Raw genomic sequence first — 83,934 nt, forward strand, 5'->3', positions numbered from 1 at the left:
CCGAACACGGCAGTTAAGCTCTTCAGCGCCGATGGTAGTTGGGGGTTTCCCCCTGTGAGAGTAGGACGCCGCCAAGCAATGTTTATCACATCAATTAGGATTCATAAACCCGTATAAACAGGTTCAAATCCTATCTACGCATCTAAACCTTAGGATTATCCTAAGGTTTTTTTGTATAAATTCCACAATTCGTTGGAAAGGCTTATATTAATAGCATGATTTTGGTAGGGGGCTTCTCGAATGACCAGTAAAGAAGAAATCCTGGACAATAAACAAATTCTTCATTCTTTTGCGAAATGGTTAATGGGTCAAAATAAATCCGATGGTACGATTAAAACCTATGTTGGAGTCATCTCCCAGTTTCTTCAATGGTTTAAAGATGAGGCGGAAGAGATAGAAAAATTCCACGTCCAAACCTATTTAGACGATATGGAACAGTCAAACAAGAGTGGAGGAACGATTGAAAAACATTATTCAGCCATTACCATGTTTTCAAGGTTCCTTGATAAACCCGAAATCGTCCTCAACATCGATCGTAAAGCAAAGGAAAAGAAAGAAGATCCGCCAAAAGCCCTGAACATGCTTGAGCAAGCTGCTCTCCTAAAAGAAATCGAGGCCTCTGGGCATTTCAGGAATATTGCTATTGTCTACACAATGATTCATACGGGTATCCGGGTGTCCGAACTTTGTGATTTGAACCATAGTGACATTCAAAAAGAGGGAGAAAGGCAATATATCCTCATTCGGGATTCAAAAGGTGATATAGACAGGAAGATTCCACTCTCCATGACTGCTAGTGAAAAGATCAAGGCATACAAGGAATTTTTAAATATGGAAACGGAAGCCATCTTCATATCCAGTGTGAATCAACGCATAACGCCAAGGTCCGTGCAATATATGTTGACTAAATATAATACGACTCCCCATAGGCTGCGGAATACGTTTTGCCAAACATTAATCGATAAGGGGATAGACCTTCAAACCGTTTCAAAATTGATGGGGCACAAAGATTTGAACATGACCAAACGTTATATAGGAGAAGGAAAAGAAGAATTGGAATCAGCCATTGAAAATACTTTTGATAATTTGTAGGATTGGGAATACTTAACGATATACAAGAAGTTTTCCTTCATTATATAAGTTCCAATAGCACGGGGAATTTAATGCTGATGATTTAAAAATAGCATTTCTTTTATAGTTGTAGGCCTTTTAAAGGACAGATTAAAATGACTAGGAATTTTTAAGGAGAAGATCTCTTTTGGTGAATGCCACCCAAAACAACCCTTTGGTAGCCAAGAGGGTTAATTAGAAGGAATTTATTCTTTACCTAGGGTAGACTAGAAAACATCATTGGACTTCTTATTCTACAATTTAGGGTTGCAGGGTAGTTTCTCTTAGTAGTTTCTCGGCTTCAATTATACAAGCACCCCTGTCATGTAGGTATTCAAGTGAGATACTCCTTTTTAATGCTGTTTGTTCAATTAATCTAATTTCATGCTGCATAGCACCAGACAAGATTCCATTTTCAATGTTCTTATTTATTTCATAATAAAATCCTGCCAATAATTCTAACGGTAATTCATCGTAAAGGGAACTTTTTTTGATCTTCATAAAGTACCTCCTCATTTTACAATAAAACTAGCATACATATTTGTAATAAAAACATAAGGGATTTAAAGGGGAGCTTTTAAGCTAGGGAAACCCTGAATTTGACCGAATACAGAGTTTTTTTTGTATTTGAATAATATGATTGATGAATCACTGTTTCCTATTTGGAAGAAGCTATTCTTTCTATGTACTGTTCCGGGTATTGGCCCCACCTACGCCAGATACTATGACGGCCACGCATGCCATCCAACCTATTATTATCATATAAGAAAGCGCTTACATTGTCAAGAATTTCATTTGGAAATTCGAGCAAAAACCTCTTGGTATGATAAAAGGATGACAGGCTGATAGGATGAAGGGGCTAAAATTAACAAAATCAGCAGATTTATTATTTTAATAATATCCAAAAAAGAAAATATTGTATTTCACAAAAATGGTTGAGCGCCGTTTAAAGCTAAAAAATTTCCGAAATGGTCTGTATAGCATTGTTACACCCGTTCGTAAAAGTTAGAAAAACATTTACGAACGCTTTTGATAGAATAAGAGAGAGAAAAATAGATGAAGGAGTAAAAAAATGGATGTCCGTAAATTTGGATACATAAGAGTGAGTAGCAAAGATCAAAATGAAGGACGACAACTTCAGGCCATGTTGGATAATGTTCTTAAAGAACGTATATCTAGATCTTTACAGGATGGTCCGATCGATTGAACCAGTTGTGTGGCTTTGATGATTCTTGGATTCAGCGGTGGCAAAATCAGTCTACGAACGCGCAAAATCTAAAAATCCAGGAATGGAAAGGGAGCTATAGATTTTTTATTTAACCGTAGGTCAATAAAATTCAAAAAGCCCATCCTTAGCTGGATGGGCTTTTCAATTTTATAATCCCCAAGCCTATAACACGATTTGTGAGTAGGTATAATCTATAATATGGTAAAAGTCAACTTTTCAATATCGTTAGTAAAGAGCTGAGTTTATATAAATTCAAAAATGAATTATGGGCATTTCGATGAATCCCCTACAGAAAGGCATTATTTGTGAATAAAATTCATTAATGAATTGACTGATGTTAATAATAAGCGATTTTACATTAAATTGGGTCTTGGCATGCTAGTTGCATAATAATAGTTATAAATCAAACATGCACGATATGAAATTCGTTTATGTGCGGAGGGATAAATGGTGCGAAAAACGATAAATAAACCATGGGAGCAATGGTATGTTGAAAGAATGAAATCTATGAAGCTACCGGAAATATCCGTCTATTCACTGCTTGATATAACAGCGAGTAAGTTTCCACACCATACAGCCATCATTTATGAAGACCAGTCCATGGATTATAAGAATCTAAAAATGCAGGTAGACAAACTTGCAGGTAAATGGAGAGAAATGGGCTTTGTTAAAGGTGAACGGATTGGACTGATGATGGCCAACCACCCTTATTTCATAATCAGTTATTATGCTGCACAGGCACTGGGTCTGTTGGTTGTACAAATTAATCCCATGTATAAACCGCGGGAACTATTGCAAATATTAATAGACTCGGATACCAAGAATATTGTATTTGACCAAACGGCCGCAAATACAATCAAAGAAACGAAGGCGATATATGAATTTGATGTATGCATTGATACGGAAAATGATCAAAATGGCTCCTATTCCCTTAAAACGATGATTGAAACAGGGGATGCGATTAAGAAGCCCGTAGTGATAATCCCTCATGAAGATAAGGCAGTCATCCAATATACTGGCGGCACCACTGGGAAGATGAAGGGTGTCATGCTTACTCACCATAATTTAACCTCCAATGTCGTGCAGAGCTTTGAAATGTATGGTGATTCCCTGAAACCTGGTGAAGAAATCGTTTTGGCAGCTACGCCTCTTTACCATGTTTATGCCATGACGAGCGCAATGAATCTAGGTATCTATATTGGAGCTGCCATCCTCTTATTTCCTAAATTTGAACTTGAAGATGTACTTGCAAAAATAAAAAAGTACCGTCCGACTTTCTTTCCGGGAGTTCCAAAGATGTATAACGCTTTCGTCAATCATCCAGGAATTGAAAACTATGGACTGGATTGTTTAAAAAGTTGTTCTTGTGGATCGGCGCCCCTGCCGGTTGAAGTAATAAAGCGATTTGAGGGGCTGACCGGTGCCAAAATCGGAGAGGGTTTCGGTTTGTCTGAGGCTTCACCTTCCACTCATCGTAATCCGCCTTTCGGAAAAAGGAAAATAGGAAGCATTGGCATCCCTTTTCCAGGCACGGACTGTATGATCATTGACGATGAAAATAATGAAGTGCCTAACACATGCGTCGGGGAGTTGCTCATAAAAGGCCCGCAAATCATGAAGGGTTATTGGAATAACGAAGCCGAAACCAAAAAGGCCTTGCAGAATGATTGGCTATATACTGGCGATCTTGCTGTGATGGATGACGAAGGATATTTCTATATCGTCGGCAGGAAAAAAGAAATGATCATCGTCGGCGGATTCAATATTTACCCGCAGGAGGTAGAAGGGGTTCTGTACGAACATCCGGCCATTAAAGAAGCAGCTGTGGTCGGCATCCCACATAAAGAAAAAGGAGAAATAGTGAAAGCATTCATCGTACCTAAAGAAAGCGCTTCCGTGGATCTTGAAGAAATAGAAGGATATTGCTATTCCCAATTGACGCCGTATAAAGTACCAAAAGTATTTGAATTAAGAAATGAACTTCCGCGTAATACAGTGGGTAAACTATTAAAAAGATTGTTAGTTAAGGAGGAATTAGAAAAGGGTTGAAAGTGGGGGAGTGTGATTTCAACCATCTAAGTTGAACCTTACGTTGGTTGGTAAGCCATTGTAAACAAAAGAGGAGGGATTCATATGCGTTGGGTTGTTCTCATTCTATTATTCTTTGGAGCCGTCATCAATTTTGCAGATAAATCGATCGTGGGCCTCGCAGCTGTTCCCATCATGAAGGAATTCAATCTTACCTATGCAGAGTGGGGCCTTGTTGGAAGCAGTTATTATTGGCTTTACCCAGTAACAGGGATTTTTGGGGCAGCATGGGCTGATCGGCTGGGGGCTAAAAAAGTGCTGGGGTTCATCATGCTGACATGGACCGTTTTGCAATTCGGCGTTTTAGCCATCACCGCTCTTCCATTATTAATTCTATACAGGATTTTACTTGGCGCATTCGAAGGGCCTTATAGCCCAATTGCTTACAGTCATGCCGATAAGTGGTTTCCGCCGAAGCTGAAAGGTTTTGCCAATTCGGTTGTTGTTGGCGGAGGGACCGTTGGCGCGATGATCGTGGCACCGATCCTCGTATCCTTAATTACGATATTCGGCTGGAAGGTTGCCTTTGCCGCCCTTGGTGCAGCAAGCCTTGTTTGGTTCTTCCTCTTTCAATTTTTAACAAAGGAAAATCCAGTTGAAGTATACGAAAACGTCCAAAAGAAAAAGAAACAAAAACTGGAAAAAATAAAAGTGAAAGACTTTTTGCTGCTACTAGCCTCACCAACTGCTTTGTTTACTACGCTCGCTTATTTTTCAACGTATATTTTAGTAGTTTGGTTTTCCGTTTGGCTCCCGATTTATTTAGTGGAAGCCGTAAAAATGACTCCAGGTCAAATGGGAACCAGCGTTGCGATAATCGGAGTCGTTTCCGTATGTATTTATATGGGTGTTTCGATGGCGTCAGATCATTTATTCAAGAAGAATCAGAATTGGCGATCATCAAGGGTATTCGTCGTTGCGGGCGCCATGATTCTTGGTGCATTGTTCTTTTCCTCAATCATGATATTTCAAAATCCAATCTGGGTGATAGTCGCCATGTGTTTAGCAAAGGGTCTTACATACGCCATTTTACCAATTGGACCAACAATCATGATCAATGAAATGCAGGAGCGGGGAGGATTGATGACAAGCATCTTAACATCATCAGGAAATCTAGCGGGCATTATTGCACCTCTATTAACTGGCTATATCATAAGTCTAGCTGGAGGAAATCAACTATTGGGTTATAACCTATCGATATTGTTCATGGCGATCCTTGTCCTGGCTTTTGGCATCCTGTTTGCGATATTCGTTAAACCGGCCGGGAAACTTAAAAATAAAAGTTCGGATAACTTTGACCTTAAGTCCTCATAAGCAGGGTCGAACCTGCTTACATTCAATGAAACTAGTGAAGAGAAGGAATGCCTTCAAATAATGGCGTGAATAAAAGGAAAAGGAGCGGATTGGACATGAATAGAGAAGCCGTCATAGTTTCTGCAGTTCGAACAGCAATTGGAAAACAGGGAGGTGCACTTGCATCTGTTCCTGCCCACGTATTTGGAGCAGAAGTGATGAAAGAAGCCTTGAAACGAGCGAATCTAGAACCTCGTATGGTAGATGATGTAATCATGGGGAATGTGTTAAGCGGGGGTGGAAACATTGCCAGGTTAACTGCACTGGAAACAGGCCTCTCGATTCATCTTCCGGGTCTGACTGTCGACCGACAATGCGGCTCGGGAATAAATGCTGTCAACTTGGCTGCACAAGCGATCCGGGCTGGCGAAGGCGATGTCTATATCGCCGGTGGGGTCGAGAGCATGAGCAGGGCGCCATACTTGATGGACCGACCGGAAAAACCATACAGTGCAAAGCCGCCGCAGTTCAGAAAGTCCAGGTTGTCTCCTAAAGAGATTGGCGATCCCCCGATGGGAATCACGGCTGAAAACTTAGCGGGAAAATATGAGGTCAGCAGGGAAGAACAAGATGCCTTTGCTCTACAAAGTCAAAAAAATATGGCCAGAGCCGTGGAAGAGGGCCGGTTCAATGAACAAATTGTGCCTATCCACATTCCCGTCAGAAAAGGTGACGATATCGAATTTAAATTGGATGAACATCCTCGACCGCAAATAACGAAAGAAGGGCTAGCCAAATTATCGCCTGCATTTCTGGAAGGCGGGTCCGTGACTGCAGGCAATAGTTCGGGATTGAATGATGCCGCATCAGCATTGGTCATCATGTCGAGGGAAAAAGCGGTGGAATTGGGGATTAAGCCTTTAGCGACGATCAGGGCACAGGCAGTTGCAGGGGTAGATCCAAATTATATGGGAATAGGACCTGTTCCCGCTATAAGAAAGGTAATGGAGAAATCAGGACTTTCCTTAAATGAAATGGACATCATTGAGTTTAATGAAGCATTCGCCGCTCAAGTCATTGCTTGTAATCGGGAGCTTGATATGAATCTAGCAAAAGTGAATGTGAACGGGGGAGCCATTGCACATGGACACCCACTTGGTGCGACGGGTGCCATCCTCATTACGAAAGCGGTTCATGAATTGAAGCGTTCTGCCGGAAGGTTCGCCCTTATTACAGCTTGCATTGGAGGCGGACAGGGAATTGCTACGATAATTGAACGTGAAGGCTGATTTTATATGTGTGTTTACAAAAAAACAATCAATTTAGCACAGCATTCAGACCTAAATGCCCTACTTGTCGATGGCTACTATACATGAACAGAACTAAGGAGGAATAAACTCATGACAATCACTTTAACCAAGGAAATGCAGCAAATGAAGGAAATGATCCGTAATTTTGTTGAAAGGGAAGTGGAGCCCTTCGCCATACAAATTGAAGAAGAAGATGCCATCCCAGAGCATTTGGTGGAAAAAGCGAAAGACCTTGGCTTATTCGGGATAAGCATTCCCGAACAATACGGTGGAATTGGCTTAAATGCGGTGGGAAAGGCTACCGTTTTAGAGCAGTTAGGAAGGACCCATAATGGTTTCGTTTCATTAATAAGCGCTCACACCGGGATTGGCAGTACAGGTCTGGTTAAGCTGGCATCCGAGCATTTGAAAAATAAATACTTGCCTGAAATGGCAGCAGGCACGAAAATTGGCGCCTTTGCTTTATCTGAACCCGGAGCGGGATCGGATGCAACCAATTTGGCAACGAATGCAGAAAAGAAGGGTGATTACTGGGTGATGAACGGGACGAAACATTTCATCACGAATGGGCCGATAGCTGATGTTTATACCGTATTCGCTTTAACGGATAAAGATAAAGGGGCAAAGGGAGGGATTACCGCTTTTTTAGTGGAAAGAGACTTTCCTGGTTTGACTGTCGGCAAAAAGGACAAAAAAATGGGATTAAGAGGATCATATACCTCACAGGTCATTTTTGAAGATTGTATCATACCTGAAGAAAATGTAATCGGCGAAGTTGGAATGGGATATATTTCTGCACTTAAAATTTTAGGTGAAGGGCGAGTAGGATTGGCTGCAAGAGCAGTGGGTTCAAGCGGAAAATTAATTGAATTATCAGCTAAATATGCCAAAGAGCGCATCCAATTCGGTAAACCGATCGCTGACAACCAAGCGATTCAATGGATGCTTGCTGATATGGCAACCGAAACGGAAGCCGCAAGAGCATTGACGATGATGGCGGCACAAAAGATTGATGAAGGAAAAAAAGTGATCAAGGAAGCTTCAATGGCCAAACTGTTCGCTTCTGACGTTTTTAATCGGGTGGCGGATAAAGCGGTACAAATTCATGGCGGGATGGGATATATGGCTGAATATCCAGTAGAACGTTTTTATCGGGATGCCCGAATAACGAAAATCTATGAAGGAACGAATGAAATCCAACGTTTAATCATTGCAAGAAATGTCTTGGAAGAGTGCTGAATGTTTACTGTTTTATTCGGGCAGGTAGTCTTTTGCCCAAGTATCCGGAATTTCAAGGGGGAGGAACGAAATGGGAGAAGATATCGTGATCGTGAGTGCTGTTCGAACACCAATTGGTAGGTACGGTGGAGCATTTAAAGAGATTAGTTCCGGTCATTTGGCTAGCATTGCCATTAAAGAAGCGATCAAGCGGGCAAATATTGCAGCGGAACAAGTGGATGAAGTCATTTTCGGGGAGGTTAGGCAAACGACCGAATCCTCGAATGTCGCGAGGGTGGCAGCATTGCGATCAGGGATTCCCGATTCTGCACCGGCTTTTACGGTAAACCGGTTATGTGCATCTGGAATGCAAGCCATCACCTCAGCAGCACAGCAGATAAGCTCAGGTCAAGCAAATATAGTCGTTGCCGGGGGTACGGAAAGCATGAGCCGGGCACCGCTTTATTTAAGAAGTGCCCGTTTCGGGGGAGACAGGACCCAACTAGTTGATTCTAATACTGAAGCTGGGCAGCAGCCCCAAGAAATTTATGGGAAAAGTTTGGGGATGGGAATCACCGCTGAAAATGTCGCACAACGATACAACATTTCCAGGGAAGAACAGGATGCCTTTTCAGTGGAAAGTCAACGAAAAGCGGCGCAAGCTATGGAAGAAGGTAGGTTCAAGGATGAAATCGTTCCTGTCCAGGTCTCTGAAAGGAAGAGTACGGTTATTATTGAAACGGATGAATATCCACGCCCTGACACCACAATGGAAAAGCTTGCAAGCTTAAAACCGGCATTCAGGGAAAACGGAACCGTCACTGCCGGTAATGCTTGTGGTCGTAATGACGGGGCGACTGCATTGGTGTTAATGAAGGCCAGTGAAGCGGAACGGTTGCAAGTACAGCCGATCGCAAAGATCGTCGATTGGGCGACTATGGGAATTGGTCCAGTACCAGCCGTTGGAAAACTTATGGAGCGCACCGGGAAAAAAGTTGAAGAAATTGGGCTTTTCGAATTAAATGAAGCGTTCGCTTCACAAGCATTGGCAGTAATTAGGGATTTATCGCTAGATGAAAACAAGGTGAATGTAAATGGAGGAGCCATTGCACTTGGGCACCCAGTCGGATCGACGGGCGCAAGGATCGTGACAACGCTAATACATGAACTGATTCGTAGGAAAGAAAAATATGGAGTTGCTACACTTTGTGTAGGCGGCGGCCAGGGAATGGCGATCATGATTGAAACGATATAGTCTAACGATAAAGGAGCGGAAACCCTATACGTTTCTGCTCCTTTCCGTATATAATTTGAATCGCGCATAAGTGAGGGGGAGGAAGATTGCCTGTTGAAGTGGGGGATATTCGGAATCAATTCGAAAGTAGTGCATTCTTTTCGCATATTGGGTTTGAAATCATTCGGTTTGAAGAAGGAAATGTAACGATAAAGCTTAACATTGAAGAACATTTACTTAATGTCAATGGAACACTGCACGGGGGCATTCATGCCACCATGCTGGATACCATCCTAGGAATGGTGACTCGTTCCGTTACCAAATCTAAAGTCGTGACGACAAGTTTAACAGTACATTATTTAGCTAGCATATCAAGCGGGGAACTCTTTGCGGAAGCAAAAGTCCTGCAAAAAGGATACAAAATTGCCTTTACTGAGGGAGAAATAAAAGATGCTGAAGGCAACATCATTGCTAAGGGCACAGGGATTTTTAAAATCATTCGCGATAAATGAGGCAAGGATGATCAAATTGGCTGACAAGTGACTATGCTCCATTTTAATAGTAAAAAATGAGGTGTGAAAAAATTGACTAGAACTTGGCATCGATTTTATCCGAAAGATACCCCAGCAGAAATTGACATTCCAGTATTGTCCTTATATGGACTCCTTGAACGTTCAGCCCGACTTTACCCAACCTGCAAGGCCGTAATAGATGGGGATCGGGAAATGACATATATGGAATTAAAGGATGCCGCAGATCGTTTTGCTGTGAATTTAGACAACCGTGGATTTCAAAAAGACGATCGTATAGCAATCATGCTGCCAAATTGTCTAGAATATATCATTGCCTATTATGCCACCCATCGTTTGGGAGGTATGGTCGTTCAAGTGAACCCACTGTATAAGTCGAGTGAATTGGACTATATATTACGGGATTCCGGAGCCAATTGGTTCATTGGGCGGGAGGTACAACGGGAAATATTAGCGCTAACAAGTTTTTCTGAAAGGTTAACGTTCATATCTGCCGAGCAATTAATGGAAACTGGAACGGATTTATCAAGGAAAGATAAGGAACTTCCTGTTCTTGACATCGACCCAAAGGAAGCTGTGGCTGTTCTTCAATATACAGGGGGAACTACAGGGAAATCAAAAGGGGTCATGCTCACGCATTTTAATTTGATCGCGAATGTATTTCAAGATTTTGCTTTCACGGCTAATGCCCTTCAACTCCAAAGTCCTGGCGAACGGATGCTTGGATTGACCCCATTATTCCATGTCTTTGGTAATGGACGATTGAATAGTGCCATATATGCCGGATCAACATATATCACATTAGAGAAATTTGAAATAAATAAGGTGGTAGATTTGATTCGAACACATCGGCCAACCATTTTTCCTGGTGTCCCGACCATGTATATTGCTTTATTGAATCACCCGGATTTGACGGCGGACGATTTATGCTGCTTTAAGTACTGCAGCTGTGGTTCTGCGCCGCTCCCGATAGAAATCATTCAACAGTTCGAAAAAAAATTACGGATTACAATATTAGAAGGATTCGGGATGTCGGAAACTTCCCCCACTACACACCGTAATCCAGTCATAGGACAGCAAAAACAAGGAAGTATCGGAATTCCATATCCAAATACCGATGCTAAAATCGTCGATTTGAAAACAGGCGTTGATGAATTGCAAGCAGGAGAAAGAGGCGAACTGATCATTAAAGGTCCGCAAGTAATGAAGGGATATTGGGAAAATCCAGAGGAAACCGCAACAGCTTTGCGGGATGGATGGCTTTACACTGGGGATATCGCGACGATGGATGAAGAGGGATATTTCTATATCGTAGGCAGGAAGAAAGATATGATCATTGCAAGCGGTTATAATGTATATCCAATCGAAGTAGAAGATATTATTTATCAGCATCCAGCCGTGAAAGAGACATGTGTATATGGAGTACCGGATTCATACCGTGGGGAAACGGTAAAAGCGGCTATAGTTTTAAAGAAAGGCAAGTCAGTCACGGAGCAGGAAATCAGAGAGTTTTGCGTGCAGCGACTTGCCAGATATAAAGTGCCGCGAAGTTTTGAGTTCAGGGAGCAATTGCCAAAATCAGCTGTCGGGAAAATATTGCGCAGAATTTTAATGGAGGAAGCACAGAGCCCTACTGCCGGAGGGAGATAAGCATAGCGGTTATCGTAAGGGAGCTCAGATGAAACCCTAAATAAGGGAAACCTTTATTCGAGGTTCCCCTTATTTAGGGTTTATAGACGATGAATCTACTTTCCTTTTAGGGGAATTTCAAATGAAGTCCCATCCACCAATAATTCATGAGACTCACCGTCCGCTATATCATCGGTAGTGAATGAAAAGGAATCGAGCCGATCTAATTTTGCCTCTGGATCAACTAATAAACCAATTGTGCCTTTTCTCAATTCTCCTGGTTGGTAATCTGATCGACTTACTTTTTTTGTCCCCATAAAAGTATCCCCGGAATGGATGAAATTTTTAGAAGGCACATCATATGTAAGATCATCATTGAAAGTAACATTTTCCATGCTGAAGAACTGAAGTTCCTTCGAATCTTTATTTTCAACAGAATAAGTTATCTCTAGATAAGAAACCTCTTCATCGATATCCGTTTTAGACAACACCGCCCGTTGATCGATTTCCTCCATGGATAAATTCTCTTTATAATATATCGAATAGGCCTCTTCAAAACTCAATCCCGTATAGGACTTGAGTCCCTCTTTTGCTTCATCTGTGAGTGAAGATAATTGAATCCTGCGGATATCCTTGACTGTGATGACCATCGGTGCCAATTCAAAAGCCTCATTAATAGACTTCGTTTCTAGTAATCTGAAGGTTCCCCATTTTTTTGGCGAACCTTATCCCCGACTTTTTCAAGATGGATCCCGCCATATTCATCAACCTCAGGAATTTTGGATTCCTTGGCTTCCGCATTTTCCCCTTTTTCAGTTTTATCACTCTTGAAATAATTTAAGGCAATCACACTTAAACAAATAAGCAATAATCCAACCATTGCTGAAATGATCCAACTTTTACGAATACTTCATCACTCCTTGTCTTAAACCATTGATGTCAAAGAATAATATACCATTTTTTTTGCAAAAGAAGGAAAGGGGAGTGCCTGAAGGTCCATCTTGTGCGGATTAACTTAACCCATTATAACAATAAAAAAAAGAATGAAAGTTAAGGGGCTAAGTGGAAAAAGGAAGTAACCTAGAAAAGGTAAAAAAGACGTGAAAGTAAATCATCCAAGTGACTAAAATTCCATGTAACCGCATACAAAAAAACTTGCTATTACACAAACAACCTGGTAATCTAATTTCAAGAATAATCTAAACGTTTACATTTTAAATGTAATTAATTTTTTGATTTTTACTTGTTTTATACACATTTTTTTAAAAAAATCTAAACGTTTACATTTTGAGGTGTTAAAAGATGGAGTCAAAGCCAAATATTCAGGATGTTGCAAACCTTGCAAACGTTTCTATTGCAACTGTATCCCGGGTCATTAATAACCAAGGAGGCGTTCGGAAAGTAACGGAAGAGCGTATTCTAAAGGCCATTGAGGAACTGGGCTATATTCGCAGTGCTGCAGCAAGGACAATGAAGCGAAAAGAAACGAATACAATCGGGGTCATTGTACCTGATATTATGAACCCGTTCTTTCCGCTTGTTATGGCAGGGATTGAACAAAAAGCTCGTGAAAAAGAATACTTTACTATTTTAAGCAGTACAAATGAATCCCCAAAAATCGAGGAAGAGATTGTGAGAAATTTTATTGAGCGAGGTGTGGATGGTGTGATTATCACTACGGCCAATGAAGATGGTGAGCACCTAAAACTGCTTGAAGAACAGGAAATTCCTGTAGTAGCAGTTGATCGAAGCATCAAAAAATTTGAAGTGGATACTGTTCTTGTTGATAACAAGAAGGGGGCCTATCAGGCTGTCCAGCAATTGATTCTTCAGGGGCATGAAAAGATAGCGATTATATGCGGTCCACAGAACACGACCCCTGGGCTAGAACGGTTCTTGGGTTATAAACATGCCCTAGATGACTATAACATTGAATTGGATGAACGATATGTCATTAATGGAGATTTCGGAGAGCAAAGTGGCTATCAGTGTACTGAAAAGCTGTTTGAGCTTGATGATAGGCCAACTGCTATTTTTTCTTCCAACAATATGATGACTATCGGCTGTATGAAAGCGCTGGCCGATTTAAACTGGAGGCTTGGCCGCGAGGTGTCATTTATAGGTTTTGATGATGTGGATATAGCGACATTTTTGAGCCCGAAACTTAGTGTAGTTGCAAGGCCAATGAATGCTATAGGAGAGATTGCCTTTATGCTTTTGCATGAGCGGATTTGTTTCAAAGGAGAGCTTCCGAAGCGGGAGTATCTATTGTCTCCAGAGCTTAAAATCAGGGATTCTTGCCGGTCAGTGGATCATACATTCTGATTATATGAAAAGGGGACTAGGAGTTTAACCCATCTGGTCGCCCGATACCTTTTTATATATTGAAAGCGTTTTATTTTAACTAGAGAAAGAGGAGAGATTAAAATGAGTACTGCAAAAATGATTGACCATACCTTTTTAAAGGCTGAGGCAACAAAAGAACAGATAGTGAATCTTTGTGAAGAAGCTAGAGAATATGGCTTTGCTTCCGTTTGTGTAAACCCAGTCTGGGTGAAAACGGCAGCAGAGAAGCTAAAAGGAAGCGATGTGAAGGTATGTACAGTCATTGGTTTTCCTCTAGGAGCGTCAACGACTGCAGTAAAAGTGATTGAATCAGAGAATGCTATTCAAAATGGCGCCGAAGAAGTGGATATGGTCATAGCGATTGGTTTATTGAAATCAGGCGAATATGAGGAGGTTGAAGCTGACATTTGTGCAGTGGTTGATGCTGTTAAAACAAGGGCACTTGTCAAAGTGATCATCGAAACATCACTGCTTACTGAAGAAGAGAAGGTTCTTGCTTGCGAAATTTCACTTCGTGCAGGCGCCGATTTTGTGAAAACATCTACTGGATTCTCAACAGGGGGAGCAACGGTAGAGGATGTTGCATTAATGCATAAGATTGTTAAGGATAAAGCTGGTGTAAAGGCATCCGGGGGAATTCGTGATTTAAAAGATTTGAAGTCGATGGCTGAGGCTGGCGCTACTCGTGTCGGTGCAAGCTCGGGCGTGAGGATTATGAAAGGTGAAGCAGTATTGGATGGATACTGATTCTGATTAAGAATTGCATAAGCGCTTAAAAAAACTATAGACACAAGGGGATGTTAGATAATGAAAAAACAAAACATAATTCAGCTGCCAGATGGTTATTTGAATCGTACACCTTTTTTTCAGTTTATCCTGTTGTCTTTGCTTTTTCCTTTATGGGCGGTAGCTGCCAGTTTGAACGATATTTTGATTGCACAGTTCAAACATGTGTTTGAGTTAAGTGATTTTGCGAGTGCTTTAGTACAGAGTGCTTTTTATGGAGGATATTTTCTGATAGCTATACCTGCTTCAATGGTAATAAAGAAAACTAATTATAAGTTTGCCATAATTACAGGCTTGCTTTTCTATATTGTGGGATGCTCATTGTTTTACCCAGCTTCGCATATGGCTACCTATACAATGTTTTTATTTGCTATTTTTTCCATCGCAATTGGCTTAGGTTTTCTTGAGACAGCTGCAAATACATATAGTTCCATGATTGGCCCGCGCAAGTATGCGATTCTTCGATTGAATATTAGCCAAACATTTTATCCAATTGGTGCGATTTCAGGAATTTTACTTGGGAAATACCTTGTTTTCCAGAAAGGAGCAAGTCTTGAGGCGCAATTGGCGACTATGTCTCCTGCGGAGGCACAGGCTTTTGGATTGAAAATGCTTGAAAATACTCTAGAACCCTACAGATATATGATTTTTGTCCTTATCGGTATACTTGTACTGTTTATTTTCACGAAGTTCCCGTCCTGTAAGCCGGAGGTGAATAGCAGCAAAGTTACAGGGAAAACACCTGGAATCATAGAAACACTGAAATACTTAGGTGGAAACAAACGCTTCCGGAACGGAATTGCTGCACAATTTTTATACGTCGGTATGCAAGTAACGGTTTGGTCATTTACCATTCGGCTTGCGCTCGATTTAAATCCTGACATCAACGAGCGTACAGCTTCAACCTTTATGGTATATAGCTTTAGTGCTTTCTTTGTAGGTAAGTTCATAGCCAATTTCTTGATGACCCGCTTTTCTCCATCTAAGGTATTGGTTAGCTACTCCATCATTGGTTCAGCTCTTCTTGCGTATGTGGCTTTTGTTCCAAACATGACGGCAGTGTACGCTGCAGTTGCTGTCAGCATGCTGTTTGGACCATGCTGGGCGACGATTTATGCTGAAACACTTGAAGTTATAAAAGAGAAGAAATATACAGAAACGGCAGGAGCAATCCTTGTCATGGCTATTGTAGGCGGAGCGGTCATCCCTGCAGTTCAAGGGTTTGTATCTGATTTCTTCGGTTCCATGCAATTAGCATTTCTTGTATCGATGGCATGCTTTATCTACGTCGGTTGCTATTTCTTCGGTGAAATGAATAAGCAAAGTGCATCGGTCCAGCCTTCAGAAAAGCCAGTGGAATCAGTCTAATCTAGAAAATTGTCATCTGACCAGGACAGTTAAACTTTGCTGTCCTTTTTGGATATAACTAGGGAAGGGATGGAAAGCATGATGGGAACAATTGAACTGCAACGGGACTATTTTAAGGAGAACAAAACAGTCTTTTTTACCAACAATGAATTCGGTGTAAACTTATTCCGCTATCCATCAGGTATTGAAGCGATTGAGCTAACAAATTCACGAGGAAGAATGGTTGTCCTCCCATATATGGGTCAGATGATTTGGGATTTGGAATTTGACGGTGTAGATCTTAAAATGAAGAGCATGTTCTCTCAACCTAAAAAGGTTGAGAGGATCGTAGATACATATGGATGTTTTGCCTTTCATTCTGGATTAATCAGCAATGGCTGTCCGGGATCGAATGATGACCATGAAATGCATGGAGAAATGCCATGTGCCGAGATGGATAGAGCTTGGATTGAAGTAACGGATATTGGTATAAAAGTAATTGGTCAGACAGAGTATGTCAAAGGGTTCGGTCACCATTATCTTGCCAATCCGAGTGTTGAAATGTTCAAAGAAAAAGGTTTTATTAAAATGAGCATGAATGTAAAAAATTTATCGGTTGCAGAAATGCCACTTCAGTATATGTGCCACACCAACTATTCATATTTAGAAAATGCCGTTATGTATCAGAACATTCCAGACGGTGTTTTCAAGCTTAGAGAATCGATTCCAGGCCATGTAAAGCCGACAGAAAAATGGTTGGTTTATAATAAGATGCTGCTAAATGGCGAAGAATCGCTCACAGTATTAAACAATCCGGAAATGTATGATCCAGAGATTGTATTTTTTGGGGATGAGCTGAATTTATATCAGGAAGAAGTTGAGTTTGAAATGGCTTCTCCCGATGGAGTTACTTTCTTTACAAGTTTTTCAACAGCGGAATTGAATTATGCCACAAGGTGGGTATTACATAATGCAAATCAGCAAGTTGCATCATTCGTGCTGCCTGCAACATGCCGTCCAGAAGGCTTCAACGCTGCAGAAAAAGCTGGAACATTGATTAAGCTCGGAGTAGGAGAAGAGAGGTCTTTCACGATTATAACCGGGAAGAAATAAGGGGGAAAAGGAAATGGATATAGCAGTAATTGGATCTAACATGGTTGATTTGATCTCATACATTGATAAGATGCCGAAAGAAGGAGAAACACTTGAGGCGCCCGACTTTAAGATTGGATGTGGGGGGAAAGGAGCAAATCAGGCAGTGGCAGCTGCCAAAATGGGCTCAAAAGTTATGTTGGTAACAAAGGTTGGCGATGATCTCTTTGCCGATAACACCATTCAAAACCTCGAAAGCCACGGAATAGATACTGAGTTTACCAATAAAGTCAGCGGCATATCAAGCGGTGTTGCACCGATTTTTGTCGATCAAGAATCAAAAAATCGCATCCTGATTATTAAGGGAGCAAACCAACACCTGAAGCCGGCAGACGTGGAGCGAGCAACTGATAAACTTAAGACAGCCTCGTTAATTGTCCTTCAGCTGGAAATCCCGCTTCCAACCGTTTACCGTGCAATTGAATTTGGTTATGAGCATGGCATTCCGGTCATTTTGAATCCTGCACCGGCATCAAAAGAACTTGATTTTGATTATGTGTGCAAAAGTGACTTTTTTATTCCGAATGAGAGCGAATTGGAGATTTTAACAGGAATGCCTGTGGCCTCTGAGGCCCAAATTAGAGAAGCAGCGTCCGGGTTAATTAAAAAAGGAGTAAAAAATGTCATTGTGACAATGGGAAGCAAGGGCGTCATGTGGGTAACAAATGAAAAAACTCAAACTGTCGATTCACCTAAAGTAACTGCGAATGATACTACTGGAGCTGGAGATGCATTTATAGGATGCTTTGCACATTTCTTTGTAAAAAATGGCGAAGTACTTCATGCTATAAAAATGGCTACAGCATATGCTGCTTTAAGTGTCACTAAACGTGGTACACAGTCTTCTTATCCAACTTCTGAAGAATTAGAAGAGTTTTTGAATAAGTGAGAAAAATTAATGTATGTGATCAAAAATGCGCTTTTGTAAGCCGAACATAACCCTGGTGTGAACTCACAGCTTTAGGATTAAAGTATAAAGAGGATGGTTAAGTTTTTTAGTTGATCTTCATACGCACTTTTAAAAAAATTAGTAAAGTATAGCTGGACAGATGGCAAACTATTTGTCATCTGTCTTTTCATATCTTTTGTTAAAGGAAAACGGACTTTACTATAATTCAGCTGCTCTTTCTTAAGGTATAGGAAGGTGAATCAACGGATGGGAAGAGTTTGACACATTGGGATACCAGGGCATTCTTGTTGAATGTTAATTTCTCAGTAATTGTACAAGCCATTTTTCATAAATATCATATCTTGTTACGAAGAGAGATTCGTAAGAAACTGGTTAGATCCTTTATTATGAATGATAAATGTGTAATATTGGTTTGTTTTCAGAAAATGTTCAAAACACAATCTTTTACTTATTATCGTATCTTCTAAGTATTTAATGTAACAGCTCACTGGAAACCCATCTCTCTAGTAACAAATTTTAAAAAAAGGAGACGTTTAGGGAATGTTGTGGCCAATTAACAATGGTAAGGAAAGGTTACATCAGCCAAATAAAAGTGCAATGCTGTCCATGCAAGAGATAAAAGCCATTGAGTCCTGGATATCTCAAATAGGGATATTCCAAATATATATAACCGCTGGACAATTAGTATCTACCGCCAGAAAAACGCTCAAGTTCAAGTATAAAATAATCGGGCATGGTTTTAACCGGGTTGTCTATGATTTAAATAATGGCTATATTTTAAAAATTGCATTGTCACAAGTAGGACTAATAAGCAATGCAAATGAAGCCTATATATACAATAACTGTAATGAGGAAGTCAAAAAGTATTTATGTCCAGTTAAGGAGTATGGGACGGGCTGGATAATCATGAAGAAGGTGGACACGAAAGTGCCGTTTGCAATCAAGGAATATACGAAACTGTTCAAGTTGGAATTAAAATTCCTGAGGCACGGTATTATCCCAATAGATTTGCGTTTAGATAATGTCGGATATAACGAGAACGATGAAATGGTCGTCATTGATTACGGTCTATTCACCATGGATCTCAAAAGCCCCGTGCTGCGATGGCTTGTTTGATGAGGTGTCTATCCAAAGAAAGTATAAAATTGATTTACCATGAGGTGATTAGGCGAAGCGGTGAATCTTGTGCTCTCTTGATTTTATCGAATGGTCTAAATGAAAGAAGCATGTTACGAAGGGATTTTTTGTGCAACATGCTTTTTTTATGGTTTAAAGGATCATAACTGATGACACAACGCTAGCCACTTTTTTATCATTTTGAAATAAATCTGCAAGTACATAAGCTGTTTTTTTTCCGATTCGGTCTACTTTTGCTTCAACTTGTACGTCTCCTAATCTTACTGGTCGATGAAAGGTAGTATGTAAATCAATGGATGCGAAGGATTGTCCGATGCTTAATTTAGATGATATCGCATAAGCCATCATAATATCTGCTGCAGAAGTGACAAATCCACCCATTGCTACACCAATTCCGTTAATAAATTTTTCATCTACTTTCCATACACCTCTCGCAATTCCTTCCTGGGCATAATTTGCTTCAATCTGTAACGTTAGATCACAATTCGGAGGTTGTTTCCCCTCTGTAATAACTTGTAAAAGCTCGTTTCCTTTAGATGGTTCCCCCATTAAAATGCCCCCCTTGAATAAGTTTAAACTACAGAATATTCTAACATATATCTTAGTGTCAATGAAGTTATTGATTTTACAAATAAAGTAATTAGAGTCCCGAATCAAGAAATGTAATTTGGTGGTGGACTTGATTTCCACCCCAGGCACTCACTTTCCGCGGGCGGTCTGGGGAGCTTCCTCGGCTTCCGCCTGCGGGGTCTCCCTTGGACACGTTTTTCCCGCAGGAGTCTCGTACCTTTCGTTTCAATCACCTTTTATTAAAAATTCAGATGAACCCTTTTGTATAAAAAGTAGCTCGGAATGGTCACACCCTGAACCGAGAAATGTAATTTGGTGGTGGATTAGATTTCCACTCCAGGCACTCGCTTTCCACGGGCGATCAGGGGAGCTTCCTCGGCTGCCGCCCGCGGGGTCTCCCCTAGACACGTTTTTCCCGCAGTAGTCTCGCACACCCGTTCCAATCAACTTGTATAAAAAATTCAGATGAAACCCTTTTGTCTAAAAAAGTGGTTCGGGAATGGTCACACCCCCAACCAATAAATGTAATTTGGTGGTGGATTAGATTTCCACTCCAGGTACTCGCTTTCCGCGGGCGGTCAGGGGAGCCTAACTCGGCTTCCGCCCGCGGGGTCTCCCCTAGACACGTTTTTCCCGCAGGAGTCTCGTACACCCGCTCCAGTCAACTTTGTTTTATTTAGATAGAATCCTTTTGTCTACAAACTAGAAAATTTTTGTTTGCCGACAGTCTTTTTTTGTGGGTTTTTTAAAATGGGAACGTTGATTTCCACTTCAGGCACTCGCTTTCCGCGGGCGGGCGGGAGCCTCCTCGGCGCGCCTGCGGGGTCTCCCCTAGACACGTTTTTCCCGTAGGAGTCTCGTACACCCGCTCCAATCAACTTTGTGTTTTAAAAGAAAAAATTGTAGGCTGCTCTATTCGGAACCAAGTTTAGACTAGTTTATACTTTAAGTTTTTCAGAGTAATCCTCATTGGATTGAAGAAATTTGCGACACTCCTGCCGAAATACTGTCTAGCCTAGACCCACAGACACTTGCGTCGAGGAGGCTTGGCAGGCAGTCGCCGAAAGGGAGCGGGTTTCAGAAATCAACTGGAACGTCCATTAAGAAAAAACTCTAGGCTAGTCTCATCCCGAATTATTTTTAACTAGATAATCCTTCAAGTTTTTTTACTATAATTCTTAATGGATTGAAGAAATTTGCGACACTCCTGCCGAATAACTGGCTAGCCGAGACCCCACAGACGCTTGCGTCGAGGAGGCTCGGCAGACAGTCGGCGGAAAGGGAGCGGATTTCTGAAATCAAATGGGATATTATTTTATAAAAAACTGAAGGGAAGTTCGAAGTTGATAATTGTCAAAAAAATCAAAAACTTGTTCTTTTTCTAATTAAATTGTGATAGTGTATAAAATAAAGAAGTATTTCATTCGTCATAATTTTAATAAGAAGTATTTAATTCATCAGAAAGGAGTGATATGGTGGAACATCTTCCATTTAAATTATTAGTAAAAGAAAAATTTGACCATCTATCGGCAGGTCAAAAAAAAGTTGCCGCTTATCTGATTGAAAATTTGGATGAAGCCGCCTTTAAAACGGCATTTCAAATTGGTAGGGAAGCGGAGGTTAGTGAAACAACGGTCATTCGGTTTTCCTATTCATTGGGATTTGAAGGGTTTAGTAAAATGCAGTCGAGGATTCAAAAACAGCTGCTGCACCAAAATCAAATAGACTTATCGAATACTGATTCCATTCTCCACATTGATGACAAGCAAGATCCCTTTACAAAAGTGATAGAAAACGAAGTTCATATTTTAAGACATCTATTAGATCATACGAACGTTCAGGATATATGGAAAGCAGTCGAAGTTCTGATCCAGGCTGACCAAATATTGATTGCAGGACATCGGGTTTCCCATGCTGCCGCCTATTGGTTCTCCTATACGCTAAGTTCATTAAGGGAAAATGTAAGTTTATGTTCACCTACAGGAGACTTCTATGAAAAGTTTTGTAATCTCACAAATAAGTCTGCATTAGTTGTTTTTTCCTTTCCCAGATATGCAAACGAAACATTAAAAGTTGCTGAGTGTGCCAAAGAACAAGGAGTTTGTTTAATTTCAGTTACAGACCGCCTTCTGTCACCAGTTGGACGCATCTCTGATATTTCTCTGACAACTGAAGAAAACGCAGAAGCCGGAACCAATTCAATCGCTTCCGTTATTAGCTTGTTGGACTTGGTCATTGCAGGCATCCATCAAAAAGACGCAAAACGGATATATACCCATCAGCAAAAATTAGAAAGGCTATATTCAAGTTATGAGGTGTTTAATGAATGAGTTTTTAATAAAGTTAAAATTCATGTAAAGGAGGAGGGGCATCAGTATGGACCCGATTCAATATATTGATCAGCACCAAGAAACATTGATGAAGTCCTACCATGACTTGCATTCTTTGGCTGAGCCGAGCTGGCAGGAAGAAAGAACGTCTTGCTATATTTTAAAATGTCTTAGGGAAGCGGGCATCACCGTAAAAACATTTCAGAGCCATTATGGAATCATTGCCGAGATTCCAGGCATTTCAAAAAAGGTTGTGGCATTAAGGGCTGATATGGATGCACTTGTTCAGGAAGTAGATGGAGTTGTTAAGGCCAATCATTCATGTGGACATGACGCACATTGCACAATGGTTTTATATACAGCATTGGCCATTGCCTCGAGCGGAATCCGGCCTAAACACACTCTCCGATTTATATTTCAGCCTGCAGAAGAAAAAGGGGAAGGCGCTCTTCAAATGATCAATGATGGCGCGTTGGAGAATGTTACATATTTATTCGGAGTACATGTAAGACCCAGTACGGAGGTTCCTTATATGAAGGCTTCCCCCGTCATTGTCCATGGCTCAGCCGAAACAATAAGGGGTACAATCAAAGGCCTTCAGGCTCATGCATCCCGTCCGAAAGATGGAATAAATGTAATCGACGCAGCAGCTTTGCTTGTCCAAAAATTACAGCAGATTAATCTGGAAACCGAAATTCCTTATTCCATCAAAATGACTCAATTTGAAACAAACAATAAAGCATCAAACGTTATCCCGGAAACAGCTGTCTTTGCTATTGATGCCAGAGCACAGTCAAATGATGTAATGAATGAACTAAATCGCTTAACAAAGGAAGCTTTTGAACAGACAATGGAACAAACTGATACATCGATCTCCTGGTCTGCGGAAGAATTTGTCCCAGCTGCGACCTTGAATGAAAAGGCGATAAAGCTGGCTGAGGCCGCAATTGCAGATATCCTTGGGATGGAAAATGTCGTTCCGGTCTGTGTTTCTCAAGGAGGAGAGGATTTTCATTTTTATACAGCCGAAAATCCTGATATAACTGCAACCATGATAGGGTTAGGCTGCGATCTAACGCCTGGTCTGCACCATCCGGATATGAAGTTTAATTTACAAGCACTTATTTATGGAACGAAAATACTAATTAACACAGTCATGATGGCGGCAGAAGAGTAAAATTTTTCACTTAAAAAATTAATGAAGGGGTGTTTTATGGAAAATACCGCACAAACATCACAAACCGGGGATCATACAGCTGCTGATGAAAAACAACTGGAGCGAAAACTCAAACCAAGGCATCTTTCGATGATTGCAATCGGCGGCACCATTGGAACGGGGCTATTTTTAGCGAGCGGTTCCATTATTCATACTGCGGGTCCTGGAGGAGCTGTGGCTGCCTATATTATTGCCGGGATCATGGTTTACTTTCTGATGACAAGCTTAGCCGAAATGGCTGCCCTTATTCCTATTACAGGCTCTTTTAGTACCTATACATCAAGGTTTGTTGATCCTGCATTGGGATTTGCGATTGGGTGGAACTATTGGTATAACAATGCAATCGTAGTCGCACTGGAATTAGCAGCTTCCTCCCTGATAATGAAGTATTGGCTTCCTTCTGTTCCGGGCATCATTTGGAGCGCATTATTTCTTGCAGTCATATTTGGCCTTAATATTTTATCGGTAAAAGGATATGGAGAATCAGAATTCTGGTTTGCCATTATCAAGGTTTTGACGATTATCATTTTTATTGCAGTAGGTTTATTAATGATTGTAGGAATCATGGGAGGGGATGCCGTAGGTTTTGAAAATATCACCAAAGGAGAGGCACCGTTTAAAGGAGGCTTTTTATCTATTATAAGTGTCTTTATGGTTGTAGGATTTGCCTTTCAAGGTACCGAGTTAGTAGGAATTGCGGCCGGCGAGAGTGAAAACCCAAGAAAAAATATACCAAAGGCCATTAAGCAAATCTTCTGGAGACTCCTCTTGTTTTATGTATTGGCGATAATTGTGATTGGATTTTTAATAAGCTATAATGATCCGCGTTTGCTAAGTTCGGATATTGAAGATATTGCGGTAAGTCCCTTCACTCTAGTTTTTCAAAACGCTGGGCTTGCCATCGCTGCCTCCGTTATGAATGTGGTCATTCTTACTTCCGTTCTTTCTGCAGGCAATTCGGCCATGTACGGAGCTTCTCGCGTGCTTTGGGTGCTGGCGAAAGAAGGCAAAGCCCCTTCGTTTCTAAAAAAAGTGAATTCAGGAGGCATTCCAGTGAACGCTGTGTACTTTTCTACCATCGTTGGGATGGCAGCTTTCCTGACCTCTCTTTTCGGTGAAGGCACGATTTATACTTGGTTATTGAATGCTGCAGGATTATCCGGTTTTTTATCCTGGTTAGGAATCTCGATTACACATTATCGTTTCCGGAAGGCATATATTGCACAAGGTAGAGATTTGAAAGATTTGCCTTATGTATCAAAATGGTATCCATTCGGTCCGATATTAGCCACACTTTTATGTGTTACGGCAATCCTGGGACAAAATTACTCGGCATTTTTCGGCCCTGAGATTGATTGGTATGGAATTTTAATTTCCTATATCGGACTTCCTTTATTTTTCCTGGCTTTTCTAGGTTATAAAATCGTAAAGAGAACAAAAATGACTCCATTGCAAGAGGCCGATTTCAGTAAAGCGGAATAACAAATAAGAGAGTATTTCGTAAACATAAAGTATTTAAAAGATAGCTCCAGCGCCTTGCAAGATAAGCCGTCAGCTGTGGAACTTACTTGTCCATCTTATGTTGGGCCTATCAAGGTGCTTGTGCTTTTCATAGGAGGTTGACCATGACGAAATCACAGGAAATTGTAATTCGTTCTCTTCATCGAATTGAAGAGCTAGAGGAAGTAAGAAAGCTAGAATCCAGCATTTGGGGAGAAACCGACTCAATCCCTGCACACCAAACCTTAACAGCCGTGAAAAATGGCGGTTTGGTTATAGGAGCTTATTGGGAAGGAAAGCTGATTGGATTTCAATACAGTTTTCCGGGATTCAATTGGCAATCAGCCTATCTTTGTTCACATATACTAGGAATTGATGAGCAATTTCGCAACAAAGGTATAGGCGAGAAGTTAAAGTTAGCACAACGTGAGGAAGCGCTAAAGCTCGGCTATTCCCTTATTACCTGGACATACGATCCTTTGGAAAGTGTTAATGGGTATTTAAATATAGCCAAGCTCGGTGGGGTATGCTCCACATATATCGCAAACTGCTATGGTGAAATGGAAGATCTTTTAAACAGCGGAATTCCTTCTGACCGTTTTCTTGTCGAATGGCATATTGATAAAAAAGAGACAACGGATTCTAGCGGACAGGGAATGCCGCTGGACTTTGTGATGGAAAACTCGCTTATTCAATGGGATACCATTGAAAAGGGATTGCCAGTTCCATCGTTCACTCGCCCGCTGCCTGAACAAGAATGTGAAACAGCTTTTGTTGCCCTTCCAAAGGACTTCCGAACAATAAGAGTCACAAATATTCAAGCGGCCAATGAGTGGCGGATGAAAACCAGGGACATATTTACCGGATTATTTCAGGAAGGATGGCAGGTAACAGGCTTTATGAAGAATTCCATGACGGAAATTCCCGTTCAGTTTTATGTGCTATCAAGGAAATGAACTAGAAGAATATATATAATGTTTAGTAAACTCTGGCTGTGTAAGCCTATTAATAAAAAACTTGTAAGACTGTGTTCTTTAACAGTTTTATCACAAAAGGAGAATTTCTAAGTGAAAATTAAACAAGTTATTCTAAGGCATCTTAAGCTAGACTTGCTTGAACCTTTTACAACTAGCTTTGGGACGGAATACGATAGGGATTTTATCCTTGTCGAAGCCATAAGCGATGATGGCATTTCCGGTTGGGCTGAATCGGTTGCGATGCTCGACCCCCTGTATAATGAAGAGACCTTAAAAACAAACTGGCATATTCTAGAAGACTATCTAATTCCAATAATCCTAAAAAATGAAATCAAGCATCCTGATGAAATTTCCGAAAAATATTTCACCCATATTCGCGGAAATTATATGGCAAAAGCAGCTTTAGAGGGTGCCGTTTGGGATTTGTATGCTAAAAAGCAAGGTGCTTCTCTTTCAAATGTGTTAGGTGGAACAAAAAAGAAAATTGAAGTGGGGGTAAGCATTGGAATAAAGGATTCGATCGATTCGACCCTGGATATAATTGAAGCTCGTCTCGGTGAAGGCTATAAACGTTTTAAACTAAAAATCAAACCGGGCTGGGATGTTGAATTAATAGACAAGGTACGAAAAGTATATCCTGAAATCCCGCTCATGGCCGATGCAAATTCAGCTTATACCTTAAAAGATATAGACCGGTTATCCGCCTTGGATGATTTTAATTTAATGATGATTGAGCAGCCGCTTGCCTATAATGATATCATTGACCATGCAGATTTACAGTCAAGGTTAAAAACACCTATTTGCCTGGATGAAAGCATACACTCATTAGAGGATGCCAGGAAAGCTATTAAATTGGGCAGCTGTAAAATTATTAATATTAAGATTGGCCGTGTCGGAGGTTTGACTGAATCCAGGAAAATCCATGATTTATGTCTTGAACATGGCATTCCGCTATGGTGTGGGGGTATGCTGGAATCAGGCATTGGCAGAGCTCATAATATTGCGATCACTTCACTGCCGAACTTCACTCTTCCCGGTGATACAGCAGCTTCCTCCCTCTATTGGGCAGAGGATATCACTGACCCTGAAGTTACAGTGGAAAACGGAATGATCCGTGTTCCGGAATTGCCTGGAATCGGCTATGAACCAAGCATGGAAAAAATCAATAAGTATACTATACACAGTCAACCCTATCATTTAAGTTAGAATGTTGCTAGAAACGGCTAGGGTAGTTACTTCCTGCAACATCTATTTCCTTACATAAGGCATGATTCCCGAAAAAGGGAGCATGCCTTTTTTATATATAATCCATTTTCCATTCAAAATATATTGTAATTCGACTATCTGCCATGTATGGTGTTATGAAATGCAGATTAGCTTTTCTTATATCCTTTAAAAAGTTATCATAATAGAGTCTTTGTACATTGTATATATACACATTTATGATATAAAAATGCATGTATAGAAAAAAGGGGTGAGGCGATGCGAAATTTACATACTATCTGTGCCGTATTAACCGTCTACCTTTTCTTTTTTTGCTGTTTCTTTCCTTCAGCAGCCCATTCGGAAGCCCAAAAAGTGATACGGGTTGCAGGGGATAATAACTTTCCACCTTTTGAATACTTGAGCGATTCGGGTGTTTATACCGGTTTTAATGTGGATATAATGAACGCCATTTCTATCGAGACTGGCATTAGGTTCGAATACTATCCCATGCCATGGAACGAGGCAGTACAAGCTATGCGCTCTGGAAAAGTGGATGCGATTCAAGGCATGAAGTACAATCAAGAACGTGAAGAGTTTTATGATTTTTCAGCTCCGTATTTCACAAGTTCACAAGGGATTTTTGTGTTGAAAGATAATATGTATATCCGAAAAATCGAAGATCTTAAAGGCCGGAAAGTAGCTGTACAAAAAGGAGATGTTGCAAGCGGTCTATTAAGTAAAGTCGATCGTTTGCAATTGGTGGAAACTAATAATCAACAAGAAGCCGTTCAGTCGCTTATCGACGGTAAAGTGGATGCTTTCATTGGAAATCGGATTACGGGTCAATATTTTCTACAGAAAAATGAGCAGCAATCACTCATTAAGATTGTCGGAGAGCCACTTGACACCACAAATTATGCTGTAGCCGTTATGCCGAAAAACAAAGAGTTGCTGACACTATTCAATCAGGCCATTTCTCAAATCAAGAAAGATGGAACGTATGAAAAGATAGAGAAAAAGTGGTTCGGCGAATATATCCTGCCAAATACTCAACGGCTCCGTAAAACGCTGTTGTATTTGGAAATTGGTCTTATTCTTACCTTCATTGTGATTTCTCTCATCTTATGGTGGAATCTCAGCCTTAAACGAGAAGTGGCTAAGCGAACCGAGCAAATTGAGCACGTGAATAAAGACTTGGAAGAGAAGATGCTCCTTCTTGAGGAAAACATCAACTTTCAGCAGCAAGTATTAAACAGTGCCTACAGTTCGCTTATTACACTGAATCAGCAAGGTCTTGTATCGATGATTAATGTTAGGGCCATGGAATATTTGGGGGTGGACGGTAATGTTGTTGGAAAACGTTTTCAGGATCTGCCAACTGCCCGTTTCATCCCGGAAAAGGAGATTAAGGCTGCATTAGAGAAAAAGAGAGTTTTCTTGCAAAAGGAAACGGTATGGTCTCATTATGCGGGCAAAAAAAGGCATATAACTTACAGCATGTATCCAATTCAGACTATTGGGGGAGAAAGTGTCGGTGCGGTGTTGAATTTTTTCGATAGTACGGAACAAAAACAACTGGAGAGAAAAGTGGCTCAGGATGACCGATTGCGTTCATTGGGTCAACTCGTGGCGGGTATCGCTCATGAAATAAGAAATCCGTTAACATCCATCCTTACCTATACGCAATTGCTGCCGAAAAAATTTGCAAGCGCAGATTTCCGAACGTTCTTTTCCGAACAGGTCACTAGTGAAATTACCCGACTTAATACATTGATTAACGATTTGCTCGATTATGCCCGCCCTAAAAAATCAGAGCCTGTCACATTTTCGCTGAATGAGGCCATGGCAGGGATTGAGCTATTGCTAAAGCCGAAAATCAAAGAAAAAAACCTGAGCATTGTTCGAGAGTTCGCTGGAGACATTCAGGCAACTGCAGATACACAGCAGATCAAACAAGTACTGGTGAACGTCATTCTCAATGCCATACAGGCGTCCAATACAGGGGGAACACTTATTTTTCGGGCATACTATCGGGATGTGTTCACTGTCGTTGAAATCGAGGATGAAGGAATTGGGATTTCGGAAGAAGACATTGATAAGATCTTTGAACCGTTTTACACCAGGAAACCCAATGGGGTCGGGCTAGGGCTTTCTATTACGTATCAGCTTGTCAAAGAAAACGATGGCATTATCGAGACAAGAAGTGAAGTAGGAAAGGGAACAGTAGTGACCATTTGTTTACAGCATTAATACAGAAAGGGTGAAAACGATGCACGATATCATGATTATTGATGATGAGCCAACCATATGTCAGTCACTTACGTTTGCATTGGAAGACCAGTATCACGTTTATTCGTTTACAGACCCACGAAAAGCGCTTCCGCTTTTCGAAAGGGCAGAAATCGCCATCGTTTTGCTGGATTTAAAAATCGGGGGATATAATGGGATGGAAGTGTTAGAAGAAATCAAACGCCTCTCCCCCTCGACTGTTGTCATTATGATGACGGCCTACGGAACCATTCCTTCTTCCGTGGAAGCAATGCGTAAGGGGGCGTTTTCATATGCGACAAAGCCGCTTCATATTGATGAATTGGAAGTGCTGATGCAAAAAGCAGAAGAAGTGTACACCCTTCAGTCCAAAGTGAAATGGCTGAGTGAAGAATTGGATAAGGTGGCAGGTGTGAACGGCCTCATCGGTGAAAGCTTGGCCATGCGCAAAATATTCTCCCTCATCGAAAAAGTGAAGGATATCGATTCCAACATTCTCATAGAAGGGGAAAGTGGAACCGGTAAAGAAGTCGTCGCCAGAACCATCCATAATCAAAGCAAGCGCAGAAACAAAAAGTTTCAGGCTATTAATTGTGCCGCCATTCCGACTCACCTGTTGGAATCAGAATTATTTGGATACGAAAAGGGCGCATTTACAGGGGCGACACAGCGAAAATATGGACTTTTTGTTTTGGCGGAAGGAGGTACAATCTTTCTTGACGAAATCGGTGAGATGGATTTGGCACTGCAGGGGAAAATATTGCGCGTTCTACAAGAGAGAAGGGTAATGCCCGTTGGCGGGATAGAAGAAGTCAGCATCGATGTCCGGATCATTGCAGCGACAAACAGAGACTTGGTTAAAGAAGTAAAAGAGAATCGATTTCGTGAAGATTTATATTACAGATTAAATGTGATTCCGATTCACCTTCCGGCTTTACGTGAACGAAAAGAGGATATTCCTTTGCTGTTGGAATTTTTCATTGCAAAAATCGGTGATCGAATGGGAAAACCTGTAGAAGGAATTTCCCATGAAGCGCTGCAGCTTTTACAGCAATATGACTTTCCAGGAAATATTCGTGAACTGCAGAACGTGATTGAAAGAGCAATAGCGCTTACGAATGATTCTTACATACAGAAAGCCGATTTACCTTCCGACATCCAAAAAAGCTCGCGCCCATTTTTCGGCAATACCCTAATCCCCGTATATGTCGGCGAACCGCTTGAAGAAATCGAAAAAAGAGTGATTCTTCATAACCTTGCCGCATTTAACGGTCATCAAAGGAAGACAGCGCAAACAATTGGCATCGGGGAGAGGACATTGCGGGACAAGTTGAAGAAATATCGGGAAGAAAAGTAGGCGGAAATTGCCGAGCGGCAATTTCCGCCTACTTTTTATTTTGAATATATCTGAATTTTCCACTGTTTTTATGGAAATGGACCTGGCATGAAACTTGCTTAATAAAATTGTAGTAAAACCATTAAGCAGAATGGAGGGAACATAGATATACAACATAATGGTCCACAGAGCTGGACTGGAAGTTAGAGTGCGGCGAAAGCGGGGATGTGCAAAATGCATCAGGCAGGATAAGTCAATGGCCTATCCAAATTTAACGAAAACAAAAGGACAAGCCATTGAACCAGAGCTTTTATAACAGTACATCCCGAAATTTATTGGCGATTGCAAATATGAAGTATTTTTATTTATGGGGAGGAAAAGTAAATGTATGCGTTACCAAATATGGATTTATGGAAAGGCAGAACAGATAGTCTAATAGATAAAGATGAATTTAGAATTCATCAAATAGTTAAAGATAATCAAACAACATCAGCAAATAATACATGTGGAATAATAGGGTTCTCTTGTGAAGAAGGCGTACGCAGGAATAAAGGAAGACTTGGAAGCAAAGAAGCTCCCAATGAAATACGTAAATCCTTATCATCTCTATCTTGGCACGGCCAATCAGCAGATAGCCTAGTTGATTTCGGAAATATAATTTGTGAAAATCAACAGTTAGAAGCAGCTCAAGCTGAATTGGGAAGCCACGTAGAGAAAATATTATCTAAAAATATGTTTCCTGTTATTTTGGGGGGCGGACATGAAACCTTTTATGGTCATTATCTAGGAATTAGGTCGAGCGTTGGACCCAATGCCAAAATAGGCATTCTTAACATTGATGCTCATTTTGACTTACGCTCTTATGAAGATATAACTTCTTCTGGAACGATGTTTAAACAAATATTAGATAATGATCATCAAGCTAGTTATTTGCCAATTGGCATTCAACGTTATGGAAATACTAAAAAATTATTTGACACTGCAACTACACTTGGTTGCTCTTGGATATTGGAAGGAGAATTAGTAGATGAAAATTCTGAAGAAAACGAAAATAAAATTCTGAATTTTATAAATCAACATGATTATATTATATTGACACTTTGTATGGATGTTATAAACGCTTCTGAAGCACCGGGTGTTAGTGCCCCTTCCTCATTTGGTCTTTCTGGAAAAATGGTTAGACAATTAATTCGTAAGATTACTTCACATACGAAAACTATTTCATTTGATATCTGTGAAGTGAATCCATCATTAGATTGTGATAAACGGACTGTAAAACTAGCTGCAAACCTAATAAATGAAGTATTCATGTGTGTGGAGAGGAGATAAGCAATATGAACATCGAGATTAATCAAACGATCACTATTTTTTTAGCGATACTGCTTTTAGCACTAGGCGGGATTATCGTTAAGAATGTCAAATTATTTAGACACTTTTGTATCCCTGCACCCGTTGTTGGGGGATTACTTTTTGCAATCGTCGCTACAAGTCTTAAAACCTTTTTAAACATAACCATTTCATTGGATACGACACTCCAGGGATTATTCATGTTAACATTTTTTACGTCCGTTGGATTGGGTGCCAGTTTCCAATTAGTGAAAGTCGGCGGTAAATTATTATTAATATATTGGTTGTTATGCGGGTTTCTGGCATTTGCTCAAAATTTAATCGGAATTTCTTTAGCACCCGTTTTTGGGATTGATCCATTGATTGGCATGATGGCAGGAGCAATTTCCATGGAAGGCGGCATAGGTGCAGCTACAGCATTTGGCGGTACGATTGAATCGCTGGGCATTCAATCTGCCCAAGCAATTGGAATAGCAGCAGCTACATTAGGATTAGTGTTTGGTGGATTAGTTGGAGGTCCCACTGTAAAGTATTTAATTAATAAACACAAATTAACACCAAGTAAAGAGGATATTGAAATTCAAGAAAAGAAAGAAATGGAAGACAAAATAGAATTAAATGTAGCTTCATTTATGAAACAAGTGTTAATACTGACATTTTGTATGGCTTTAGGTTCATATCTAGGAGAGTTATTTTCGGCAAAAACAGGTTATGTTTTACCGAACTATGTTGGAGCAATGATAGTGGCTGTAATAGTTCGGAATATTTTAGATAAAATAAACGGGAAAATTATCGAAATGCCTAGTATTAATTTTATTGGAGATATCACTTTAGGTATTTTCTTATCAATGGCTTTAATGAGTATAAAATTATGGGAAGTTGCTGACCTTGCTTTACCAATTATTTTAATTGTGGTGATACAAGTAATTTTCATTATCCTTTTAAGTATATTCATCATGTTTCGCTTTCTTGGCAAAAACTACGATGCGGCAGTTATGGTTGGAGGTTTCATCGGACATGGTATAGGGGCTACACCGAATGCTATGGCAAATATGTCAACAATCACTGCGAAATATGGACCTTCAAGTAAAGCATATTTAATCGTTCCGATAGTCGGTGCATTTCTTATTGATGTATTTGCCATGCCAATCATCATTATAAGTATTAATCTATTTAAATGATAATTTGTTATTAAATAAGGAATCAAAAAATATAGTGTTACCGAATGTTTTTGGGAATGCCAAAACATTCGGTATTGATTTTTTTATTCTGAAATTGCCCATATAGTAGGTAATTCACGATGGTTTTTCTGTATGCATTATTAATGCACCGGAAACCTATCAATTTCGCAACATCTACATGTATGTATCGTAGCGTTTCACAGCCTGATTTAGTAAGAATGCTGCTGCGATGATCAGAGGTCAGTAGAATTAAGCTCTCTTATGCATCTCTGTTAATGATATCCATCCTAGCCTAGATTGTACTGAAAAAATGTAATATTTAAAGGGGAGAAAATCATTGTCATTTTCACTAAAAATAATAAAGAAAAGTGAACAAATAACAAGTCTTTGGTCAGGTGGTAAAACAACTCAACTAGCCATTTATCCTGAAGAAGCTGATTACTCGAAGCGTGATTTCAAATGGCGGATAAGCACAGCAGAAGTCGAGGTGGACGAATCCTTATTTACTCACCTTCCAGGCATTCAGAGAATCATCATGATCCTTGATGGTAAAATGTCGCTGCAACATCAGGGAAAGCCCAGTGTGCATTTAAGCCCATTTGAACAGGATCGGTTTGATGGAGGCTGGACAACCCGCAGTATTGGGAAGGTCACTGACTTTAATTTGATGTTTGCGGAAGGATGTGAAGGTGACATCAGCACGATACATATGAATGATGGAACCCATGCGGAAGTGCTGGATAATCGGGATTCTTCGAAAAGAACCGACGCCTTCTATTGTTTTAAAGGAAGGAGTAGAATGAATATCGATGAAAAAGAGACAATTGTTTTAGAGCAAGGTGACTTAATAACTTTAAACAGAGATCATACCTCCGACAAATTAAATATAAAGTTATCAAATCACGATGACGACTCTACTGCAACAATTATTAAGGTAAGTATTTTTTATTGATAGAGAAATTCTGGGGTCCCAAAGCATCCTTCTCCTATATAAATCCGAGTTCGTTGCGCTGCAATTTACAAACTCGATTTTCATAGAGTTTGTCTACAGTCTGAGCCGTCAATAGACGGCTTTTTCTTTTTGATATTTAAAGGAGATAAAGTGTCTGTTTTAAGATTAAAATTATTTTGATATATCCAATCCCTTGATTATTCGGGAATATTTGGTGTGTGAAATTGAAATTAAAACACTTACATTTCCTATTATCTGTGTATAATTACCTGAAAATATTAAATTATCTTTTAATTCAAATGATTCAGTGTTATTATTTTATAAGAATATTCAAACTATTAAACAGGAAGGTGAGGGAACTCATATGTCACAGATGTTGGCTTTAGTTATCGTAATTCTGATTTTATTTGTAGGAGACATAGTGGCGGTTCGAACAAAAGCCTGGGTACCTTCCGTTTTCATTTCGGCGATCCTATTTCTATGTGGTTATTGGACATTCTTTCCGCAAGACATCGTTTCAATAGCAGGTGTTCCACCGGTAGTGGCAACCATGATGATGTACTTATTGATCACGAATATGGGAACATTGCTTTCAATAAGGGAATTAGTGAATCAATGGAAGACGATTGTCATCTCCATATCAGGTATTCTTGGCATTGTTGCCCTATTATTCGGAATTGGCATCTTTATTTTTGATCTGCAAACTGTCCTTGTAGCGGTTCCGCCATTAGTGGGAGGTATGGTTTCTTCAATAATCATGTCAGAAGGAGCGGCAGATGCAGGACTTACGAGCTTGTCCGTTTTTGCCATTGTTATTTATGTCATGCAAGGCTTCGCCGGATATCCTTTAACGTCAATTGTCTTGAAGAAAGAAGGGAAGAAGCTTTTGGGGCAATATCGCAATGGAAAGTTAACAGTAAAAAAGGATGAAACTGCAGCCGCTGCAGAAGGCATGACGGAACTTAGGCTGTTTAAGAAACTTCCTGAAAAATATAATACGGAGTATTTCAAATTTTTAAGACTTGCAGTTGTTGCTTTACTTGCTTACCTTGTTTCGAGTGGATTAGAGCCGATTATATCTATAAATGCATTTGTTCTTTGCTTACTATTCGGGGTTATCGGAAAAAGTATCGGTTTCTTGGAAAGACAGACACTGCAAAAAGCAAATGGATTTGGATTTGCCATCATGGCCCTTATGCTTTTCGTCTTTGATGGATTGAAAAATGCAACACCAAGTATGATGATGGAGATTCTTTACCCACTTGTTGTTTGCATTATCTTAGCTGTGATAGGTATGTATATATTCTCATTCATAGCAGGGAAATTATTAAAAGTCAGCAAAGAAATGGCCTTTGCTGTATCTTTAACAGCATTATACGGATTTCCAGCTGATTACATTATCACCAATGAAGTCGTCAATTCATTAACAAAAGATGAAAATGAAAAAGAAGCATTGCTAAGCCATATGCTGCCGCCGATGCTTGTTGGCGGATTTATATCGGTAACAATCGTGTCGGTTATTTTGGCAGGAATATTCGTACAATTCTTGTAAAATAGGAGGGATTCTAAGTGAGTCTTAGCGAACGTATAGAAAAGCAAATAAATGATTTGAGCGAATTTACATCAACACCCGGAGAAGGGACTACCCGGCTTACGTATAGCAAGGAAGACTTGCTTACACGTAATTATATAAAAAATAAAATGATGGAATACGGCCTGACAGTACAGGAAGATGGATTTGGAAATATTTTTGGAAAGCTTGATGGTACTTTAAAAGATGCACCAAGCGTTCTGTTAGGTTCACATTTTGATTCCGTACCAAATGGCGGTGCGTATGATGGACCAGCCGGTGTAATTGTCGCACTTGAAGTGGCTGGCCTTTTTGCAGAAAATCATTTAACACCTAAATACCCATTGGAAATCGTTGCCCTGATTGAAGAAGAAGGAGCTCGTTTTGGCGGAGGACTAATGGGGTCGAGAGGAATAGTGGGAACGCTAAGTGAGGAAAGTTTTAAAAATTTAAAGGATAAAGATGGTATCACCACAATTGAAGCGATGTCAAAAATTGGACTGGATTTCTCTCTTCCGAAAAGAAGAAATCCCAATAGCATTAAAGCATTTCTCGAATTGCATATAGAACAAGGTCCAATCCTTGAAGAGAAGAGTATCCCCATTGGTGTTGTAGAAGCTATTGTTGGTTTAACCCAATTTGAAGTAACCATTGAAGGAAAGGCAGGACATGCAGGCACAACCCCAATGGATCGCCGTACGGACGCATTGGTTGCTGCCTCTCAAATTATTTCTCAATTACCGAGCTTTGCAATTGAGGAAGGAGAAGGAACGGTTATCACGACAGGGCGACTAGATGTTTTACCAAATGGAGCAAATGTAATCCCAAATAAGGTGGTATTTTCGGTAGATATTCGATCAAGCAAGGAAGAACATATTAACAATGTCATCAGGCGGATGAAAGAATTAATCGAATCCTATCAGGTACAGGGGATCCATTCAACGGCGGAACAGCTGTTGTATATGCCGCCAAAGATATTGAGTAATGAGATTAAGGATTTATTAAAAGATAAAAGTTCAGATTTGGAAATTCCATACTGTTCCATTGATAGTGGTGCAGGTCATGATGCGATGGTTTTTTCCGATGTGACTGATGTTGGCATGCTTTTTGTTCCAAGTAAAGCAGGACTAAGTCATTGTCCAGAGGAATGGTCTGATGCACGTCATTTGGCAAATGGAGTGCAAATATTTTACGAAGTGGCTAAATATTTAACGGAGGTAGAATAAGAATGATTAATCAAACGATAAAAGAAGCTATTCAAAATTATAGTGATGAATTAACAGAAATACGCAGAAAACTTCATAGCGAACCTGAGTTATCATGGGAAGAAGAAAATACAACTGCCTTTGTTTGTGACTACCTTGAAAAATTAGGAATTACTTATCGAAAAGCAGAACCAACAGGTGTCATTGGAGAAATTAAAGGCGGTAAGGCTGGAAAGACCGTCGCATTAAGAGCAGATATGGACGCCCTTTCTGTAGAAGAACTAAATAAAGACTTGCCGTATGCTTCAAAGGAAGAAGGGAAAATGCATGCATGTGGTCATGATGCACACACATCCATGCTATTAATTGCAGCGAAGGCACTAAATGAAATAAAAGAAGAATTACCTGGGAATGTGCGCTTAATATTTCAACCAGCCGAAGAAGTGGCAACAGGTGCAAGGGAAATGGTTAAACAGGGGGCCGTTGAAGGTGTTGATAATGTTTTTGGCATACATATTTGGTCGCAAATGCCAACAAACAAAGTCGCTTGCACTCAAGGACCTTCATTCGCTTCAGCAGATATCTTTACCGTAACCTTTAAAGGAAGAGGGGGACATGGTGCAATGCCGCAGGACTGTATCGATGCAACCATTGTCGCCTCTTCATTCGTCATGAATGTACAGTCCGTCGTGTCAAGAACGGTCGACCCCCAAAATCCCGCTGTTTTGACAGTTGGAAAAATGGTCGTTGGCACACGTTTTAATGTCATTGCAGAAAATGCCGTCATTGAAGGGACTGTCCGTTGTTTTGATTCTAAAACACGTGACCATATTGAAAAGCAGCTCCAGATTTATGCTGAAAATGTTGCGAACATTTACGGTGCGACCGCAAAGGTTGATTACTACCGTGGCACGCAAGCTGTCATTAATGATGAATATAGTGCCAAATTAGTGCAAAAGGTGGCCTCGCAAGCGTTTGGCAAAGACGCAATATATAATGAAAAGCCAACAATGGGGGGCGAAGACTTTAGCTTCTATTTAGATGAAGTACCCGGAAGCTTCGCTTTAGTGGGATCAGGAAACCCTGAAAAGGATACGGAATGGGCGCATCATCACGGGAAATTCAACATCGACGAGGATGCGCTTGCTACCGGTGCAGAACTTTATGCCCAATATGCTTGGGCATATTTGAACGAATAACGGACTGAAAAGAAGAAGGAACTTGGGCAATTACAAAAAGTCTTTCAATGTCAGAAGGCCGCCAATTGGCGGCCTTCTGGCGTAAATGGTTAAACTTCCTCTTATGGATATCAAGGGAAATTAGAGGAAAAGAGAAGGATAATGTGTAAATAGAAATTCCTCAATTTTTTTGACTGAGTTCATTATAAAATCTTTCATGCGTAAAAACCGTTAGTCCCAGTTACGAATTTATCCTACTTATTCGATCTTTCTGGGACACTGTTTGTTTAGCAAGGACAAAACAGGACATCGGTCGGAAGGGAAAAATAAAATCTGAAGGGAAATTGTAAGGTAGTTCGGATGTACAAAAAAAGAGGGAGATGGAGCTATGAAGAAATTATTTACTAGTTTAGTAGTATTGGCAATGGCCCTTGGGGTATCTTTTTCCACCGCTTCAGCATCTGCTGGAGGTTTTCACCACCCCGAAAGCTGGGATAAGAATTCCATTTTGCGGAAGGACACTCATGGGGTGGAGGTCAGAAATATGCAGTATATCCTGAATGTCATGGGTTTTTATACAGATTCTGCAGTGGTTGACGTTGATGGTATCTTTGGACCAAAAACCGAAGCGGGAGTAAAGAAATATCAAAAAGAAAACAACTTGAAAGTGGATGGTGTGGTTGGCCCCCGGACGTGGGATAGCTTCTCGCAATATATTAAGAAGAATGGCAATGAAACATATGGAGCAGGCGGATACATGGGACTCAGAATTAAATGGAAGTACGACAATCCTTCCTATACATCGGGCTCTAAAGCCTATATTTATGGTAATGGAGATACAATAAGCGACCAATACCGATTGTATGCAAATTAAGATATAGGAAATTCCTTTCATATGAAAAACGTGTCCACAAATAGGCACGTTTTTTATTTTTTGCTTTCCCAAGTTGAATGTATTTGTAAACTCCTTTTTCCTTCTAAATAAATGCTATTCCTACCAAGAATAAGTTTAAGTCCAAAAACATAAAAGCTTGTAAAGAAGTTACTGCTGACCCGATAGTGAAAAAGTCCATAATCCTTTTGATTCATAAAAAATTAATATTATTGAATTTCACTATCTCTCTTAATGCCTACTAATGAAGATGTTGATATGCTCCATTTCGATAGAAAGGGCCGTTGAAATTCCATTCATTTTAAATGGAAAAATGGTAAAGTTAGTGGAGGGTCCTCTCCAATCGGCTGTAGTTGCCGAATGGAAGGAGGGAAATCAAAAGATTAATAAATTGAAAAATGGTTGTAGAAGTGAAGGTAAGAATTAGAGGAACTTTATAAAAAGGCTTTGCGGAGGGGGAACCCATATGGGCAATTACTTATCAATCAGTGAAATGGCTACCATTCACAGTATCTCAAGGCAAACACTCATTTATTACGATAAGATCGGTTTATTTAAACCCGTACATATAGATGAACATGGTTATCGATATTATAGTGCCGTTCAAATTCCGTTTCTAAGGGAAATTTGCTTTTTGAAGTCGATTGGCATCAAACTGAATGATATTAAGGACCATATAGGAAATCGGAATTTAACGACTGCCATGTCACTTTTGGAATTTCATCAAGAATTCATTGATAAAGAAATAAAGGCCTTGATGAATACACGTACATTCATTCAACAAAGATTAATGAAATATTCAGAAGCCAAAAATATTAAAAGTGAATTGGATACACCCATTATAGAAGAATTTCCTGAAAGGCATGTCTTATTTATACCATTTGAAAATGAATTGTGCCGAGAAGAATTACATTTAACGCTGATGAAAGCTTGGAATGTATTAAGTAAACATGAGATGCTTCCGTCAGAGGGATTTGGCACGATTATTTTAAAGGATAACCTTGGAACGCATGATGTTTTCGAGGGTGCTGGCATATATACTTCATTACCTTTTCTCGATCCTGATATGGATAATATGATGACGTTGCCTGCTGGGCAATATGCATGTGTGTATAAATATGGAATGCCATATAACATTGAGTTTTTAAATGAATTGGTTCAATGGATCCGTGAGAATCAGTATAGAATTGTAGGGGACGTCGTGGACGCTTGCTTATTGGATACGACCTTTTACGAGAATGATAATAGTGTTGATTTTTGTCAGCTGCAAATCCCTGTGGAGAAAATTACTTGAATTTTCAAATATCCATTGACTGTATAGTAGAAATACACTTTAGAATATCATTTGTAACCGATACCATATAGGTTATTTGAATTTAAATGATACATAAGATACAGATCATGAAGTGATAGGGGGATTTTTTATGTCTGAAAAAATGAACAAAGTGACAGATTTACGTTCTGCGTTGGAACTCCTGAAATCCATTCCAGGACAATTGATTGAAACGGATGAACCAGTTAATCCTCATGCTGAATTATCTGGGGTTTATCGTCATGTCGGTGCTGGCGGAACAGTAATGCGTCCAACAAAAATTGGACCTGCAATGGTTTTCAATCATGTATTGGGACATGAAGATTCAAGCGTGGTGATCGGACTTTTAGCCAGCAGGGAAAGAGTCGGCCTCATGCTGGATACAAAACCGGAGCGACTGGGATTCCTTTTAAATGAAGCTGTAAAAAATCCAATTGATCCAATCACCATTTCAAATGATAAAGCGAAAGCTCAAGAAGTGGTTCACTATGCAGAAGATCCGGATTTCGATATCAGAAAATTAATACCTGCGCCAACGAATACAGAGGAAGATGCAGGCCCGTATATCACGATAGGCATGTGCTATGCCTCCGATTCAGAAACGGGTGAATCTGATATAACGATACATCGTTTATGTTTACAAAGTAAAGATGAGATGACCATGTATTTTGTTCCTGGACGTCATTTGGAAGTTTTTCGTGAAAAGGCTGAAAAAGGAGGGAAACCGTTACCCATTTCCATTAGTATCGGTGTTGACCCTGCTATTGAAGTTGCTGCTTGTTTTGAAGCGCCAACGACTCCCCTTGGCTTTAATGAGTTGAGTGTTGCAGGGGCGATCAGGAAAGAAGCGGTAGAATTGGTCCAATGCTTGACGATAGATGAAAAGGCTATCGCGAATGCTGAATATGTAATAGAAGGGGAATTGGTTCCCGGAGTGCGTGTTCGGGAAGATCAAAACACCAATACGGGAAAAGCAATGCCAGAATTCCCTGGTTATACAGGTTCCGCTGTTGCGGAACTGCCTCTAATCAAGGTGAAAGCTGTTACGCATCGTGTCAATCCAATCATGCAAACAGTTATTGGACCAAGTGAAGAACATGTGAATATGGCTGGCATTCCAACTGAAGCAAGCATTCTGCAAATGGTGGAAAAGGCCATGCCAGGAAAATTATTGAACGTTTATGCCCATACTTCAGGGGGAGGTAAATACATGGCTGTTCTTCAATTCAAGAAAAGTCAGCCAAGTGATGAAGGGCGCCAAAGACAAGCTGCACTATTGGCGTTCTCTGCCTTTTCTGAACTGAAGCATGTATTCATAGTGGATGAAGATGTGGATCCCTTCGATAGCAATGATGTTTTATGGGCGTTAAATACTCGTTACCAAGGTGATGTTGATACGGTCTTCATTCCTGGGGTGCGCTGTCACCCGTTAGATCCTTCACAAGATCCCGCATACAGCCCTACCATTCATGAAAAGGGTATTTCCTGTAAAACGATATTTGACTGTACAGTACCATTTCATTTAAAAGATGAATTTAAAAGGTCTGAATTTAAAGAGGTGGATCCAAGTCGATTTATTCCTGGATTTTCCAATTCATAAGTTTCGATTCAATGACTAATGTAAGGAGGGGAATTAATGAAAATCATTGTTGGGATAACAGGAGCGACTGGAGCCATTTTTGGAATTAGGATTCTTCAGATGCTTAAAAGCAGTGAAGTGGAGACCCATTTAATCATGTCCCCGTGGGCGCATGCCACCATTCAACATGAAACATCTTATTCTGTTAAAGACGTGGAGGGATTAGCTGATCATTCCTATTCTTACAAAGATCAAGCAGCAAGAATATCAAGTGGATCTTATCGGATTGATGGCATGATCGTAGCACCTTGCAGTATGAAAACGCTAGCTTCCATCCGCATGGGACTAGCGGATAATTTATTAACGCGATCTGCTGACGTCATGTTGAAGGAAAGAAAAAAATTATTACTAATGACTAGAGAAACCCCTCTGAATACGATTCATTTAGAGAATATGACGGCGCTTTCCAAAATGGGGACTATTATATTCCCTCCGATGCCAGCGTTCTATAATCATCCTGAGAATGTTAACGATATCATTGACCACCTTGCTTATAGGGCGTTAGATCAATTTGAAATCGATACTCACGGTGCGAAACGGTGGGACGGAATGAAATATCGCACCAAAATATAACGGATTGCTAGTGAAGTAGGGAAAAAGGTGGGAAATGAATGGTATGGAAATGTCAGTAGAAGTTTTTGACTTGTTAAATGGTAAAGAGCTTGTCGACAAGCAGCATGAAGCCATGATGCTGTTGACGGTAAGTGAAGAAGGATGGCCGCATACTGCAATGATAAGCGTAGGTGAGATCGTAGCGATAAGCAGGAAGGAATTAAGGATTGGCCTATGGCCGGATACTTCGACTACTGCCAATGTCATTCGTACCCATAAAGCTACACTGGTTTTGTTTTGGAAAGGTAAAGCACAATATATCAGACTCTCATTAGAGAGATTAAAAGAGCTGCCAAATGCCCAATACAAAAGAGAAAGATTCCACGCCAAAATAATAGAGGCACGGGAGGATATGGCTAAGTATGCTGAAATAACCTCTGGAATTAAAATCGACTTGAAAAACCCTAAAGAAGTTGTTGAACGTTGGAGTGAGACCGTAGAGGACCTCCTTCAATAAAAACCCCAGACATCGACTTTAAGTTACTGGGAAATCGAAATTATCAAATAATAATTGTAAAAATCCGAACTTCATGTAAAATGGAATCATTACATGTATTTATAACTTGCCTATTCATTAACCATTAAAAAAAGCCCTTTTTTAATGAAAATTAATGAACTGACTGGCTATCTTAATTTCTCGATCAAGTTACCTTGATGGTGAAGTTAAGATAGCTTTTTTTATTAAATATGCTGGCTGGTTTATGTTAATAATCATGAAAAGGGGAATGTCACTATGGAAATGTATGTAAAGGAATTGGGGAACAAAAGAATTCAAATTGCAGATTATCCTGGAGAGAAAGGGCCAATCATCGCCATACATGGTTTAACGGGTAATCATAAGCAAATGGATTATTATGCAGAAATGTTAAAGGGCGAGTACAGAGTCATCTCGATTGACTTGAGAGGGAGGGGAAATAGTTCGAGGGCAGATGTACAGTCTTCTCTTTTTAAACATGCAGAAGATGTAATTGAGTTAATTCAAGAATTAAAGATTAATAACCCGATCTTGATCGGGTATTCAATGGGAGCCTTCATCTCAAGCGTTGTAGCCAGCAAATTAACCTCGGTAAAGGCCCTGATATTATTGGATGGTGCGGCCAATTGCTCTCAACAACAAAGGGACATCGTACAACCTTCTCTAGGCCGATTAAGTAAAGAATATGAATCTCAAGAAATCTATATTGCAGAAATTAAGGAAATCTATAGCCGTTTGGGTATCAAATGGACGGATCATCTGCAAAGTGTAGCGGAGTATGAGGTACATGAAGTGGATGGTCATTGGGAGAATAAATCAACAGAAGACAGCGTTCTTAGAGATTTCGATAGTTTTTATTCTTTTGTCCCTAAAGAGGTTTGTCGACTAATTTCCTGTAAAACGTTATTGGTGTATGCCAGTGGGGAAATAGGGGATTTTCCCCCTTTATTTTATGAAGAAGCCTATGATGATACGAAGAAATATACACCTGATATTGAAACGAGCGTTTCAACTTGTAACCACTATACAATGGTGTTTGAAAATAGGGCGGAGATCAACAAAGAGATAAAGTCTTTCTTAAAAAGAATTTGATTTTTTTGAAGATATTTTTTAAAAAAATATTGAAATTAACAGAAAATAGTGTAATATTATGAATATATAAAAAACTTAATTATTGCCTATTCATTAGCTATTAAAAAATAACCTTTTTTAATAACAACTAGTGAACAACTGGCTACCTTAAACAGCTGCTGTCAATTATTGATAGTAATGTTTAGGGTAGCCATTTTTGTCGTGATAATGTAAACGCTTAATGAATTTGGGGGTTTTATTGTTGAAAATCATTGATTTAACATTGGAACTTTACGATGGTCTAGTTACAAATAATGATTTACCTGCAATAGGCATTAAAGATGAACCTCTTGAACAAAAGGGGAAATCTGATTCACTTCCTAAAGGCTGCCGTTCCAAGTTGATTTCTTTTTCTGACCATAGTGGGACACATGTCGATGTGCCTTCACATTACTTTGAAAACGGGGAGTCGGTTGAAAACATCAATCTGGAGAATATGTTTGGGGATGCCCTCATACTGGATGTAAGCATGTTAAAAGCGACACATGAACCGGTTACGAAAGCTTTACTTGAAGAGGCGGAACGCAGGCAGGGGGTGTATGTAGAAAAAAACGATATCGTCCTCATCAGGACATGGGGGAAATCATGGGGGGAAGAAGGCTTTTTTGAAGCGCAGGCATTAGATGATAGTGTGGCCCAATGGTTTATTGAAAAGCAAATACATATTGTCGGGTTGGATTTGCCCAATGCCGATTTGAACGAGGATTCAGAAAGCGGAATTCATCAAAAATTACTGAACAATGATATATATATCGTTGAAAATCTAGTGAATCTTGAAAAATTACCCAAGCATTCCCGTTTTCTTTTCTTCGGGATCCCTTTAAAGCTAAAAAATGCAACAGCTTCACCTATAAGAGCACTATCGATACTTGACTCTCAATTAATTTAAAGAGGTGCAGACGAATGAGCGAAGGATTATTGTATTTCAAGGAAGTATATGATGTGGTACCAGGCTGGGTACAAAAAATGCACGATTTTAGCCCTAATGCACTTGATCACTATACCAACTTGCGAAGTAACATCATGCAAGAGGGAGCCTTGACGAAGAAGGAGAAAGATATATTACTGGTCGGCATGAATGCTGCGAGGTTGTATGAACGGAGTATGGTTTACCATACAAAAGGGGCAATGGATGGTGGAGCAACATTACCGGAACTGGTGGAATACCTAATAGTTTCATACTTATATAACGGAACTAAGGCATTAAAAGCTGGGATAAAGTCATTGGAATATGCCCTTGAACTTAAAGGGATTCGATATCCTGAAGGAAGTGGCCATAAAGAAACAACAGAAGAAATCCTGTTGTATATGATGGAGTTATTAGGTGATGAGGAAACGGGATTCGTCTCGAATGTTTTGAATCTGGTTAAATCCGAAGACCAAAACTCTCTTAAAGATTATATATTAAGTGATTCAGTGGTTTCAAAAAGGCTAAAACATCTTCTGATGACAGGAATATTCATTACAGAATTAAAAGGGGAACAGGTTGGGGAATGGATGGAGGCGGCAAGGTTAAATGGGGCCTCGGAAGAACAATTAGCTGAAGTGGGTCTGATTTGCTTATTGACGGCTGGAATACCTGCTTGGTTTGAGGCAAGCGATTCATTGATTGAAAATAAGTAACGTGAGATTGGTGGGGAAAACATGACGAAAGTACATCAAGATATAGAAGCAGCTTTATCTTGTGTGAAGAACGGTCATACATTAATGGTAGGTGGATTTGGCTTGATCGGGGCCCCTCTTACGTTAATAGATGGATTGGCCAAAAAGGATGTAGCAGGCTTGACCGTAATCAGCAACAATTTTGGCGAGAAAGGGAAAGGTCTGGGAGCTCTCCTAAGCCAGAAGAAAATAAAAAAAGCGATCGGTTCTTATTTTACAAGTAATCGTGAAATTGGGGAGTTTTACCAACGTGGCGAAATAGAGTTAGAACTATTACCACAGGGAACATTAGCTGAATCCATTCGTGCTGGCGGTGCAGGCATAGGCGGTTACTATACGAAAACAGGTGTAGGGACCGATTTAGCTAAAGGAAAAGAAGAAAGGGAAATAAATGGGGCTACATATATTTTTGAACCTGCCATAAGAGCAAATGTAGCTTTAATCAGGGCGTGGAAGGCAGATACACTTGGTAATCTTGTTTATTATAAAACGGCTCGAAACTTTAATCCGGCTATGGCAACAGCCGCAGATGTCGTAATTGCAGAAGTGGATGAGATAGTTGAACCTGGAGAACTTTCGCCAGAGGAGATTGTAACACCGCATCTATTCGTCGATGGAATCATTAAGGCAAAGAAAATCCTGACGAAGGAAGGTGTGAAAGATTATGGGTGACAAAGAATTCATGCAAAATATGATAGCAAGACGCGCGGCAAAAGAATTGACGGGTCCTTGTATAGTGAACCTTGGAATCGGGATTCCGACCTTAGTTGCAAAGTACATTGATGATGAAAATATTTTTTTCCATACGGAAAATGGATTGTTGGGAGTTGCTGATGTAGCGGAAGATGAAATCGATCCCAATTTAGTCAATGCAGGCAAGTTACCAGTAGCGCAATCGATTGGGGCATCATTCTTTAATAGTGCAGAATCGTTTGCAATGATCCGTGGAGGTCACATTGATGTTGCCATCTTAGGTGTTTTGCAGGTAGGTCAAACCGGTGAAATTGCAAATTGGGCGGTACCAGGCAAGAATATCATGGGTGTTGGAGGAGCGATGGACCTGTTGGTTGGCGCCAAAAAAGTGATCGTGACCATGACACATACAAGTAAGGAGGGTAAAAGTAAAGTTTTAAAGAAATGCACCTACCCGATTACTTCCACTAGAAGCGTTGACATGATCATCACCGAGTTGGCTGTCTTTGAAGTTATTGACAAACAGTTGAAATTGATTCAATTGATGCCCGGTGTAACGATCGAAGAAGTAAGAGCAAAAACAGAAGCGGATTTTATCTATTAAATGTTAAAAAGGTGGATTAAATGAAAATACGTTCAGTAGAAGTATACATTATTGATTTACCCACAATTCGTCCTCATCAGCTTGCCATGCATACGATTGTGGAACAAACGATCATTCTTGCCCGTGTCATGGATGAAGAAGGCGCGGAAGGTTGGGCAGAGGTGGCGACAATAGGCGGGGCTTCATATGGTGAGGGGACGCCCGAGGCGATAAAAGTGAATATTGATACATATATCGCCCCGCTTATCATTGGTAAAAACCCCGTCCATTATGACAAAATCATGCATGAAGTTTCACTCAATGTTAGAGGAAATAATTTTGCGAAGGCTGTCGTTGAATCAGCCATGGTGGATTTGGTAGCCAGAAGAAGAAACATCCCTGCTTATGAATTATTCGGTGGACAAATTCATAAATCATTGCCGGTGGCATGGACTTTAGCAAGTGGGGATACAAATAAAGATATCGAAGAAGCGAAAGAATCCTTACATCAAAAACGTCATAATATCTTTAAATTGAAAATTGGCAAAGGGAATCCATATAAGAATGTGGAGCATGTATTGAAAATTATTGAAGCCGTGGGAGATCAAGCACGCATTACGGTTGATGTTAATCAGGCATGGGATGAAACAACGGCTACGTATTGCATTGAAGCTTTACAGGAAGGCGGGGTTTCCATGGTCGAACAGCCGCTGCCAGCTTGGGATAATGAAGGGATGTCAAGATTGACCGATCGTTTTAAGGTCCCGATCATGGCCGATGAGTCATTGAATTCTTTACAAGATTCATTCCAAATAGCTAAACATAGAGCAGGTAATTCGTTCGCCTTGAAAATATGTAAACATGGCGGGATGACCCAGACGAAAAAAGTGGCTGCAATTGCTGAAGGTGTAGGTTTTGGTTTGTATGGGGGAACGATGATTGAATCATCATTAGGCACGGCCATTTGTGCCCAACTTTATTCAACCATTCCCAAATTTGAATTCGGTACTGAATTATTTGGTCCGTTACTTTTTAAAGAAAATATTACGCTAAACGAAATAAAATATGAGAATTATGAAATAATCATCCCGGATGGTCCAGGATTTGGCATGGAGATAGATATGGAAAAAGTAAAACATTTTTCAAGAGGTCTTTAATTAATATAAACTGGAAAGGGGATTATGGAAAACCCACTAGTTTATGCAAGTAATCTTGAGAGGATGTAGTTTTATATGGGACAGCCAACATTATTAATCACCGCCTATGCGAAGGCGCCGCAAAATACGAGCATGTATGAAAATTATAAATACGCTGGGATGGTATTGGAAATTCACAAGGAAAGTCACATCATCATTAATGCAGAATTTACGTTTTTAACAACATTGGCCCAGGATTTTTTTAAGCGAATGATAGTTGGTTTTGATTTTAGTAAAGATATTGATTCTTTAATAGAGAATATTAAAACGGACTTTTTAGCTCCATCGCAGCAGTCGGTGATTGTTGCCCTGAAAATAGCTCACCAGAGATATAAGGATAGTTTAGAAGAAAGAAATAAAAATAGCAGGAGGTAGAAAATTGAGCAATGTAGTTATTATAGACTCGGTTCGCACCGCTATAGGGAAATTAGGGGGAGCATTGGAAAATGTTCCTGCCGATTTCCTGGCAGCTGCTGTCCTTGATGAAGTGATCCAGAGAGCGGATATTCCTAAAGAGAGTATTGATGAAGTGATCATGGGACAAGCCAAACAAAGTTCAGACGCGTCGAATTTGGCAAGAGTTGCATCACTCCGGGCAGGATTTCCTGTGGAAGTACCAGGTTATACCGTACACAGACAATGCGGATCCGGTATCCAGGCAATCAATTCTGCCAGTCAACAAATACAAAGCGGATTAGGAGATGTAATCATTGCAGGCGGAGCGGAATCAATGAGCACGGCCCCATACTATATGAGAAATATCCGTTTTGGATTGAAATCAGGGAATGGACAGTTATTGGACCCGAATACGGAAAGCCAGCCAGGATCACAGCCCATTGAAGATTACGGAATGTTAACGATGGGAATGACAGCAGAAAATCTCGCTGAAAAATATTCCATTTCAAGGACTGAACAAGATGAATTTGCTTTAAGGAGCCAAGAAAATGCAAGACGGGCAATTTCTACTGAAATATTCACGAAAGAGATCGTTCCCTATCAAATCAAAACGAAAAAAGGGGTAATGGAATTTAATGCGGATGAGCACCCAAGAGAAACCAGTCTGGAAAAGTTGGCTGATTTAAAACCGGTTTTCAAGAAAAATGGAACGGTGACCGCTGGAAATAGCAGTGGAAGAAATGATGGTGCATCCGCTCTGATACTAATGTCGGAAGAAGCAGCAAAAAGGCATGGTAAAAAGCCGAAAGCAAGAGTGATCGCTCAAGCGGCAGCAGGCGTATCTCCGAACTTCATGGGGCTGGGGCCTGTCAACTCTACCTTGAAAGCGCTTCAAATGTCAGGGCTGAAACTGGATGATATTGATTTAATAGAACTGAACGAGGCCTTTTCTGCACAAGCTTTGGCAGTTATCAAAGAATTGAAGCTTGATATGAATAAGGTGAATCCTAACGGCGGTGCCATTGCCATGGGACATCCAATTGGTGCCACTGGTGCAATCTTAGCAACCAAATTGATACATGAGTTAGAAAGAACCGGAAAAAGATATGGGCTAGTCACACTATGTATAGCAGGTGGATTAGGAATCAGTACCATCATTGAAAATCAACAAATATAAAAACTTTTAAAAAATTGGAGGAAGTATTATGAAGAATCAAAAAGTAATCGACGTTTATAATGGATTGGTAGTCAAATTCAAGGAATTAGTTAGTGAATATGAAATAGATCATAATGACTATCAAGCTCTTGTTGATTGGATGGATCAATTAGGCAGGGCAGGGGAAATTCCGTTATTTATGGATGTTTTCTTTGAAACGCATGCACTTCAGGAAATGTATAAAAGCGTAAAAGGAACGGAACCTACTATTCTAGGACCATATTACATTGAAAATACGCCAGTCGTTCAAAATCCCGGAATGCTGCCACAACGAGAAAATGAACCAGGTGACGCCCTTTACTTTTCAGGATCTGTTAAAGATGTTAATGGAAATCCGTTGGCAAATACCAAAATCGATATGTGGCAGGCTGATGCAAATGGTGAATACTCCTATTTTGCTGAAGGTATTCCAAATGATAATTTACGTGGTGTTTTTTATACGGATGAGAATGGTAATTTTGAAATAAAAACAGTTGTACCGGGTAATTATTCAATTCCAACAGATGGACCTTCCGGACAATTCTTAAAGTGGATCGATCATCATGCATTTCGTCCAGCACATTTACATCTCTTGTTCCAACCGGAAAATGGCGATAGATTAGTAACGCAAATATATTTCGAAGGCGATGAATATTTAGAAAATGATGTTGCACAAGGTGTTCGCGGAAGCTTAATTACGAAGTTAGAAAAACATTCAGGTGCAGAAAAAGGATTGAAAAATGATTATTATACGGCTCATTTAGATTTTGAACTAAGATTGCAAGATAAACCTGTTTTCAATAAAGCTGTTGTAAAAAACTAATCTTCGCTAAGAATATGAAAGCAAAGAATCTAGAAAAAAAGGGTAGTTTCCTTAGTAAATATATCTTTTAAACGAAAGTGTCTAAGTGGGTAATAAAAATAAAAAAAATGGTTTGTTGAACAATTCCAATCTTCATTATCTGATTTTTTGAAAACTTTCCGAGTTCCTATTTTGGAACTCGGAAAAATAAATTCGTAACGGATATTATTTAAAATGATGGGAGGCGGAAAATGCGTAGTGTAATTGCTTCGGATATCATTGCTGTCAGTAAATTTAACCGCTTTCATTTACTTGTTTTTCTTTGGTGTTTTTATGCCATAGCTTTCGACGGGTATGATATTGCGATGTATGGTGTGGGTTTGCCTTGGATGATGGAAGAGTGGGATTTAACTTCCATTCAGGCAGGGGCAGTCGGCAGTTATTCCTTATTCGGCATGATGATGGGGGCCCTGATTTTAGCACCGATCGCAGATAAATTTGGCCGGAAGAATGTTCTCGTCATTTGCATGATTTTGTTCAGCGTATTTACCTTGGGGGCAGGGATTGCACCCAACCTCACATGGTTTACCGTCATGCGTTTCATAGCGGCAATAGGCATGGGAGCTTTGATGCCGAATGTTATATCGCTAATGACTGAATATTCCCCAAAACAAAATCGGGCCATCATTGTAGCTGCGATGTATTGTGGCTATTCAATCGGTGGAATCATGGCATCGTTAGTGGGAATGTATATCATTCCTTTTACGGATTGGCGTGTATTATACTTTATTGGGATTTTGCCATTACTTACACTTCCAATATTCATGAAGCAGTTTCCTGAATCCCTTTCCTACTATCTAGCAAAAAAGGAATTTGGTAAGGTTGTTGAAATCCTTAATAAGGTCAAACCAGAAGGGGATTTTAAAGAAACTGACGATTTCAGGCTTAGTGAAGCTGAACAGAGGAGGAAAGGATCTCCAGTAAAAAAACTATTCACGAATAAACGGGCATTCAGCACGATTTCCATATGGATGGCTGTGTTCTGTACATTGATGATGGCTTACGGATTAAATACATGGCTTCCAAAAATGATGCAGGATTCCGGATTCAGTATCACCTCAAGCCTATCATTTAACCTGGTTTTATGCCTTGGTCAAATAGGAGGCTCATTAATCGGCGGTTATTATGCGGGGAAAATTGGGCATCGTAAAATTCTTGTTACACTATTCTTTTTAGGGGCCGTTACCTTTGTCGCATTGAGCGCTACGACTAATACCATCGGAGTATATTTACTTATTTTTATGGGGGGTGCATGTACTGTTGGTGCCATGAACTTAGCCAATCCGTATATCACAGAATATTACCCCCGTGAAATCCGTACGACGGGAATGGGCTATTCGCAAGCTATAGGCAGGATTGGCTCCATTCTCGCTCCTACTTTAATTGCCTTTCTTCTGTCAACAGGCATGGATCCGAAGGTGGCTTTTGCTACATTTGCCCTGCCAAGTATCATCGCAGCGGTCGGTTATATTCTGGTCCAAGAAAAACATGGATCTTTTGACAGGGTAGTCAAGGAGGACACTGAAGAGGTAGAATCAGAGAAGACTGTAACTATATAAAGAAATGATTCACAATTCGGAATACAATCCCCTTGTTTGTTTAACTTTGCAACAAGGGGATCTGCAATTCAATGTTTCTAGGGAAACTCAGATTGATAAGTGATAGCAGGAAACATATAAGCATTTATGAAATTTCAATAGAATTAGTAGAACGATGTACTAATATTGGGCATTAGGTTAGGGGGAAAAATATTGAGCTCAGAATTAAAGGCAATAATAGACGATCGCACATCGGAACTGGTAACGGATAGATCAAAAAAAGGAAAACCGAGAACTGTTCGATGGTTCATCTTATCTCTCATTGCTTTAGTCACTTGTATTAATTACATTGACCGTGCCATCATTTCGCTTGCAGCTCCGAATATTCAATCCGATTTACATATTGATCCGGCTATGATGGGAATCATATTTTCTGTATTTGGCTGGAGCTATACCTTTTCGATGCTATTCAGCGGCTATTTTCTTGATAGATTCGGTCCTAGGAAGGTATACACGGTTTCCCTCGTTTTATGGTCTGTATTTACATTCATGGTAGGAACCGCGAAAAATATATCGTCACTTATTACATATCGCATAGGGCTTGGTGCCTTTGAATCTCCCTCCATACCTACTAATACCTGGTGTGTATCCGAGTGGTTTCCTAAAAAAGAACGTGCCACTGCTGTAGGGATTTATACGGGTACCCAATATATTGGGCTAGCCTTCCTGACTCCAGTTTTTACTTGGATCATCATAACCTTTGGCTGGAATTACCTGTTTTATATCGCCGGAATTATTGGGATTCTTATTGGATTTGTTTGGTATGGATTCTATCGGAACCCTAGGGAACATAAGCGGATTTCTCAGGAAGAGCTAAATTATATCAAAGAAGGCGGAGGAATGATCGGAACTGAAGAGAAGCATCCTTTCTCCTGGAAACGAATAGGCCAACTGCTTAAACACCGTCAAATTTGGGGAATGTTCATCGGGCAATTTTCCATTCAAACCACTTTGTTTTTCTTTATGACTTGGTTTCCATCCTATTTGATTGATGAAAAGGGAATGACGATGTTAAAAACTGGCATTTATGCGAGTATCCCATACATTGTTGCCATATTAGGAACTCTCATTGGCGGCCGATGTTCCGATTGGATGCTGACTCGCGGTATATCAACAGGATTGGCACGTAAACTTCCCATTATAGTCGGATTGTTATTGTCTTGTTTGATTCTTGGGGGAAATTATACGGATTCACCAAACATAGTCATCACCTTTATGGCGATAGCATTCTTTGGACAGGGGATGGCATCAACAGTTACCGGTGCCCTTTTAGCTGATATTGCGCCGAAAGGAATGGTGGGCCTAACGGGCTCCTCACTATATTTCGTAGCTAACATTGGCGGGGCTTTATCGCCGTTAATCGTCGGTTTAATCATTAGTGCGACACATTCTTATGCTGCAGCGCTAACTTTCATATCCGTAGTGGCCCTAATTGGCGCTTTTGCTTATATCTTTCTTATCGGAAAAGTCCAGCGGATAGAAATCACAATGAAAAAATAAATGGAGAAAGGCGGAATTACATTGAAACTGAGTTTATGCACGACAGGATTTAAAGAATGGGACATAGAGGAAATAATAAATTGGCTGCTTCCTTTGCAAGCGGATGTTAAAGGACTTGAATTATGGAATAAGCATATAGAGCGATTTCAGGAGAAGCACGGACCACTGGACAAATTAGCCAAATTACTTGAAACCAATGATCTACAAATACCTTCCATAAGTGGATATACGACTTTTTCGAAACTATGGAACCAAAAAGAACATCAAAACGAAATCAATCAAGCAAGAAAATTGTTAGATATGGCTCATCAATTAAACTGCCCATTAATACGGACATTCGCAGGCCATATTGCATCAAGGAATGCCTCACCAGAGCAATGGTCGGAAACGGCTACCGAATTAAATAAATTAGGGCAAATGGCAGATTTATATGGAGTGGATGTAGCAATAGAAATTCACTATGACTCTTTTGCCGATAACCTAGAAGCCATTCATAAGCTTTTAGAAAATATCAACCATCCACGGATAAAACTGATATTTGATGGTGCTAACTTATACGTTGATCAATTGAATCCGAAGGAGGTATTGGAATCCATCTTCCCCCATGTCAGCCATGTACATTTAAAAAATTATCACTACAATCATAAAGAGCGTTATAAAAACAAACCAGCACCCATTTTTAGTGGGGACGTTGACAATCTTCGTTTACTTGAAGAATTGAGAAAGCGAAATTATACAGGCTTTGTTTCTCTGGAATATTTCGGCCAGGAAGGAATGCCAAACTTGCTTGCCTCAATAGAACAATGGAAACAACAACTGACATATTGATTCTTTTGGGTATTTGAGATGAAGATCAATGGTGGGAATTCAACTTTTATTTAAATGATTTTGGACGATTCCGAATTCTCTATGGAAAGAACCGCGACAAATGGATTTAAAAAGGATTCCACCGGTACATGGGAGCTGCATAATTGACAGCTCTTATGATGCTAAAATAATTGAACAATTGAAGTATTTAGTGAAAGCTGCCGTATTTGGTGGCTTTTCATTATAATTGTGTTTTAATCAAATCTCTGGGGAATTGTAAAATGGTTGTGTGCGACACTATCAACTATATGGACCGAGAGAACCTGGTGTGGCAGGTACCACTCTTCAGCAAGAATTAGGGCTAACTTCAACATGGCAGTAGCCTCTTCTGTAATCCAAGATGAATATATTAAATTTAAAATTTATGTATGGTGCCCTTATTAGCAAGGCTCAAGGTTGTAAAAAAGAATAATAAACTGTTTCCTATCTAGGGATGTAAGCGTTTTATTTGAACTCCATAAATTAATAAAATCACCGGTAAATTTGATCCATTATAATAAGATACTTACTCAATTAATTGATTAGGTTTAGTTCAAGAGCGTTATGACCCAAAAATGAGTATATAGGATCATCCAGCAGAAGGGAAGACTTCAGGTTTTTAAAAAGGAAAATCTTAAGGAGGATTAACTATGAGTAATCCATTGAAGGTAGAAAATGAAAATGTTTCTATATCCATTAAACATAGAAAACCATCTCGTGCTAGATTTATGATTCTTTCCCTTTTGTTTTTTGGAACTGCAATAAACTATCTTGATCGTACAAACATGGCAGTAGCCGCTTCTGCTATTCAAGATGATCTGGGATTAGATCCAGCTATGTTAGGGCTAATTCTTTCTGCCTTTGGTTGGACATACACGTTCATGCAAGTTCCCGGTGGATGGCTAACCGATCGTTTTGGCCCTCGGGTGGTATATGGCATATCTCTTTTATTGTTTTCACTTTTTACTCTTCTACAAGGGTTTGCCAAAAACTTCGGGACCTTATTCGGACTGCGCCTTGGCCTTGGATTTGCAGAATCACCTGCCTTTCCTGCAAACAGCCGTGTTGTCGCCTCTTGGTTTCCACAAAGTGAACGCGCACTAGCTACTGGTGTTTACACAGCAGGTGAATATGTAGGGTTAGCAATCGCAACTCCTTTTCTATTTTGGCTATTGTCCTCTTTCGGCTGGCATTCAATCTTTATCGTGACAGGTATAATTGGATTGATTTTTGCTTTAGTTTGGTACAAGTTTTACAAGGATCCGAAGGACAGTAAGTATATTAACAAGGAAGAAATGGATTATATACGTGAAGGAGGTGGACTAGCCGATAGCGCTGGTCAAGGTCAAAAAATTAATTGGTCAAAGGCACGGCATCTTTTTAAGCATCGTCAATTCTGGGGAATCTATATTGGACAGTTTGCCGTTGCATCAACTCTTTACTTCTTTCTCACGTGGTTTCCAAGCTATCTTGTTCAAGAAAAAGGGATTACTTTGCTAAAAGCTGGCTTTATTGGTTCTATTCCATACATTGCTGCAGGGATTGGTGTGCTTGTAGGTGGTTTTTGGTCAGATAAAATGGTAAAACGTGGAGTGTCCGTTGGTGTTGCACGTAAAACCCCCATTATCCTTGGATTGTTGGGTGCTTGTACAATTATACTGGCCAACTATACAACGTCTATTGCTTTGGTTATCGCGGTTATGTCGTTCGCATTCTTTTCCCAAGGAATGTCAGCCATAACATGGACTCTAGTTTCAGATATGGCTCCAAAAGAGCTAGTCGGCTTAGCGGGCGGGATATTTAATTTTGCAGGAAACTTATCAGCAATTGTTACGCCTATCGTCATTGGAATAATTTTGAGCGCAACTAATTCATTCAATGGGGCCATTGTTTTCGTAGGTGTAGTTGCCTTAATTGGAGCTTTATCATACATCTTCATTGTAGGCGATGTTAAAAGGATTGAAATATCGGATAATGAATAAATGCCATTTTTACAGTGAAAAAGAGATGTTGAAAGCTCATGACAGATCTCCATGGGTGGTAAATTATACTTCATAGGAAATTGTTATGAGTCTTTTTAATATTCAATATTTACATAGAAAGAAAGATTTATTTTGGAGGTTGTTCTACAATTCCTTATATCTTGGCTATTATGCGGAAAAGGAATTTCCGAGATGGGAAGTATAGCATTGTTGCTACTGTTCGTAAAAGTACACATTTACGAACAGCTCATTTTTTTATAAGCATTAGGCAGGAATTAAAATGCTTTTTTAAAATTTCGGGGTATCATCTTGTTCTTTCTGCGATGCCTTTATAATTTCCACTTTTGAGTGTTAAAAGTAAGCATATTTCCATTTTCAGTTAGGGATAAAGTGCATTTAAAAATAAGAATTATCCCACCGTCGATATGATTTGCTGGATACTAAAAAGGCTTGATTGTACTAGTTAAACCACAAAATATATTAGTTGATTAATATGGTCAATGAAACTATGTTATTAAACCTGACATGCTAATTGCTTTTTTTTTCATTACCAATTATATTTTTATAAAAACCTTCCATTAAGTCTGTCTAAATCTCAGAAAAGAGTTTTTAATTGAAGTGATTAGTTATAAAGGAAAAATGAATGGGGAAAAAGAATGTGAGGCAATGGTCCAGAAAGGTAAAAAAATTATGCTAGTCCTCTTTGGTTAAAGGAATTTATAAACAAAGGTGGGGTTGGGATGGGCTTGTTAGGTAGAGTGGTTTTTTTAAAAAGATTACGGGATGAACTGTTGGAAAAAAGAAAACAAGGAGCCACTAACCTTCAAATTGATGAAATTGACAAGCAAATACGGAAGATTAATATAGAGATTCAGAATATGAGGAAGATGATGGAATAAATATTTTCTTGTTTTAAGAATAAAGTATGGACGTTTTTTCTTATTGAACATTACGTGCAGTAGCTCTATAGACTGTACAGAAAGGAATGAACCGCTTCCTTACATGTCGTGTCGCTTCGCTTCGGTATTAAATGATGCGCTAACGACTACCTGTATGACTCATGCTTCGCTTGAATTCGGTAGGTTCCTCTACCATTTATAGCTACTGCCGCTATATCGAACGAGCCGAAAGCCGTGAGATTAAGGCATTAGTAGAATATTTTTATACAAAACCATTTAAGATAAAAACCAACTTCATGACTTAATCTAAGGGTTTTTTCTTAAATTAGTAGGGAGTTGCATGGGCAACTTTTTTTCTATAGGTACTAAAGAGGCAGGTTAGTTCGGGGCATGGATGGTGATACTGTTAAGTGGTTTGATCATACAATTAAGATAGTAATTCGAAGGGGAGGATTAAAATGATTATTGATTGCCATTTTCATGTGGATGAAACAATGTTGACTCTAGAAAAAATGATAGAGGGTATGGATAAAAATGATGTAACCAAAACAGCGCTAATTGCCCCCATGAACGGAACAATGTTTGAATTGGATAGCATTTTTCAACAAGGTTTACAACACTTATTCCGTTTTCTAATTCTAAATGTACCTCAAATTGGGCTCGGAATTTATGATGGTCTAGTAAAGGATGGATATTTGAAACTTTATGGAAATTCATACAAGATTTTCACCAAGCCGGACAATGATAATGTTGCTACTGCAATTGATCGATTTCCAGACCGGTTTCTAGGCTGGGTAGCATTTAACCCTTTGATTCATGTATCAGTGGAAGAAGTAGAATTATATCTTAATAAACCTGGTTTTATTGGGGTGAAAGCCCACCCATTCATGCATGAATATAGTATTAAGGCACTTGATCCAGTTGCAGCTATGTGTGAAACAAAAGGCATTCCCATGATTATTCATCTATCTTCCGAACCAGACTCCTATAAATACTTACCTGAAAATTACCCTAAACTTAAATTAATTTATGCTCACGCAGGCCTTCCTTTTTGGAAAAAACTATGGAACTACGTCAAGAATCAACCTAATGTATTTGTTGATACCTCAAGTGATTACCTTAATCCATTTATTGTAAAGAAGGCGGTGGAATCTTTAGGGTATCGTAAAGTTCTTTATGGCTGCGACGGACCATATGGAATGAAAAAATTTAATGAATATGACTATTTGACAAAGAAAAGTTGGGTTGATTCACTTCAAATTCCTGATAACCAAAAGGAATATATACTTGGAAAAAACTTTTTAGCATTGATTGATTAATTCAAAACTCTATCAATAGATCAGTTAGCAAGTGGGGTAAGGAAGTTCCCTTTTCATTGTGAATGTAGAGATTAACTGAAAATTATCAGTTAATCTCTACATCGGGTTCTTTCCGTTAGTTTGCTATGCAATTTTTAAATTGCTGTTCTAACTCATCTTTATTTAGGTCCTTTCCAATAAAAACAAGTTCACTTAGTCTTGTTTCACTGTCTTTCCATTTCCGATCTGGTCTTCCTGAAAATAACTTATGAAGTCCCTGGAATACTATTCGTTGTTGGATGCCTTGTATATGAAGAATTCCCTTATACCGTAATAAATCTTCCCCTTTTTCTTGAACGAGGTAACTCATCCATTCATTTATCTTATCGAAATCGAGTGGCTTTTCTTCACGAAAGGCAATCGATGATACCTTATCATCATGATGGTGATGGTGATGATCTTCTAAGAAATGAGGGTCAATTTCTAGCTTGCGATTCACATCGAACGTATTAATTCCTAAAATATCTCTTAAATTAATATTGCAATTTTGAGCATGCATTCTCTTAGCTGCAGGATTCATGTTGGTAAGTCTTCGCTCCAACGTATTCAGGTCGTCACCAGATACTAAATCCGTTTTATTTAGAATAATCACATCAGCGAAAGCAATTTGCTCTTGTACCTCATCATGACTATCCAAATGCTTTGTAACATGCTTGCTCTCCACGACAGTGACAATACTGTCCACTTCGAATTTTTCGGATAGTAATTCATCCATAAAAAAGGTCTGGGCAACAGGTGCCGGATCAGCTAAACCCGTTGTCTCAATCAAAACACGATTGAATTTTGTCTGCCCCTGTTCACTTGAAAAAACCAGAGTTCGTAGGATGCGAATTAAATCCCCACGAACCGTACAACAGATGCAACCATTGTTCATTTCCAAGATTTCCTCATCAGCATCAACTACTAACTGGTTGTCTATTCCAACTTCTCCATAATCATTAACGATAACCGCGATCTTTTGATTGTGCTTTTCTGTTAGGATCCGATTTAAAAGCGTTGTTTTACCTGCACCTAAATAGCCAGTCAGAATGGTGACCGGGATTTTGTTTGTTTCTATCAAAATCATATTTTTTCTCTCCATTTATTTTATTTTTGATACTCTAATTACTTTTTCCTTGTCTTTTGTTACCCCGGCAACGACTCCTTCTGCGCGTACAAAACCATCCCCAAGGAATGAGTGGCTTACTTTTTCTATATAATCCTCATTAGCAAGGAGTGAATCGACGAAAGGGGAGGCATCCACATTAAAAACATTAATGTACGACAAAACAAGAAGACGATATCCTTAAGATATCGCCCTCTCATCATTTACCACGGGTTAATATTCCTCAATGGTCGCTTATTTTAAAGCTGATAAACTTCTGCTCCATCATTTCCTGCATCGCATATTTGACGCCTTCCCGGCCAACACCGCTGTCCTTCCAGCCGCCATAGGGCATATTATCAATTCGGTAAGTTGGGATATCATTGATTACGACTCCACCTGTTTCCAAGCGTTCCGCCGCATAAAAAGCTCGTTCTATACTCGGAGTCATCACTCCTGAGTTCAATCCGTAACGCGAATCATTTGCATCGTTGATGGCATCATCCAGTGTATCAAAAGGGAAAATGCAGACAATCGGACCAAATACTTCGAAACGAAATACCTTTGAGTCACGATTTACATTGGTTAAAACGGTAGGCAATAGTACATTGCCTTCCACTGTACCGCCGCACTCAATTTTTGCTCCTTCCTGTACTGCCTCATCAATCCAACTTTGTAACCGCTCCAATGATTTTTTTGAAATCACCGCTGTAATATTTGTATTTTCCTCGAGAGGTGAACCGATGACAAGCTGTTTTGTGGCACTGACGAAACGTTCTAAAAATTGTTGGTATAGTGATTTGTGGACATAAATCCGTTGAATCGAGATGCACACCTGCCCATTATTCGTAAATGACCCCATTACACTTCTTTGAATAATTTGATCGATGTCGACTCCTTCATCAATGATGAAAGGGGAATTGGACCCGAGTTCAAGTGTAAGCTTACGGAAGCCTGCCTGCTGCTGGATAAGGTGTCCGACCTCAACACTGCCTGTGAACGTCACTTTTTTTACATGTGGATGGGTCGTCAAGGCTTCACTTAAAACATCGCCTTTGCCAGGTATGATGTTCAATACTCCATCTGGCAACCCGGCTTCTTTAAAAATATCGGCAAGAACCAGTGCACTCAATGGGGTTTGTTCGGCAGGTTTTAACACAATCGAATTTCCAGCGGCAATAGCTGGACCCACTTTATGGGCCACCAGATTAAAGGGAAAATTAAATGGGGTAATCGCGGTGACGACGCCAATCGGGGTGCGAACCGTGAAGCCAAAACGGTTTACCCCACCAACTGCCGCATCCATCGGGATTTGTTCTCCATAATTGTTCTTTGACGCTTCTGCAGCGAAACGATAGGTCTGAACCGTACGATTCATTTCTTCACGAGCATTTCGAATCGTTTTCGCCGCCTCCAGAGAAATGATTCTTGCAAGTTCTTCACTGCGTTCTTCCATGATTGCTGCAGCTTTAAATAAAATTTCTGCTCGTGCATGAGCCGGGTAGGATCGGTATTTCTGAAAAGCGGCATTTGCCTCAACAATCGCTTCAATGGCATCCGCTGGTTCAGCCTGTCCGATTTGTGCAATTTCTTCGTTTGAATGGGGATTATATAATGGCTCATATGATTTAGCCTCCCGCCATTTACCACCGATCCACAATTGCCACTTTTTCTTCATCTGAAATCCCTCCAATAATATCTGCCTTTATAATTTACAAATATAATCACCTAGTGTTTTCGAGAGCTTTACATTTTCCGAATAATCGACATCCACATCAATCAAGACAATTTCCTGACTCGAAAGCGCTTTTTCTAATGCAGGTAGCAATTCATCGGAGTGGGTTACTTTCACACCTTTAACCCCAAAACTTTTTGCGAACCCTAAAAAGTCTGGATCTGTAAATTCAATCGCATTCGTACGATCAAATTTATTCAATTGTTTCCACTCAATTAGGCCGTATTTAGAATCATGGAAAATGACTATCACGAAGGCAAGACCTAGACGTTTTGCCGTTGCCAATTCAACTCCATTCATCAGGAAGCCACCATCCCCTGTAACCGCAATGACAGGTTTATCAGGCTTTGCCAATTTGGCTGCAATCGCACCGGGAATGGCAATTCCCATCGATGCAAAGCCATTAGAAATGATCGTGTGGTTTGGGATTTCCGGCTGATACATCCGGGCAATCCATAATTTATGGGCACCCACATCTGAAATGACAATGGCATTACCCTTTTCCGCCCTTTTCAAATCGGCAATGATTCGCTGAGGGATGATAGGGCTTCCTGATACATCATCCGAAGAATGAAATTTTTCAATGATTTGGGACCTTAACCTTTTCACCTCTGGCCAAAGTTCTTTTTTTGCTACACCAGTCGTCAAGGCTTCAAGTGTCTCCGTAACGTTCCCGACCAATTCTGCTGAAACGGGGTAATAAGCATCAATCTCGGCAGGTCGAGCATCAATATGAACAATCGGATTCATTGCCTCATCGTTCCAATACTTTGGCAAATACTCGACGAAATCATACCCGACGGTGATAATAAGATCGGCCAAATCAAATCCGCATAGAACATAATCCCTTGCTTGCATCCCTACTGTAAAAAGGGACAATGGATGGTCGGAAGGTAAAACTCCTTTAGCCATGAATGAATTCACAACGGGAATTTGCTTCTCTTCTGCAAATTTCCGCAAAACCTCAGAAGCTCTATCGCGGATCACGCCATTACCAGCTAGAATGATAGGCTTTTTAGCGCGATTTATTAATTCGAAGGCTTTTTTGATTTCTTCCTCGGCTGGGCGGGATCTAGGCATTGGTGTAACCGGAAGAGGTTCCCCTTCTGTATCCATCATCGCCACATCTTCCGGAAGTTCTATATGAACAGCTCCCGGCTTTTCAATGACAGCCGTTTTAAATGCTTTACGGATAATTTCCGGAATCGTATGCGGCACCTTAATTTGTTGATTCCATTTCGTTACTTCCTCGAAAACGCCAATAATGTCCACATATTGATGCGACTCTTTATGAATGCGATCAAGGCCTGCCTGACCTGTAATCGCGACAACAGGGGAATAATCCAGATAAGCACTTCCTATCCCTGTCAATAAATTGGTTGCACCCGGTCCCAATGTGCCCAAGCAAACGCCTGGCTTTCCAGTTAGCCGGCCATAGATATCTGCCATAAAAGCTGCAGCTTGTTCATGATGAACCAAGATAAATTCAATATCAGAGCTTATTAGAGAATCAATAAGATCTGTATTTTCCTCACCAGGTATCCCAAAAATATATTGTACCCCTTCATTCTCTAAACATCTTACAAACAAATCAGATGCCTTCAAATTATTCCCTCCTCGACCATTTCAATTTCTTTCCTTATATGTTGGCTTTGCCCCCAAGAAATTATGTACTTGCGTGTATTAAAAACCATTTCGAGCATTTGCGTCTCTAAACTAGGAGGGGGAATATGGAAGTCGGAATGGTTTCGTGAAAAAAAACATTTCTGCAGTTTGATAAAAAGTGCTTAAGCATGGTATAAGTGTAAAGGAAGCAGGGACATTCTGCTTTTTAATTTTGGGATAAGGGGTTAGCCTGGTAACCCATAATGAAAGGATTGGAATTTTAATATGATAGATAATTTTTGGCGTGATCTACCACGACCTTTTTTTATACTGGCACCAATGGAAGATGTGACGGATGTAGTTTTTCGCCATGTAGTGAGTGAAGCAGCCAGACCTGATGTGTTTTTTACAGAGTTTACAAACACGGAGAGTTATTGTCACCCAGAGGGCATCCGCAGTGTGCGTGGGCGTTTGACTTTTACTGAGGACGAACAACCAATTGTAGCCCATATATGGGGGGATAAGCCTGAATACTTTCGGCAAATGAGCATAGGTATGGCGGAACTGGGCTTTCGGGGTGTGGATATCAATATGGGCTGTCCTGTACCTAATGTGACACAGAATGGGAAGGGAAGTGGCCTTATCCGTCGTCCAGAAGTTGCAGCAGAATTAATACAAGCAGCGAAAGCTGGAGGATTGCCTGTAAGTGTAAAGACAAGGCTTGGTTACACGGATATAGACGAATGGCACGACTGGCTGACACACATACTGAAACAGGACATTGTTAATCTTTCCATTCATTTGCGTACAAGAAATGAAATGAGTAAAGTAGATGCTCATTGGGAACTAATCCCGGAGATTAAGAAACTTCGTGACCAAGTGGCACCAGATACGCTCTTGACGATCAATGGGGATATCCCTGACCGTCAAACTGGCTTAAAGCTCGCTCATCAATACGGTATTGATGGGGTTATGATTGGGCGTGGTATTTTCAATAATCCATTTGCCTTTGAAAAGGAGACGAAAGATCATAGCAGTAAGGAATTGCTTGATCTCTTAAGGTTGCATCTGGATCTCCATGATAAATATTCAAAATTGGAGCTACGTTCGTTCAAGGCTCTTCATCGCTTTTTTAAGATATATGTCCGTGGGTTTCGAGGGGCAAGTGAATTAAGAAATCAATTAATGAACACTAAGTCAACAGATGAAGCGCGTGCTTTGCTCGAAAACTTTGTGTCAAATAATCTCGATGGAGTGGGGGAACTGTAAAAAAGTCCCCATTCATGGTAAAAACTGTTTTACCCCAAAAGCTTTTTACTAAGCTGTTAATTGAATAATGTGAAGGCGGTATTGAACCGCACCATTCCCGCCAATTTTTGCTTTCTATGTTTGTTATTATAGTAATCTATATTGGGTTATGACAAATAAAAGCATGTTACCGGGGAAAATTATTATTTCTTCAATATTTTTAGACATACAAGCAAAAAACAAAGATGAACCTAAGGCTCAAATCCTTGTAATAACAGGGGTTTGGGCTTTTTTATTTTGTCCAACTAGATGCGTTTTGTTCAATATTAGTGATTTGCTCACATCTTTGCGGGGACTTCTTAGGGCCGTTGTAGAAAAAATAAGCCACTTCATCATCATATGGGCTAATGCTCTCCCTCCAAGAGGTCAGTTTAATCCATAATGTGTTTTTAGTATTAGGTGGCGTTTATTAAAGTGTGAATTAAACGGCTTGACAATATACCCCTATAGGTATAATATGAACTCACGAGTAAAACGTGCAAACTCACGAGTAAAATGCCTAAACTCACGAGTAAAACGTGCAAATTCACGAGTAAAACACGCAAACTCACGAGTAAAGCGCGCAAACTCACGAGTAAAATGCGAAAACTCACGAGTAAAATGCGAAAACTCACGAGTAAAACGTGCAAACTCACGAGTAAAGCGCGCAAACTCACGAGTAAAGTGCGCAAACTCACGAGAAAATGAATAAATTCACAATTGCTTCGGAAGAAGTGATCTTGGGACTGAGCTCCTTAATCGGAATTGGAATTATTGTAATCAGTTATGATATGGGGGGCGGAGTATGGAGTATGATAAAAGTGTCATTAATCGGTTGAAGCGGATTGAAGGACAAATCAAGGGTGTTCTTGGAATGATGGAGCAGGGAAAAGATTGCAGGGAAATCGTCACTCAGTTGTCGGCTACTCGAAGTGCCATCGATAGGACCATGGGTGTTATCGTAAGTGCCAATCTTGAGCAATGCGTTCGGGAAAACGTCGAGAATGGAGAGGGCACTGATCATCTAGTCAAGGAAGCGGTTAATTTACTGATAAAAAGCAGGTAAAAGAATTGACCTGAACTGTTGAAAAAGGAGTGTTATTCATGTCTTATATTTTACAAGTGGATTTTAAAATGGAGGGACCTTTCGGCAACGAAATGGTAAAAGAATTTACAGATTTAGCAAAAAGCATTAATAGTGAAGAAGGCTTGATCTGGAAGATTTGGACCGAAGACAGTGAGGCAAAGGAAGCAGGCGGCATTTATCTGTTTGAAACGAAGGAATCTGCATGTAAGTACTTGACGATGCATACAGCTCGGTTATATGGGTTTGGTATAGAGAAGGTTAATGGAAAAATTTTCGAAGTAAATGAAGGGCTAACTTCAATCAATCATGGACCAAGCAAATAAAGATAACCATTTATTTTAGTGAAGTGGGTTGACGCACTATATTTTTTAGCATAATATATACCCCGCAGGGTATAGAGGTGTAAAAATGAAATTTCGATCAGGGGGAAGCATAATGACTGAAAAGAAAAAAACGACGATCATTTTATTTAGTGGTGATTATGATAAGGCAATGGCTGCTTATATCATTGCAAATGGGGCGGCGGCTTACGATCATGAAGTGACCATTTTCCATACGTTCTGGGGATTGAATGCTTTAAGGAAGGATGAGCCGATTTCATTAAAAAAAGGATTTCTTGAAAAAATGTTTGCGAAAATGATGCCGCGTGGTTCAGATAAAATGGGCCTATCAAACATGAACTTTGCTGGGATGGGTCCCAAAATGATCAAACACGTGATGAAAAAGCATAACGCCATGTCACTCCCAAATTTAATTGAGTTGGCCCAAGAACAGGAAATTAAACTGATAGCCTGTACGATGACAATGGATTTATTGGGTTTACAGCAAGAGGAGTTATTGGATGGAATTGAGTATGCAGGTGTTGCGGCATATTTAGCTGAAGCAGAGGATGGAAATGTAAACTTATTTATATAAATTTGGGTACCGGAGGGATGGGTCCATTGGGAACTATATTTAACCTCATCATATTAGGTTTCATTGTTTGGTTTTTATATCAGCGCTTTGTCCCTGTAAAGGGGATAAAAAATATAAATGCGGCAGAGCTAAAAGCTGTGTTGAAAAATAGAGGAAATAAGCAATTGATTGATGTCCGTACTCCTAATGAATATAGGGGCAATCACATAAAGGACTTTAAAAACATTCCTTTAAACGAACTTGGCAAAAGGGCACAGGAACTGTCAAAAGATAAAGAAGTGATTGTAATCTGCCAAAGCGGGATGAGGAGCAGTAATGCGAGTAAAGCATTGAAAAAACTTGGATTTAAAGAAGTCACCAACGTAAAAGGCGGCATGAGTTCATGGCGTGAATAAAAGGAGGTTCTTATAAAGGTGAAAAAAATTTTACCGAATGAAGTGAACGCATTATTGAAGGGGAACTCCCCAGTCCACATCATTGATGTACGGGAGGCGGATGAAGTAAAAGCAGGGAAAATACCAAATGCTGTGAACATCCCGTTGGGTCTGGTGGAATTTAGAATGCAGGATTTGGATAAATCAAAAGAGTATATCATGGTTTGCCGGTCAGGGGGCAGAAGTTCAAGGGCAGCACAATTACTTGAGGATCATGGATATAAAGTGTTGAACATGATGGGTGGTATGAATGAATGGGAAGGTCCCACAAAAAAATTTTAAATTCGAATATACCCCCATACCAATAATAGAAGGAGGAAATAAAATGATAAAAACAAATTCCGTTTTGGATGCAAAAGGTTTAGCCTGTCCAATGCCAATCGTAAAAACGAAAAAAGCCATGAATAACCTGGAAGCGGGGGAAGTACTGGAAGTTCAAGCAACTGATAAAGGGTCAACCGCCGATATGAAAGCCTGGGCGGAAAGTTCAGGTCACCAATACTTGGGTACGGTTGAAGAAGGAACGACACTAAAACATTATCTTCGGAAAGCAAGCGGAGAAGAAACAGAAGTGAAGAAGCATGAAAAAATCATTTCCAATGAAGAACTGCTACAAATAATGGAAAAAAATAGAAATATGGTCATCCTAGATGTACGAGAATCCGCAGAATATGCTTTTAATCACATTCCAGGAGCAAGATCCCTTCCAATGGGTGAATTGGAACAACGTATGGGTGAACTGGATATAGAGTCAGAGATTTTCGTGATTTGCCGTACAGGAAGCCGGAGTGATCTTGCTGCACAAAAACTGACCGGTGCTGGATTTGAACAGGTATTCAATGTTGTACCGGGCATGAGCCAATGGAACGGTCCGTCCCAAAAATCCATGAATGAATGAAAACTATAAAATGGAGGAATAGATCATGACTAACAAAGTAGCCATAATCGCAAGTAATGGTGGTTTATTTGATGCATATAAAGTGTTTAACATCGCAACGGCAGCGGCAGCAACAGATCAAGAAGTGGCCATTTTCTTTACTTTCGAAGGTTTGAACTTAATTCATAAAGACGCGAATGGAAAACTTCCTCTGCCTGAGGGTAAGGAGCATTTTGCCGAAGGGTTTAAAAAGGCCAATGTTCCTTCCATTCCTGAGTTAGTTACTATGGCACAGGAAATGGACGTCAAGTTTATTGGGTGTCAAATGACCATGGACGTATTGGGCATGGAAAAAGAAGCTTTCGTTGATGGTATCGAAGTAGGTGGAGCGGTCACATTTTTGGAGTTCGCGAAAGATGCTGATGTTACATTAACCTTTTAATGAAGGAAAAATTTTTTGAAAACATAAATACTACAGGGGGTATATGGTATGACTTTTAAGCAAATGACAGCTGCTGAAGTTTCAAAGAAAGTAATCAATAAAACCGACTTATTTATTTTGGATGTTCGAAATGAAAGTGACTTTAATGATTGGAAAATTGAAGGGCAGAATTTCGAATTCCTTAATATCCCTTACTTTGATCTACTGGATGGCGTGGAAGAAATTCTCGATCAAATCCCGGCCAATAAAGAAATCCTGGTAGTATGTGCAAAGGAAGGCTCATCCGTCATGGTAGCTGAAATGTTATCTGAAGCTGGATTGGATGTTTTTTATTTAATGGGCGGCATGAAAGCATGGAGTGAACACTTGGAACCAGTGAGGATAGGCGAATTGACAAATGGCGCCGAAATTTATCAATTTGTTCGACTTGGTAAAGGCTGTTTATCTTACATGGTCGTTTCCAATGGGGAAGCAGCCGTTATTGATTCCACAAGAATGATAGATGCCTATCTTGATTTCGCAGATGATATCGGGGTTAAGATTACACATGTTCTGGATACTCACTTACATGCCGATCACATTTCAGGTGGAAGACGAATCGCGGAAGCAACTAATGCAGCTTACTGGCTGCCGCCTAAAGATGCGGCTGAAGTAACTTTTGAATACCAGCCATTAGAAAGCGGGAACGTGATAACGATCGGTCATACAGCGATTGATATCCAAGCAATATACTCCCCGGGACATACCATTGGATCAACTTCATTTGTGGTGGATCAAAAATACTTACTAAGCGGGGATATCTTATTCATCGATTCCATCGGCAGACCGGACTTAGCTGGTTTGGCTGAGGATTGGGTAGGGGACTTGAGAGAAACACTGTATACACGTTATAAAGAATTATCAGGAGAGTTAATTGTATTGCCATCACATTTCATGATCATTGATGAATTGAATGAAGATGGAAGCGTCGCTAAAAAGTTGGGTTCGCTATTTGCTGAAAATCACGGATTGAACATAGCGGATGAAACGGAATTCAGAGAGCTGGTAACAGGTAATTTACCGCCTCAGCCAAACGCCTATCAAGAAATTCGTGAAACCAATATGGGGAAAATCGAACCCGATAATGAAAAACAGCGCGAAATGGAAATTGGACCAAATCGCTGTGCGGTTCGCTAATACCGATAAAAATAGAAACCAAGAAAATAGGAGAGATGAAATATGAATGCAGATAAAGTGCTAGATGCTAAGGGACTGGCATGTCCAATGCCAATCGTCAAAACGAGAAAAGCGATGAATGATTTGCAAACCGGGCAAGTGCTGGAAATACATGTAACCGATAAAGGAGCTAAAGCAGACTTCGCCGCTTGGTCAAAATCCGGTGGCCATGAGCTGATGGAAACAGCAGAAGAAAATGATATACTGAAATTTTGGATCAGAAAAGGCTGATAAAGAGAGGGGAACCATTTGGTTTCCCTTCTTTTAAGGGAGGCACTTAAAATGGATATAACCTTTATCATTACCATCTTTTTGATTGGTTTTATAGGTTCATACGTTTCAGGGATGCTCGGCATCGGCGGTTCGATAATAAATTATCCAATGCTGCTGTTTATTCCCCCAATCTTTGGTTTAGCGGCATTTAGTGCCCATGATGTGACAGGCATAAGCGCTGTACAAGTCTTATTCGCCTCCATCGGAGGTATATGGAGCTATCGTAATAGCGGACATTTAAATAAAACGCTTATTCTCTATATGGGGATCAGTATGTTGATCGGAAGCGTGGTTGGAAGTTTTGGATCACAAACGATGTCGGAAAACGGAGTGAATATCGTCTATGGCATTTTGGCGTTGATAGCGGCTGTCATGATGTTCATTCCGAAGAAAGGGATAGATGATATTCCTGTGGATCAAGTTACCTTTAATAAATGGCTTGCGGCCATCCTGGCATTAATCGTTGGTTTAGGCGCCGGGATAGTCGGTGCCGGAGGGGGCTTTCTATTAGTTCCCATCATGCTTATCGTTTTAAGAATTCCAACAAGGGTCACGATTGCGTCTTCATTAGCAATCACATTCATTTCATCCATTGGTGCAACAGCAGGGAAAATATCAACGGGTCAAGTTGACTTCTATCCGGCGTTGATCATGGTTGTAGCTAGCTTAATAGCCTCTCCGATTGGGGCAATGGCCGGTAAAAAAATGAATGTAAAAGTGCTGCAAGTCATACTGGCTCTATTGATTTTAGCGACGGCTGTAAAAACTTGGGCGGGGATCATGTCCTGAGTTTTGACACGGAAGGGAGCAGTTGTGAAAAATTCCTATCGTTAAAGAAGTGTTCACAATAGGCCACACTAATGCTTCCTTTTCCTCCATCACTTTTTTTCTTGAACGGACTTTGTTAAGAAAAAGCTGACTATTGAAAGTCAGCTTTTCCTTATGCGGCCGTTTATAAATAATTAAAAGATTACCGCTAAAATAAACCAAACAATCATCAATAATTGAAGTAATACTTTGGCTAAGCTGCCGCCTAAAAAACCGATGATAGTTGCAAACCCAACTTTAGTAGCCTTCATTATATCTTTTTGTATGATTAATTCCGAAACGAGGACTGCTAAAAATGGTACGAGAATTATTCCAAAAGGAGGAAAGACAAATGAACCAACAATCGTGGCAATAGCTGCTATTGTCTCGGATGTTTTTGACCCCCCATACTTTTTAACAAAATAACTGTTTGCGATAATGTCGGCCGCGATTAATACACCGCTCAACACAACCATACTGATCCAGAACCATAACGATAACTCATCAGGATTAACCAGGAATTGATAAACTACAAATCCTCCCCAAATGGCAACTACCGAAGGAATAATAGGATAGATAATTCCTACAAAACTTAAAGCAAATAAGACGGTCGTTAACCCCCACCATAAAATATCCAATGAAACTCCACCTTTTCATACTTACTTTTTCATATATCTATTAAATTATATTTCTATTTAGGGACAAACACCATTTATTCTTTTTTTGTATATTCGAATCCCGCACAGGTCATCAACCACCAAAGGATCAAATCTTGATATCACAGGGGTTTGAGCCTTTTTTTGTTTATAAAATTTATAGCCAGTTTTGTTTTATTTACTCAATTGGTGGAGAATAGAGAAGGATTAAAACGTATTACAGGACAACTATTTGTAATAATTAATATTTCAAGAAACTGTGGATAAAAATTAACAATAGGTTTTCAATATACACTGGTACTCTCCATGGCAACATGAGTACAGCTATTCTTTTTAATCCAATCCACTAACTGTATTAGAAAAACAGTTTTTGTTGAAAACGTTTGAATCTCCTTTCCTTCTGGCGTCATAATACATGCAGTAATATTGTCCTTATGGACATCCATACCACATGCTCTTTCAATGACTACTTCCATTGAAAACATCCTTTCTACGGCTCTCAATACAATTGGAGGCTGGTGTAAAAACCAGAATAGGATTAATCTACCATGTGTGCTTCCCGTAAGGGAGCGACAGTCAGTGGTGCACCTTGGTCGTTGGAGTCAGACTAACGGATGGGCTCTAACGCACCATAGTTCATCGACCTTCCTCTCCCAGCCGTAGAATCAGTATTGACCGTTCTGAACCATTTTCATTCTCTGTGGTGAAGCGCTGACTTTTGCGCTTCATGGATGGCTAACGGTGCAGGATAGTTCAACAAGGGGTCCTACCACATCGCCATCAAGCTAAGCCTGCCAAGAATTAATTTGAAAGTGCGTTCTCTTTATTTTGCTACAGTAATACTAAAATTGTGCATGACAAAAAAACCTATTAAATAGGTTTTTTAAAAAGTATTAGGCAACTTTGAGTTTTTGTGACATCGAATAATCATAGACAACACCTAAGATATCAAAGACCGTTTTCTTGTTATAACGATGACATTTCGGTCCGTTTTTCTCCAAAAGGTAAAACAGACGGAGAAAAGTCTTTGATAGTTCTTGTGTGTCCTTTTGTAATCCTTGATAAAACAATAAATAATAGTCTTTTATCATATAGATAGATTTTAGATTTATATTCACTTAACTCCTTCTTTTTCATATCTAAAAGTAACTGACGTATTTTAAACATGGTAGAGGAACAGAGTAAAATGCTAATCAGTTGCCCATACAAGTGACACTCTAAGCGTTCCCTCTTGATCTCTTTGCACTTGTCAATTTGAAAGAAAGATTTCCAGGTCTTAAATAGAATTTCAATCTGCCAACGTAACGAATACAGGTCATGGATATGTTCCGTTGGAACTTCTTCTAAAGAAAGATTTGTAATATATACGTTCATTCCACTTAATCGTTTGCTTCGGTCTTTATAGGTAATACCCTCAGTTAGTCGATGAATAATCACTCGGGCTGGTAGTTTTTGATACAATCCAATGTATGCTTCTGAAATTTCGAGTGTTTGACCAGGTTGTAATTGATTCATAAGCTCTTCCGTGTCTAACTGAATAAAGAGAGTACCTTTCTTCACAGTCCCATTTCGAAAAAACTCTGGTTTATCGGTCTTACGATAGATACGAGAATTTAACTTCAAACGTGAGACATAGTAAGCACCTTCATCATTCATTTTCTGTAAGTCATGTAAGTCGAAATACCCTAAATCCCTTATGTATAAGTCTTTCGGTTGAATGATTTGTAGACTCGTTGAACCGAAGGTTTTGTCATTTTCTCTCCCTTCTCCTACATAAACGTGAAGGAACTTCCCACTCAATAAGTCATATTCAAGTTGGATTTTAACACCTGCGGTATGGCTGCTTCCGCCAGAACCTTGATAATGTGAGGCAAACTTATCTGGAAGTTGAAATGTTGTAGAATCTAGGATCCGAATACGTTTAAAAGTCGTGGAGTATGGGTGAAGTAGTATTTCTTGTGTTGAATGAATTCTTTGAGTGAGAAGATTAGCTAGAACTTGTTGAAGAAACTGTACGGCTGAACCATTAAATCGTTGATTAAGCCCTTCGAGGCTCATGAGGACACCTGTAGATGCCTCGAGATGGCTACACAATTGTGTGAGTGGCGTACTCGCGTCCTGTTGACTAAGCCATACACATAAAGCAATTAATTCTTGTGTTTGATATTTACTTTTACGTTGAACAAAACCAACTTCTTTAGCTAATTGTTGTAGAGAAGACGGAGATAAGTAGTTTTGAAGTACTTGAGAAAAGAGATTCATTTCGTCTGAAACAGAAAAACTCATAGAAAACGCCATCCTTCCTGTATATTTCTACAAAAAGAATAGCGTTTTTTTCGTGATGATGATACAAATTCACCTTAGCTTAATGGCCATGTGAGGACCCCTAAAATAGTAAAATATCGACTAATGTATCATTATGGATGGTATACTATTTTTTAAATATATTTCCAAATTATGAGGAGGTTATTCAATTGAAAAAGGTACGGAATGGAATATGGATGTTTGTTACACTCGTTCTCATGCTATCTTTACTTCCAGAAATGCCTGTTAAGGCGGCAGCCGATCCGATCATTAAGGTTAAATTAAAAGGCTATCTTGGTAATAAATCCGAGATTACCGTCGAACCGGAAGTCACGTACACTACGAATCTAGCAAATGTAAAACTAGAATCGAACAAGAAGTATACGTTGAGGGTCAGTGGTACGGACATTGTTGTTCTGACAGATTCAAAAGTAATAGGCAAAGCTTCTGAGATTGAAGTGCAACCTGAAACAGGGAACGGTCCACTTTCGATTAATGGGCGTACATACTTAGGTAGTTTACGTTTTATTATGGAAGATGGGAAATTCATCCGTCCATATAACTCAATTGGTCTTGAAGATTATTTAAAAGGGGTTGTTCCAGCTGAAATGCCGGCTTTATGGAATCAGGAAGCCTTAAAGGCACAGGCTGTTGCAGCAAGAACCTATGCGATGAGCTACATCAATAGAACGCCCGATGACACAATGAGTTACCAGGTATATGGTGGCTACACTTGGCACGAAAACTCAACAAAAGCTGTTAAAGCAACAGAAGGTCAGGTCATCGGTTATGGTGAAAAACTACATATAGGTTCAGATGCTCTTTTTTCCTCTAGCAATGGAGGGAAAACCGAGTCCAACAATAATGTCTGGGTTGGTACAGAGCTACCATATTTAATGGTCAAAGACGATCCATATGATCCGCAAACTGTGTGGAGTTTTAGTGTAAAAAAGCAACAAATAGACCTTACAAATTTAGATTTGACAAAAGCAGATACATGGTGGGCTAATACCAAGGAAGCTGAACAAACACCAGTAATTTCTAATATAAGAGCTTGGCTACAGAAAAATGGATATACCGGCAAAGACATTAAAATAACGGCTGTCCCTCATCTTTCCCTTCACGCACTAACAAGTGGCGGCAGGGTGAGTAAGGGAAGTATTACGATTGAATTTATGGTGAAAGAAAAGGAGAAAGCGCTACAGCAAAGTGTAATATTAGAAGATGTAACGGCTTCAAAAATTAGAGACATTATCGGTCTGAGCTTCATGAAAAGCTTTTTAGTAGATAAAGTGGATACTGCAAGGGATGTAATTAACGTTTCAGGCAAGGGCTACGGCCATGGTGTCGGACTAAGTCAGTATGGCGCGAAAAAGGCTGGCGAACAGGGACATACGTATCGCGAGATTCTTGCTTTCTATTATGAAGGGACAAGCTTAAAACAAGCTTATGAGCCAGAACCTGAGGAAGTAGAACCAGTAAAGCCGGAACCGGCACCTGTCATTCCAACGCCAATCCCAACACCAGTTCCAGACCCTGCACCTAAAGATGAAACAGCACCAACGATTAAAGATATAAAAACGTATTACGATACTAAAACTAAACAAGTCAAACTAACCTTTGATACAAATGAAAAAGCGAAGGTGACAGTGGAAGTTAAGGATGAAAAAGAGCATGTCGTCGCTACTCTTGTCAAAGGGGACGAAAAACTGTCAGGATCGCAATTAGCCATTTGGGATGCATCAGAAGTAAGTAACGGTTCATACACCTTTGAAGTTAGAGTGATTGATAGTAGTAATAATGCAAGTTCAGCATCTGTTCCATTTTCATTAACAAAGCCTGACACAACGGCTCCAGTTATTAAAAATACAAATACCTCATATGACTCAAAAACGAATAAAGTTTTCCTGAAGTATGAGATCAATGAAAAATCAAAGGTTACCGTTCAAGTAAAAGACGCAAAAGGCAAAATCTTAGCTACCCCAATCAATAATACAGAGAAAAATGCCGGTGTCCAATGGACATCGTGGGATGTATCGAAGGTTTCGAACGGTAAGTACTCATTTGAAATTGCAACAATCGACAGTAATCAAAATAAAAGCTCGGCAACGGTTCCATTTACATTAACAAAACCCGATACAACGGCACCTTCCATTAAAAATATAAAAACCTCATATAATTCAACAACAAATAATGTTGCTTTGAAGTATGAGATTAATGAAAAGGCGAAGGTAACCGTTCAAGTAAAAGATGCAAAAGGCAAAACCGTGGCGACACTGACCAGTAACGCTACAAAAAATGCCGGTGTCCAAAGTGCATTATGGAATGTATCAAAGATATCGGACGGTAAGTATACGTTTACCATTACAGCGATTGATCCAAGCAAGAACAAACGTACAACGACGACTTCCTACACATTAAATAAACCGGCAGCGAAGAATATGACTGGTAAGGTCAATGCTACGAAGTTGAATGTCCGTTCCAAACCAACCACATCAGGGAAAGTTCTTGGCTCTTTGAAGAAAAACCAAATCGTTACCGTAATTAATAAGAGCAGCTCTTGGTACAAAATTCAGTATGGTAATGGAACAGGCTATGTGTACGCAAAATACCTAACGAACGTCCGATAACGAAATCAATCAGTGAAAAGCCCTAATCAAATTTATAGAGCACTGAAAAAGACCATGATTTTTTAAAAGTCATGGTCTTTTTCTATAAATTTCATTTCCGATAGTAAATTCAGTCTGAAACAGCCCCTTATTGGGGTCCCCACAGCATCGCCATTAAGATAAAAAATAAAACACCCCAAAACAAAAAAAGAGCTACTTTTTCTGTAAAATCAATAGAACAAAGAATTTTTTCGTTATGGGGATACATATTTATCTTAGCTTGATGGGCATGGGGTCCTACCAGCAAAACGCGGAAAACAAACGTTAAGGAAAATTTGTCTATAAATCTATACCAAAAACGGTTCTCGAACAACTATTTTGGTTATTTGTTTTTGGTTTTTCTTTTGGTCATAGAAAATTCTCAAAAACAAGGGTTTATGGTAGTGGTACCGTCAGGAAAATATCCTTTGCGTATGTTTTCAGCGAAATGTTGGTGGTACGCCAAGATGAAGAAATCACTGAAGGAATGGTGCAAATTTCTATGTTGAATTGCATAAATTATGAAGTTCTGAATTAAATATATCTCCATTTTTGGAAAAGATTGTTTTCGTCTGAAATGTTATTTTGAGAGAAACTATTAATGATTATATTATTATTTCTATTACTCGCAATTGGTATAAAATTTGCACTTAACCTAAATGTCAGGAATTGCTCTTAAATAATCCTTGATAATTCTCTAATTTAATTATTGAGAGGAGGAATTAATATGAATTCACAACAAAAAAGCTGATGTTTATTTTTCAAGTCTGCTTTTACAGGTCTTATTGATCAGCTTAACCTGCTTTATTCACGATAAACATGAGGAAATGTCCCGATTATCAATCAGTTGGTATGGGACAGCGAGGGGAAAAAGAAGTTTTTCAGTTAGATCTAAGAAAATGGACGTGCACTATGTTTTTGGAACATGAGCGTAAATGACATGGAGTAACATGATGACGCTCTCACTTTTCAAATGTTAGCTTCAAAACTGATCATGCACTATTAAGACAAAATAACAAAAATCTTTTGATGGTGAAAGATTTGTCTAAAAGAATTGTCATCATAAGAGATAAAAAGTGAAGGATGAACTGGTTATTGGAAGCGTTTTCCAAGAACTGAGATAGGACTCTATCTGAATGATAAAATAATTTTTTCTTTCATTTTCTATTCTACTAATCTGATAAATGAAAGATATTTATCTAAAAGGAGATAGTTATATAGTTGATTGAAAAAATCAGTACCAATACTTGTTTTCTTTTTCATACGATACAAATTCTTGGCACATAGTTAGAGCTATAGTGAATGCACATAATTAAATTAGGATGTGAATACTATGAACAGTATCATACGTAATTCCAAACTTACATTTTTGATTACAATTCTTTTGCCTGTGTTGATAGTTTTAAATGCCTGTACAAATCAAACAGACGTAACTGAGGAAAAAGATAAAGAAATAGTTAGTGAGGCGTCTAAGGAAAAGGCGACACTTGTACTTAAAAACGGTATTATACATACCGTGGATGAAGCTAAACCTACAGCTGAAGCGATAGCATCCAAAGATGGTGAAATCATCTTTATTGGAAGTATCAAAGATGTGGAAAAATATGTTGGGGACGACACACAGGTCATTGACCTAAAAGGTAAGATGGTTTCCCCTGGCTTTATGGATGGTCATATTCATCCTCCTGGCCTATGGATCTCTAAGCTATTTGCAGTAGATCTTTCAAAACTAAAAAGTCATAAAGAATATATTCAAGCTGTCGCTAAATTTAGAAAGAACAACCCTGATGCCAAAATCATTACAGGTACAGGATGGCTAAATGGACAGTATGAACAACCAGATGGTACAAACCCAGGCCCAAAGAAAGAGGATTTGGATGTTGTTGTTTCCGATATTCCAGTAATCCTTAATTCTATCGATGGCCATTCTGTATGGGTAAATTCCAAGGCACTTGAGATGGCAGGTATAACCAAAGATACTAAGGATTCAGAGGTTCCAAAAGGTGGCATGATTGAACGTAACCCAGACGGATCTCCCCGAGGAGTATTACGTGAAGGGGCAACGGATCTGCTCGCTGGTGTACGGAGTTTGTTTGAGATTAGTGAGGAGCAGTATAGAGAGGCTTTCTTAGCAATTCAGGAAGAAATGCATAGTTTCGGTATCACTGGTATCATGAACATGTCCGGTAGCGAAATGAGTTTGAAAGTAATGAATCAGTTAGAAAAAGAAGGTAAATTGACTTTGCGAGTTGCGACTGCAATTACCTTCGATCCAGGGACCCAGCCAGATAAAGCTGTAAAAACGATAGTAGATGCTCGTCAAAAGTACAACTCCGATTGGCTGAAAATCAATACCGTAAAACTGTTTGCCGATGGTGTAACCGAAGGTAAGACTGCACTATTCGTTGATCCATATACAAAGAATGCTGGTATGGGACATAACCACCATGGTGAAGCGAATTGGGAGGCTAAAGAATTTAATCATATGGTTTCCGCATTGGACAAAGAAGATATACAGGTGCATTTTCACGCTATCGGTGATGGAGCTGTGAAAATGAGTCTCAATTCCATCGAGAAGGCTATTAAAGCTAACGGTAAACGTGATTCCCGTCATACAATTACTCATATTTCATCTATCCAAGATAGTGACATAACCCGTATGGCCGAAATGGAAGTCATTGCAAGCATGCAACCCTTCTGGTTTTATAAGGATCAATACTATGAGTTGGAAAAGTCAATGATAGGTGAAAAGCGTGCACTGGCAATGTACCCAACCCGAAAGATGTGGGATTCCGGGGTAACTATTGCTAGTAGTAGTGACTATTCTCCAACTCCTGATTACCGTCCACTTAACGCTATAGAAACTGGAGTCACTAGAAATAGTCCATATCCAAAAGAACAGGATTCCGATTTAGTTCGTAATTCTTCTCAGGCTCTCACTGTTGAGGAAATGGTTCATTCTTTTACAAAAAATGTGGCTTACCAGATCTTCCGTAATGACCTAGGTAGTCTTAAGGTTGGCAATAAGGCTGATTTTGTAGTTCTTGAAAAGAATATTACCAAAATTGATCTAAAAGACATCTCTGAAACTCCAGTGGTCTACACTATTGTTGACGGAAAGATTGTTTACAAAGGAAAATAAAAACCAATCTTAAAATATATTGATTGTATATTTCCCAAAACTCGTCGAAACATTTAATGAGACATTTAAGCATCAGAATACACCTGAAAATATGAATGCCTATTTGGAAAGGGCATTTAACTTAAAACAATTAGAAAAAGATTTACGCACCTTTTAGTAAATAAGTTCAGCCAGATATTTTTGGTTTTGTTATTGATGTGAAGTTGTGAAACCTTTCACTTAAACTAACGGGTGCGTTCGTATTATAAGGTTAGCCAGTTTTTACTGGTTGACCTTTTTTTAATAGAATCTATTATATCAGTAGCCAGGGTAGGACGTACGGGTGCGTGGGACTTGATCCCGTGAACTAAACTGTCCGGCCCCCTACTTGTAGAAACATGTTTGAGGCTGGTTGGGACGCAGATCTCGAATAACAAGCGAAGCTATGTCACTACATGGAGGACTAGGGGTACTGGTTAGTAAGTAGAGGAGGAAAAAACAATGAATCCAGTTGTTGGTCTGAATGTGGCAAAAGGAGAGAGCCAAGTTCAGGCATTTTTAGATCAATCTAAACCGTATGGGAAGAGCTTTTCAATGAAGCATATCAAAGAGGAGTTAGATCATTTTTTAGAATTTCTAAAAGAAATTGAAGAGGTGACAGGGCAAATGCCTATGGTCATTTTAGAATCTACAGGGCATGACCATTCTCCTGTTATTCAATACCTGGAGGAACAAGGGATTCCATATATCTTACTAAATCCGATTATTTCTAATCAGGCAATGAAGTCCAGCTTACGGAAGGTGAAAACGGACGCTATCGATGCGTACCAGTTGTGTGTGCTGTATTACAAAGAGGATTTAGAACCACATAAAATTAGAGGAATTCAGCTATTAGACCTTCGGAATTTGTCCAGATTAACAGGAAATCGTAACGAATATGTATGTGGAAGCTAAACTTCAGTTTCACACCATTTTAGATCAAGTGTTTCCTGAATACCGGAAGGTTTTTGGTGATCTATATTCAAGGGTTTCTTTATTGATATTAAAGGAATATCCCACTTCAGAGGCGGTATTAACAGCCGGGGAAAGTAAACTAGCAGAGAGTGTTATAGAGTTCTGTCCTAGCCGATCGGGTCAATGGGCATGGGAAAAAGCAAAAAAAATAATGGACTCCGCGTCTCGAAATCCATTTCAAATAAACGTGTATCAAAGTCACGTAATCAATCTTTGTATGTATATTGAGTTGCTTTTTCATTACCAGGGACACCTCTCTGAGTTGGAAGATCGTATAGTGACCCTGGCAAATGAACTGGAAGAATATAAGATCATCCAATCGATTCTCGGTATAGGAGAAAAAATCGCAGCCACGATTATCTCTGAAATTGGTGAAATCGATCGGTTTAATCACCCGAAAAAACTAGTTGCCTTTGCTGGAGTAGATCCAAGTGTTCACTCATCAGGTAAGTTTACGGCAACCATTAATCGTATTACGAAAAGAGGTTCGAGCAGACTACGTCATTCTCTGTATCTTGCCGTACTATGTGGCTGTTCAAGGAACAAAAAGCTTAAAGTCTTCTATGATAAGAAAAAATCAGAAGGAAAACCTGCCAAAGTGTCAATCGTTGCATACGCTCTTCTATTAAAGAGAAAAGAAATGTACCTAGATTTAGCCTGATTAACGGTTTTGTGAAACAGAGAAACATCCTTCCAAAAGGGGGTTGGAGGGTTATTTGTCATGGCCAAAAATAGTATATCATAAGGGAAATGAAAATTTTAGAGAAAGATATTGACATCCTATTAGCTGGTTAGCTGAAGATCGGAGCTGTCTTTAAGACAGCTTCTTATGGAACTATCGGGGCAGGTTAGTTTAGGATAAACCAAGCAAACATAATTAAAAAGAAAAAGCTAAAGACCAGTATAGGCTTTAGCTTTTTCTTAATTCTTTATATTTTTTCCCCCACTCGCCCATACTATCTAGTATAGGAATAAAACTTTTCCCTAAAGATGTTAGCGAATATTCTACCTTTGGAGGAACTTCTTTATATACTTCTCGGTGAACCATTTGGTCTTCTTCTAATTCTCTCAACTGACGTGTTAGTATTCCTTTTGAAATGTCAGGTAATAACCTTTGAAGTTCATTAAATCTTCTTGTCTGTCTGCTTAAATGCCATAAGATGATGATTTTCCATTTTCCTGCAATTATGTCTTGAGTTTCTGTAACTGGACAGACCTCTATTTGGTCTTCAGGAGGTTCACCGAACCTACTTCGTGCCATAATGAATACCTCTCTTTCTTATAGGTACTATTTTTGTGACTATGTTATAAAAAAGTGACTACTTTTAAAAAGACATCTAATACTATAATATTAGATTAAGGTTAGTAATCCAATAAAAAGATATTAAAGACCTGGAGGTTATTTTAAATGAAACATCTTGTTGTTTATGCACATCCATACGCTGACAGCTTAAATCACTCTATTATGGAAACAACAGTCAATGCATTAAAGAAAAATGGTCACGAAGTTATTGTCCGTGATTTATATGCACTTGATTTTCAACCTGTACTGAAACCAGAAGATACAGCAGCTATGAAAGCAGGAAAAACTCCTGATGATATTAAAACGGAACAAGAATTTATTGCTGAAGCAGACGTAATAACCTTTATTTACCCAATTTGGTGGACAGGTCTTCCAGCTATTCTTAAAGGATATGTAGACCGAGTATTTGCATTTGGGTTTGCTTATTCTGCTGGACCAGAAGGTGTAATCAAGTTATTAGAAGGTAAAAAAGGTTTTATCATCAATACACATGGTACTCCTAATGAGGTTTACGATGAAATCGGTATGACAGCAGGTTTGAAAGTCACTTCCGACATTGGAATATGGGATTTTACTGGAATTGAACCTATGGGCCATTTGCTATTCGGAAGTATTGGATACCTTGATGAAGAAGCATATAAAGGTATGTTAAAGAAAGTTGAAGATACAATTAATTCCGATTTCTCATAAACACATACAAAAATAATAAAAGACTACTCATATGAACTGCACCCCAATTGTTAGACACCATCTAACAATTGGAGGTGCTTTTTTTATGACAAAATATTCATTAGAGTTGAAATTAAAAGCTGTCCTTGTTTATTTAGAAGGAAAGGACTCATTTAGAACTGTAGCCAATCAATTTAATATCAGTTTGACTCCTTTAAAGCAATGGGTGGCGCATTATAAAGAACATGGGATAGATGGGCTAATGTCTACCTATACAAATTATGATATTAGCTTTAAGATGGATGTACTAAACTATATGAACGATTTTGGAGTGTCTAGTACCCATGCAGCTGCTGTGTATAACATTGCTTCTCCTTCTACCATTACTAATTGGCTAAAGCAATTGGAGGAGTACGGAGTTGACGCTCTTGAAACGAAGAAAAAGGGGCGTCCATCCATGAAAAAAGAAACGAAGAAAAAACCAGTAGAAGGGTCATTAGAGGCATTACAGGCTGAAAATGAAAGATTACGTGCAGAGAATGCATATTTAAAAAAGTTGAGAGCCTTAGTTCAAGAAAGCGAAGCGTCCGAACGCAAAAAGCAAAAGTAGTACATGAACTAAGGGGAGATTTTAATTTAAAGCTACTTCTGTCCGTCGCAAATCTCGCAAGGAGTACCTTTTTTTTTTGGATAAACGCCTTCGGGCGTTAGGATAAATACGAAGAAATAAAGCCAGTTATCCAGGAGATATTTCAGACGAATAAAGGGAGATATGGGTATCGACGCATTACATTGGAATTACGTAATAGAGGGATTTCATTGAACCATAAAACGGTCCTTCGATTGATGAAGGAGTTGGGACTAAAGTGTCTGGTCCGTATGAAGAAATACCGTTCATACAAAGGCAAGATTGGAAAGGTTGCGCCTAATATCCTCAATCGTAATTTTAAGGCAACAAAGCCAAATCAAAAATGGGTTACGGACGTAACTGAATTTCATTTACACGGTGAGAAGTTGTATTTATCGCCCATTCTAGACTTATTTAATAGAGAGATCATTGCTTACAATATCGAATCACGTCCTGTTTATCCCTTAGTCTCCAAGATGCTAGACCAAGCCTTTATGCGATTGGAATTGAAAGATTCCCCCGTTCTCCATTCAGATCAGGGCTGGCATTACCAGATGAAACAATACTCACATGATTTGAAAAGACATAATATTATACAAAGCATGTCCCGTAAAGGAAATTGTTTAGACAATGCCGTCATAGAAAACTTCTTTGGCTTACTGAAATCGGAATTACTTTATTTACAGAAGTTCGACAGCATGGAGCATTTCAAAAAAGAACTGGAAGACTATATCCATTATTACAATCACCGACGAATCAAAGTAAAACTAAAACATACTAAGGTTAGTAGTGCGGACCAAGGCATTGGTCCACACTACTATTTTTTATATAGTAGAAATGAAGAA

Annotated in this window: 71 protein-coding genes, 1 rRNA gene and 5 pseudogenes; 65 read left to right on the forward strand and 12 right to left on the reverse strand. The window is 39.5% G+C overall.

The genetic code is table 11. The features are described from left to right. Positions 1 to 77: ribosomal RNA gene (rrf, locus tag AC3WLU_RS21545) — 5S ribosomal RNA — on the forward strand; the annotation flags it as partial. A gap of 163 nt (positions 78 to 240) precedes the next feature. Next, positions 241 to 1,092 (forward strand): tyrosine-type recombinase/integrase, encoded by an 852-nt coding sequence (locus AC3WLU_RS21550; RefSeq protein ID WP_057277192.1) that lies wholly within the window; start codon positions 241 to 243, stop codon positions 1,090 to 1,092. A gap of 279 nt (positions 1,093 to 1,371) precedes the next feature. On the opposite strand, the gene AC3WLU_RS21555 is transcribed toward AC3WLU_RS21550, so the two are convergent. Beyond that, positions 1,372 to 1,611, reverse strand: coding sequence for a hypothetical protein (locus AC3WLU_RS21555; protein WP_098865472.1), 240 nt, complete (start codon positions 1,609 to 1,611; stop codon positions 1,372 to 1,374). 571 nt (positions 1,612 to 2,182) lie between these two features. Here AC3WLU_RS21555 and AC3WLU_RS21560 point away from each other — a divergent pair. The 8 genes and pseudogenes from AC3WLU_RS21560 to AC3WLU_RS21595 form a co-directional block, all read left to right on the forward strand. Next, positions 2,183 to 2,281: pseudogene (locus AC3WLU_RS21560) on the forward strand (recombinase family protein); the annotation flags it as partial. 507 nt (positions 2,282 to 2,788) lie between these two features. After that, complete coding sequence (locus AC3WLU_RS21565) at positions 2,789 to 4,387, forward strand: long-chain-fatty-acid--CoA ligase (RefSeq protein ID WP_492597892.1); 1,599 nt, start codon at positions 2,789 to 2,791, stop codon at positions 4,385 to 4,387. An 84-nt stretch (positions 4,388 to 4,471) separates the two neighbouring features. Next, entirely contained in the window at positions 4,472 to 5,740 is a 1,269-nt protein-coding gene (locus AC3WLU_RS21570) for an MFS transporter (protein ID WP_053534627.1), read from the forward strand. 95 nt (positions 5,741 to 5,835) lie between these two features. Next, positions 5,836 to 7,008, forward strand: coding sequence for a thiolase family protein (locus AC3WLU_RS21575; protein ID WP_063577780.1), 1,173 nt, complete (start codon positions 5,836 to 5,838; stop codon positions 7,006 to 7,008). 111 nt (positions 7,009 to 7,119) lie between these two features. Beyond that, positions 7,120 to 8,268 (forward strand): acyl-CoA dehydrogenase family protein, encoded by a 1,149-nt coding sequence (locus tag AC3WLU_RS21580; RefSeq protein WP_283930495.1) that lies wholly within the window; start codon positions 7,120 to 7,122, stop codon positions 8,266 to 8,268. A gap of 70 nt (positions 8,269 to 8,338) precedes the next feature. Further along, complete coding sequence (locus tag AC3WLU_RS21585; protein ID WP_492597893.1) at positions 8,339 to 9,502, forward strand: thiolase family protein; 1,164 nt, start codon at positions 8,339 to 8,341, stop codon at positions 9,500 to 9,502. A gap of 86 nt (positions 9,503 to 9,588) precedes the next feature. Then, a complete protein-coding gene (locus AC3WLU_RS21590; RefSeq protein WP_145506131.1) occupies positions 9,589 to 9,993 on the forward strand; it encodes a PaaI family thioesterase in 405 nt (134 codons plus the stop codon). A gap of 63 nt (positions 9,994 to 10,056) precedes the next feature. After that, entirely contained in the window at positions 10,057 to 11,661 is a 1,605-nt protein-coding gene (locus AC3WLU_RS21595) for a long-chain-fatty-acid--CoA ligase (protein ID WP_413004335.1), read from the forward strand. Positions 11,662 to 11,756: 95 nt separating this feature from the next. Here the strand turns inward: AC3WLU_RS21595 and AC3WLU_RS21600 are convergent, their stop codons facing one another. Both AC3WLU_RS21600 and AC3WLU_RS21605 read right to left on the reverse strand, forming a co-directional pair. Then, entirely contained in the window at positions 11,757 to 12,299 is a 543-nt protein-coding gene (locus tag AC3WLU_RS21600) for a hypothetical protein (RefSeq protein WP_492597894.1), read from the reverse strand. 29 nt (positions 12,300 to 12,328) lie between these two features. Then, positions 12,329 to 12,520 carry a hypothetical protein gene (locus AC3WLU_RS21605; RefSeq protein ID WP_440438346.1) on the reverse strand — a complete coding sequence of 64 codons (192 nt, stop codon included), beginning with the start codon at positions 12,518 to 12,520 and terminating at the stop codon, positions 12,329 to 12,331. A 422-nt stretch (positions 12,521 to 12,942) separates the two neighbouring features. On the opposite strand from AC3WLU_RS21605, the gene AC3WLU_RS21610 reads away from it, so the two are divergent. The 6 genes from AC3WLU_RS21610 to AC3WLU_RS21635 all read left to right on the forward strand — a co-directional run bounded on the left by AC3WLU_RS21610 (position 12,943) and on the right by AC3WLU_RS21635 (position 19,297). Next, positions 12,943 to 13,965 (forward strand): LacI family DNA-binding transcriptional regulator, encoded by a 1,023-nt coding sequence (locus tag AC3WLU_RS21610; RefSeq protein ID WP_323603719.1) that lies wholly within the window; start codon positions 12,943 to 12,945, stop codon positions 13,963 to 13,965. Positions 13,966 to 14,061: 96 nt separating this feature from the next. Continuing rightward, positions 14,062 to 14,733, forward strand: coding sequence for a deoxyribose-phosphate aldolase (gene deoC / locus AC3WLU_RS21615; protein ID WP_268565832.1), 672 nt, complete (start codon positions 14,062 to 14,064; stop codon positions 14,731 to 14,733). A gap of 60 nt (positions 14,734 to 14,793) precedes the next feature. Continuing rightward, a complete protein-coding gene (gene fucP, locus AC3WLU_RS21620) occupies positions 14,794 to 16,140 on the forward strand; it encodes an L-fucose:H+ symporter permease (protein ID WP_492597895.1) in 1,347 nt (448 codons plus the stop codon). A 78-nt stretch (positions 16,141 to 16,218) separates the two neighbouring features. Further along, positions 16,219 to 17,232: an aldose 1-epimerase family protein gene (locus AC3WLU_RS21625; RefSeq protein ID WP_492597896.1), complete on the forward strand. Its 1,014-nt coding sequence runs from the start codon at positions 16,219 to 16,221 to the stop codon at positions 17,230 to 17,232. Between the two features lie 13 nt (positions 17,233 to 17,245). Next, a complete protein-coding gene (rbsK, locus tag AC3WLU_RS21630; protein ID WP_328110042.1) occupies positions 17,246 to 18,160 on the forward strand; it encodes a ribokinase in 915 nt (304 codons plus the stop codon). Between the two features lie 561 nt (positions 18,161 to 18,721). Further along, on the forward strand, positions 18,722 to 19,297 hold the full coding sequence (locus AC3WLU_RS21635) for a hypothetical protein (protein WP_411739916.1): 576 nt from the start codon (positions 18,722 to 18,724) through the stop codon (positions 19,295 to 19,297). A gap of 153 nt (positions 19,298 to 19,450) precedes the next feature. On the opposite strand, the gene AC3WLU_RS21640 is transcribed toward AC3WLU_RS21635, so the two are convergent. Further along, positions 19,451 to 19,867: a PaaI family thioesterase gene (locus AC3WLU_RS21640; protein WP_063576633.1), complete on the reverse strand. Its 417-nt coding sequence runs from the start codon at positions 19,865 to 19,867 to the stop codon at positions 19,451 to 19,453. Between the two features lie 1,493 nt (positions 19,868 to 21,360). Between AC3WLU_RS21640 and AC3WLU_RS21645 the strand changes: the two genes are divergently transcribed. From AC3WLU_RS21645 to AC3WLU_RS21805, 33 genes are all read left to right on the forward strand, one after another. Next, positions 21,361 to 22,218 carry a MurR/RpiR family transcriptional regulator gene (locus AC3WLU_RS21645; protein ID WP_413004329.1) on the forward strand — a complete coding sequence of 286 codons (858 nt, stop codon included), beginning with the start codon at positions 21,361 to 21,363 and terminating at the stop codon, positions 22,216 to 22,218. A 46-nt stretch (positions 22,219 to 22,264) separates the two neighbouring features. After that, positions 22,265 to 23,395 (forward strand): amidohydrolase, encoded by a 1,131-nt coding sequence (locus AC3WLU_RS21650; RefSeq protein ID WP_413004327.1) that lies wholly within the window; start codon positions 22,265 to 22,267, stop codon positions 23,393 to 23,395. Positions 23,396 to 23,431: 36 nt separating this feature from the next. Beyond that, positions 23,432 to 24,916, forward strand: a complete 1,485-nt coding sequence (locus AC3WLU_RS21655) for an amino acid permease (RefSeq protein WP_278088885.1) — start codon at positions 23,432 to 23,434, stop codon at positions 24,914 to 24,916. A 143-nt stretch (positions 24,917 to 25,059) separates the two neighbouring features. Next, positions 25,060 to 25,890 carry a GNAT family N-acetyltransferase gene (locus AC3WLU_RS21660; protein ID WP_492597897.1) on the forward strand — a complete coding sequence of 277 codons (831 nt, stop codon included), beginning with the start codon at positions 25,060 to 25,062 and terminating at the stop codon, positions 25,888 to 25,890. Positions 25,891 to 26,001: 111 nt separating this feature from the next. Then, positions 26,002 to 27,117 carry an o-succinylbenzoate synthase gene (gene menC, locus AC3WLU_RS21665; protein WP_492597898.1) on the forward strand — a complete coding sequence of 372 codons (1,116 nt, stop codon included), beginning with the start codon at positions 26,002 to 26,004 and terminating at the stop codon, positions 27,115 to 27,117. 276 nt (positions 27,118 to 27,393) lie between these two features. After that, positions 27,394 to 29,367, forward strand: a complete 1,974-nt coding sequence (locus tag AC3WLU_RS21670) for a transporter substrate-binding domain-containing protein (protein ID WP_492597899.1) — start codon at positions 27,394 to 27,396, stop codon at positions 29,365 to 29,367. A 19-nt stretch (positions 29,368 to 29,386) separates the two neighbouring features. Further along, complete coding sequence (locus AC3WLU_RS21675) at positions 29,387 to 30,742, forward strand: sigma-54-dependent transcriptional regulator (protein ID WP_492597900.1); 1,356 nt, start codon at positions 29,387 to 29,389, stop codon at positions 30,740 to 30,742. A gap of 363 nt (positions 30,743 to 31,105) precedes the next feature. Next, a complete protein-coding gene (gene hutG, locus AC3WLU_RS21680; protein WP_492597901.1) occupies positions 31,106 to 32,050 on the forward strand; it encodes a formimidoylglutamase in 945 nt (314 codons plus the stop codon). 5 nt (positions 32,051 to 32,055) lie between these two features. Continuing rightward, positions 32,056 to 33,249: a sodium/glutamate symporter gene (gene gltS / locus AC3WLU_RS21685; RefSeq protein WP_034312856.1), complete on the forward strand. Its 1,194-nt coding sequence runs from the start codon at positions 32,056 to 32,058 to the stop codon at positions 33,247 to 33,249. 337 nt (positions 33,250 to 33,586) lie between these two features. Next, positions 33,587 to 34,201, forward strand: coding sequence for a HutD/Ves family protein (locus AC3WLU_RS21690; protein ID WP_098865459.1), 615 nt, complete (start codon positions 33,587 to 33,589; stop codon positions 34,199 to 34,201). Between the two features lie 364 nt (positions 34,202 to 34,565). Then, complete coding sequence (locus AC3WLU_RS21695; protein WP_492597902.1) at positions 34,566 to 35,753, forward strand: hypothetical protein; 1,188 nt, start codon at positions 34,566 to 34,568, stop codon at positions 35,751 to 35,753. A gap of 17 nt (positions 35,754 to 35,770) precedes the next feature. Continuing rightward, a complete protein-coding gene (locus AC3WLU_RS21700; RefSeq protein WP_492597903.1) occupies positions 35,771 to 36,997 on the forward strand; it encodes a Zn-dependent hydrolase in 1,227 nt (408 codons plus the stop codon). Positions 36,998 to 36,999: 2 nt separating this feature from the next. Further along, entirely contained in the window at positions 37,000 to 38,175 is a 1,176-nt protein-coding gene (locus AC3WLU_RS21705; RefSeq protein WP_492597904.1) for an amidohydrolase, read from the forward strand. 367 nt (positions 38,176 to 38,542) lie between these two features. Next, a complete protein-coding gene (locus AC3WLU_RS21710) occupies positions 38,543 to 39,028 on the forward strand; it encodes a peptidoglycan-binding domain-containing protein (RefSeq protein WP_492597905.1) in 486 nt (161 codons plus the stop codon). 484 nt (positions 39,029 to 39,512) lie between these two features. Next, positions 39,513 to 40,340 carry a MerR family transcriptional regulator gene (locus AC3WLU_RS21715; RefSeq protein WP_492597906.1) on the forward strand — a complete coding sequence of 276 codons (828 nt, stop codon included), beginning with the start codon at positions 39,513 to 39,515 and terminating at the stop codon, positions 40,338 to 40,340. A 130-nt stretch (positions 40,341 to 40,470) separates the two neighbouring features. Then, positions 40,471 to 41,958, forward strand: a complete 1,488-nt coding sequence (locus AC3WLU_RS21720; protein WP_492597907.1) for a UbiD family decarboxylase domain-containing protein — start codon at positions 40,471 to 40,473, stop codon at positions 41,956 to 41,958. Positions 41,959 to 41,994: 36 nt separating this feature from the next. After that, on the forward strand, positions 41,995 to 42,570 hold the full coding sequence (locus AC3WLU_RS21725) for a non-oxidative hydroxyarylic acid decarboxylases subunit B (RefSeq protein WP_098865453.1): 576 nt from the start codon (positions 41,995 to 41,997) through the stop codon (positions 42,568 to 42,570). Positions 42,571 to 42,604: 34 nt separating this feature from the next. Continuing rightward, a complete protein-coding gene (locus AC3WLU_RS21730) occupies positions 42,605 to 43,066 on the forward strand; it encodes a pyridoxamine 5'-phosphate oxidase family protein (protein ID WP_098936086.1) in 462 nt (153 codons plus the stop codon). 276 nt (positions 43,067 to 43,342) lie between these two features. Continuing rightward, positions 43,343 to 44,176, forward strand: a complete 834-nt coding sequence (locus AC3WLU_RS21735) for an alpha/beta hydrolase (RefSeq protein WP_492597908.1) — start codon at positions 43,343 to 43,345, stop codon at positions 44,174 to 44,176. Between the two features lie 241 nt (positions 44,177 to 44,417). After that, on the forward strand, positions 44,418 to 45,104 hold the full coding sequence (locus AC3WLU_RS21740) for a cyclase family protein (protein WP_492597909.1): 687 nt from the start codon (positions 44,418 to 44,420) through the stop codon (positions 45,102 to 45,104). A 14-nt stretch (positions 45,105 to 45,118) separates the two neighbouring features. Beyond that, the gene (locus tag AC3WLU_RS21745; RefSeq protein ID WP_492597910.1) at positions 45,119 to 45,838 is read left to right on the forward strand and encodes a carboxymuconolactone decarboxylase family protein; all 720 of its coding nucleotides are present in this window, start codon (positions 45,119 to 45,121) and stop codon (positions 45,836 to 45,838) included. A gap of 21 nt (positions 45,839 to 45,859) precedes the next feature. Then, positions 45,860 to 46,549, forward strand: coding sequence for a CoA transferase subunit A (locus tag AC3WLU_RS21750; protein WP_492597911.1), 690 nt, complete (start codon positions 45,860 to 45,862; stop codon positions 46,547 to 46,549). After that, complete coding sequence (locus tag AC3WLU_RS21755; protein WP_492597912.1) at positions 46,542 to 47,174, forward strand: 3-oxoacid CoA-transferase subunit B; 633 nt, start codon at positions 46,542 to 46,544, stop codon at positions 47,172 to 47,174. The genes AC3WLU_RS21750 and AC3WLU_RS21755 overlap by 8 nt, the downstream gene beginning before the upstream one ends. Before the next feature lie 20 nt (positions 47,175 to 47,194). After that, positions 47,195 to 48,310, forward strand: a complete 1,116-nt coding sequence (locus AC3WLU_RS21760) for a muconate cycloisomerase family protein (RefSeq protein ID WP_318290875.1) — start codon at positions 47,195 to 47,197, stop codon at positions 48,308 to 48,310. Between the two features lie 75 nt (positions 48,311 to 48,385). Further along, the gene (locus tag AC3WLU_RS21765; protein ID WP_048687694.1) at positions 48,386 to 48,724 is read left to right on the forward strand and encodes a DUF3870 domain-containing protein; all 339 of its coding nucleotides are present in this window, start codon (positions 48,386 to 48,388) and stop codon (positions 48,722 to 48,724) included. Positions 48,725 to 48,728: 4 nt separating this feature from the next. Continuing rightward, on the forward strand, positions 48,729 to 49,922 hold the full coding sequence (locus tag AC3WLU_RS21770; protein ID WP_492597913.1) for a thiolase family protein: 1,194 nt from the start codon (positions 48,729 to 48,731) through the stop codon (positions 49,920 to 49,922). A 28-nt stretch (positions 49,923 to 49,950) separates the two neighbouring features. After that, positions 49,951 to 50,763, forward strand: coding sequence for a dioxygenase family protein (locus AC3WLU_RS21775; RefSeq protein ID WP_413004148.1), 813 nt, complete (start codon positions 49,951 to 49,953; stop codon positions 50,761 to 50,763). Positions 50,764 to 50,993: 230 nt separating this feature from the next. After that, positions 50,994 to 52,361: an MFS transporter gene (locus AC3WLU_RS21780; protein WP_492597914.1), complete on the forward strand. Its 1,368-nt coding sequence runs from the start codon at positions 50,994 to 50,996 to the stop codon at positions 52,359 to 52,361. A 192-nt stretch (positions 52,362 to 52,553) separates the two neighbouring features. After that, positions 52,554 to 53,900 carry an MFS transporter gene (locus AC3WLU_RS21785; RefSeq protein ID WP_492597915.1) on the forward strand — a complete coding sequence of 449 codons (1,347 nt, stop codon included), beginning with the start codon at positions 52,554 to 52,556 and terminating at the stop codon, positions 53,898 to 53,900. A gap of 21 nt (positions 53,901 to 53,921) precedes the next feature. Then, entirely contained in the window at positions 53,922 to 54,728 is an 807-nt protein-coding gene (locus AC3WLU_RS21790) for a sugar phosphate isomerase/epimerase family protein (RefSeq protein WP_492597916.1), read from the forward strand. Between the two features lie 680 nt (positions 54,729 to 55,408). Beyond that, positions 55,409 to 56,728, forward strand: coding sequence for an MFS transporter (locus tag AC3WLU_RS21795; protein ID WP_492597924.1), 1,320 nt, complete (start codon positions 55,409 to 55,411; stop codon positions 56,726 to 56,728). 740 nt (positions 56,729 to 57,468) lie between these two features. After that, complete coding sequence (locus AC3WLU_RS21800) at positions 57,469 to 57,627, forward strand: hypothetical protein (RefSeq protein ID WP_156500350.1); 159 nt, start codon at positions 57,469 to 57,471, stop codon at positions 57,625 to 57,627. Between the two features lie 458 nt (positions 57,628 to 58,085). Next, positions 58,086 to 58,946, forward strand: a complete 861-nt coding sequence (locus AC3WLU_RS21805) for an amidohydrolase family protein (RefSeq protein ID WP_492597917.1) — start codon at positions 58,086 to 58,088, stop codon at positions 58,944 to 58,946. Positions 58,947 to 59,061: 115 nt separating this feature from the next. Here AC3WLU_RS21805 and AC3WLU_RS21810 read toward each other — a convergent pair whose 3' ends face one another. The 4 genes from AC3WLU_RS21810 to AC3WLU_RS21825 form a co-directional block, all read right to left on the reverse strand. Continuing rightward, positions 59,062 to 60,051 carry a CobW family GTP-binding protein gene (locus tag AC3WLU_RS21810; protein WP_492597918.1) on the reverse strand — a complete coding sequence of 330 codons (990 nt, stop codon included), beginning with the start codon at positions 60,049 to 60,051 and terminating at the stop codon, positions 59,062 to 59,064. Between the two features lie 15 nt (positions 60,052 to 60,066). Beyond that, the gene (locus AC3WLU_RS21815) at positions 60,067 to 60,252 is read right to left on the reverse strand and encodes a hypothetical protein (protein ID WP_492597919.1); all 186 of its coding nucleotides are present in this window, start codon (positions 60,250 to 60,252) and stop codon (positions 60,067 to 60,069) included. A 61-nt stretch (positions 60,253 to 60,313) separates the two neighbouring features. After that, complete coding sequence (locus AC3WLU_RS21820; protein ID WP_057277154.1) at positions 60,314 to 61,747, reverse strand: aldehyde dehydrogenase family protein; 1,434 nt, start codon at positions 61,745 to 61,747, stop codon at positions 60,314 to 60,316. Between the two features lie 27 nt (positions 61,748 to 61,774). Next, positions 61,775 to 63,409, reverse strand: a complete 1,635-nt coding sequence (locus AC3WLU_RS21825) for an acetolactate synthase large subunit (RefSeq protein WP_413004158.1) — start codon at positions 63,407 to 63,409, stop codon at positions 61,775 to 61,777. Between the two features lie 285 nt (positions 63,410 to 63,694). Here AC3WLU_RS21825 and AC3WLU_RS21830 point away from each other — a divergent pair, with 285 nt between their 5' ends. From AC3WLU_RS21830 to AC3WLU_RS21880, 11 genes are all read left to right on the forward strand, one after another. After that, positions 63,695 to 64,678, forward strand: a complete 984-nt coding sequence (locus AC3WLU_RS21830) for a tRNA dihydrouridine synthase (protein ID WP_413004160.1) — start codon at positions 63,695 to 63,697, stop codon at positions 64,676 to 64,678. Positions 64,679 to 65,501: 823 nt separating this feature from the next. After that, complete coding sequence (locus tag AC3WLU_RS21835) at positions 65,502 to 65,762, forward strand: metal-sensitive transcriptional regulator (protein WP_054396472.1); 261 nt, start codon at positions 65,502 to 65,504, stop codon at positions 65,760 to 65,762. A gap of 38 nt (positions 65,763 to 65,800) precedes the next feature. Next, entirely contained in the window at positions 65,801 to 66,106 is a 306-nt protein-coding gene (locus AC3WLU_RS21840) for a monooxygenase (RefSeq protein WP_098865438.1), read from the forward strand. A gap of 112 nt (positions 66,107 to 66,218) precedes the next feature. Further along, entirely contained in the window at positions 66,219 to 66,698 is a 480-nt protein-coding gene (locus tag AC3WLU_RS21845) for a DsrE/DsrF/DrsH-like family protein (protein WP_048687705.1), read from the forward strand. A 26-nt stretch (positions 66,699 to 66,724) separates the two neighbouring features. Continuing rightward, the gene (locus AC3WLU_RS21850) at positions 66,725 to 67,093 is read left to right on the forward strand and encodes a rhodanese-like domain-containing protein (RefSeq protein WP_222619728.1); all 369 of its coding nucleotides are present in this window, start codon (positions 66,725 to 66,727) and stop codon (positions 67,091 to 67,093) included. 18 nt (positions 67,094 to 67,111) lie between these two features. Beyond that, entirely contained in the window at positions 67,112 to 67,414 is a 303-nt protein-coding gene (locus tag AC3WLU_RS21855) for a rhodanese-like domain-containing protein (protein WP_413004163.1), read from the forward strand. A 43-nt stretch (positions 67,415 to 67,457) separates the two neighbouring features. After that, positions 67,458 to 68,030 carry a sulfurtransferase TusA family protein gene (locus tag AC3WLU_RS21860; protein WP_413004165.1) on the forward strand — a complete coding sequence of 191 codons (573 nt, stop codon included), beginning with the start codon at positions 67,458 to 67,460 and terminating at the stop codon, positions 68,028 to 68,030. Positions 68,031 to 68,055: 25 nt separating this feature from the next. After that, positions 68,056 to 68,451 (forward strand): DsrE/DsrF/DrsH-like family protein, encoded by a 396-nt coding sequence (locus tag AC3WLU_RS21865; RefSeq protein WP_098186535.1) that lies wholly within the window; start codon positions 68,056 to 68,058, stop codon positions 68,449 to 68,451. 48 nt (positions 68,452 to 68,499) lie between these two features. Beyond that, positions 68,500 to 69,627, forward strand: coding sequence for an MBL fold metallo-hydrolase (locus AC3WLU_RS21870; protein ID WP_413004168.1), 1,128 nt, complete (start codon positions 68,500 to 68,502; stop codon positions 69,625 to 69,627). Between the two features lie 42 nt (positions 69,628 to 69,669). After that, entirely contained in the window at positions 69,670 to 69,897 is a 228-nt protein-coding gene (locus tag AC3WLU_RS21875; protein ID WP_492597920.1) for a sulfurtransferase TusA family protein, read from the forward strand. A gap of 51 nt (positions 69,898 to 69,948) precedes the next feature. Beyond that, positions 69,949 to 70,728, forward strand: coding sequence for a sulfite exporter TauE/SafE family protein (locus AC3WLU_RS21880; protein WP_492597921.1), 780 nt, complete (start codon positions 69,949 to 69,951; stop codon positions 70,726 to 70,728). 173 nt (positions 70,729 to 70,901) lie between these two features. Here AC3WLU_RS21880 and AC3WLU_RS21885 read toward each other — a convergent pair whose 3' ends face one another. From AC3WLU_RS21885 to AC3WLU_RS21895, 3 genes and pseudogenes are all read right to left on the reverse strand, one after another. Next, positions 70,902 to 71,384, reverse strand: a complete 483-nt coding sequence (locus AC3WLU_RS21885) for a DUF456 domain-containing protein (protein ID WP_492597922.1) — start codon at positions 71,382 to 71,384, stop codon at positions 70,902 to 70,904. Between the two features lie 305 nt (positions 71,385 to 71,689). After that, a pseudogene (locus tag AC3WLU_RS21890) lies at positions 71,690 to 71,878 on the reverse strand (IS110 family transposase); the annotation flags it as partial. 417 nt (positions 71,879 to 72,295) lie between these two features. Beyond that, positions 72,296 to 73,688: pseudogene (locus AC3WLU_RS21895) on the reverse strand (IS4 family transposase). 188 nt (positions 73,689 to 73,876) lie between these two features. On the opposite strand from AC3WLU_RS21895, the gene AC3WLU_RS21900 reads away from it, so the two are divergent. The 3 genes and pseudogenes from AC3WLU_RS21900 (at position 73,877) to AC3WLU_RS21910 (ending at position 81,150) form a co-directional block, all read left to right on the forward strand. Next, positions 73,877 to 76,336 (forward strand): SpoIID/LytB domain-containing protein, encoded by a 2,460-nt coding sequence (locus tag AC3WLU_RS21900; RefSeq protein WP_176548682.1) that lies wholly within the window; start codon positions 73,877 to 73,879, stop codon positions 76,334 to 76,336. A 1,351-nt stretch (positions 76,337 to 77,687) separates the two neighbouring features. After that, positions 77,688 to 79,496 (forward strand): amidohydrolase, encoded by a 1,809-nt coding sequence (locus AC3WLU_RS21905; RefSeq protein ID WP_492597923.1) that lies wholly within the window; start codon positions 77,688 to 77,690, stop codon positions 79,494 to 79,496. A gap of 480 nt (positions 79,497 to 79,976) precedes the next feature. Continuing rightward, positions 79,977 to 81,150, forward strand: a pseudogene (locus AC3WLU_RS21910) (IS110 family RNA-guided transposase). Positions 81,151 to 81,399: 249 nt separating this feature from the next. Here AC3WLU_RS21910 and AC3WLU_RS21915 read toward each other — a convergent pair. Then, complete coding sequence (locus AC3WLU_RS21915) at positions 81,400 to 81,750, reverse strand: winged helix-turn-helix transcriptional regulator (RefSeq protein ID WP_063576571.1); 351 nt, start codon at positions 81,748 to 81,750, stop codon at positions 81,400 to 81,402. Between the two features lie 147 nt (positions 81,751 to 81,897). Between AC3WLU_RS21915 and AC3WLU_RS21920 the strand changes: the two genes are divergently transcribed. Both AC3WLU_RS21920 and AC3WLU_RS21925 read left to right on the forward strand, forming a co-directional pair. Further along, positions 81,898 to 82,482, forward strand: a complete 585-nt coding sequence (locus AC3WLU_RS21920) for an NAD(P)H-dependent oxidoreductase (RefSeq protein ID WP_063576570.1) — start codon at positions 81,898 to 81,900, stop codon at positions 82,480 to 82,482. Positions 82,483 to 82,567: 85 nt separating this feature from the next. Next, positions 82,568 to 83,934 (forward strand): annotated as a pseudogene (locus AC3WLU_RS21925) (IS3 family transposase); the annotation flags it as partial.

It is taken from the genome of Peribacillus sp. FW305-BF15 (assembly GCF_058783805.1).

Coding starts and splice junctions, on each gene's coding strand:
- rbsK (WP_328110042.1), top strand. CDS start 17,246: ATGGATATAGCAGTAATTGGATCTAACATGGTTGATTTGATCTCATAC.
- AC3WLU_RS21570 (WP_053534627.1), top strand. CDS start 4,472: ATGCGTTGGGTTGTTCTCATTCTATTATTCTTTGGAGCCGTCATCAAT.
- AC3WLU_RS21580 (WP_283930495.1), top strand. CDS start 7,120: ATGACAATCACTTTAACCAAGGAAATGCAGCAAATGAAGGAAATGATC.
- AC3WLU_RS21760 (WP_318290875.1), top strand. CDS start 47,195: ATGAAAATACGTTCAGTAGAAGTATACATTATTGATTTACCCACAATT.
- AC3WLU_RS21550 (WP_057277192.1), top strand. CDS start 241: ATGACCAGTAAAGAAGAAATCCTGGACAATAAACAAATTCTTCATTCT.
- AC3WLU_RS21870 (WP_413004168.1), top strand. CDS start 68,500: ATGACTTTTAAGCAAATGACAGCTGCTGAAGTTTCAAAGAAAGTAATC.
- AC3WLU_RS21705 (WP_492597904.1), top strand. CDS start 37,000: ATGATTAATCAAACGATAAAAGAAGCTATTCAAAATTATAGTGATGAA.
- AC3WLU_RS21625 (WP_492597896.1), top strand. CDS start 16,219: ATGATGGGAACAATTGAACTGCAACGGGACTATTTTAAGGAGAACAAA.
- AC3WLU_RS21725 (WP_098865453.1), top strand. CDS start 41,995: ATGAAAATCATTGTTGGGATAACAGGAGCGACTGGAGCCATTTTTGGA.
- AC3WLU_RS21655 (WP_278088885.1), top strand. CDS start 23,432: ATGGAAAATACCGCACAAACATCACAAACCGGGGATCATACAGCTGCT.
- AC3WLU_RS21920 (WP_063576570.1), top strand. CDS start 81,898: ATGAAACATCTTGTTGTTTATGCACATCCATACGCTGACAGCTTAAAT.
- AC3WLU_RS21730 (WP_098936086.1), top strand. CDS start 42,605: ATGAATGGTATGGAAATGTCAGTAGAAGTTTTTGACTTGTTAAATGGT.
- AC3WLU_RS21810 (WP_492597918.1), bottom strand. CDS start 60,051: ATGATTTTGATAGAAACAAACAAAATCCCGGTCACCATTCTGACTGGC.
- AC3WLU_RS21840 (WP_098865438.1), top strand. CDS start 65,801: ATGTCTTATATTTTACAAGTGGATTTTAAAATGGAGGGACCTTTCGGC.
- AC3WLU_RS21875 (WP_492597920.1), top strand. CDS start 69,670: ATGAATGCAGATAAAGTGCTAGATGCTAAGGGACTGGCATGTCCAATG.
- AC3WLU_RS21660 (WP_492597897.1), top strand. CDS start 25,060: ATGACGAAATCACAGGAAATTGTAATTCGTTCTCTTCATCGAATTGAA.
- AC3WLU_RS21865 (WP_098186535.1), top strand. CDS start 68,056: ATGACTAACAAAGTAGCCATAATCGCAAGTAATGGTGGTTTATTTGAT.
- AC3WLU_RS21670 (WP_492597899.1), top strand. CDS start 27,394: ATGCGAAATTTACATACTATCTGTGCCGTATTAACCGTCTACCTTTTC.
- AC3WLU_RS21905 (WP_492597923.1), top strand. CDS start 77,688: ATGAACAGTATCATACGTAATTCCAAACTTACATTTTTGATTACAATT.
- hutG (WP_492597901.1), top strand. CDS start 31,106: ATGTATGCGTTACCAAATATGGATTTATGGAAAGGCAGAACAGATAGT.
- AC3WLU_RS21915 (WP_063576571.1), bottom strand. CDS start 81,750: ATGGCACGAAGTAGGTTCGGTGAACCTCCTGAAGACCAAATAGAGGTC.
- AC3WLU_RS21575 (WP_063577780.1), top strand. CDS start 5,836: ATGAATAGAGAAGCCGTCATAGTTTCTGCAGTTCGAACAGCAATTGGA.
- AC3WLU_RS21845 (WP_048687705.1), top strand. CDS start 66,219: ATGACTGAAAAGAAAAAAACGACGATCATTTTATTTAGTGGTGATTAT.
- AC3WLU_RS21720 (WP_492597907.1), top strand. CDS start 40,471: ATGTCTGAAAAAATGAACAAAGTGACAGATTTACGTTCTGCGTTGGAA.
- AC3WLU_RS21805 (WP_492597917.1), top strand. CDS start 58,086: ATGATTATTGATTGCCATTTTCATGTGGATGAAACAATGTTGACTCTA.
- fucP (WP_492597895.1), top strand. CDS start 14,794: ATGAAAAAACAAAACATAATTCAGCTGCCAGATGGTTATTTGAATCGT.
- AC3WLU_RS21715 (WP_492597906.1), top strand. CDS start 39,513: ATGGGCAATTACTTATCAATCAGTGAAATGGCTACCATTCACAGTATC.
- AC3WLU_RS21635 (WP_411739916.1), top strand. CDS start 18,722: ATGTTGTGGCCAATTAACAATGGTAAGGAAAGGTTACATCAGCCAAAT.
- AC3WLU_RS21605 (WP_440438346.1), bottom strand. CDS start 12,520: ATGGTTGGATTATTGCTTATTTGTTTAAGTGTGATTGCCTTAAATTAT.
- AC3WLU_RS21710 (WP_492597905.1), top strand. CDS start 38,543: ATGAAGAAATTATTTACTAGTTTAGTAGTATTGGCAATGGCCCTTGGG.
- AC3WLU_RS21860 (WP_413004165.1), top strand. CDS start 67,458: ATGATAAAAACAAATTCCGTTTTGGATGCAAAAGGTTTAGCCTGTCCA.
- AC3WLU_RS21775 (WP_413004148.1), top strand. CDS start 49,951: ATGAAGAATCAAAAAGTAATCGACGTTTATAATGGATTGGTAGTCAAA.
- gltS (WP_034312856.1), top strand. CDS start 32,056: ATGAACATCGAGATTAATCAAACGATCACTATTTTTTTAGCGATACTG.
- AC3WLU_RS21750 (WP_492597911.1), top strand. CDS start 45,860: ATGACGAAAGTACATCAAGATATAGAAGCAGCTTTATCTTGTGTGAAG.
- AC3WLU_RS21880 (WP_492597921.1), top strand. CDS start 69,949: ATGGATATAACCTTTATCATTACCATCTTTTTGATTGGTTTTATAGGT.
- AC3WLU_RS21645 (WP_413004329.1), top strand. CDS start 21,361: ATGGTGGAACATCTTCCATTTAAATTATTAGTAAAAGAAAAATTTGAC.
- AC3WLU_RS21735 (WP_492597908.1), top strand. CDS start 43,343: ATGGAAATGTATGTAAAGGAATTGGGGAACAAAAGAATTCAAATTGCA.
- AC3WLU_RS21755 (WP_492597912.1), top strand. CDS start 46,542: ATGGGTGACAAAGAATTCATGCAAAATATGATAGCAAGACGCGCGGCA.
- AC3WLU_RS21800 (WP_156500350.1), top strand. CDS start 57,469: ATGGGCTTGTTAGGTAGAGTGGTTTTTTTAAAAAGATTACGGGATGAA.
- AC3WLU_RS21555 (WP_098865472.1), bottom strand. CDS start 1,611: ATGAAGATCAAAAAAAGTTCCCTTTACGATGAATTACCGTTAGAATTA.
- AC3WLU_RS21765 (WP_048687694.1), top strand. CDS start 48,386: ATGGGACAGCCAACATTATTAATCACCGCCTATGCGAAGGCGCCGCAA.
- AC3WLU_RS21675 (WP_492597900.1), top strand. CDS start 29,387: ATGCACGATATCATGATTATTGATGATGAGCCAACCATATGTCAGTCA.
- AC3WLU_RS21650 (WP_413004327.1), top strand. CDS start 22,265: ATGGACCCGATTCAATATATTGATCAGCACCAAGAAACATTGATGAAG.
- AC3WLU_RS21835 (WP_054396472.1), top strand. CDS start 65,502: ATGGAGTATGATAAAAGTGTCATTAATCGGTTGAAGCGGATTGAAGGA.
- AC3WLU_RS21820 (WP_057277154.1), bottom strand. CDS start 61,747: ATGAAGAAAAAGTGGCAATTGTGGATCGGTGGTAAATGGCGGGAGGCT.
- AC3WLU_RS21640 (WP_063576633.1), bottom strand. CDS start 19,867: ATGGGGGAACCATCTAAAGGAAACGAGCTTTTACAAGTTATTACAGAG.
- AC3WLU_RS21830 (WP_413004160.1), top strand. CDS start 63,695: ATGATAGATAATTTTTGGCGTGATCTACCACGACCTTTTTTTATACTG.
- AC3WLU_RS21610 (WP_323603719.1), top strand. CDS start 12,943: ATGGAGTCAAAGCCAAATATTCAGGATGTTGCAAACCTTGCAAACGTT.
- AC3WLU_RS21780 (WP_492597914.1), top strand. CDS start 50,994: ATGCGTAGTGTAATTGCTTCGGATATCATTGCTGTCAGTAAATTTAAC.
- AC3WLU_RS21695 (WP_492597902.1), top strand. CDS start 34,566: ATGTCACAGATGTTGGCTTTAGTTATCGTAATTCTGATTTTATTTGTA.
- AC3WLU_RS21745 (WP_492597910.1), top strand. CDS start 45,119: ATGAGCGAAGGATTATTGTATTTCAAGGAAGTATATGATGTGGTACCA.
- AC3WLU_RS21585 (WP_492597893.1), top strand. CDS start 8,339: ATGGGAGAAGATATCGTGATCGTGAGTGCTGTTCGAACACCAATTGGT.